Here is a 98,945-nt window from a genome sequence, read left to right on the forward strand (position 1 = left end):
TATAAATTCCGTTTGTATCCAACAGAAGACCAAGCACATCTTATGCGTAAAACCTTCGGTTGTGTACGTTTCGTGTATAACAGAATGTTAGCTGAACGGAAAGAAGCGTATAAAAAACATAAAGATGATAAGGATCAACTAAAGAAACAAAAGCTTCCCACTCCAGCAAAATACAAAGCAGAATTTGAGTGGTTAAAAGAAGTGGATTCATTAGCTTTGGCAAATGCTCAACTAAACTTGCAAACTGCCTATAAAAATTTCTTTCGTGGTCAAAATGACTTTCCAACATTCAAAAGCAAAAAAGACAGAAAGTCTTATACAACGAATGTAGTGAACGGAAATATTATGTTGCTTAACGGTCATATCAAATTGCCAAAACTGAAAATGGTACGTATTAAACAGCATAGAGAAATACCACAAGGCCATATAATCAAGTCATGTACGATTTCTATGACACCTACTGGTAAATACTATGTGTCCATTTTGACTGAATACGAAAAAGAGATCGTACAAAAAGAAGTAGAAACAGTTGTTGGATTAGACTTTGCGATGGATCAATTATACGTCAGTTCTGAGGATGAGAGAGCCAATTATCCTAAGTTCTATCGTGAAATGTTAGACCGATTAGCAAAGGCTCAACGAGTATTATCAAGACGTACAAAAGGTTCAGGGCGTTGGAATAAACAACGTATCCGTGTAGCTAAGCTGCATGAAAAAGTAGCAAACCAACGTAAGAACTTCCTTCATCATAAGTCTAAAGAGTTAGCTACTCATTTTGATGTTGTAGCTATTGAAGATCTAAATATGAAGGGAATATCGCAAGCACTTCATTTTGGAAAAAGCGTCGCTGATAATGCTTGGGGTATGTTCACTTCTTTCTTAGCTTATAAACTAAATGAGCAAGGCAAACAGCTTGTGAAAATAGACAAATGGTTTCCTTCCACAAAAACATGTAGCAGTTGTGGGAATGTGAAAAATATGTCATTGTCTGAGCGAGTCTATTCTTGTATATGCGGTGTAAATCTCGATAGAGATTATAACGCAGCTATCAATATCAAAAATGAAGCAATACGCCTATTGGCGTTAGCATAGATAGCAATAAAATAACCCTTGGAACAAGGGAGTTAGCTCGGCTGTCTTAGGACGAATTCGTTAGCTACCAAAAGTAACGACTAACCGAGAAGCCCCCACTTCAAACAGTCCGTTAGGACGTTAAGTGGCGGGTAGTTCACTCACCATAGGTACTAATGTCGGATCTTAGGTTAGAAAATAACTGGTAGATTTGCAAGGGAACGAATTTTACTATGGTTATAAATCAATTGATCCGCTTCGATTGCTAGGCGAAGATTAGGTAGCCGCTTTAACAAAGTGCCTAATGCAATTTGTCCTTCTAAACGCGCCAACGGAGCTCCTAAACAGTGATGTATACCAGCCCCAAAGGCTAAATGGTTATTCTCCTCCCGTGAAATATTTAATTCCTCTGGATAAGGAAATATGTTTGGATCAATATTTGCAGCAGTCAGGGAGAGTAGAACTAATTCGCCTTTACGAATCCTATTTCCATGTATTGTCACATCTTCACTAGCAAAACGGCTACTAAACATAACTGGGCCAGCATAGCGTAATAGTTCGTCGACAGCGGAAGGCAGCAGAGAAGGATTTTGCCCTAGTAAATTCATTTGTTCAGGATGTTGAAGTAACGCTAGTACACCATTACTAATTAGATTAACTGTCGTTTCATGTCCAGCGATAATGAGCAGCCAAATTGTCGAAAGAAGCTCGTTCTTACTCAACTTGTCTTCTTGTTCTTTTGCTTGAACTAGCGCGCTTATCAAATCATCACTAGGATTTAGGCGTTTTTCGTTAAACAATACTTCAATATAATTAATAAACTTTTCAAGTGTTGCTGTCACTGCAGTCCCTTGACCAGGATCCACTGAGGCGTTCATCAGTTCTTGTGTCCATGCGCGAAACTGATTTCGATCATTGGCGGGAATCCCAAGCATCTCTGAAATGACTATAATGGGTAGTGGGTAAGCAAAGTCTGCAATAATTTCCATCTTTCCTTGTTCCTGTACAACATCCAACAATTCGTCGGCAATTTGCTGAATACGAGGACGAAGGTCCTCAATCATACGTGGTGTGAAGGATTTAGAGACTAGCCGACGTAGGCGAGTATGATCAGGGGGATCTACCGTAAGCATATTCGGCATATTCATAAGCCATTCAAATAGCTTACTCACTGCTGTATTCTCCTCAATAGGATTCTGCTTATCACGAGGCGGTGTGAATTTTCGTAAATCTTTGATAAAACGGGAATCTTTCAAAATTGCAACCACATCATCATAGTGAAATGCAACCCATGCCCCTCCCATGCCATAAAAGTCATCAATGCGAAAGAAACGCTCTTGTTGCTCCATGAGGTTTTTATAGAACATAATGGGATTACGCATAGTTTCCGGCGAGTTCAAATCGTTAAAAGTTAGTTTTTTCATTAGTTTCCTCCTTATCAGTATAACTATTGAATGCTTTAACATTAACCCTAATCTTTACCGTACTATTCTATGACCGCTCATGTTACAAAAATGATATATCTAATTCATAGAACGATTCTGTTGCAATGTTTCTCAAGAAATCAATATAGATAAGGAAATATGACTAAATATTATGCAGGTATTAGGAATCAACATATCGTTAACAAGCAAAGATTTTGAAGTAACTCCATAATAAAAAAGTTCTGGAAGTCAAAACTCTACTGTTTTAAATATTTACATTCTCCCTTATTATAGCAACCGTTAGTACTAATCCAAGTTGACAGACATGTGACTTGACTCCTATGATAAAACTCAATTTGGTGAACAAGTATGATTTCGGATACATATCGGATGGATATTACATAAACTTGTGGATACATGGTTTTGGGATATAACTTGAACTACCCCCACTTTCACTTCGTTTAGAAGTGAGGGATTCCTAAGTAAAGAGTTCTATCGAACTCTAATTGGTTAGGCTAACCCCGCAGTCCTTGCGGTTAGAAGCCTTATTGCTTCATTCTTTATATTGATACTTGCGTTAATATCCCTATCATGGTGTGTACGACAAGAAGGACAGTCCCATTTACGTAGGTTCAGATTTTTAACGTCTTTGTTTTGATATCCACAACAAGAACATAATTGGCTAGAAGCAAATGTTTTCGATACGACAATGACTTGTTTGCCATACCATTTTGCTTTATATTCCAACATGGTTCGAAACTGTGACCAAGATACTTCACTAATTGCTTTTGCTAACTTATGATTCTTTAACATATTCGATACTTGCAAATCCTCTATACCGATAACATCGTGGCTTTTGATGATTTCAGTTGAGATTTTGTCTAAGTAATCTTTTCTAGCATTTGATATGTATTCATGAATTCTAGCTACTTTTACTCGTTGTTTATTCCAGCGAGAAGATCCTTTCATTCTTCTAGAAAGAACACGCTGTGCTTTCGCCAACTTATCTTCTAATGATCAGAAAAACTTCGGATTTTCATAGGGTGTTCCATCTGACAAAATGGCGAAATCTTTTAGTCCTACATCTATCCCAATGTAAGAATGTGTTTTCGGAAGTTCTTGCACTTCTGTTTCAACTAACAATAACACAAAGTATCTACCAGAAGGGTTGCGTCTAACCGTAGCATTTAAAATACGTCCTTGTACTTCACGACTTTTGGCAAATCGAACAAGACCTAGTTTTGGCAATTTTATTTTGTTTCCTACGACAGCAATGTTTTCATTTGTTTGTTTTGTGGTGTAAGATTGTACGTTGTTTTTCTTAGATTTGAAACGGGGGGCACTAGTTTGTTTTTTGAAAAAGCGTGTATAAGCATCCGCAAGGTTGCGAACAGACGACTGAATCGCAATACTATCCACTTCTTTGAGCCAAACAAATTCTTTTTTTATGGCAGGGAGTTTTGCAGAGCATGTACCATATGTCAAACCTTTCCCAGTTTCTTTGTATGCGTGATCCCATAGAGATAGGAAATGATTGAATACAAAACGAGAACAGCCAATTGTTTTATTAATTAGGGTTGCTTGTGTTTTATTTGGATAGATACGAAATTTATATGCTTTATTAATCATCATTCATTTCACCTCCATTTCGGCATGTGTCTATTATACAACAAACATACATTCGATAGATAGTGAAGTAACACTTTATGTATATCGAACAATTAAGATGGCTTCCTGCCATCTCTTGTCCGAAGCCAATTCATCTCCCACCTACTCACTTCGCATTCCTTGAGGAAGGAGTCTTCTTGGCTAAAATGATAAATTACGGAAACTGCAAGTAAATTCTCACCCTTAGTATGCGAATTTACTCGGTATTTTTATATAAAGTGCCATTAAAATAATGTCAGCATAAGAACCATCTTTGAACCTAATTTGGTTTATTTGCCTACCTTCTTCTCTAAATCCTAGTCTCTTGTATAAATTTATAGCCCGTTCATTGTTTGAAAATACATCCAGACATATCTTTTCTAATCCTTCTTGTTCTTTTGCCCATTCAATAAAATGGGATAGTAACTTTGTTCCAATACCCGCATTACCGAATTCTGGTTTGATCCCCATTCCAAATGAACCGGCATGGTGTAAACGCATATAGGAAGATCTAGAAAAAGATAAAAAACCGATGACTTGATCATTAAATTCTACTACTAATGTTAATCCTCCATTTTCTTGTCCTGTTTGTATCTTTTTTTGATAATCTTCTGCCTTTTCTTGCGGCTCTTCAGGTGATCGAAGAAAAAAGTTTGTCGTTTCAACAATCTTATGTTTTATCACAACTATTTCTCTTGCATCTTCTACTGTCGCTCTACGTATGTTCATCATATATTTTCTCCCCCTTTATTTCCCCTAAATAATAGCAAGTACTTAAACTAATTTAAAGAATTAATTTCCAAAAGACTTAAATTAACCTTAATAAGGGATAGTACCCCCATTGCCATCAACTTAAGAAATTGGTAGCTCCCCAAAACGAAGAAAATGAGTTGACTTCTCATAAATCACGGTAAAACAATAATTTTTTTGTTTTGGGGGCACTTCAAAATTTTAGCTTGGTGAGCATGTGGCGAGACCCCTAAAAGTAATAATCGTTACTTTGCTCTAATAAAAAGTCATATAAAAAAGAAACGAAGTCAATTTGACTTCGTTTCTTTTTCTGGAAACATCACAAAGTTTAATAAATTAATCGTAATGGTTTTGTGAAGAGAACTATATGGCATTCCCTTTTGTAATTTGGATGTATATAGCCTTCCCCAGTAATATAAACTTCTCTTAATCATGTCATGATTGTTATTCAACTGTATTTCTACATTTACCTTTGTTCCTGTATCTAATGTAGCGGAAATATCTAAAATCGATAATTTATCCTCTTCGTGTTCTCGGTGCAAGTGTGGATCTTCTAATTGTAACGAAACAATGGGCGATTCTAAAGAATCCTGTAATATAGCATTTAAAAAAGCAATGAGAATATCCTCATTTCCACTTGTACCAAATAATTGTTAAAACGAAAAATCAATGCGTAAATTCACTAATTGTTGGTTGGACATGGGTTTTCCTCTTCCCATCTCATATGATATTTTTCTTTCATTGTACATAAAAGAGTGATTCATATACAAATAAGCTCTTATATCTGTGGACATAAGAGCTTATTTGCTACCATACATAATTAACAGATTAGTTGGCTGTCATAGAAATTGAAAGGTTGCCTACTGTAAGGAAACTCACATTTAGTATACAAAATACGAACAAAAATGCCAATTCACAAATGTATTCAAGACAGTATATGACATTTGAAAAGTTGCTTCTAGATTTCTTTAAGAGCGTTTTTCATGAAACTTTACTTTTCACTTGTTTACGGGCTATCTTATGATAACGCCCATGCTTTACTACCTGTCTAGCATCAATTAACTCCTCTTCCATCATATCTGAAACCTCTACAACAATGGTATTCGTTAAAACTCTTACCACATATCCAGTTAATTGCAAGGAAGGATTCTTACGATAAGAAAATTGAACGCAATCACCAATTTTTACTTTTGCTGTATGTTTCATATAATAACCTCCTAAATTATAATTAATCATTCAGTAGATTTTTATGTTTTGTTTCTTCATACTGCTTAGCAAGTTTGTAAAACGAAGAACGTTTGATACCATATTTCTTCATGACTCCTACTGCTGTAATGCCACCAGACTTCCATTCTTTATAGGCTTCAATAAATTCGGCTGTAATTTCTACCGGAGGACGTCCTAACCGCTTACCTTTCCTTTTAGCTAGAGCAATACCCTCCACTTGTCGCTGTTTAATATCATGCCGTTCTTTTTCTGCAAAAGCAGATAAAATGGTAAGAGTTGCTTTCTGAATAGCACTTTGAATAACATCATTTGTACTCTTACCTGTGTAATTTACATTAATGAATGGTTCTTTTATAAATTGTAAATTAATCTCATGCTTTTCATAGTATCTGAATTCCTCTAGGACATCATTCATGCTCCTTCCTAGTCTAGTTAAAGAATCGAATACAATGGTATCACCTGTACGAGCAAGACGTTTTAACATTTGATAATTTTCGCGTTGAATATTTCTATCAGATTGTTTATCGATAAAAATATCTCGATCTTCTATCCCTAAATCTTTCATATTTCGAATTTGTCGTTCTTCATTTTGATCTTTACCGGAAACTCGTACATATCCAAATGTTTTATGTTTCATTTCATACACCTCATCAATAATTATAACAAAAATATCTGTAAATGTTCATGGAATATACAGACATCCGTAAAATTTAAAACCAACCTTTATAGACACACAAAATACTTCCCACATCTTCGAACACATATTAATAAAAACCCATTTATCTCATGTACACATACTGTGATTAATGGGTTTTATCAGTTTAACATTCTATATGTTTTGTAAAACTCATTTATTAAATAAAAAAATCCCTTCACGATTTGTGAAGGGGTCAGTATACATTGAAAGGGTACTTCCATTTTAATATGTAAAAGAAAAAACTCGTATTGATAAAATTAACCTTTTTGTTTTTTGCCGTTTTTAATTCTCTATAAAGAAACTGTAAGGATTACATTCATCCTATATAGAGTTTTTGTGTTTCTCATTAGACATGTATATTTGATAAAAAATACATGTCGCTCCTGCTATATTTAAAGGGCTTTTTTCTAATACAATAAGAAAAACAAAAAGAACTTGTAGAAATCACTACAAGTTCTTTTTGTTTTAAAGCGAGTACACGGGACACATAAATTATCTCATTATTCATAACGGGGAAACCATATTGATTACGGCTTGATTTCATTATATAACAAATATTAACATCCAGGGTTTTGATATTTGAAAATTATGTGAATTTACAATTAAAAATCCACCCTTCCTCTAAAAATTTATCGTTACAAGTTTTCTTAAGGTCTTTTCTTCATGAGAAGTAATTAACTTTTAAACTCTTTCTAATATTCAAAACCACTATTTGTAATCCAATCCATATTTTATTGATACCAATCTAGTTACAGCTATGCTACAATCCATATGAAATATTGCTTTTGGGAATGCAATTGCTATTATAATCGCAATTTATTTTCTGCAAACTGATTGGGTGTCAGCCCAAATTGCGGTTCTATTCCGCAGTCCTTAACAAATTGTTAAGGACTTTTTTTAGCATTTTCAAACAGAAGACTCCTTCCTCAAAAATGTGAAGGTGTGAAACACCAATTTTAGGTAGCGATGAGCGTCGGTTGGCATATAAAAGAATCCATGATAGTGCTTTTTCTAAATGAATATGTTACTCTTTAACGGCTGGTATTTATCATCGTAAGAAATCCAGTAACTTCATCAAAAAAATGCTCCTAGATTGATCTAGGAGCATTTTTTATGAAACATTATTTTTTATTTGCCTTTGATTCACTTTATTATAGTAACCGTGTTTTACTACTTGCCTAACATCATCTACTTCAAATCCCATTATCTCTGTAATATCTACAACAATTGTATTCTGTAGAACACTGACTACATATCCGGTTAATTCTAAATTAGGATTTTTACGATATAAAAATTGAACGTAATCCCCAATTGTTACTTCTGTTTTATGCTCCATTTGGTACCCCTGAATCATCCTTAATTATTCGTTAGGTTTCCCTTTTTTTACTTCTTTATACTGTTTAGCAAGTCTATAAAATGTAGAATATTTAATAACCTATTTCTCAATTGCTTCTACTACATTAATTGTATTGAAAAATTTTAGTTAGCAAATTAGAGATAAATACTTTATTATCATTTCTGCTATATTTAAAAATTTTCACTTTAAATACAATGAGGGGTATCACCAGCATTTTGGAAAATAACCACGCTAAGAATATGCAAGATATTATACAGTTTTTCTACTAATTCACGAATAAAAGAGGACCCTAAAACCTTGTCAGGATAGTAATGTATAGAAAAATGCATAGACCCATGGCACAAAAAAGGGGGTTCCCTTGTGAGAGTAGGGTTCCTCCTTTACTATTGCTACTGATAATGATACGTTATGTTAACTAGAGCTGTATGAGGTACACAGTTCAAAGAGCACGTTCACAGAAAAAACAAATTCATATATAAATCTTCCCAATATAGTAAATGAAAATGTACTATATTTATATTTTTATGTTGCTTTGAACTAATTTTAGTAATAAAATATTTACTAAAGGAGGGGTTTTAATGATTGAAAAGATTGCAAAAGAATACATTGCTTTGATACCAAATGTTTTTAACAGTTTTAGGGACTTAAACAAAAACCTTACAGAGTTATCACATATACAGAACCACGTAATTGAGTTTATATACATGCAACAAAGAGTATTAAATATTAAAGACATTAGTATTGGTTTAAATATAGCAAAGCAACAACTAACAAATGTTATCAAGGATCTAGAAATTAGAGGATATATTGAGAAAATTCCTGATACCAAAGATAAGCGAGCCTCTTTAATATCATTAACACCAGCAGGTAAGGAGGTTATAAATCAAAAATGGACTAAAATCTATCAAAACTTCAGTGGAAATTTAATGAAACTAAATAATGAAGAACAAACAGATTTAAATTTTGCTCTTCACAAAGTTAATGTATTGTTAAAAAAAATGGAGGAATAATAAATGGATCAAAGAAATCGAATTTCTATCTTGAGTTTAGGTGTAATTATTGGTGTACTACTTGGTTTAATCTTTAAAGATATGTATAAATGCCTGATTACAGGTATTGTTACAGCATCAGCAATTACAATTATGTTAAGTCAACAAGCTAAAAAAATAACTAAGGGATAGCATCATATCAGGATTATGCGAATTTACACCATTAATTTAAGCTCAATTTCTAGCCATTATAGTTTGAAATTGAGCTTATTTACATAATTCTCGAAGTCGGTAGTCAATAAATCTTTAAAAATATCTCTTATTCATCTCTACTAGAAATTTTTTTGTGATGGGAAACCCAGAACTTTCTCCTATAACCGAATCAATTCCACAATGAGGACATTCTGCTGTATCTTCTTCCTTTTCCCACCAATCTGTTATTTCTTTAGGATTAAATACTTTTAAGCAGTGGAAACAACCACATATAATATCCTTTTCTAAAAGTTTTCTATTACGAGAACAAAAACGATGTGCTTCCTCAAAATATTTTTCCATTGGTATCCCTCTTTTCGTGATTTTCTTCGATGCTTTACTTAGATTTTCCTTTGTATATCTTATACATAGGAGGTTAACATAACGTCTCATTATCGGGAGTCAATGTATTTTAGAAACTATCAAAAGCCCTCCAGTTTAATTGATCTGGAGGGCTCTTATGTTCACATAATCAAGTGTTATCGGAAGTAAATACATGTGTTTTACTTAACATTAGATAGATGAAATAAGGGAATTAAGCACTGATTTTAATTGTTCTTTCGTCGTAGGATTTAGGATTTCTGCTTTACTATTAATCTTGGTTCCTACGACACCAATTTGTAAAGTGCTTTCTTTTGGGATATTTGCTTCAATCATTTGTAATGTGAGCATTATTGATTCATGTGCTTTATCTCCACCTGTAATACGTGAAGAAGCACTAATAACAGCTACTGGCTTATTCATAAACTCTCCCGATGATACAACCCAATCAAGAGCATTTTTTAGAACTCCTGGAACTCCCCTCGCATACTCAGGGGTACAAATTATTACACCATCAGCTAGTTTAAGTTGTTCACGTAAGTCCTTAACTGAAGCAGGAGGATCATCTGTATCTGCTTCAGGACTAAAGTATGGGAGATGTTCTAATCCTTCATAAAATTGAAAATCAATATTTTCGGATTTCAGATTAGAAATAGCATATAAAACGTTTGTATTAGAGGAATTCTTCCGTAGACTTCCTGAAATAGCGAGTATTTTTATTCTGTTTTCATTCATAGTATCATCCATTCTATTTACAAATTTGATTTTTAGATTTCGACTTTTTTCAAATTTCTTAATATTCCACCTTTCATAATCATACTGTTTTTGAAATGTCCTGTTCAACTAATTTGCTCCATCAGTTGAATAAAGAACCCTGTATATTTTATACATGTCAAATTTACATAACGTTCTATTATCAGTAGCAAGAAAAAAGACGTCCCTCTACTCTCACAAAGGAAACTCCTTTTGTGTTCTATCTACCTATATAATTTTTTATACATCCCTATTATAGTGCGCCTTTAATCAATAGTAAGAGGATATATATCTATGCGCTCTTATTACTAATTGGCATTAGAATTGCTGCTCCCACAAGCAGAATATCTGAAAGACACTCATATAAGAGTGTCTCTTCTTTATGCAAAAAATTATTTTTAAACAAAAACTCTTTATAAAAGAACGTAAGTTCGTATATAATAAGAACAAACGTTCTTATTATTTAGGGAGGAATAACAGTGTATGACTATTCTATCTTACCGAATAGAATCATCTTATGTGTGGATTTACGAAGCTTTTACGCTTCAGTAAGTTGCATCAAAATGGGGTTAGATCCTATGTATACAAAATTGGCAGTAGTCGGTGATGTAAATAGAAACGGTTCAATCGTTCTAGCTGCCACTTCACCATTAAAAGCATTAGGTGTAAAAAAGATGGCCAGATTATACGAGATTCCTCGCAGAAAAGACATTCTTGTTGTAAATCCAATTATGGGTACTTACATAAATTGCTCCAATTACATAACAAAGCTAGCTTTGCAGTACGTTCCTATTGAGGATTTTCACCAATATTCCATCGACGAGTTCTTCATGGATATTACAGATAGTATTCATTTATTTGCTAATGATCCCTATGAGTTTGCGTTGAAATTTAAACGTGAAATATATGCGAAAACACGGATCGAATGCACAATAGGAATTGGCCCTAACCCTTTAATGAGCAAAGTTGCCCTAGACATTGAAGCTAAGAAAAACAAAGATGGAATTGCTTTTTGGCAGTACGAGGATATACCTACAAAACTATGGAGCATACGCCCCCTTAATAAATTTTGGGGCATATCATATAAAACAGAAGAAAAGTTAAATAGAAAGGGAATATACTCTATTGGAGATTTAGCCAATTATCCCCTTAAATACTTAAAACAGAGCTTTGGCAAGATTGGGGAAGAATTACACTTACATAGCCACGGAATCGACTTTAGTCGCATTTCAGAAAAATATGTTCCTGCCACAACTTCTGTTGGAAAAAGCCAAATTTTAATGCGTGACTACACGATAGAAGAATTTCCGATTATTCTATTGGAACATATAGAAGAAGTTTGTTATCGGCTTAGAAGACAAAATAAGCTTGCTCAAACCATTCATTTTTCTGTCGGTTATAGCAAGAGTTATAACGGTGGTATTAGAAAAACACATACTTTAAGTCGTCCAACTAACCTAACAATGGATATTTATAAGATTTGTACATACTTTTTACATCAACAATATACTGGCGAACCCATTCGCAACATAAACATATCCTTAACAAACCTCCTTCAAGAAGGAGAAGAACAAATTTCTCTTTTTGATAACATAACGCAGCGAGAACAAGAAGTAAAATTAACAAAAGTAATGGATGAAATACGCACAAGGTTTGGGAAGAACAGTATATTGCGGGGAATTTCCTACACGCATAGCGCTACAGCTAGATATAGAAATACACTAATAGGGGGACACAAATCATGAATAACGCTAATATGCCAAAAGGAAGAAAAATGGTCAAGTGGACTCCGTTCGCTGCATTAACATCTCAATTTGATGGGATACGTGAAATGATTAAGGAACAAAACAAAGTAACCCGTCCGATTTTAACAACTGAGGAAAAAGAACGAATTGAAAACATGCTATTATGTTCCTTAGTATCTGAAGAAGAAATAATGATTACATATTATGAGGATGGTTATTTACTCACTAGTTATATGACCGTTGTTGATATTGATCCTTCAAATAGCGCTATTATATGCGCGGATGCTTTTTATAATAAGATGAAACTGCAATTTTCTAACATAATAGATGTTAAATAAAGTGAATTGATGCAATCACGTTTGGATTATTAAAAAGGAGTGTAAAAATGCAAGGGCATCAGATAAGAAAGAACGCCGCAGGAGCAATTATTCATAATAATATTAATAGCTATCCCTTTCTAAATATACCTATGATTATTAATAAGAAAGACGGAATTATTTATGAGATGTTAAGCGCTGGTTTTCAGGCTAATGATGCAGTAGCAATGATAACAACGGATGGTTTTGCTACACCCAGGGGAAATGCACCAATCGTAACAGCAAAAAACAATTAAACTAGATAAAACAGCTACTGTGCTAAACATCAGTTTAGACATAACAATAATATGGCCGCCTAATCATAAAATGGTTCCGATTACAGCTACAATTCATGCTTCTGATGGTACATCAGGAATCAATTCAGTAGTGTTAACATCCATTACCAGCAATGAAACACTTCAATCTGATGATATTCGGAATGCAAATTATAATAAACCTATTAGTGGGTCCACTGACTCCTTTAGTCTTCGTGCAGATAGACTGGGAAGTGGAAATGGACGTATATACACTGTGACATACACTGCTATGGACAATACAGGGAATGTTACAACTAAAATAGCTACTGTAACGGTTCCTCATGATCGATCAAAATAAATTAAGTAGAAGGGTTCCTATCCTATACCTCTCATACAATCTTAGATACCGTTCTTATTGAGGTCCCGCCCCATCGCTATCAAGCTAAGATGTTGCGGTACCCCAATAAAGGTGCAGATTCAATCATATTTAGTGCATCTGCACCTTCAATTTTTTAGTTATCTTTTTTATGAATTTATTTTTGTACATATGCGTTTTATATAGAAATTTCTAATAATAAGGAAGTAAATAAATTGAATACAAAAAAAACTTACTAATACAACAATTGAGCTTTGAATAACGGACATTTCCCTACTTATGGTTTGTCCTAATTGATGCAAAGTTAGAAATGCAAAACTGCTGTGAATCATAGCTACTACAATGGGTAAGAAAAATAATATCATCATTTGTGTTGTTATAATTTTCTTTAACTCTTTTTGACTTAAACCTAATTTTGAAATCATTTGATACTGCTCTTGATCACGTTTTAAATCAGTAAATAGACGGAAATATAAAAAACTTATTGCAAATGCGAAGAATACAACTCCCACCAATATACTTGTAATAGAAAGCAATCCATTTTGTTGTTTTAGTTCAAGCCATTTCAAACTCAAAGATGAAAAAGTATAAGAATCGTCTAATTTCGTACCAACAGATTTCATAAGATTTTTCGAAACTGCAGTTGTTTCAGGCCAATTTTTTATAATAAAACCGTATATAGTGTAATCTTGCGAGATAGCAACATCTACAGTTTTAATATTTAGGACTTCATTGTAAACAGCATCAGAGATAATAACAGTTTTAGCAAGCATCTCTTTTAATTCTGGGATAGTTAATGTTTTTTGAACAGTAACTGGTACTTCTAGTTCACCATGCCTTAACACAAAAGGTTTTAGATCCTCTACACTTTTGTGTTTTTTCATTGGTAGTATAACGATACTTTCATTTTCATTTGTTAATTTTTCTATTTCATATCCTAGTGTTTTAGCGTATTCATTATACGTAGAAAGATTAATTAATCTAATGTCATTCTGTGTTATTTTAAATTTTGCTGTTGCAAGTTTATAAGGAAATCCAGATTCTTCTAATTGTGTTTTTATCTCTTCAATATGAGATTTTTCTAGTGGATTTCCCCAATCCGATCTATAGGTAAATGCAAATGGGGTCTCATTTTTTGCTAATTCAGGATTTCCGATAGCTGTACAAGCTCCAATTGCTGTAAAAGATACCGCAGATATAATTGTAACCATAAAGAACGTTCTCGCATTATCTTTCATTCGGAACGCTAATTCTGAAATAACAAGGAGATTGGTTCTTTTAAAGAATGTAGTTTCTCTATTTTTTAAATTGTATATCACATATAGACAAAATTGATGAAAGAAAATATAAGTTCCGAATATAATAAGCGTGACCCCTGATCCAACGATCAGTAATACTTCATTCCCACTCATATAATTAATTGCGATTGCATCGATACTGTAGTGGACAGAAGTGTAGCCTGCTCCAATTAAGATTATAGCCAACAAAGATAGCCAAGCAGACACTTCAGGTTGAGGTTTTGGTTTTTCTTCTGATTTTATGAGTTCTACAAGCTCATTCATTTTCACCATTTTTGATGTAAACAAAGAAATAAGTAGAAATAAGATAAAAAAGCATAGAGCTGTTACTCCAATAGCCTTTAATGGAAAATAAAATGGTAACCTATGCTCTACTGCCAATAAAGACCCACTAACTAGTAAAAATAATTTAGAAAAAACCATCCCAAGTCCAATACCCACTAGTATAGAAGGGATTCCAATCAACATGTTTTCGAAAAAAATTAATCGATAAAACTGTTTATGAGACATTCCATGTAACATTAATAATCCAAACTCTTTTGTTCTATTTTTTAAAAATGCGCTAACAGAATAGAAAATAAATAAGAAAGAGAAAACAAAAATTAAGTAATACGATAGTTGAAATCCTATTTTCCCAAATGTGCTCATTATAGTACTTACATGAGTCAGTTCGCTTTTTAGATTTGGATGAAAGAAAAGTAGACCATAAGTAAAGAAAATCATTACCGCAAATATGCTACTAAAAAAATACCCAAAGTATATTCGTTTATTCCGTATAATATTATTAAATGCTAGCTGTCGAAAAGTCATTTTTACTCCCTCCTAACATAGAAAAACTGTCCATAATATTTTTATAAAGTAATGGACAATTGTCATTGTGAAAATTTCATTATATAACTGTCCACCATTGTTGCCTTTTCTTCTATATTTAATTGTGTTAATATCTCCATTACATCTTAAGAGAGTTTAGTATCAAAATTCCCTGTTAGCTCATCGGTAAGAATCAATTTAGGAGAATGAATAAGTGCACAGACAATCGCTGTTCGCTGTGCTTGTCCTCCTGATATTTCATATGCTCGTTTATTTATTCTTTTCACATTCAGGTCATCTAATACGAGCGGAAGAACCATCTTCTCTTTTTACTGTTAATGTATACATGAGATTGGCATATAAATGCAGTTTCGTCTATTATAGGTACACCCTAATCATCCATCCATTAGCTACTGAAAACACTTTGTTCCAACTGTATGATTAGGATGTATGATAATAAGTTGAAAAGTGGTAAAGAAATCCGTAATCACAAGTGCGTTTTAAAAAAAATGTATAAATAATATTCAAAATTACATATACCTTGGCCGTACCCGTGTCTGCGAAATAAAGCTAAATTATTGGTAGAAAGTTAATACGGATTTTTACTATTAATTAATATACTCCCTGATGTTGGCAAATCAACAGTAGAAATCATATTCAATAACGTTGTTTTTCCACTACAAGAAAGGCCCATAATCCCAACAAATTCTCTTCTATGATTGTTAAATTCACATTTAAAAGTGCTGTATGCGAAACTTTACCTGTGTATTCTTTACTAAGATCTTTTACTTTTACTATATTCAAAGGATAAATCCCCTCCAAATTTACAAATTAAAAATGAGAGTTGATAGATGATGTCCCCTTCTCTTTAAATCGTTTCCGTACCCTTGCATGCACTATACAAACAAAGGCGAAGTCTTCAAAACAGACTCCGCCTTTCCCATGTATCATGGATTACAGCCAGTACTAGTAGTCTCATATTATTCCCTTGCGGAAATAGGTTGAGACCAAGTATCTTCGTCATTATCATTTACATGTACCTCAAAGACATATATAGGTTGAGAGAAACCTTTTGTATCAGTGTAGTAATCTATATTATATTTTGTAATGAATAATGTATCGCCTGCATTGAAAGATCCTATAGGTTCGAATTCTCCTTGTTTCAGTTTTTGAAATGCTTCCTTTGGAGAAAGAATTTCGACATCTCGAACAGGTGATTTTTTAGTAACGGAATCTTTGTAAACAGGTTTTTTTTCCCTTTCTTCTTTTAACTCTATTGATGTTTTTATCGTAACGTGAGACATATCTATTTTTGTATTGGGATCAATAGGCATATTTCCAAATTCTTTCATATGGTACGAAATAATTATTCCGAATGCGATGAGAATTACTGTAATAGGAAGGAATAAATATTTCATCATCTGTGTATGCGTTTCTTTTTTCTTCAACAATATAAGAACTATGTTTAACACAGAATACCCTAGCATCATTCCTAAAATATTATGGAGTAAATCAACCAGTTCCATACTTCCACGTTGCATTGTAAATTCAAGTATTTCAATTAATAAACTTGTTATAATTGCGCTGGTTAACATCCATTTTACTTTTTGAAAAACATTACTAAATAAAGGGAATAAAACTCCTAATGGAAAAAGCATACCAATATTCACAATGATATGGAAAAAAGAAGAAAATGAAAAGGTATTCCATGCTTTTTTATAAACACTAAGTACATCAAAGTCAATTGTTCTTGCATAAGCTATATCATCTGAACGACCAAATGAAGTAGCTGATAATGCAAGAGAATAATATCCTATTATTAATATCAATAATATAATTTGTTGTACGGTAAACTTTTTTTCACCTTTACATACCTTTTTATATACTACAAAATAGCTAAAAATAAGTATAAGAAGGAACAAAAATGTGAGTTGTATCGTAGGAATTGCAAAACTAACGAATAGTTCGGAAATAATGTTCATTTTAAACCTCTGTGTTTTTTATTTTTTTCTGACAGAAGACTCCTTCCTCAAAAATGTGAGGGTGTGCAACACTAATTTTAGATGGAAGATGAATGTCGGTTGGCCTAAGTCAATCTGTTCGCCACGATATACTGGTACAAATCATTCTTCAACGTTCTATCGCTCCACGCTTATCAAAGTTGTGACAAGCAAGCTAAAGTAGAAATTGGGGTAAATCAACGTACAAAATACTTATGTTCTCACCACAGGGACTATAGGTAGAGCCTGCTAAGATAACTGGTGGATACATCGTTGTTCTCAGGAATCGCCTATTTCCAACAGTCCATTAGGTCCCGTGTTGGGTAATTTAAATAATATTCTAGATAAAATAACGAAGTATCGTTACCTCTAGTAATTATTAATCCAGAATTATACCGGTATCCATGTGGTTCTCTCTAATTGATGTAAACTTAACGAAATCATCTTTTCGAAAGGTGATAACTTCATCAAATTTTTCAATTGAATTTTAATGCAGTACTGCTCTTGCGACAAAACCTTAATGGAAAGACATAAAAATCACCTAGATTCGCACCACATTTTTTCATGAGTGTTTCTGTTATTCATTATAGTAGTAAGATTTTTTTTCTCATATTGAATTTCCTTTCATTTTACTTACACGCTTGTAATGTTTCTGAAAATACAGTCTATAAGATTATCAGCAATGGTTCTTTTTTGGGGAGATAGCGAAGAGGGAATTTTCATTTGCACTTTACTATACCGAACTAGATTTCGTTATAGTTTTTATTAGTAATTCATTGTATCTTCTTTACCAAACACGTATAAAAATCAATATTATGAAAGTAAACTACTGGCTAAAAGTTTACATTAGAGTTTTGAATCATTTATAACTAATTTTGTAATAAATTTTTCAATATAGATATACTTGTTAATTATGGTTCTAATATTCAAAATTAACAAAAAATAAATTATAATAAAAATATGATGTTTATCCTTTTGTTTACTCCTTGTGCTAAAGATAAGATCCTGTTCCCGGATCTTATCTTTTTATTTTTGGATTTTAGATACAAAAAAGGAATCCTTAGTAACTTAAGGATTCTGCAACAAGAAAGAACAAACATATAATAATAAAAAGAATTACTTATATTATAGTTTACATAGTAAGTGTAGAGATTGCTTGTTTGTAGATTAGTTGTTTTTTGCCATGAACCAGATTAATTAGGGGTAGCACCACATCGCTATCAAGCTTAGAAAAGCAAATACCCCCTAACGAAAAAAAAACCGTTTTCTATTAAAAATACACGAAATTTTCATCCTGGGGGTGTTATAAAATTCTTAAGTTGATGGGTATGGGGTCCCGCCAAATGTCCATCAACTTAAGAACTTGTTTTACCCCCAAGTTTTTTTAGAGTGAGTTGTTTTTTTTAACCAGAAAGGTATATTTTTAACTATAAAAACTATGGGGAAATTTATCTGTTTTTCCTTTTTACCTACTTGCTAAATTCAGCAAGTAAAATATTTTTAAAAGGATCAGAACGACTATGACTAGTTTTATGGCCATTCAAATTGATGGCCAATATATGCTTGCCTCCAAGTGTGCCTCCAGCAAAAGTAGTAAAGCCTGGAACACCGCCTGTGTGTCCCCATATCGAGGTACCGTTTTGAAGTTTAGTTTCATAGATTCCAAGACCATATCCATCGATTACTTCTGTTCCTGTAGGAACTGTAGTAAGCATTTGTTTTAGTTGCTGTTCCTTCAGTAATTTGCCACTGAGTAAGTAAGAGAAAAATTTGTTTAAATCTTCAGCAGTAGAAATCATATCTCCATCCGAGCTACCTGGGTTAGAATAAGTAACGTCTTTTAGCTCACTTTCTCCATCATATCTTTCATATCCACGGGCATGCTTGGTGCCTGGAATAACCGTTGAATTACCAGGTAGAAATGTATTCGACAATTCAAGCGGTTCAATAATTCGATTTTCAACCTCTTCCGCATAGCTGTTTCCAGTTACTTTTTCAATAAGGATACCCAGTATTACGTATCCTGTGTTTGAATAAGACCAGCCCTTACCTGGAGCAAAGTCTGGTGGAAGAGAAATCCCCATCTTTACGAATTCTTCAGCTGTATACGCTTTTTTTGTATCTTTAATATCAAAGTCTTTTGACTTTATATAGTCAGCGATACCACTTGTATGATTCAATATCTGCCGGATAGTAATCTGGTTACTATCATATCCGTTTCCTTGAATAACACCAGGCAACCATTTTTCAATGGAGTCGTCTAAATTCAAGCGGTTCTCTCCAGCTAATTGAAGTAGCACTGTTGCAATGAACGTTTTCGTCACACTACCAATGCGAAAGCGAAAATCTGTCTTCATTGTTTTCTTGGTTCTCAGATCCGCTATCCCGGCGGCATAGCTCCAATTTTTACCACCCTTAGAAATTTGAGCGAGTATTCCAGGGTATCCAAGTTGGAGTGCATCCCGCATTGCTTTCTTAACGGAATTACGATCGCTTTGATTACTTGTTTGTAACGAACTAGATACATTTTGCGTGGGTTCTGCTTTTACAATTGAGGCTGGTGTTATGTATAACAGGGAACTTCCAGCTATTAAAAGTGATAGACTTGCACATGTAATTTTACTGCGTGTTTTCATAAAGCATCCCTCTCCTTTGTTTAAATTGTAAAGTTAGTTGCTTGCTGTTTCGTATTAATCACACAGCTATTATCTCCACCAATGACAAAAAGTCAGAATTGAATTCGTAATCATATTCATAATTATTATTTTTACAAAAGCTATTCTGTCTTAACAAACGATAAATCCCTCTTCTTCCACATGTATGTTAACCCCAGAAATTACTTCTTTTCCTTGAAACACTCTTGTTACTGGTTTGTTTTATATATAAGTCATATCTTTTCCGCCTTTCACACCGCCTTATATTTTTATCCTACACAATGAAAATCTCTTTTTTCTTACCTATTCCTTACAAATTACTTACGTTCAAAATAGCTTCTATAATAGGATAGAAGGAGCATCTGTACCCGAAAGTTCAAAGTATTTTCCAAAAAATATATTTATTAAAAAGAAACACAGAGGTTTTTCACTTCTATGTTTCTTTTTTTCGTTTTGGGGAACAATTAATTTTTAAGTTGATAGCGATGGGGTCGCGCCAACATAACGTGAATTTCGTACGTTAAGGAATTATTAGATGTCTTTTTTTGATATGAACCATCATATAGTAATGCGATATCGATTAATAAAATAGGTTATACAAATAACTTGTTATACTTTCATTTATCCTAGCTGGTATAATGTATAAGGCAATTATTAGTTAATTAATAGTACACATATAGTAGGGGGACATAAGTAATGATAGATATAATCACGTCATACTTTTTACTAGTTATATATTCTATTCGTTATCTATTTTCAACAGGCGAAAATAGGAAACAAGCAAAAGCAGATTTAAAAGAATTTTGTGCAGGTACTGATGGACAAATGTTATTGGGTGCTGCTATAGCACTTGTAATTATAGTAATAATTTTTGTTGGTATGATTATGTCACAATAGATGTTCAACTAAGAAGAAAGTATTGGAGAAAACGAGCTATTGAATAATCTATATAAGGAACTCACCATTTCTATAGGATGGTGAGGTTTTTTAATGTAAAAAAGCCTACTGTATTTCTATAAAAGTAGGTACAATGATGGATTTGAAAGAATGACTTTCACGTTTTAAATAAAATTTCAATTTGCAAACGCAAAGAATATCAGTCATTCTCAATCGCATTAATCGTTTGTCTTGAAACATGACATAATTTAGCTAAATCTCCTTGGGAAAGCTTTTGCTCTTTACGTAAAATACGAATTATGTTCTCCATTTTTATGAACATCACCTCTAATTTTGTCAAAAACTTTTTACATTTGTAAAAATAAAAAAACGATAATTCTTCTACACTTTAGATAGAAAGAATATCGTTTTTTTATTTTGGGGGATTTTTATTTGTTAGCTTGATAGCGATGTGGTGCTACCCCATGCCCATCAACTTAAGAATTCAGAATTACCCCATAACGAAAATTATTTGCATGACGTTATATTTAGAGTAATTATCTTGATTATTTTTAACATCCCCTTAATTCTTAAACTGATGTATTGGGAGACCATTCCATATACATCAGTTTTTAAAAATTAAATACTTTATTTACCAAGTTAATATAAATTGCCTCCGCATAAGAGACAGTAGAATTTCTAAATCTTTATTTTAATATTAATTAATTCAAGCGTATTCCTTCGAATGCATTTATTACCAAGTCATGCACATAGGAATCATCCAACTTTTCACCGGTTACTAGCAACCGATAAAAAATTGGTCCGTAAATGAGATCGATACTTAAGTCAACATCGAGATTTTCTTTTAATTCGCCTCTTTTAATTCCCTTCTCCAGGAGTTTCTTTGCTTGCAGGCGACGTGGCTGGAAATATCGAGTACGATATTCCTCTGCCAGCTTTGAGTCAAATTGTCCTTCCCCAACTAACTCAGTAATAATAGTCCCTTCCCGACTTATCAAAAATTTGGTTAAACTTGTAGCATGAATTAAAATATCATTCAATGCTGAGCCTGTGTCAGGTATAGGCAATCTAGCTGCGGCAGCAAAAAGAAAACCATCCATTACTACAGCAGCCTTATTAGGCCACCATTTATAAATCGTAGCTTTACTAACTTTAGCATGGTCTGCAATTTTATCGACTGTGACTGCTTTAAAGCCACTTTCCAGTAATAACTCATAAGATGCAGAAAGAATAGCTTTTTGGGTTTCGATATTACGCGGTCTACCTCTTTTACCTTGCACATTAATCATTCCTTTCAAGAACATAAACTATACGTTTAGTATACTTAATATGAACAAATAATAAAATAGCCCATTTACAAAACTGAACGTTTAGTATATATTTTAGTTAATTAATAAACTGAACGTTTAGTTTATTAATTATTAAGGAATCTTGTAATGGCCATGGCTTTATCTAAGTTCCAAAATACACCAAGGTAATTCTGAAATAAAAGTATGGGGGGAAATTGTTATGTCTAATGTTAAAAATAAAGCAAGTGATAAGGAAATTTCATCGGGTTTAATCATTCTTCTGGCAACCGCATGTGGTATCATCGTGGCTAATCTTTATTATGCGCAGCCTTTAATTGGGTTAATTAGTAATGTAATTGGTCTTTCTAATAGTAGTGCCGGATTAATTGTAACGCTAACCCAGATTGGATATGTTGCTGGCTTACTATTTCTTGTACCATTGGGGGATATTGTTGAGAATAAAAAATTGATAATTATATTGTTATTACTAAGTGCAGTTGCTCTAACTGCCACAGTTTTTGTAAAGAGCGCAATCATGTTATTAGTAGCTTCATTCTTTATCGGACTGGGTTCGGTCGCAGCGCAAGTGCTCGTACCTTTTGTATCATACCTTTCATCGGAAGATGCACGCGGTCGTGTAGTTGGTAATGTTATGAGTGGCCTGTTATTAGGTATTATGCTTGCGCGTCCGATATCTAGTCTAGTAGCTGATATCTGGGGATGGAATGCAATATTTGCTTTATCTGCTACTGTAATCATTGTCTTGGCGTTTGTATTATCGAAGGTACTCCCTACTAGGAAACCAACGGCAAAAACAAATTATACCGCCTTACTTAGTTCAATGTGGCAACTACTACGAACTACTCCAATTTTACGCCGTCGTGCAATTTATCACGCTTGTGTATTTGGGGCTTTCAGCTTATTCTGGACCACTGTTCCATTATTATTGTCTAGTCCTGCTTTTCATTTTTCCCAGACTGTCATAGCATTATATGCACTTGTCGGAATTACAGGTGCAATAGCCGCTCCAATAGGTGGGCGTCTAGCTGATCTTGGCTGGACACGACCCGCCACTGGGATAGCACTCACTGTTGTTATTATTTCTTTATTACTACCACTTATTATTCAAAGTAGTTCCCCCATAAGAATAGCTGTTTTAGTAATTGCTGCAATTCTGTTGGATATGGGAGTATCTGCAAACCTTGTGCTTAGCCAACGTTTAATTTTCTCGTTGAGTCCAGAAATTCGTAGTCGATTAAATGGGCTATTTATGGCTATTTTCTTTTTAGGAGGTGCTGTTGGATCCTTTATTGGAGGATGGGCATATGCCTTAGGAGGATGGAATCTAACATTATGGATAGGAATCGCTTTTCCGACCATAGCCTTGCTTTATTTTGCCACAGAAAAATAGTTCTATAATCAAATTTTAGCAGTCAGTATCCTGACTGCTAAAATTTAAGAGTTCTCTTTTGCTTAAATATAATAAAAAAGTATCCTTATCATTAAGATTCTGCAACATCCCAAATCTATTGTTTAAGTATTTTATTTTTTATTAAACATTACGATACGTGAAATTTTAAATGTGTCTTTTATTTTTTTACTTTGCAGCCTAAAATTCATATAGTATTCTATATAGATTTTATGTTAAAATGTTGATAGAAAATTTGTTTCCAATGTTTATACTCTATTGTACGTAGCGTGAAGGACAAACCTTACGCCCAGTTAACTCGGGCGAGGTTTGTCCTTTTTTTACTTTAAGGAGGAATTTACTATGAATAAAGTCTACAAAATTGGAGCAATTGTTACTACATTATGCGTTGCTTGTATCGCTATCTTTACTTTAACTAAAAATGAATCTGTTAACCCAGAGACTGTAACACCAAACAAAACAATTGTGTCAGCTGCAGAAACAAAAGGATCATCCAAAAATATTAAAGATATTTCAAAAGAAGAATTAAAGCAAAAAATACAATCCCATGAAGAGTTTATTGCGTATTACTATCAACCAACTTGTCATTATTGTAAAAAGGCAGCACCAGATATCAATAGTATGTCAAAAAAGCATGATAGAACCATCTATCGTATTGATATCTCTACGCCGGAAAATCAAAGTGCCTTTCAAGAGTTCGACATTCCTGGTACTCCAGTTGTTGTAGCTTATAACAGAGGGGAAGAAATTGAACGCCTAGAAGGGGCTATGTCAGCTGCTACATATGACGGATTCTTTGCGAGACGTAATTCGAGCGCTAGTTAATATAGTGCTTGCTTTTCTTTGTAAAAAGGGGGCATTTACATGCAACAAAACGCCCGTATTTATTCTTTAGACATAATAAGGGGTATAGCCATACTATGTATCCTATTTGCTAATCTACCTACTATGACGGGGCTAGATTCCTTTAATCAAGCAGGTTACTCCGGTACAGATAAAGTGATTCGTTTTTTTATAGATTTGTTTATACAAGCAAAATTCTATACTATTTTTGCGTTCTTATTTGGAGTAGGATTTTATATCTTTATAAAAAACGCGGAAGCAAAAGGCTATTCTATGTATAAGCTGTTTAGCCGTAGATTGTGCATTTTACTACTCTTTGGTTTACTCCACTTTATCTTTCTATGGTATGGAGATATTCTACACGCATATGCCTTAGCTGGTTTTATCCTATTGTTCTTTTATAAGCGATCTACAAAGCTTATTTTTATAGTTGGCTGCATCTCTCTACTTGTTAGCTATACATTACATGCTATTTTATTTATACAAGCAAGTTCTTCTATTTCTGGAGTACCAAGTTACTATCAATATATGTTTACAGGCAACACTACCAATCACACGGTAAATCTATTTACACATTATTCACATCAAGTAAAAGCTCGTCTGTTCTTTTTAATGACCGAGGAATTTCAACAATTACTAATAGGAATTCCGGAATATATAGGCTTATTTTTAATTGGTTTATGGGCTGGTAAGAAAGATATTTTTAAAAAGGTACCGGAATTAATAAAGGAAATTAGATTTATCCAGTGGAGTTCGTTATGCATTTTATGCCTTCTCTCTTGTCCTATTATCTACTATTTTATAAATATGGATGTCTATTATTCTCAGGATATAAAACTATGGATTTTATTTGAAGGGAAAATGCTAGCTATCTTCTATATTTGTACTCTACTTAGAGTTTGTGAGAATAAAAAATATATAGTATGGTTGCATCCTTTTATAAACGTAGGCAAGTATGCTTTAACGAATTACATTAGCCAAAGTATACTAACTCTTGTCATTCTTTCGTTGTACTTTAAAGATGTCTCACAGGTATATTACTGGCAACTATGTATCTTCGGGGTTTTAATTATCTTTGTGCAAATTATATTCAGTAAAATTTGGAGCAAATATTTCCGCTATGGTCCCATTGAATGGATATGGAGAAAAGGAATTTACAAAAAATAACCTATTTTGCACCAGTTTCATGCAATTGACTGAAAAAAATGATAAAATATCATATGAAAGAGTAAAGATATATTTGTGATTGTAAAATGATGTTATTAAAATTAAAGTAGTTCAAGTCAGAGGAAGGCACTTTAGGGTGCTTTTTCTTTATATAGTGTATAAGGAGTACCGTCACATCGCTATAAAGCTAAGAAAATACAACTACCCCCAGAACAAGATTTTGTGCTAATTTGTAATAAAAAAGCTCATTTTTTCGGTTTGAGGGTATCTTCTTTTCCTTAGCTTAATGGCAATGTTTCCGTGCCCCATTATAGACCATCCCGAAAGGAATGGCCTATTTTTTATGAACGAATATCAGGCTTTTTGAAGATTTCAATGAGGCTGGTGAAGCTATCACTGGCATGACCAGTCTTCATACCGCGTCTGAAGACTTCCAAAACAGTTGCTGGCAAAGCGATGTCGATGCCAGATTCTTGGGTAGTATGAACAACATGCTCAACGCTCGCCAAGCCCATAGCTAGTCTGTCCACGTCACCAGGGTGCTCACCCTCGTCGAGACGCGGGGTATAGAACTCTACGAAATTCGACAATGACGACATCATCGCCGAAGCGTATGGTAGGAATTGCTCCGCCGTAATGCCGTTTGCGTTAGCGATTGCAAGAGCATGTAGGTAACTCAGCATTGCCGTCCAGAATATATCCATCTGTATCTGATAGTATAGCATGGCTAATCCGGGGTCCTCGCCCCGGTAATCGGTACTTGTTAACACTTCCAAGGTCTCCCTGTGAGCCTCAAAGACCACTCGCTCACCACTATAGTATGTGTAAGATTCCGATTTACCTATGCCTGACGGTGGAACTTGCACCCCTCCAGTAATATGCCGTGCTCCACGGTCTTCCAACCATTTAGCCGCCTCACGAACTTTTTCCGGGGTATCCGAACTCAAGTTAACGAGCACCTTACCAAATAAATTCTCAGAAGCTGGTTCCAGAATAGAGTACATCACATTGTAATCTGTAAGGCTAAGGATTACCAGCTCGTTAGCAGCTAACGCCTCGTTGACTGTGGACACCCTGATGGCTCCTTTTGCTACAAGCTGGTCTGCTTTACTTGAAGTCCGATTCCACACGGTCACCGAGTACCCGTATTCCAGAAAAACGCCTGCCATCGCCTGACCCATCGGCCCTAATCCTATGACTGTTACTGATTTTCGGTTCCCAACCGTGTTTGTAGTTTCAGAACCATTTTTCTCATTTTGGCTATTACTTTTCAATGAAAAAACCCCTTTCAGATGAAATTAAGTAAATCATAAAGGATTACACTAGTGTCAATGTCAACACAAACAAAAATGGCCCCGGAGCGATTCATCATGCTCGGGACCATGTCTACATTAAACAGTTCTCTTTTTCCTAATCGTTAAAGCGATTTGCCTCTCCAGTAATCTCTTTAATCCATGAAGTGCTTCGATTTGATAATTCACATTACTTAGCTTTTTTTCATACGTTTCCAGCATCTCTTCGCAATATTCATATTCGTTAGGATTTGCCGCTTCGCTCTTGAACAATACTTTAATCTCATCTGCTGTTAATCCAAGCTTCAAGTATAACTGAATTGCTTTGACTCGTTCTATAGCCGATTCGTCGAAATCCCGGTAATCGTTCTCCAACCTATCGGCTTTTAGAAGTCCTTTATTTTCATAATGCCGGATGGATCGTATGCTGACATTGGTCAATCTTGCTAGTTCGCTTATTTTCACTCCTAACAAGCCCCCTTGCATGTTCATAATAAATTGATTATACAACGCTGATTTTCCATTATTATTTCGCCTGAATGAACTTGAAGCATCTGTAAAATAAGTTTTTCCCAAAAAGTAATTTAAAGCAACTCTAGCATAACAAGCAGTTTACAATGGTGTTTGCAAATTTTCTCCCAAAACTCCCCTTTATTTGTGATACAATTCACCGTTCTAGATTTTAAACTATCCTCCATGATTTATATACACCGTTTATGAACATATTTCTAGCTAAAACGGACGAAAACTTCACCCATATGAGAATATTTTTGGGGGTTTTTACGAGTATACTGGATTAAGAGGATAAAAGAAAACTGTCTGATTTTTAGACCTATCTAGGGGTACAGAAACATCGCCATCAAGCTAAAAATACAAATACCTCCAAAACGAAAAAAACAAGCCGTTTTCTGTCAAAAATACATGAAATTTTCATCATAGAGTGTTATATAATTCTTAAGTTGATGGGTATGTGGCAGGACCCCATGCCTATCAACTTAAGAATTCAGAATTGTCCCAGAACGAAAATTTTGTGCAGGTTGCTAGTATTTATTGTTTTGGTATAACTTGTTCTTGTTAGCTTGATAGTGAAGGGGTATTGCATATTTAAGGTGCATATTAACAGACTATCCGTTTCTGGAAAAAATGCTCTATAAATTTAGAAAAGAAAAATTCGAGCGAAGCTTCGCAGATTCAAAAGAACTGCATGGGCTACGCTATTACAGGTTACGGGGATTACACCATACGGGTGAGTAAGTGCTACTCACTGCAGCGTGTCAAAATATGAAATAGATTGCAACCCACCTAACGAGGCTAGGATAAGGGAAAGCGATCTGTTTTATTCAATTTTTTATTAAGAAATTCTAATCGTGAAAAAAAGAAATAAGACTAAATAAAAAAGCTTGTGAAGAAAAAAGTGTATCTTTCTCTACAAGCTGAGTGACCTTTATAGGTCTACTCTTTAAGTGAAGCTACTTTTGAGAATTTCATATTCATGAGTACACTTATGATACTTACAGCAATCATGACTGAACCAAGGATTTCAAAATGTCCTGGGGTAATTTCTTCCCCAAAAACTAATCCAAGGACGACAGAAGATAATATAGAGCCAAGGTAACGGCATGTTTGAAAAAGTCCGGATGACGTTCCAACTATATTAGCTGGAGATGCATCAAGCATGGCTACCTGTAAGGCGACATTTCCAATTCCATAGCTAATACCAATTAGCATAAGAATTAGGCACATAATAATTAGCGGAACGTGAATAAAGAAAATCGTTAACAAAACAGCTCCAATAAGCATAAGAAAGGAACCAAATACAATCGGCTGTCTTGTTCCAGATTTCTCCACCCATTTAGCTGAAATCGGAGAAAAAACAATGCTGATACCTGACATAAATAGCATAAGTAGTCCGCTTTCTTTTACACTAAAGTGCATTTCATCCTGAAAATAGGTTGGCAAGCCAAAGAACAAGCAATAATTAAATAAATTAAGCAGGATAAATTGCAAATACACCCATGTTAAAGTAGGATGTGATTTAAAAAGTCGTATATCAATAAACGGTGTACTTGCTTTTAGTTCTCTCCATACAAAAGCACCGAGAAATAACACTCCGAAAATGCCTGATACATAATGAGGGGTGGTTTTAAAAGACAATAAAAACCATAACAATAATATCATTCCTACAGCAAACAGCAGGATTCCCATAACATCCATTTGTTTAATCAGTGCTTTCAGATTCATTTTATTTTCTTTAGAATCCTTCGGTAAGACATACCATCCAAGTACGAAGCTCAGGAAAATAAATGGAAAATTCACTAAAAAGATGGATGGCCAGCCTCCCCAAACGATTAGAAAACCACCGACTGTCGGTCCAAGTGCAGCCATTGCAGATGAAAAGATTGAAAGAACAGCCAGAGCAGATGCTTGTTTTTCTTGAATATGCGTTCGAACTAGACCAATACCTGATGGATAAACTGCACTACTTCCAACTGATTGAATTAGTCGCATAAGCAATAATATTGAAAAAGTAGGAGCTAGTGGTGCACCAAATGCTGACACAGCTACTAAGACCAAACCAATTAGAAACATTCGTTTTCTTCCGATAAGGTCTCCTAGCTTTCCCGTAACTGGCTGCCCGATTGCACTAGCTAAGTAAAAGGAAGAAATAAGCCATGAAACAGTCGTAAAAGGAAGCTGAAAATCCTTTTGTATACTATGGAGAGCAAGTGATATCATAGAAGAATTCAGCGGATTTAGCATCGTGCCAGTTGCTATAGCAGTTAGAAATAGGCCCCGCTTTTTTTGCCAATTTTTCATTCATTCACCTGATCTAAAAATTGCTCTGTTGTACGAAGTTGACCTATCCTAGGAAAAATATAGCGCACCGACATATCATGCTCTTCCGGACTAAAGGTTGTCATTGCATCTGTAATAAAGATTTGATTGTATCCATGTTGAAAGGCCTCACGTGCCGTACTTTCCACACCAATATTTGTTGCGATACCACAAAGTACAATGGTATCTATCTCACGTCGTCTAAGCTGAATATCTAAATCTGTTCCAAAAAATGCTCCCCACTGACGCTTCGTTACCACATAATCATTGTCCATGACATTTAATCTTTGATCCAACACTGCCCAGTCTTTAGGCCTTTCCATCGTACTACCACTTGTTTGGTTATCTATTACAGGTTTTAGCGAATCTTTTCCATCGTGAAAATCAACCTTAACAAAAGCTATAAATCCACCTTTTTTGCGAAAACGTTCAACAAGCTTTACCGATTTTTCTACTACTTCATCTCCTCCAGGCATAGCTACAATTCCTTTTTGTAAATCAATTAATACTAGAGCTGTTTTATCGAAGTTAATATTTAATGATGATTTCATATTTAGCCCTCCTGTTTAATCACTATTGTAATTTTCTTCTTTTTTCAATTGCTCGATTTAAACGAGTTAATAAACTTGCGAAAATATTTTTTTCATCCTCCGACCAATCTGCCAATACTTCCATATAACTTTCCCATCTGTACTTACTCGATGATTCTAATTTATTTTTTCCATCATCAGTCATACTGATGATACTAACTCTTGCATCAAATTCCTCCGGCTTTCGATTTACTAGTCCGCCTGATTCCAGTGTTCGTACCTGTCGGCTTACAGTAGACATATTTAAATGGAAAATCTCCGCGATCACTCTTATTGAAAGCGGACCCTCAGCGGCCAAAAGCTTTAATATTAAATAACCAGAACGATCCAAGCTGTCTTTATGTCCATCCAAAGTTCGCTTAAAATCAGCTCTACGCATAAGCGTGACGATTTCATGCTCAATAATCTCAATGCTATCTTTCTCTTTTTTGCCCATTTCATCCTTCCCTTCTTACAAATTAACAAGTGAACAATTTGAATTTTTTACAATACGTATTATATTTCAAATTACTTGCATGATGCAAGTAATATTCCCCGATTATTCATATTGGGATAGCACCACATCACCCATCAAGCTAAAGTTTTTATGTATCCCCTAAATGAAAATTTTCTTTTTCTATAGTTCATTACTTTGAGAAGTCAGCGCACCTTTTCATTTTAGGGATGTTTTCTTTTCTTAAGTTGATGGATATGTGCCCCTACCCTATCCCCATCAACTTAAGAAGGAAAATAAAATGAACGAAAAAAACTTCAAATATCTTGTATCCTTAAAAATGAACATACCAAATAAACCTAGATAGGTATCATTTTTAAAACTTATGCTACTTTCTTTTGTTTTCCAAGTCCACTATACTCATAAACAACACCCATAATATCAAGGACTGTCTTTTTCTCATATCTATGAGATTTCCGTCCGTTTTTCTCTAAAAGGTTGAACAGACGTAGGAAAATCTTCGATAATTCTTGGGTCCCCTTTTGTAATCCTTGATAAAACAATAGATAATAATTCTTTATCCGACATTCGTTCCTCTTCAGCAATAAAAATTCTCTCTTTCAAGTCCTCAAATACTAAAACTTCTTATCCTATTTGCTTCGCTAACTGCTGAACAGTTAGAATTGAACGATTGTATGGACTTGAGGTAACAACGTCGATTACCTTGTAATGCATCTGTTATTCGTTGAACATCTAATTTTCCTTTTTCAGTTAATCCTCTTGTTTTTTCTTTTCCAGATTTCGGTTAAACCCCATATATCACCATATATATGGAAGTTTTCGTAATTCCCTCCATTTTTTAAATTTCTTTACGATTAGGAGATTTATGTATTCATGATTTGGGTTATTTTTCATTGGTAGACTTAGATCAAATGGATTAACGAGGTACATACTATTTTTCTCGTTTGAAATTAAACACGAATGTATATGTGAAAAAATCTAAACCTGGATATCCCAGTCAGTAGTCGGGATTAGATTTGGCTTACTACGTTAGGGGAAATTTCCAAGTCAGTAAATAGTGGAATAAATCTCAATAAAATATACACAATAAACATATTGAAAAGTTTTTTCGAGGGGAGTCTATGTTGTGTTTCCTATTTTTAAATTTTTGAAACAAGGACGTTATTCTATAGATAATCAAGACAATAGAACTTCAAATATACAGAAAGAAAATGTAGAGAATCATAACATCAACTTTGACTTATTCCAAAACATAAATAATTTTCAAAAAAATTTTCAACAAGCTCCAGATCTGATAATTCGTCAATTTCAACTAGTAAATAAATCAGAAGCTGCTCTAATATATTTATCAGGATTAACAGATACACAATCTATTCATAATAATATACTGTCCCCTTTGATGCATACAACGTTTGAAATTAGTAATGGTCTCCCTGTCACAATAGGAGAAGTTCAAATAATTAATACTTGGAATCAATTCGAAAATGCTATTTTTCAAGGGGACAGCATATTATTAGTTCACGGTCTAGACGCAGGATATCAACTAAATACAAAAGGGTGGCCACAAAGAGATATAACAGAACCTAAAAATGAAATCTCTCTAAAAGGGACTCATCAAGGATTTGTAGAAACGTCTAGTCAAAATATAGCTTTAATACGAAGGTATATTCCTAACAGAGAATTAGTATTAAAAGAGGTTTTTATTGGTAGTAGAGGAAAGACCAAAGTATCTATTTTATATTTAAGAGATGTAGCTTCTGAAGATGTACTTAAGGAATTGGAAACTAGAATTCAAAATATTGAGGTGGACTCGATTATTAATACTGGTGAAATAATTGAGTTTATTGAGGATAACCCTTATTCACCATTTCCACAGTTCATCTTGACCGAAAGGCCTGATTCAACTGTATCTCACATTCTTCAGGGGAGATACGTCATTGTTGTGGATCGAAGTCCAAATGTATTGATTGCCCCAGTAAATTTCATTTCTTTCTTTCAAGGGATAGATGACTACAACACACGTTGGTTAGTATCTTCCTCTGTTAGATTACTACGTTTTATAGGTTTTTTTATAGCTTTATTATTACCTGCAACATATGTAGCGTTTATTTCATTTAATTATGAAGTTATCCCTGTACAGCTCTATTTATCAATTGCAGAATCAAGAGAACGTGTTCCGTTTCTTCCAGTGATAGAAGCTTTACTTATGGAAATTACCTTAGAAATGATGAGAGAGGCTGCCCTTCGTTTACCCACTCCCATTAGTCAGACCGTAGGGATTGTTGGAGGTATTGTGATTGGACAAGCTGCTGTTCAAGCAGGGATTGTGAGTAATATTATGATTATTATTGTTGCTGTTACAACTATAGCTTCTTCTATTGTTCCTAATTATGAAATGGGTTTGGCAATAAGATTATTACGTTTTCCTATGATGTTATTAGCTGCTCTATTTGGAATGGTAGGAATTATTATCGGGTGGATGACTATAATTGCACATCTTGTAAGTTTAGAATCCTTAGGTACTCCTTATGGTAGTCCTTTGTCCCCTTTTCACATTTCAGGTATGAAGGACACGTTTGTTCGCTTTCCTTTGTGGTCAATGAAGAGAAGATCCAAAAATATTACAAAGAATCACAAAGAAACTAATCCTGATAAAGGGTGAAAATATGAAAAAATATGCACATAATGACATCACTGTCATGCAATATATTTTTATTATTAATGCCTCACAAGTGGGAACTGGAGTCCTATCCCTTCCAAGGGTACTTGCAGAAAAAGCTGGCACAGATAGCTGGATAGCACTATTTATTGGATGGTTTTGCGCTATGACCTCCAGCATTTTACTAATTCAAACAGCGAAACACTATCCAAATGATACCTTATATGAAATTCTTATTCGATTTTTTGGGAAAATCATTGGTAGCATGGTAATTATTCTTTATATGATATATTTTGCTTTTTACGCATGGACAGTTCTAATTAATGGCATGCTTTATATTAAGGCATGGCTTCTTCCAAAAACAGCCGACTATATTATTTTGTTTTTGTTCTCTATTCCAACCTTTCTGGTTGCACGCAATGGTGTTCGGATAATAGGTCGATACTGTGAATTATGTTTTTATATGACAATGTGGATTCCATTTTTTTCTTCATACCATTAAAAGATAGCAATTGGTTACACTTTCTTCCATTATTAAAGGAGGGCTGGAAGCCTATATTTTCGGCTGTTCCATCTACTATCTTTTCCTTTATAGGATTTGAAATGGCATTTTTTCTGTATCCTTTTTTACAAAAAAAGCAATATGCAACGCAAGGCATTATTATAGCAAATACCTTAACATTTGTATTTTATCTATTTACTATAGTTATTTGCTTTTTATACTTCAGTCCAGATGCAATTTTAGAGTTTAATCAACCCGTACTAAACTTACTTAAAGTTATTGAATTTCGTTTTTTAGAACGGTTTGACATGATTTTATTATCTATTTACTTACTTGTCGTCTCTACTGCATGGATTCCTTGTGTATACGGAGCTGCGTTTTGTTCTAGTCGACTAATTGGAAAACAAGATCATACTCTTCAAGTATCTATTTTATTATTGGCAGTAATTATAGTAACGTTTTGGATTCATCCCTCATGGAATGAATCTGAACTATTTCAAAATCTCACATCGAAAGGTGGACTTGTATTAGCTTTCTTATTCCCTGTATTTTTATGGATATATAACTTAATCTACAAAAAATACTTTCGGAGGGAAGCACATTGAAGCAAAAAATATTATGTTGTGTTTTAATTCAGCTACTGTTACTCACAGGGTGTTCAGATTTAGACCAAATGAATGTAGAAGATGTTACACTCACGCTTATACTGGGTTTAGATTTGGATGAAAATGATAATTTGAAAGTCTACTTATCCAGTCCTGTTTTCAATAAAGAGGCTAAGATTAAAGAGGAACAATATGGTGTAAAATCTGTTACTGTGCGAAACTCTCGTGAAAAATTTGATACCATGGTTATGGCCTTGACATCAGGGAGCAAGACACAACTTATTTTGATTGGTAAACGACTTTTAAAACAAAAGAAGTGGGCTGATTATTTAGATCCTTTTTATCGAGATCCCAAAAACACGGTTACTTCAAAAATTGTTGCTGTGGATGGACCTGTTTCAGACATAATTTATTATGCTCCTAAAAATAAACCTCGTCTTCCTATATTTTTGACAAAACTAATTGAGACTGGACATAGAAGAAATATTACTGTAAAAACGACTCTTCAAGATTTTCATAACCAAACAAAAGAAAAAGGAATGACAGCGAGTGTAAGTGCACTTAAAAAGGATAATAATTTAAAGTTGACAGGTTCTACATTACTTGATGAACAGAATAGATATAAGCTAACTATTACACCAAAAGAAAATTTATTATTAAGCATTTTACAAAATAAGATACAGGGAGAATTTCCATTTACTATTGCCGTACCGCTACAATCTAAAAGCAAAGAAAAACATTGGTTAAGTTTTAATGCTCAAGGTACCAAAGTAAAAACAAGCGTACAATACAAAAAAAAATTTTTGTTTAATATAAATGTACATACGAGAATTTCAATTTCAGAACGAATGTTCCCTTTTAATGTTAGGGATAAAGCGGAGAGATTAGAAAAAAGCATTGAAAAGGAGTTGGAAAGTGATTTAGAACACTTCATAAAGAAAATACAAAAAGCAGAAATTGACCCTATAGGATTTGGAGTATATGCACGAGCGTATACATACAAGGATTGGAAAAGGGTCCAAAAGCAATGGGGAAAAGAATTATCGAAGGCTGATGTTAAAGTTAATGTACATGTTAAAATTGGTGGAATGGGTACAATTAAGTAAGATGAACTCAAAATAATAATTTTTAAGCACTTCTTGGGTAGCACCACATTGCCATCAACTTAAGAAAAGTAAACACCCCCCAAAAACGAAAATTTGAAGAAACACAGAGATAAAACCCTGTGTTTTTATTTAATGCTCTATGACGCTAATCTGTTAATAATCAAATTACATGTAATTTGATTATTATTTTGGCATAATCCATACAATTTGTTGAATGCGCACAATGTATGGCACCGTATCTTCAATGAGCAAATGATCTGGTTTCACATCCTTTAATTTACCTCTTATATTGCCTCTTACAGTTTCAATAACCACATGTTTACCAATTACTGATTGTAATGTCTGATATACATAGGGATTAGGTACACTTACCGTATTTTGTTTACTAAAGTCATTTCCCTCCAAATAACTCATTCTATAAGACTCCTTTCTAACTTGCATTCTTTCTCCTAATATATGATATAAATCTTATAAATATGCTAGAAGGATAATTCATTATAGGGACGGAAATAACATTTTAATAGGGTACGGTTTCTATTTCTACATTGCTAAAAAAATGATTTAATAAAGTTACTTTTACTAGTTAATAGGAGATGAAAAAGGGATATTTTGAATATACATCTAGGTTGTTCCTTTCTGGATATGTATCATTTTAAATACGCCCTTTATTAGAATAGTGCTCATACTTTTTTTGAGATTCTTTCGTAATACGTGCGTTAAGTAAAATTGCTAATAATAAAAACACTCCATATTTTCCTCCTGTAGCTCCTATGATAATCACACTACTACAAACAAGTACAATTAATAGGATAAACGAAACTAAATAAATACGATCATAATTCTTTGACATCTTCTCATATTTTATGCGTTCTTTCCTTGCATCCATCTAAATTCCTCCTTTAAATTATCCATTTCATTCTCAAACAAATCTTGCCCTTAAAAAGGAAACAATATATCGTTTTAAATAATTAGTTTGTTTTTTTATCAACTAGTCTATATAACGTAAAAAGAAATCCTACCAATATTAAGCTTTCTACCATGATAATCCCGACCCTCTCCTTCCTTTTAACCCCAACAAATCAGATAAAAGTTATGTATATCCCATATTAGCTGCAGTAAATAAAAAGGGTCCCCCTTCTCGTAAAGGCTGATCCTTTTCTTCTTGCATACAACTATTTTTACCTATTCTTGATTAATTAGAATAATAGCTGGTCCATCTACACGAATTCCACCAACTTCGATTTTTTCGTAAGGCTCAACAGTAATGGAAATGATTCCATCCCGCTTCTTTAATTCATAACTTAATTCTTTTGTTAACATTTTTTTCATGTGTACGCTCCTTCTTATTGCTTAATTTACTATTGTAATGTAAATGGAATTTAAAATGGTTTCCTGGCCAGGAAACCATTTTTTGTAGTTGACCATATGGTGTTACCAGTTCGTTTATCAATTTTACGTAAAGAAGGAAAACAATTATTATTCACTGTCTCAGTTGATGTAAGAAACCCTTAAAGATAGCGGTGAGATTGATTGTTTTTTCTTCTAGAAATAATGACTTAGATAGTATATATATTACCTAAAACAATGAAAGCCCTACCTCTCTTTCATCCTTACGGCTCCTTGTCCGTGCCAGTGTGAATCAGGATTGCAAAAATCAAGTGACTATTTGATCGAGTTATTTAATGAAACTTCGAACGTTCGTAAAAGAAATTTAAAAATAAAAATGGATTAGATTGAAGTAATAACAAAAGAGGTTCCTACTCTAAAATTGAGTTGAAGAAATTGAATGTCTTTGAAATGATTTGCCTTTAATACTCATCATATTCCCGAAAGATTTAGAATGTTTTCAGAGGATATAATACATTATTTATAATGAACCTTAACAGAAACTTTTTATTTGATTTTCAGTGATTCCTTTAATTAATTCTAGTTCACTGACCAAAAATCTATATGCATCATCCAGCAATTTTTTTTCGCTTGTATTGAGTGTTTTTTCTTTCTTCATACGCATTAAATCCCGTACAACTTCAGCACCTTCTTGTATTTCACCCGTTTTTATTTTGTCCGTGTTCACTTTATGCCTTTGTTTCCACGGCAGTAATTTACAGGATTCTTCATGGTGAAAAATGTGTAAAATGTGCTTTAATGCAAGTATATCAGTGACTGGGCGTATATTCGAATTCACTATTTTCCCCGTAGGAATCATGACTTGCATATTACTGATCGACATTTTTATGACAAAATACTGTTGTTTTTTTCCTGAGAATTCTTTTTCTTCTATGGCTTCAATTATACCTGCTCCGTGCATTGGATAAACAATGTTATCGCCAATTTGAAACATATAATCCACCTCCATATATGGTAACCTTCTTAACCTTAACACATATGTAGTTTTTTAACAAACATTTTATAATATCATAAAATTATTTTTATCGTCAACTATTTTTTTAAACAAAAATTAAATTAAGTAAAAAACACCCCCAAAAGAATAGGGAGTGTGACAGATTCCCCATAAAGGGAAAGGGAATTCCCCCGCTTATTTTCTGAAATCTCTACTCATTAACGTGGATTAGTTTTCCCTTGAAAACGACCAAATCGATCCCGTATTTTTTTCAATCTTGTGTGGTATTCCAAAATCTCAATTCTTGCTTTTTCTGCTAGAGGGGCAATTGGTCGTAAGGCTTTTAGCCCCCAATACTCAATCACTACATCAAGTACTTGATCAAAATATTGTAGTGGTCCATAGTTTGCTTCTTTTGCAATTACAGCCATTCTATTTTCAAAATCAGGCATGACGGCACCTGGCATTTTAAAATTCTTAATCACATTGGCAATATGATAGCAATAATTAGGTTCTAATTCCAAATGTGTTCGAATGACGTCTCGATAAAAAGCATAATGAAGAGTCTCATCTTTGGCAAGACGACGTAATAATGTAGCAAGATCTGGATCATGCTTACTTGCAACCTTAGCTACATTATTGTAAAACACCATCGTTGCAAGTTCTTGTAGCGTCGTATACGTCATGGCTTCGATTGGTGTATGAAAATCAGGCTCAAACCCACCCTCAACGACTGACTTTCTTAATTCATGTATACGTTTAGGGTTCACACTTCGAGTGAGTAGTAAATATGTCTCCAATAAATTCGAATGTTGATCCTCTTCTGAAGTCCATGTGTGAATAAAGTCCGTAATAACAGAAAGGGATCCTTTAAAAGTCGCAGATAAATACGTGGTAAACCATGGTAAATTCACTTCTGTTAATAAAGCTGTTTCAATGGCAGTAATTACACCAGAAGGAAGAGTAACTTGACTTTCATCCCAAGGAACTCTTTTAAAGTCCATTCCCTTATCCCATGGTAAAAACTCATGATAACCCCAGTCTATCTTCTGAGCTCTTATTTTATGTTGTTCATACAGTTCTTTTAAACGTGGTTCTAATCGGAAATCTAAATCATTTGTTAGCATCTATAAGTGCCCCCTTTTCTTATCATATAAATTGTCATTCTATTTTTACTCTTAAAATTTTCTACAAATAAATATTACGTTCCTTTTTTCAAGTCAAACATAATAAATTTGTAAAAAACCTTTTTAAGAGCGCTATATTTTTATAGGATTTTTTTAGTAAAAGGAGGACCGTTACATCTATTTTCCTTTTTATAAAATAGATACTGAGGCATACAATATGTTAGTTAGCCTAAATAAAGAAACTAACCTCAGTAAATACAGAATAACATTCATGGATGAAGATACTCGTCATGTTATAAATCTTCGTGAGTGTAAAAAAGTGCATGCTTATAAAGAATCGTTTTATAATAAAGATAGATAGTGTTTTATACACACTAACAACTACTAGATAAGATTAAGCACTTGAAAACCAAATACAGTGGTGAGATAGCCTTAAACGACAAATCCCAACTAGAACAATGTACATTGGCTATGTATGGTGAGTTAGACCAAATTTTGTTATACAACAAAAAAGGGAAGAGGCGATAAACATGCAGTCAACGGAAGCGCATATGAAGGAAAAACAACGTAGAGAAAAAATAGAAATTATATTTAGTCACAGGGTAAAGGGAGAGAGTTATTTTCACGGCTCTTCCTATCAATGGAAAAACATTGTATATCAAAATTATAATAGGATACAACAAAAAGAGTTGGAAGTTGAACAACTCATCTCAAAAATAGAAAAAGCCGGGATTCGTTTTACGCAGCACCGTTCACTCATACACTATCCCGTCATCGATTTTGTAAAATATATAGCTAAGATTTATAAGGAACCCCTCGAAATACAATAATCATATTTAAAGGAAACCTTTATAAAAGGTTTATTTTCGAGGCTTTTTTAACTAAAACCTTAAAAAATCATTACAACATTCTTTTTATTTTCAATACTCTTTGGTTTTGTTATAATATCAACCATAGCGTATTATATTCGTTTGTATATTTTCATATTTTGGGGATTTTATTACACAAAAAGACAACTCTTAATTGGAGTTGTCTTTTATTTTTTTCGATATACACAGTACTATTCTGATACAAAAACATCAAGATTCTTACAACCAAAGAAAAAGTAGGATTTCTGATAAGAGAGATCCTACTTTATTTCCTCATATTCCGTCATTATTTTATGAAACGTGTTTTTCTTTGGCTCTAACATTTGCATAAACATAGTAACTGTCTTTTCTTCACCTTTACATTTATTACAAAAAATGTTATTATTAAAATGAATTATTTTTGTTCGGTGTAAAGGAATTGTAACTTTTCACCTTTATGATCACTGAGAGCAAGGATAGTATTACATTGTGTGTGTTTACACACTAGGAGGCAATACAAATGGAAAAAGGTAATGTAAAATGGTTTAATGGCGAAAAAGGCTTCGGATTCATCGAACGTGAAGGTGGAGACGATGTATTCGTTCATTTCTCAGCGATTCAAGGCGAAGGTTACAAAACTTTAGAAGAAGGTCAAGCAGTGACTTTTGATTTGGAGCAAGGTCAACGTGGACTTCAAGCTTCAAACGTACGTAAAGCTTCTTAATTTTACAAACCAGCGAAGGCAGGCTCTTTTATAAGAGTCTGCTTTTTTCCGTGAAACAAAGAACCCCCGACTCGTAAAGGACATGAAAACAGTAAATCAAATGGTAAACCAAGTCTAGCATATACTTACGGAGTATCCTAATTTAATTTTTGAGCTACCAACTTTATAAGCCTTTTTTCTAGCATAAAAGTACCCCCTAAATGAAAATTCTCTTTCTTTACAGTTAGTTATTTTGAGAAGTCAGCTCATTTTTTGTTTTTGGGTTGTTTACATTCCTTAAGTTGATGGTCATGGGATAATTAAAACTATTAGCTTGATAGGGATGGGGTAGCACCACATCGCCATTAAGCTAAAATTTTATAATACCCACACAGAACGGAACTTTGTACTAACTTGTAACAATACAACTCATTTTTTTGTTTTAAGGTATTTCCTCGATGGATATGTACGGTGATCTCTACTTAATTATCAAGAAAACATTAGCATTTAATTGTATACACGCTAATTACAATGACTTACCGATGCCAGCATCATAATAACTCTCTGCTTCTCCTCTTTTTATCAGTATTGGTAGGTAAAGAGGGGGCCAGACACAAAAACAGGTTGTGAAGAAATTCTTCTTCACAACCTGAGATTAAGTTATATATCCAAATATGACCTGTTCTTTAAACTATTTAGTCTTTTATAATCTGTTATAGTCGATATAACTAGAGTCATAATAAATCCACTGACCTGTTCCAATTCTTAGCCAACCATTCTTTTCTTCATATACTGTAACTTTTTCGCCTTTACTTGTCTTTCTAACAATAGAATAGTTTGTACCTGATCCACTTCGAACATTTACCCCAATACCATTAATTTGAGCTGTTCCAATTACCTTTTCAACACTACCATTTTCAATTACTTGTAGCATATTTAAAATGAATGTTGCTGTCTCACCACGAGTTGTCGTTCCTTTAGGGTCGTATTGATTGTCCCCCTTACCTCTTACAATACCTAGGCCATACAGTCTTTGTACATCTTCTTTATAAATAATTTGGTCTTTGTCTGAGAATGGCAGGTTTACAACTGGTCCCCATATACCTTTATACTGTAAAGCCTTGTTTACAATAATTGCTGATTCTTCTCTTGTAATAGGTGTGTTTGGGTCAAAATAACCATCTCCTCTACCTTGAATGATACCTGCACTTGCAGTACGTTTAATACCATCTCGTAAAGTTGAATTTGCATCGTTTAGGTCTTTAAATGAAGCATCTCCAGCTGGCAATTTTAGAGAGTTAGAGATTAATTGAGCAAATTCGGCTCTTGTTATCGCTCTATTGGGTGCGAAAACTCCGTTTCCTTCCCCTATCATAATACCCCTTCTATTTAACTCTCGAATAGCTTCTTCATACCAACCTCCTGTAATGTCATCTTTTGGTTGATAAAGATTATTATAATACCCCTCAACGCTATTTACGAATACATCCCATTGCCCATTATTAATCATGTTAGCAGGGCATATTTTACCGCTCCATTTTTGATGTTTTACAATGTTATTTAACGGTACACCAGTTTCTTTCATTAAATAAGCTACAAGTTTCTTAGCATTATCTACTGCTTTACTATAGTTACCGTCACTGTTAACTGCGATTTCAATTGCAATAGATTCTCTATTACCTGGACCATCACCGTCTCCTGCGTGCCATCCGTTCTCGTTTAATGGTAGATGTTGATAAATCTCTTTATCGTCTACTGTAAAATGCCACGATGCAGCTCGGTCTGTGTTACCTACTGCTTGGTTATATAGGTATTGAGCGTGGTTTCTAGCACCTGCTCCTACACTTGTATTATCAGTCTCATGAATTGTAATATACTTTGGACTCATGTAGTTTTGAGGACGAATATTATCGTTACCTGCTGGAACAATCCATTCAGTGAATTGAACACCGTTTATTGTACTAGAGGTGCTAGGTGATATGGGAGACAGACTACGTTTTGTTCTGTTTGAATTGTTAGGAACAGTTAATGTACCTGTTTCTTCATGAATACCTTCTGAACGTTGAAGACTATCTACTTTCTTATTGTCGACAGTACCTCCACCACGTCCGTCTACCTCTTCAAAACTAGCTTCAATACTTTTTAAAGCCTGTTCATCTGTTGTTTGAAGTTGGTCTGTGTTACCTTGCACTTGAAGGCTTGTAGATTGCTTATTGTTTACTGATTGTTGTTCCTCTGCAAACGATACCAATGGTGAAGATAATACCGTTAATCCTGCCGTGAATGCTACTACTTTTTTATTAAATTTAATATTCATTTTGAATTTGGTATATCTCACTAATTTAATAGATATACCTTCCTCCTTGTACTTCTTTTAGTCTAAATAATAGTGTGAATAATAGTTTAAATAATCATAGCCTGACCCTCAAAGATAATGGATTAATTTTCCGCCTCGTATAATAAACCGAAATCTTTATGTCCTACTAGATATATCAGTATTTCAGAATTATAACACAGCACGATTGCAAAAATATAATTAAATAACATGAATAATTTATAATGTATAAAACGATTCTGGTGCAAAAATCCCAAGGCTCTTTCAAGTAATATCCTAATCTTGAACACTGATATGTATGACTCTAAAAAAGGTGCGTGATTGGTATAGAAAGGAAAATTTGTTTAAATGGAGGCATTATCAGCCTGAATTAATCCAATTAATAGTAAGTTTGGTACCTATGGTACAATTTGAGCTTCCGTAACCTGATGGAATGCGACTTAAACAAAAAAAGTACATGAATAACATAGTAGAACAAGAGCATTGCCTAATTAAGAAGCAATGCTCTTGTTCTATGGTACAGACCTATCACTATAAAGGTAATAAAATCTTCTCTAAAATAAAAAAATACGTTATTCTTTCTTTAGAATCCTAGAAAAACTTGTCGTTTTATAATCAAAGCTTAATAGCGATGTAGTGGTACCCCTACTATGTTAAATATTGAATGATATTCCAATGAAAAATTTTCAATAATTGTTCTATAGTATTATGTTAAGGAGAAAGGTCCCCTCAAATAAAAAAGGACCGTTCCCCAATAGAGAATAATCCAAAATAAGTAAAATTGTTATTGCTGTAGAAATGCATCAATTTCTTCTTTTTATACCCTCCAAACGCCAAATAAAAAAGATAGCTACTGTAACAAGTGCAATTTTCCAGTTAAAGTGATTTTCTTTCTCTTCATCTTTTAACTCATCTATCTTTTTCATAAGTGTTTATCAGCCTTCCGTTGTTGTAGTCACTGTTTCATTCGTAAAAATAATACATTAGTATTATTTTCCGTACCTTATTCGTATTCATCATGCAAGCGACATTCACAATGTCGCTTACTGCTATGATTTTACGCTTCTTGTAATCTTTCAAATGTAGAAATATTAGTTCCATCATTGGTACAGATACAGAATGTTGTTACCTTCAGTGCCTGCTTCTCTTGATGAGGCATAAATAAGTAATCCTGTAATGATCCTTTAAAGACCTGAACCCCGTTCGAGTATGCGATAACAGTTTTATCAAGATTTAACGATGTCAGTGTAGACAGTAAGTTTTTCACTTTATTTGTTCACTCCTGTTTTCCATTCAGATTTTGTAATGGTCCCGTCAAAGTTGTATGTAATCTCTAATTGGTTATAACCACTCTTATAGATATGCTTCGTACTCGTTCCATTCGGCTCGGTAACATCTGTCCAAGGTAGGTTACTATCATCTATCTCACGAAAGTTTACACCTTCCTTAGCTACTTGTAACATATCCTTACTAGCCCATCTTGAAAGTTTCGGCTTAATTAGTTCTTTGTATGTCTCCTGCGCTTCTGAACTTCCTAAAGAATTGAGATTCGCATATGCTTTCTTTTCTCGCGCTGCATATTGTTCCTCTTTGAGTGTTTCTTCTTCAGATTTCTCTGGCTCCGTATCTTGAATCGGCGTCTCTTCCTCTTTCTCAACAGGATTTTCTTCAGCGTGATCAACTTCTACAGGTTCCTCCTCAGGTAGATTCTCTACCGCATACAGCTTAGCCTGCAGCTTGTCGTAATCCCTTACTAGGTCATCATACTTTTCGGCTAATTTTACTGACTCCTCTTGATAAAGCTCTACTTGTGACGATAATCTATCGTTTTTTTGGTTATAACAAGATGTCAGACCGAAGAATAGGAAAACTACTGCCCCATACTTTGCAACAGTCTTTCCTTTAATAGATTGTACTTTCTCAGCAATTGTAGATTTCTCTGATTTCATAATTTGTAATCTCTCCCTCTAGTTACTCGATTATCTATTTATAATGATTTAATTACATGTAAAATATTACATGACTAGACATCAGATGTCCAGTTGACTACCCTAGGCAATTAGTCATTTTTTTATTTAAGCTTTTAATGTAAAGATACAATTCACGTATTTCGCCACTGTTTAATGACTACAGCGTGTTTCTAACTTAATGAGGTCTGACCGTATTCCAATCAACCTAACACTTTATAGTGCCCTCAGAACGAAATTTTTTTAGTAGAAATGATAGCGGTACATTATTAATTACATGAAAAAGTCCCAATCATATCGATAATTTTATTAGCTATACATATTTACTTGGTTATTTCAGATGTAATCTAAAAAAGAAAACCCCGTAAAAAGTGATGCTTTTTACGGGGTTTGAAAAAGAGTATAATTACTTTACAGTTAATCAGATGTCCTAGTGAACTGAAAAGCATATGAAGTATAATATGGGATAGTATCGCTGGATTATGATTAACGATTCGCTTATCGAAAATAACAACCTTATTATTTCTTTACGGGGTCCCACCAGCTGATTTGATTTGGGTATCTTGGTTTTTAAATAAAAGATATTTCATTACATCATAGACAACAATATCTTGTTGCTCGTTGTTGATATCCAGTCACTTATTCATGTGTTACCAATTCTTTATTGATTAGCGATTGCTTATAATTTCTTGGTATCACCCCGCGATAACTTTGTGCATTGAGAGAGAGATTTCTTTTCTCCATTTTCCCTAATTCAGATTGTAATTTATCAAGGTCAACTTGTTTTTTTTCTAATTTCTAATAAACTTTATGCTGCATAACCTGCGCAATTTTTTGGAGCTGGTAATATGTATCATTCCAGATATTCGCCCACAGATAGAATTCTTCTCTTGTTTCATCCGTTATATATGAACTATCTACTAAACAAGGAAGTAGTTCATCCTCACCAACTAAATGATACACGGCACAAGCTGGTTTCTCTCCTTTATCTGATACAAAAATAACAAGACGGTCTGTTGTTTGTACATAATGAGAAAACGATACACCGTCTAATACTACTGGTTCTTCATCAGAAATATGCTGAATGGATACATCAGGAAATGCCTCCAGTATGGATTGATATTGATACAGTTCATTGTAATATTTATGTACTAGGTAAACTATTTCCTGCATATGTTGGCATGATGCCTGTAATGTACTCATAAATTCCTCCGTTTTCTGTATTAATGTTATCATTATTCCTTATATGGATATATAATTATACTTTGATATATAAGGTATATCATTGTAAATGTACTCTGCCAATCAGCTTAACTAACCATTTGGTACTTATATAGCACCATTTATTATGTACTTCTGTTACAGTTAGGAAAAGTAGATTCTTTTCATTTATTACACCTTATGAAGCAAACTCATTTATTATATATATTATAAGATAGAAAAACAACAGAATTTTCATAAAGAACTCAAAAATTTTATTATTTAGGGAGAACGACATATTCGTAGTAGCAAAATAAATACAGTGAGAGTAGCTTCCTTTTCTAAAAAGTGAAAGAAAGACTAATATGAATTAATCAATAGGACCTAAATATGTTTACAATCCCACTGTTTTAGAAATGCATCTTTGTAAATTGAGAGGTAAAGGGGAATACAAAATGACAGAAAATCGGGTTAGATTAAATGGAGGTTTTCATAACGATATTTTTCATAACAAAGAGCACAACAGCGTAGTCAGGATTTCCCCAAAAAGTAAAACGAAAGAGATGGTAATGCAAGAAATAGAGTGGATGGGTTTTCTACATGATAAAGGTGTACCTGTTCCAAAGATTATACTCCCATTAGCATATGAAGGAGAACGAGTTAAGACAAATTTTGAATATATTCCAGGCGATTCAATTGATGTTAAAAATAAATCACACTGGAATGAAGTAACTTTTAAACAATTTGGTAAAAGTTTAGGGAGAATGCATGCAATATCAAAAATTCACAAATTTGAAAGCATACACCGTCCTGCTTGGCGTAATGATAACCCAGATGTCTTTAATATTAGAGAAAATCTAATTCCGTGGATTGGCGAAAAATATGATAAGTTACTTAACAGTCTCAAAGCCTATAACATAACGCCTGACAATTTCGGCCTTATCCATAATGACTATCATCAGGGAAACTTAATTATGAACAAGAAAGGATTTATAACCATTATTGATTTTGATGATTGTTCTTACAATTGGTTCGCACAGGATCTTGCAGTAGCTTTCTATCATGCTTATTGGCAGCACGACTCCTACAATGGCAATACACATAATTTTTGTGATAGTTTTATGCGTAATTTCTTTAAGGGATATAAAATGGAAAATAGTCTACATAAGGTTACAATCAAACAAATCCCAATCTTCTTGAAATTAAGAGAGATTTATTTATATCAACTATTTAAACAATCATGGGATACGTATCATTTAGAAGCATGGCAAGAGTACACCATACAAAATCTAGAAACAAAAATTAATAATGAAACTCCCTATGCTGGTATTCATGATTTTTCTATTTATTTATAATGCCCTAATCATATTTCATTTTATCAAAACAGAACATGAAAACGAGTGTTGAACTCCCGCCACAAGTTTTTTCAGTAAAAGTATTAGCAAAAACCTTGTTAGGATTTCTCACTTCTCTTACATACTTACATTTTTTATGGTTTTTTTTAGAAAATATTTGAAATATAATACAGTTGATTATATTATTATGTGTGTAAGATTTCTAGTTTTGAAAACTTTGAAGTTAATAGGGGGAAACAATAATGAAGTTAGGAAAATTAGCATTAATTGGTGTGTTAACTTTCAGCGGTTTTACTGCAATAGAAATGAGTAAGCCTACCTCACATGCAGCTGCAGCTTACTCAGATTCACTTAATGATGATTGGGGATTTAAAACCATTATGGATTTACAAAATTCAGATAAAAGTACATATCAACCTGATTGGAAGATTGGGAATTTAATTACTGGTGATACATTTTACTTAACACAGCACTTTGGTAGGGAACATTTTGGTGCACAAATGAAAATTTTTAAAGTCACACAAATGGTACCCTAGAACGATTCCAAACAATAGAACCAGAGTTTATTCCTGGAACAGAAATTTGGCAAACCCCTATCACAGATAGCTATACAAGCGGTACTTATGTCGTTGCAATTAAATATCGTGGTGAATTCACGTATTCAAATCAATTTACAATCAATTAAGGATGTAAACACATAAAAAAAGCACTTGAAAGAGGGCTTTTATAATTTCTCAATAACTGAAACTACTTAATGCAGTAAAATAATAATTGGATTGGCATCTAATTCTATATTAAGAAGATTCAAATCGCAAGAAGGCACCTTTGGTGCCTTTTCTTTATACAAATTTATAATGTATTATAGATGTTTTATAGTGCTTGAGCGTGATATTATTCAAGTTTTTTCGTAGAGAATGCGTAAATACAAACAAAACCAGTAATACATCTTTTCTGTGCCGTACTGGTTTTGTTTAAGATCATCTTAAATTGTAGCTAGTTCACCGAGATTGCAAATTCCGATTTCGGTGCCCCAGCAAATACGATTGTTCCGTTCTTCGGCAGTTTCACCTTGTTATTGCCACTCACGATGCTAAAGTTGATGCAAACTCCCTTCTCATCATACACCGCAAATGAACCATTTGATGGCAACGTCACGGTCATCCTTTTGTCTGTTGCCGCTTGTGGAATTGTAAACCATTTCGCATGCCCATTTGTATCCAACGTAACTTTGGATGATTGGCCTACATCAATTGGTTTTACATTTGATTCACTTACGTATAACAACCCAGCCATCTCCATATATTCATTTCCACCTTCTGTATAGAAGTGTGTTTCCGTTGTATCACGGCCATTCATTACGGGAATTTGGAGCTGATGCGTTGCGGTATTCGGACCTGTAATTTTTCTGCCACCCCAATAACCTGCTGGGCCTTCCTTGCGAGTAATTTGAGTACTAAGAAGTTTCGGTTGAACGAGATATTGAATAGAACTAAATTTCTCGTTTACAAGATAGAACTTGACACCTTCCCTCTTTGCCCATGCAGCAGCGGTTTTCTTCGATAGCACGTTGTCTTCTAGTTTCTCAGCTAAATAGTGGGTCATCACACTTTGCCCTAAACCTGGATGCGATTTATATGCGCTCTCCTTCAAATAAGTTCTTCCATTCTTCTCAGTTACAAAGTTGAGCTTGGAAGTACCCTCCTCATTAATAAAACTTCCATCAGCAGTATATACATATTTTTCTTCTCGATTAGATGGTAAGAACAGTTCTCCGTTGTTCGTAATTTCAATTTTAAAATGGGTTTCGCTATTGCCATAAAATCCTGCTTTCTTTACTACACCTTGAGGCATTTTGACTTTGACCGGCTTGCCAAAGGATTTGTTTGGCTTGATGTCCTTAATAGTACCTTTTTCTTTAAGTCTAGTGAGCATCAATTCAGTTGCCAATAGTTGATTTATAGAGCTCCGACCACCAGATGACAGTACAGCCGCTGCTATTTTCTGTTCTGGTAGCACGACTAATATAGCATGTTGCAGTGCCGTATCGCCGCCCTTAGCCAAAGCTTTAATCCCATATTCACTAAATGGGTATAGTTTCACACTATCCCAGCCAAGGCCATAGTTAAAAATATTCTCTCCATCCCCTGGCCATATTCCTTTTTTATATTCCTCTTGCTCCATTGCCTTGACTACCTTATCAGAGAGGATCCCTTTTCCCTGTCCCATAAATAATTGTGAGAATCGCACCATATCTTCTGCCGTAGAAGATATGCCTCCCGTACCAATTACATTCACCGATTCAATTGGAAGTTGACCTTGGTAAGCTGGGAAATATAGTCCAGCCCGATTCTCATCCCTCCATTTGTCCCGCGGCGTTTTCATATGATTCATCTTTAAAGGCCCTGTAAAACTTTGATGTAGAAATTCAGTAAAACTCATGCCACTAACTCTTTCCACCAAAATTTCGGCCAGCGTAAAACCATCGTTACAGTATACCGAGAAAGCGCCAGGGTCCGCCTTCAAGTTTTGATTTGACAGTTGCTGTAACAAGGTATCATGGGCATAGGTATCATTATCTTCAAATAAAAATGCATTACCTAACGTAGAACCTTGCAATCCAGAAGAGTGATTCAATAACATACGCGGTGTAATACGTTTATATCGACCGTCTTTCATCTTAAAATCAGGAACATAGCGGACAACAGGAGCATCCAAATCGACTTTCCCTTCATCGACCAATTTCATTACAGCCGCTGTTGCATACATTTTACTGACTGAACCAATCCCATATTGAGTATCTTTGGTTAGCGGCTTTTCCCCCTCCATATCATTCTTGCCAGCCTGACCCGACAAAATAAGTTTTCCATTATCAATTAGCGCATACTGCACGCTATTCGCTTCATAAGACTTTGTAAGTAGCTCAGCCTTCTCTGCTGCAATCTTCTTCAGTTCCTGACTAGCTACTTCTTCACCAGTTACAACTGTAGTCTCACTTTCAGAAAATGCTTTCGCTCCTGTTGGTAGAATCATAGTCACCGCTAATGCAGTGGCTAACACACCAGTTAGCTTATTTTTCATCACGGAATTACCTCCTTAGATAAGTGACCGTTTTCATCATTTGTTTGATCCACTATGAAAATATGATAAAACTTATCCGTTCTCCCCTTTGACCTACTTGCTAAATTCAGCAAGTAAAATATTTTTAAAAGGATCAGGACTATCAGCTTTAATACTGTTTAAATTGACGGCCAATGTATGCTTGCCTCCAAGTGTGCCCCAGCAAAAGTTAAAAAACCAGGAATGGTTCCTCCATGCCCCCATATCGATACACCGTTTGAAAGCTTTATTTTGGAAATTCCAAGCCCGTAATCGCCAAGTTCATCTGTTCCTGTAGGGACGGTTGTAAGCATTTGCTTTAGTTGCTCTTCTTTCAGTAATTTGCCCCCAAGTAAATAAGAAAAGAATTTGTTTAAATCATCAGCTGTAGAAATCATATCTCCGGCCGAGCTCCCCATACTTGGGTTATAATAAGTAACATCTTTCGGCTCACTTGCTCCGTCTAATTGAATATATCCACGGGCATGCTTGGTTCCTGGAATGACGCTTGAATTTCCAGGTAAGAATGTATTCGCTAATTCAAGTGGTTCAATAATTCGATTTTCAATCTCTTCCGCATAGCTGTTCCCAGTTACTTTTTCAATAAGAATTCCTAGTAATACATATCCTGTATTTGAATACGACCAGCTCTTTCCTGGAGCAAAATCTGGAGGCATGGATATTCCCATCTTTACTAATTCTTCAGCAGTATAGGATTTTTTTGTATCCATCATATTAAAATCATTTGACCTTGTGTAATTAGCGATACCACTTGTGTGATTCAATAATTGCCTGATAGTAGTCTGTTTATCATCATATCCATTTCCTTGAATGACATCAGGCAACCATTTTTCAATAGAATCGTCTAAATTCAAGCGATTTTCTCCTGCTAATTGAAGTACAACTGTTGCAGTGAACGTCTTTGTCACGCTGCCAATCCGGAAACGAAAATCTGTTTTCATTGGTTGCTTGGTACTCAGATCAGCTACACCAGCAGCATAACTCCATGTTTTTCCGCTCTTAGAAACTTTAGCAAGTATCCCTGGATATCCAAGTTGCAATGTACCCCGCATTGCCTCTTTGACGGAATTACGGTCTCTTTGAGTGCTTGTTTCTAACGAGTTAGATACATTTTGAGTGGACTCCGCTTTTACAATTAGTAGAACAACTTCGGGAAAAGGATGTTCACTTTGCAATTTTAAATTTAGGAATAGATACGAAAACGCCAACAGGAAAATTCTTTTTAACTGTCATGGCTGCCTTTAGTGAACTTGATCGAGAAATGATTAAAGAAAAGCAACGAACAGGAATAAAGTTAGCGAAACAAAAAGGAGTGTATAGGGGAAGATTGAAGAAATATACGGATAAGCACCCAGGTATGAATCATGCGATTGAATTGCGCAAGCATACCAATAAAACTGTTAAAGAAATATGCCAAATTACTAGTGTGAGTCAGACCGCTCTGTATCGTAGATTAAAAGAAATTGAATAAAGTTCTTTTTTGATTTGTAATTAAATCCCAGATTGGCTCCTCATACCGAGAATCGTTTCCGTACCCCAATATGAAAAGACCACCTCAAAATTTCATAGGTGATCTTTTTTGTGATTTTGCACTTGTGCACTACTTTAAAAATATATCACAAATTCGTTTAGTCTCCTAAACATTTGAATCTATAGATTGAATACCTTCCCACATTCTAGACTAATGTCAATTAGATCTTTCTAATAAAAATTTGTTCTGTAAAAAAGTTTCAAGCTTACTAAAATCTGTAGAAGAGTATAATAAACTCATTCCATTAATGAATTCATGTTCAACTCGTTTCTCTCCCTCATTGGGGAGACAATGATGTGAATCCTTATATAACTGAAACATATTCCACGGTACTGCATCGGAAACATCAAATTTACTTTGTAATTTTGAACAAAGACCTTTAGTTGCTCCATCCTGAACAGGAAAAGCGAAGTTTTTATAAAGTACAGCTGTTTTAGCAGAATAGTTATCCACTTTGGTTGAGAAGTAACTTACGCCATCAAAAAATCCATCATATCTTATAAACTGCAATAATAGTTGTGGGATAATATATTCTGGTTTGAATGTGTTAGTCGTGTTTTTTACACGTACAGAACATGCTGCCATTAAAGGCCAAATAATTAGATAAGAAATTACTTCATTTGGTTCATTTAACCTATCCGCCAAAAAGCGTTTTTTCATAATTGTACCGTGGTCGTAGAATTTCTTAATTATCTTCTCTATAAAAACAACAGGTGGTGTAGATAAATCTATATAACTTATATCATCTGATTTAAATACTGAAGTCTGAACCGTATTTAAATCAGGTTTATTAAGTTCTTCCCAGCAGGTTAAAGGTGAGCTTCCTAAATAGATACATGGTAACCCAGGAATACTGTATCTATTTGTGCTGACTATTCCCCGAAGTTCTAACGGAATATGAAACATTTCTTCACTTGTAAAAACATGATCCGTACCCACTCGCATTTTATACAGGAACTCATTGTCAAAGTTTTGAAGTGTTTTTATATTATTGAAATGATTTGGTCTAGACACGTTATTTATTAAAACTCTACGAAATTCTATAAAAGCCTTTGACGGAAAACCTTTATAATATTCTTTTAAAGAATTAATAATTCCATTACACAAATCCTTTACAAGCTCCAAATCATTTTCGGTAATCGCTGTTTCTAATGTTGCACTACAAATGCTCTCTAACCCTGAACTATAAGTATTAAAACAATGTTCAAGATACTCTATAAAGTCATCATTCTCCCTAGTTAGGGGTAACTTTCCCACTTTCTTAAATAATTCAATTATAGGCAGCACTTCTAAAACCCAGCTTCTCAAACGAGGAATTATTTTAGCATCTTTCGAGAAATCAGATAGTGAGAATTCACTGGCTTGCTTTTCATTATAAGGATAAAATTTAAATTTCTTAGGTTCATCTATTTTTTGTAACTCTTCATATAAATTAAATGCAATATCAATTTCCTGTTTACTAGCGTTGCTGTCTTCTTTTATATGAGTTAGTTTAAAAGCTTTCTCTATTAAATCTGTTCTTAGTTTTAATATAGTAATCACATCACTTTTCAAACGAAAATAATTGATTAAGGTTTTACACTTTCTCAATATTACGGTATCAATTTTCTTATATAATTAAATTATTCTCTTTATTTATTTTATGTATCTGTTCCCTTTGAACCCTACTATTATAGGGTTCCTTTTTTTATAATCATATATTTATTAATTAATTTATCAATTTCCTGACTTAAATGGAGGACTTTCGTATGACTAAAACCATGTTTATTTACCAATTCTACTAATTGTAACTTTTTATTTTCTATTAGATCATTTAACTTCGCCACTAACATAAACTTATTTCTTTCACACTCCCCCTGAGCAAAATAAAAAGAGCTGCTCCCAGCTCTTGTATAATAAAACCTTTATTATTGCAGTGTAAAATTTTCCATATTCTATTATAAATGAATATACATAAACCCAACAGCAATAATTCATTACTGCTACTCTTTTTAAATTCATTATTTATAAAAAAGTATTCTTCCGGTCCATCAGCCTCACCATATCAAACTTCCAGCCTTATAATATGTGCTGCTACTTCCTTTAAAACCACATTCATAAATAATATGATAGGTGCCACGTTATGTTCTGGATCTCTGTAGTTCTTGAGATTGGCTATAAATGACCATTCATTATCTTTTAAATTTGTATAATAATCATTCTTTTCTTCCCAGTTTCCTATGTGCCACCTCATATATATATAGAAAATAATCTTCTGCAAATGCTTCATTTATCTGTTTCTTTGTAAATGGAATATCTTTACTATGATTAACTTTTATGTATTCTTTAACGAATGGAAACTTTAAAGCAGCTTCTTCCCAATTTCCTGTATTTATTAATTCCACCAATCCTTTATATTCATCTTTTATAATTACTTTATCTCGAAAGGCTGTATACATTTCAAAAGAAAATTTTTTCCCCTCTTAAATTCATTATGAATTTGATTAACATATATACTTAACTACACAATAGAAGGTTTTAGAAATCGTATTACGTTTCCCTTTTCACTAAATTCACTCTCATTGTTACAATTCTTTGAGGCAAGATCCACTATATAACTCTCTGAAATTTTAAACGTTCTTTCCTCATTAAACATTGTCAAAGGAACTGATACTCCAACATTATTATCTAAATGACTTAGTACCATTACAGGGATAGTTTCTCCTTTTAATAAATCAACATATGAGGTCTTAACTTTATAATAATGCCCTTCTAAAAAATGCATTTTTCCGTTTATTAAATCCACTGCAACTCCATTATTACAATACGCTAAGTTTTGATTTAAAAAATGAATATCGTCTGATACTTTAATAAATTTCATCGTTTTATTATCAAATATATAGTAACCATCTCTTACTACAAAAAGATTATGTGGATTGATAAACTCTAGCAGATAATGTGTAATTTCAAAACTAGTATCTCCCTCAATCATTTCTCTGTATTCTACATAAATTTTTTCTAACTTTTTAAATGTACTTAGTTTGATCCCCTGATTTGGTCTTGATGCAAGTGTTAAGTCATCTAATACCCATTTAGCTACATATGTTGACGTTGGAATCATTTACAATTTACCCCCTTGAAAATTCTATATATGAACATATAAACTATTTAAATTTAATAAGTTGGGCTCTACTTAAAGTATAGGCAGAATCTATTTAATAACTAAGATAATTCTCTAACTTTTTCATATTTACTTCTTATAAATTATAATTATCAAACTCCTACTATGAAATTTTTAAGAATCAAAAAATTAATACAATTTGATGTAGCTATTTGGCTGTATAAAAATAAATCAACTATCAATTAACTGGATTTACACTTTAAAAAATGTACAAATCGTTCCTATTATTTCGAGACAATTCAAATATTTGAAAAGAAAACCCTACACAGAAAATCATATATGGATATTATGATTATATTTTATGTAATTACATGTGAGATTCTAAACGATATTTACGTTCTTTCAGAGACAGTATGCCCTTGATTATTTGGTGTATAAAAATATATTAAACATATAGTACGTGAAATTTTTAAAGAACACTTTAGGAGGTTTTAAGTACATGGAAAATGTTGTTCTAATTATACGGAATTCAGATTTATTAAAATCTATGGATAAGATATTAGCTAGTTCTAAATCTGCAGAAAAAGTACATGAATTACTAAATACGTAAAAAACTAGAATTTATTGTTTTGTCTAATTCAATAAGCACGAATATCATCACATTCAGTATCTATATAGTTTAACTCTACAAATTGCACATCTTTTTGGCGATTTAACAATTCTATTTTATTCATATTGTTCCAATCAAATACTTCTGCATGAGAAACTAAGCATTTTGCTTTCACAGTAGTTGTAATTCTCAGAAGTTGTTCTCTATTCTGCCATGTTGATATAAGACATGGCATCTCTAGCTCAATTAAAACTTTTTCTCCTACGGTAAAAAAATTCATTACACTGGGTGCATCTGATTCAAAAATTTCACATTCTGTTGTTTTTGAAATGACTTCTGTCCAACCATTTAAATAGTCAATACCTTTTAGCATAATGGGCAGCTGCTCTATCATTTCAACTTTTTGTGTTATAACCTCCAATAATAAGGTTTCAGCTAAAATATCAATCTTTTCTTGTTCCAATATTAAATTCCCTCCTTAATCGACGAAACAAAGAAATATTTTCTATATTATATTATGAATTGATCTATAAAAGAAAAATAAATGAATGCTCTATACAATTCTATTTAACATAACGCATTATAATCGATAGCAAGAAAAAAACGGATCCCTCCTCTAAAAAGGAATCCACCCTTTCATCATGTACTTCTATACTTAATTTATTTTCTTTGCTCTTGCAACCTTCCACAAAGCCACAATTAGTATAAGGAGTGGTATTCCCTGAATGAAGAGAAATCCTCCCGAAAAATAAAGCACACGACTCACTAGAGGAGGCGCTGTTGCCGACTCACCCGCAAAATAAGCCCCATAATTAGCCGCCACACCTGCATAATCAGCTATCCCACCTATAAGAAAAGCCGCTGGACTTGTGATTAGATTTATCCCTAAACAGACCATTATCGATGATAGGTTTTTAGTCTTAATTTTTGGTGAAACAGACAAGAAAAATAAGAATAACGCAGTGCCGTTTATAAGAAGTAGTGGTATTACATAATAAATCCCCATAATTCCCCTCCATGGCTTTAATTGTACCATCAGCAAGGATTGATTTGAACAAATAGGGTATTTATGTAAGTCAGATATAGTGTCTCATTATCAGTAACAAGAAAAAAAGCCCTGATCAGGGCTTTTTTTAAGATTACTATCATGAAATTTTTAATTGAAGAAAGACATGATTAGATTGATGCATCTTTTTTTGATGTCTGTTTTGTGAAATCATACAAAGCGATTGCACCTAAAAGAACAAGTATACCTCGAGGAGCATCTATCAAAATAGTTTCCCACATTTCTGGCATTGTCCATTTAATATCTGCTGTTGATGCAAGATATGATTGAAAATAACCGATTGAAAAATCAATTATACATAAAAATACAAATATTGTTAGACCAATTCGAATTAATTTCTTATTTGTAAACATATAACACCTCTCAAAACCCATTGGATATTTTTGATTTAAGGTTTTTTATATATAAAAATCTATATATATATAATTTTAACATACAAAAAACCCAAATAAATACAATATGCATATTTGCATATTGTAAACAGTATTCCATGATGGTTAAGAAATTCCTACAAGTAAAAAAAGAGCCCACTAGGACTCCTTTTTATTTTAAATTTTAATAGTTAATTATAGCTTGTCCAGCCGGATACCAGGTTCCGTTATTTGCTAGGGCGAAACCATAGACAGTCTGACCAGAGCCTATTTTTTGTTTAACATTATTTAATGATTCATATCCATATGCCTGATAACCATTCCCGCTTTGTGGATATGCTACTGCTAATGTATTATAATTATTTGGATTCGAATAGCTATTTGTCCAAGCTATTTTTTGATAATACTTTGAAGTGAATGGATTTTCTAAGCCTTTTACAGCAAACTCAACAGTGCTCCCATAGACATTAACAGTAGTATACGCCGTACTTAAAGTATTTAAGTCTGCAACCTTTTCCTTACTTAAAGTTGGTGTGTTTTCTGCCGCCATCACACCGCCAGCTCCAGATAACATGACCCCAGTCGCTAATGCTCCAATTGCTAGTTTCTTTAACATAAAAAATCCCCCTTTAATAGTTTTATAGCTTGCACCTTCATCATACTTTTGATTTTCATTTATGTAAATATATTACAATTTTAGAAACATAAAACTATTTATTGCGAATGTTGAGTTAAGATATGTTGTCTGATAATAACGATAGATGGTTATTATCATATGAAAAAGTCCTACATTAAGTAGGACTAAATAGCCTTAGCAATCTCATAAATAACGGAATCATTTGCACCACTTTATAACCGATACCTGCCCTTGAAATTAGACTGAATCCTCGCTCCTGACTACCAACCATAATGAACAAACTACCATATAACGCTACAACGGATGCTATTGGGTATGACACCACTTTAATTAAGAATATAACCGGTTCAAACGCATTTACAATACGATTGTATAATTGGCCCTCTATATAATTCTTTATCTTTCCGTCGTTTGATTGGACATCTTTAAATACCTCATTCACATCCGGATTTTAACCATCAGCAAATACATGCGGAATATCTATAATATTGCTGAATATAATTACACTGCCAATCATAATTCTCATTCGCGCCGCCACGGGTGCGTATTTTTTGCATCCTTTTTGAATAAGCTCCACTTTTTCTTCGTGCCATAGTTACCATATGGATCATCTCCTTATTTTTAAATGTCCATTTTGTTCAATAAAAAAAGAACACTATAAAGTGCCCTAAGCTTCTGAGTATAAAATATACGACAATGCCTTGCCCGTTCTAATGGCGCAACCTAAAAGAGCTTTATAGCGGAATATATATAGCTCTCGGAAAAGGAATAAGTTGGTTGGCATTGACTCGATATTGTATGTTTGGGAATTCCTTATGTGCAATAAAAAAGCTCTATACCTATTTATAGAGCTCTTTAAGTGAGTAACGGTGTATTTATATTGACCTGATATTATATGATAAAAGCCTCCTTATGTACAAACGAAAGAGAGCACTCCCCCAATAAGTGCTCTCCCTTGAAAAAATATAGGGGAACATGTTGGAAACCGTTCAGTGTCATTATATGATATTCTCATTCCCAACTATGCCTAAGTCATGTATTAAAGGGGGGTAATGTGTAATTTCTATACAACAAAGAAAAAAGCACCCGAATGGATGCTTAAATTAAACTTATTCATTATCAATATCTCTACTTTCATCATTAACTGATTTAGGGTCTAACATGATTCCTATATCCGGCGGCAAAATTAACTCTATACCAGCTACTGGTTGATTGTCCTCATTAAAATAATACTTCTTTATCTTATTCAATTCTTCATTTTTCTTATTTTCACTCATATTATCCCGCCTTTTATGTATGATATTAAAAACTTTTCTTAATATGTACATTGAGAAAGATAATATACTATTTTTCAACTCTCACACAACTTATAAAATTTTCACATAATAAAAGAACACCCATAATTGATAGGTGCTCTGATATATAAAGTGGTTTCCATCCACACATTCCAATATATGCTCGTCCATCTCGAAAGATGCAAACAAAAAAGCACCTAAATAGGTACCTTTTCGAAACGTATAACGCGAGTAGCCCCCACCACTCTGTATGGTTCCGTTATCCATTAGACCTTTAATAATTTGTGTTTCTTATTAGCCATCTTCTCTTTTGCTGCTTGAATGCTATTTACTAATTTCTTATGGTCCTGATCAAATTGAATCATTCCATCAAACATAGCTGGTGCTACTGCTTCTTCAACATAAGGAAGAAACAAATTGCTCCCATCTTCTCCGCTTTCTCCAGGTAATCCAATTGATGCTGTGCAATGTTCTTCAAATCAAAACGTGTATCTTTCTCTGTAGACTTCGCTTCAAATGCGATAGCTCGCTTATACACACCGTCATAGTCTACTGTACTTTTAGCTTCATAAAATTCATTTAGTACACGGCCACCTTTATTTAATACCTTCACAGGAGCCGGGCGCTTGCTTATAAGCACCACTCCCCCTCTTTGATACATTTTTTTCATTCGCTAGATTGATAAGCATTCCAAATGCAATCCCACGGTTTCCTAGTCCCGTTGTTACTCCTCACTTTCTATTAAAAGGAGTATTTTGTTCAGTTGTCTCCATTACATACAATAAACGTGCTTCATGATATAATATTTTCATTTACATAAATTTACTATTTCATAAAAGGAGGTAACTATTATGAAAAAATGGATTATTGCTATCATATATTGTTCTCTTTTAACAACATTTTCTTATTTATCTATTAAAACTGTACTTTTATCCGCTACTACCTCTACTTCATTCCCAAATCTTCATTTCTTTGTTGGAATGTTCGGATTAACCTTTGGCATTTGGCTATTCGTATTTGGAATACGAAAATATATTTTGTTTGCCACGGAGGATGAAAAAGAACGCCGAAAACTTAAAACCATGTTTTCTATTATTTCAGTTTTATCTTGCTACGTTGCAACTCTGTTATTTTTTATTTAATTCAGCCTACAGTTTGTACATATACTATTTCTGCCCCTGAATAAAACTCAATATTCCGTCAATACTGTAAACAACCCATTTCGAACCATATTCCATTACCTGAGCAGTTAGCTTTTGCTAGCTGCTCTTTATTTGTACAAGGTACTCAATTGACTGGCGCACATATAATATTCTGAGTTCCTTTCTTTATAAAATAGTCGTTATAAAATGAGACTCGTCACGAGAGCACTTTACTAAGTGCTCTTTTTATATTCCAACTTAATACAAAATAAAATTTTTATTCTAATCTTCTCTAACATCTTCCTTAATGAAAAACGACTCACAGTTTGTATAAGCCAAGCATATATTTACTTAGACAAGACATAGTTTTTTACTGTACATGTACAATTTTTGTGCATGTTTTTTTGTTCAATACAATAACTATTTTATTAAAAATCCTTAATGAGCTACTCCTTAAAGTTTTGTAATATTAATGTCACTAAAATCAATTTTTCCACTATAAACTCTTTACTATAATTTTCTATATACACAAACAAGGAGAGTGTTATATGAAAAAATCATTAGTTATATCTGTATTACTCGCACTATTTTCTAGTTTTGCTATTGGATGCGAAAGATCACCTACTATAAATAGAATGGGAACCGAACAATATTATGTACAGATAACAAACAACGGTGAGATAAAAGGGAACCAACGATTCTATACTTTATCTACTTATAATAAGGATGGGATAGAAAAAACAGTTACATTTGGAAGTGTAAAACCTGGAAATAAACCTCTTAAAGAAAATGCCTTCATCCGCCTTTATGTCAACCAAAAATATGACAACAATACTGAGATAAATCATAGAGAGTTGAACTACCCCCACTTTCACTTTGTTTAGAAGTGAGGGATTCCTAAGTAAAGAGTTCTATCGAACTCTAATTGATTAGGCTAACCCCGCAGTCCTTGCGGTTAGAAGCCTTATCGCTTCATTCTTTATATTGATACTTGCGTTAATATCCCTATCATGGTGTGTACGACAAGAAGGACAGTCCCATTCACGTAGGTTTAGATTTTTAACGTCTTTATTTTGATATCCACAACAAGAACATAATTGGCTGGAAGGAAATGTTTTCGATACGACAATGACTTGTTTTCCATACCATTTTGCTTTATATTCCAACATTGTTCGAAATTGTGACCATGATACCTCACTAATTGCTTTTGCTAACTTATGATTCTTTAACATATTCGATACTTGCAAATCCTCTATACCGATAACATCGTGATTTTTGATGATTTCAGTTGAGATTTTGTGCAAGTAATCTTTCCTAGCATTTGATATGTATTCATGAATTCTAGCTACCTTTACTCGTTGTTTATTCCAGCGAGAAGATCCTTTCATTCTTCTAGAAAGAACACGCTGCGCTTTCGCCACCTTATCTTCTAATAATCGAAAAAACTTCGGATTTTTATAGGGTTTACCATCTGACAAAATAGCGAAATCTTTTAGTCCTACATCTATTCCAATGTAAGAATGTGTTTTCGGAAGTTCTTGTACTTCTGTTTCAACTAATAGTGACACAAAATATCTGCCAGAAGGGTTTCGTCTAACAGTCGCATTTACAATACGTCCCTTTACTTCGCGGCTTTTGGCAAATCGAACAAGGCCTAGTTTCGGCAACTTTATTTTGTTCCCTACAACGGCAATGTTTTCATTTGTTTGTTTTGTGGTGTAAGATTGTACGTTATTCTTCTTGGATTTGAAACGCGGGGCACTATTTTGTTTTTTGAAAAATCGTGTATATGCATCCGCAAGGTTGTGAACAGACGACTGAATCGCAATACTATCCACTTCTTTGAGCCAAACAAACTCTTTCTTCATGGCAGGAAGTTTGGCAGAGCATGTACCATATGTTAAACCTTTTCCAGTCTCTTTGTATACGTGATCCCATAGGGATAGGAAATGATTGAATACAAAGCGAGAACAACCTATCGTTTTGTTAATTAGAATTGCTTGTGCTTGATTTGGATAGATACGAAACTTAAAGGCTTTATTAATTATCATTTAATTCACCTCCATTTCAGTATATGACTATTATATACCAAACGTACATTCGATAGGTAGTGGAGTAAAACTTTCTGTAAGTCGAACAATTAAGATGGCTTCCTGCCATCCCTTGTTCGAAGCCAATTCATCTCCCACCTACTCACTCGGCTGTGACCCTTCACGCTCCTTGAGGAAGGAGTCTTCTTGGCTAAAATGATAAAAACATAATAAAAAAGAGTGCGATTAAGATATGCACTCCTTCAAAAGAATTTACCACTCTCGATGGTCACCGTGATCATGATTACGATCGCGTTCATGATCACGTCTACGACGACACTCATCACAATTGCAGTCACGTCTACAATGACAGTTGTTAAAATCGTTTCTTCTGCGTCTACGACCGCATCCACAAAATACTAAATCATCCCAAAATCTATTACAATCTCGAGAATGTCCAAAATTATTATTCCATCCCATAGATATGATTCCCTCCTCTAAAAATTGAATTCATCATATTCTATGATTAAAAGTTAGAAATGGTTTGTTTACTAGTCTATGTTTCAGACTAATAATATTTCAATTTGCAAGTCTATCTGATCCCTAATCTTTCCTTAACAACAAACAAGACGCCACCCAGATTACGGCAAGCGCCTACGATAATTGCTATAAACTTAATCAAACTTATTTATCCTGACTTTATTTATTCCTTTGTTTCCATACCCCATTCTCTTTACGATAAGTATTCTTGCCATCCATGAAGTCAGCTGTATTACCCGGAATGCTATATTTCTTATTTTTTTTCTTAGCCTTCTTCTTCAGTCTCTTCTCTTTTTGAATAACTTGCAAATCTGCCTTCCATTGTTTCAACAAATCCTTTTCACGTCGCATTGAATTTGTACCCCTTGGATTAAAATGTGAACTAAATAATTAGATTCTACCTATTTATATAGAATCCTTTAATCCAAATGTCCATTTTATTCTACCCCTCGTTTAATATGTACCAATTTATGTTTTTCCTTCTATATAGGCCAACGATATATTATAATCCTTTATATCCCCAAGGAGGTTTACCATGCTTTATTTCCATAAAATATTTCCCGTCTTAGGATTCTTTTGGTTTTTATACGGTTTTATTGGTCTCATATTTTTATTACTATTCCTTAGCGTATCGTAACAATGCGTATACATGTATGCTTAATGTGTAATTTCTATATAACAAAGAAAAAAGCACCCGTTATGGATGCTTTTGATTACTTATGCGCTTAATTTTCCAGTAATCTCTTCTGCTGTTAAGTCATATTGTTATTCCTCACTGTCTATAAAAATAATTAGTTCGTTAAGTTTCAATATGTAATATTGTATACTCTTTACTTTCAATTTCCATATATGCAATAATTTATTTATAAAAATACAAAATATTAGTAAGGATGATTTATATGAACAAATTCCGGAAGAAGATAATTAAATCCTTACAAACTTCTTGGGGATGCTTAGCATTTGGTGTATTAATATTTGCTATCTTCTTAATTATAGATCTAACAGATACACCTTTAAATACATTAAGTTGGAGAGATTGGCTAGGTTCTTTAGTAGGTGCAGCCATTGTATCTGTAGGAATGTTTACTTTAAGTAACTTGGATTTAAAATAATTTTTCCGTCAATACTATATGTAGGCTGTATGTCAAAACTCATTTGAAGTAATTTTCTTTGTATCTCCTTGTATGGAGCAGTTAACTTTTACTAACTGCTCTTTTAGTCGTGAGCATTATTGACAAGCTATCATATAATGTAGTCATGCCTTTCTTAAAATTAAGTTCGTCACTTGAATTATAAAAATGGGATTAAACCCTATAATCTTTTCAAGAATCAGCCATATTTTATTCCTGAAAAAGTGCTTTATTTTACTGAAAGGTAGTTGCGGAAACAACTGCCTTTTTGTTTATGACAAAAGGATTATTTTTTTCAAATGTTTACTACTAATGATCAATAAATATCTTATGATTATTATATATGAATAATTTGTTTAGGAGTAGATAAAATGCCAGTTACACTAGAACTTATTCTTTTTATTCTTATAGCAATTAGTGCTGTTGGCTATTTGATAAAAGAATCTCAAAAAACCAAGAAAAGAACACTTGGAATTTCACTAGAACTTTTAGTTCTTTTCTGGTCAATATGGAGAATATCGACTATTATAATCCAAATTTCGGAATATAATCTCTCGTGAATAAAACCCAATATTCCGTCAATACTTTATATGACATTAGATTTTCTCCCTGTTCCCCATTGGAGAACCGAGCAGTTAGCTTTTGCTGGCTGCTCTTTGTCTGTAAAAATACACTCAATTAACAAGAAACGCATATAATATTCTGTGTTCCTTTCTTTATAAAATAAAGTAGTCTTCACAAAATGGATCTCGTCACGAGAGCACTTAATAAAGTGCTCTTTTTTGGTTTTAAAATAAACAAAATGAAATTTTTATTTATTTTTCTTTCATATATAATATTTTAATATTTGTTTATAATATAGTTGTAACTTTTGTACAACATATAGCTGTATCCAGTGAAACTTCTAAAATTGTACAACCGAGCAATTAGCTACTTTAGCTAGCTGCCTTGTTATGTAAAATAAGGCATTTATAAAAAGCTTTCTCAACACCCAACTAATGGAATCCAATTACCTTTTATGGTAATCTATTGGTAATCATGTAAAAATCTATCGTTCCATTAACAGGACCCGTCCCCCTAATCGGGTCCTGTTAAATGTTCTCTATTAAAATGGTGTTTTGGTTCGACTATCGTCTTTACTTCCCCACGTCCTACAATTCAATATGCAATATTACATATTTGGTATATCAAATTTATAAACATGTAATAATTGCTTTATACAATGTTTATAATTATTATCGAAAGGAGAATACTACATGTCTTTCTTTTCGTGGTCTCCTCTTATTTTCTTAACAGTTGTTGCAATCATCATTTCTATTAAAAAGACTAAGAAACAATAGCTTTAAATAGTTACAATAAGTTATTTTTAGGAGGTGTAGTTATGTCATTTGCAGCATGGAGTGCAATTTTTATGACTTTAATCGGAGCAATGTCAGGAGTAATATTTGGTACAATTTCTTCTAAAAGAAGTAAAAATATCAACTAAAAACCTACTAATAAAAATAAATTTTTATTTTAGTGACAGCTGATACAATCTTAATATTCTAGCTGTCATTTTCTATTCAAATAACTATTTTTTCACTTTTTTGATACATTTATGAAACATTTATATGTTATCTTCAGTATGTTCTTTTCATAAATTGTGTGAATTATACCTACACAAGAAGCTCTAGATCTCTAAATCTAGGGCTCCTTCGTTTAAATAAATATTTTTTCAATTCGACGTATAGACAACTATATATTTAAATGTTAAAATATTATTGTGATTCCTGCATGGTTTCACATACGACTTTTTTTCTTCGGTTATGGGGTTCTTACGTAATAGTAAGAGCCATTTTTTTATTCCAATAATTTTTTTGTTAAAAATTTACACACACGTACTTTTCGATATATAATTAAATTATCAATATATTAGGAGTGTCAAGTATGTCAGGAACAATAATGATTTTGTTATATATTTGTTTCGGAATGAGTGTCGTTTTTAGCTTAATAAGGGAATTTCGAAAACCACAGAAAAACCAGTTCTTAATTTTAGTTGATTCTTTAATTTTGCTAGGAGCTCTATTCCTAGTGAGTAGTATCTTTATCTAAATCATTTACCACGTAACTCGGCACTATTAAAAACTCTTTACCGCATACATTAAATTTAGGATTTCCATATGCATAAATCCATTTCTGTGTTATCAAATACTTCAATCACATATAAAAGTTACGCCAAAGCTTCCGTATTAATTAAGATTTCCTATTTCTTGCATTCAATGTGTTTCGCTTATCACATGAACAACCTTTGTATTACAGTAAATTTCGTAGTTGTTTTTCATACGTTTCACTTTTTCATTCCCCCTTATTTACTGAGAGAAAACTTATGCTATAATATATGTAGCTAATTTTAGGGCATATTTTCTCTACAACGCTCGTTACCATTGAGCGTTTTTTCATTTTTAATAGATATCTACCTAACAATCACAAATATAATTCCTTTTGACTACCGTGGATTATCAACTTTTTTCATAATTTTATCTTTGTTTTTTATATTCATATTTTCGTAACATCTTTATATAATGTTTTAATGAACAATGTGTTAAACTTATAACATTCCAAGAAGTCCTTTACTTTTAGAAACGACAATTCTTCAATACCCTTAGTCTTACCCTGCATCCCCTGCAGGGCTTTTATCATTTTAGCTAGAGTTATAATACTTCTTATGTGCTTCCTCAACCTTATCTGCGCTGTTTTGTATCCCCCTAACTCTTAAGTCCTTTATGATCCACAAGCTTTTCTTTCGTTCGTATTCATCATGTCGTTGTTTATCCATCGCTTTACCATCTTATTTATCTAAAAATCCCCTAATTATATATAATGTTCCTATAAACTTGGATAAGAGATGACACCATGGACAAAGAGGAAATTGCTAAAGATTTAACAGTTGCTTTCTTACACTATCAATCAAGTCGTGTACGTGATATTGATGCTGCTGTTAATGTCTATGAAAAGTTTTATGAAGCTGTTAATAGATCCGAATCAGTTGAAGAATTCGATTACATTGAACCAGTTAATTACGTTCGTGATACTAAAGAATAATAAGCATAAGAGTCAAAACCGCCACTTCGGCTCTTAACTATTTAAAAGAATCCGTCTTGCTTCCGCCAAATCTTTAATTACTAATGCTGTTTCTGCATCGTTACAAACCTGAGTTTATTTATTATAGGAAAATGTATAATAGAGTGTTATTTTATTACAGTTAATCCAAAATTAAGAAAAGAAGCTATTATAGGTATTATGTGGCACTTAGAAGAAAAAGGCTATACGAAGTCAGATGTTCCAGAAATTAAATCCTCTTATAATAATAAGATAGATCAATATGGAGCACATGTTAAATTTAAAGATGAACAAAACATATGGTACGAATACGTACGTTGGGATAATCCTCATACAGGTAAGGTTGAATTTAAGTAAGGTGATAATGGCGAGAGAGGAAAACATATGGAATTAAAATTATATATTTAATTAAGTTATAGGACGGCACCTTAGGGTATCTTTCCTTTTTATTTATCTTGTTTCCCCTAATACTATCTTCTTGATTGAACATTTATTGCGTCATAATTATATAAATAAAAATTATTACTATAATTACAAGTGCTATAGCAGCACCTGATAACATGTACCCATCAATACCTGCGCACAATTCTTTTAGTTCTGCTTTTATTTGTTTCCTATTTTTTCCTGTTGAAAATATATAACGAATAGAATATATAACTAGTAAAAAAATGACGTGATTATATCCATCTTAGTTTATATTCCATACTTGGTGTATAGTTTGCCGCGGAATCCATTAAATTATATCTATCTAAAATTTCGAAACATCTTTTAGGGTTAGTTAGAGCATATAGAAATTCTAAGTCAGCTTTTTCAAGTGACATCCATACAATGCCTTTAAAATTTATCGGCAACAGTTCTAATATCATATCTCTATCCAAACCTGATTCTTCTAAGAAATTTTCAAGATAAGAGAGAGATAAGTAACTCCAGTTTGTACTATGATATTCCCCCACTAAAAATGTATATCGATTTAAGTCGTTACAATTTAATTCATCACTTTTTATTGCTACTATTCCCCATTTCATATTTTTCCCACACAATTATTATTCACAAAATTCACTAATAAGTATGTTCATAATTTTCTATCAGATACCTTTAAAATTCATAATGGGCTTTTTCTAATCCTTCTTTTCACATAATGGATATATAGGAAGCACGAACAAATCATATTTATTATCATTGTAGAAAAACTATAAAACACATTGATTCCTATAACATCACAGAATAATAAAGCAACCATGCTTAAAACATAAAAAAATAATAATCTATCAAAAATAGACAAGTGCCATTTCTCCCTTTTCTTAAGATCAGTACTATATCATCGTGGCTTTTTGTAATTTCCTCTTGATTTTACCCAAAATAGAATTCCTAGATTGAACATTATGGCTATAACTATTGTAAGAATCTCAAACCAAACTGGATTCACTTTTCTACAGCCCCCCTTAAATTATAAAGATAACTCTTTACATAACAAGTAAATACAACTCTTAAGCCTCGTAAATGATTTCTAAATATAGTTAGTATTAATTCTCCTGCTCTTCATTCTACTAAGAAGCACAATTATCCAAAATTGATGCTTTAATCATCATTATGAAAACAAATTTTCATATGTAATTCTAAGTATTACAGTCTTAGAAACTCGAAAACAACGATTTTTTTTTAAAAATCATTAGAATATTGTTGAGAAATATTTTAATACTTAAAAAGAGCCATATCATCATATAAGGCTCTTTTTTTATTTCCTTCGACATGGAATTTCACGACCTTGTGAATAATTCCAATGTCGGAACTGTCTCATGTCGTATTCATAACGATTATTAAGAAAACAAAATTGAAACTACTATTACAAGTTTAGATGCAAATCTTATTGGAAATAGAAGTTGAAGAACTATGATATATTCCATTTATAGATGGGCAGATTTTAACTATCCTGGTTATGAACTCCATTTTAACGGTATGATTAGTATGGTCTTTGATGAAGAATATCTCATAGTTTTTTATACTAAAGTTGGCTTTACCGAAAAAATGGGTTACTTCAATCTAAAAGTAGAAAAAAATGAATTCCATAAATTCTGTACAAATGCTGAAAGTAAAATATCTGAGATGTTTTTCGCTTTTTTAATTAAACAAAATAATAACTTTAACTATAAACTAGCTACTTATCAAAATATCTTTTTAAATACCATTTCATCCTACTAGTAAACAATACACCTTTACAGATGTTACTTGATGCAAATGGGACCTTTCGGATATTAAACTTATTTTATACAAATTTTTCTAGTTTTTCTGCTAATTATTTAGCTCCATTCAGACTTAAAGTAATTTCCCCATCTCCTAAAATTACATTTTCACTATCAACATAAATTTCTAATGTTAATTTAATCCCTATACCTAGCATATCTCTAAGCTCTTTTGGCATTACAACTCTTCCTAACTCGTCAATCTTTCAAACAATTCCAGTTGCTTTCATACTATTATTCCTGCCCTAATTATTAAAAAAAAAATACTAAAAAGTTATACCATTTCCACATTACAATGTATAACACAAATAATTATTAGAAAATAAACCGAACCGATATTGGGTTCTGTTTATTTTTGCTTGCTGCTCTTAAATATAAACATGGTAATTACAATTGGAATTTGAAATAAAATTAGGACATATTTATTTCCATAAAAGCATGTAGTAGTTGTGGAAATGTAAAAAAATATCATTGTTTGAGCGAGTATATTCTTGTATATGCGGTATAAATCTCAATAGAGATTTAACTATCAAAAATGAAGCAATATGTCTATTAGCGTTAGCGTATATAGCAATAAAATAATCCTCGGAACAAAAGAGTTAGCTCGGCTGTCTTAGGACGAATTCGTTAGCTATCAAAAGTAACGACTAACCGAAAAGCCTCCACTTTTAACAGTCCATTAGGACGTTAAGTGGCGGGTAGTTCACTACTAAACTACTTTCCAAATAAGCGGCCTCTTTAATAGACTATCCACTTGCGAAAAAACTTTATTTATTTCATTATAATATATAAAATAGTAAAAATATTTCAAATTTTACATCTTATAATATTGACAGTGAAAACAAATTACAATAAAATCCGATTGACTAGTTATTTATTATGAGAGGAGTTTCCAATGAAAGTGAGGTTAAAACTGATGAAAATAAGATCTACTATCTTAAATGTTTCAATTAAATTATATAGTTAGAATGGTTTTGTAGGGTCAAAGGTTACTGAAAAAGAAATACGAGTTATTTTTGATACGACATTCATGTATTTTACTTTAATAGAAGCACTTTATAAATCAACTATGCTTAAGCCATTAGAAGAATTCAAATGGTGAGCCTGGGTCTCTTCAATCTGTGAAGAGGATAATAAATTTCCATGTACAATTCTTTACAAAGCGAATACAGACTTGAAATCCAACATTTTTTTGGGGTACCTTATCAATTCTCAAAGATTTTTTAAGAACTGAATGATTTTGTGATTGTTTTTTCTAGACTGTATTTATCCGATTTGTGAAGTGAAACAGAGGCTAGTTTACCATCTATATTGAAACACCTTCACTAACTGTTGAATCGTATTTAGCCTTATTAAACAGAATACGTTTAATATGTTTAACGTTTATTAATTAATATATAAACTTAATATAGAAGGAGATAACGAAACAATCGCCTAGATAATTTAGACCTATCCCTAATAAATAAGGAGTGATTTATGTGAAAATAAAAGATATCCATCCTAACATCAAACTTCGTCTGGCCATGCAATTTCTAGGTAGCCTTATTTCCATGGCTGTTATACCTTTTTTGGCGATCTATTTTGCTCAGAAAATTGGAACCACTAAAACGGGTATTATTCTTATAATAATTGTGATTAGTGGAGGGGTTGGAGGCTTTATTGGAGGACATGTCTCAGACAAAATAGGTCGGAGACAAATAATGATATATTCTGAGCTTGGCATATTATTTTCTTATCTGTTTATAACACTATGTAATTCCCCTTGGTTTAACTTACCTTATATTACTGCAATATTCTTTATCATTAATATGTTTTTTGGGGGAATGTTTCAGCCTGCAGCACAAGCTATGATTATTGATATTACTAATTCTGAATCGAGAAAATTTGTATATACAATTAGTTACTGGTTAGGAAATTTATCAACTGCAATCGGAGGAATTATTGGAGCATTTCTTTTCAAAAACTACTTGTTTGAATTATTTATTGGGATTTCATTCATCTCTTTATTATCTGTATTCATAACTATATTTCTTATCACAGAGACCTATACACCAGAACCCTCATCCATGTCCTTTAACTCTAAGAAAAATTTTTCAACAATAGAGATGTTTCAATCCTATATAACCGTTTTAAAAGATAAACTGTTTATGCTTTATATTCTAGGAGCGATATTAATCTTTTCCTTGGAACAATCCTTAACAAACTATATTGGGATTCGTCTTGAAAAAGATATTCCTCTTCATTCGACTTCATTCTTTGGAGTAGATTTCATGCTTGATGGCACAAAGGTATTAGGGTTTCTCCGAACAGAGAATACAATTCTTGTAGTTCTATTATCAAGTACTATATTATTCTTATTCAAAAAATGGAGTGATCGCTGGACTTTGGTCACAGGAATGCTAATCTTCTCAATATGTTTCAGCATTTTCACTTTTACTAATAGTGTGTCTCTTCTTTTTATTGCCATGTTTATTGGAACAATCGGTGAACTAATGTATGTTCCTATTAAACAGGCAATGCTAGGAGAACTTGCACCACCTAACGCACGTAGCACCTATATGGCCTTTAATAGCTTAACCTTCTATGGAGCAATGATTATATCTTCTTTACTAATTATTATTGGAGAGTGGACTCGCCCTATATATATGGGGGGATTACTTCTTACCTTAGGATTAATTGGTACATTTTTGTACTATATAATATCAAAAACACTGAACTCTAAAGTTAAGGAAAAAAATGAACAAAAAGTATCTGCTTCTTATTAAAAATTTATTTTTTCACTAACATATAAAAAAACAAAATTTTTTCCATAATCGAATACGGTTATGGAAAATTTTTCAATAACTTCATTAAATCCCTTTCTTCTACATCTCATACCCTATTCTTTTCTTGTAACAAACTTTCTCTAAAAATAGCCCCTTAGTTAATAGGTAAGGAAAATTCAACCTCATCTACTATTTTTTATATTCACTCTAAATAAGTACACAAACCGGAATCATTTCAAATGGTTTATTTAAACCAACTTATTAATTGTATTATATCATCAAGTAAATTTAACTATCATTTTTGAACAACTCACACTTTCACTTCAATTAAAAATGAGGGATTCCAAAGTAAAGAATTTTATCAAACTCAAATTAATTAGGTTAGCTCCGCAGTCCTTGCAGTTAGAAGCCTTTTTGCTCCATTCTTTAGATTGATAATTGCATTAATATCCCAAACATGGAGTGTAAGGTAAGAAGGGCAGCCCAATTTACGTAGTTTTAAATTTTTAATGTCTTTGTTTGGATATCCACCAAAAGAACATAGTTGGCTGGAAGCAAATATTTTCAATACATCAGTTATCTTTTTACCGTACCATTTTGTTTTATATTCCAACTAAGTTCGAAGCTGTGACCATGATACCTAATTAATTGTTTTTGTTAGCTTATCCATTGCCAGTTTAGTTTCATGGCAAAAGATTAATTCCTTACAATTTCGCAAGTAACCTTACAAAACTGTAAGGAATCACTTGTATAATTCAATGGTTTAAATGGCGTACCTAATTTAAACTAATAGTATGTAAAACTTAATGCTATACAGGAGTGAGCTAAAATGGAAAATAATAAAAATAAATTATATGCACAAATTGTTACTGGTTCCTGTTTGGTTGGTATCATTTTATTTGCTATTATTGCCGTAATTATAAATTTTATTAAATAGATTTTTTACCGCATCAGACGAAAAATCAGAAATATTTAATCGCCTCTATCAACACCTAACAATATCCACTCTAAACATTGAACTACGTACTATTCAAACTCCTTATGGGCCGTTCGAAGTACAAGAATGGTCTCTTTTTCATTAAGATATCCTCCTAGTTCTCATGATTTAGAGAATAACCATTATATTTTTTAAGTATCGTGACGTATATCACTAGAAAGACGCCCTAGCTGAGGGGGATTAAAAATTTTAATGTCTTTATTTCTTCCTGTACCATCTTTTTTTATCAACCTGTTTCATGGCAGATTTTTTACTTATGTATTCCCAATGCCTTTAGTATTTTGATAATTTGAATAGAAACTTTATCTAACTAATTTCCCCTCACTTTCATATAATATATTTATAGATTCGTTTAAATTTCATATGTTGTTTATTTTATTTCGAACAACATTTTTTGCTTCTGCAAGGCATATGCCGTACTTATGATAGTTTTACTTCCGATTTTTAAAAAAAGTTAACTTTCCCCACAAAGTTTCTTCCAAAAGAACGGATAAAATTATATATTATTTCTATCAGAGTTAATAAATCTTAAGATAACTAAAATATACAATCAAATATTAAACTGGTAGTAATTCATTTGAAATTGAAATATATCTATAAACTAAAAAAGGGTGTTTACTTATGTTAGATGTTTATGCTGTGAAGTTAGATAAAAATATCAACAAGGAAAAATTGTACACGTTACTAGCCTCTGTTTCAGATGAAAAACGTGAGCGAATAAGCCGATTTTATAAATCTGAAGATGCTCTAAGGACTTTACTCGGGGATATTTTAGCTAGATATATCATTTGCAAAAAATTAACTATAAAGAACCATGAAATAAAATTTCGTATAAATAAATATGGAAAACCGTTTATTATTAATTTCGATCATACTCATTTTAATATTTCCCATTCAGGTGATTGGATAGTAGGATGTTGTGGTACCTCTTCAATGGGAATTGATATTGAGCGTATTGAAGCAATAGATATAAATATTGCTAAACAATTCTTTTCGTCAAAGGAATATAATACTTTACAACTAAAATCCCCTTTAAAACAAGAATGTTTTTTTTATGAATTGTGGACTTTGAAGGAAAGCTATATAAAGGCTATTGGTCAGGGACTTTCTATCCCTTTAGACTCTTTTACAATTAATTTTGATGAAAATAGAATTGATAACCTTAATTCTAGTAATTCTAATACATATTACTTTAAACAATATGATATAGATAAAACATATAAAATGGCATTATGTGCAACAGAGCATAAACTCCCTGATAGTGTAAAAATTATTAGTACTCATCAATTATATGAGGAGTTCATGTTATTCTAAGAAATTATACCTTATTTCCGCTTAGAGATATTTTAACGTATTCCCTGAAAGAATTCTCCTTCCTCAAGCGTGTGAAGAGCGCCGTACAACGATAGGTGGGAGATGAATTTACTTTTTATACAAAAAATAATAGTAAAAACAATATAATTTTTATATCAATAATAAAACTCCCCCACTTTAAGAAATAGCTAAGTGAGGGTTTTAGTTACATAAATTAGATGAAATTATAATTATACAGAAATTTGTTTTGAATTTCTTGATTGATAAGTTTAACAATTGATTCTGTACACTCATTTATAAAAAAATGTCCTCCTTCAAAAGGAACAATATTACAATTTTTTTTAGTATATAGCTTCCATCTTAGTATTTCTTCTTCTGAGATATCATCTTTTCGACCATGAAGCACAGTTATATTGCAATCAAACTTAAAATTATCACTTGAAAAAATATAATTTTCAATTATTTTGAAGTCTGATTTTAGAATAGGAATAAAAATATCCAGCAACTCTGGATTATCAAGTATTTCTTGAGGTGTTCCTCCCATTTGTTTAATCTCATTTTTAAATTCTTCATTCGGGAACAAATGAATTTTCTTGTTTTCATTAGCGTAGCCTTGAGGGGTTTTCCCACCAGATAAAAACATATGCAATGGATTAACTCCATTTAATTGCTTAACTTTATAGGCTAATTCGTAGGCTAATAAACTTCCCATACTGTGGCCAAAAAAGATGAAAGGCTTATGTAAGTATGGTTTAATTTGAGAATAAATATCTTCAATTGCTTTATCTAAAGAAGAATATAGTGACTCATTAAATCTCTTTCCTCTTCCTGATAATTTAATAGCATGTAATTCTATTGAGGGATCTAAATACTTTTTCCAATTAGCGTATATGCTTTCTGATCCTCCTGCATATGGAAGACAAAATAATACTATATTATTCATATATGATACAACTCCCCTTTACATTAAATAATCGATTTTTTATAGCTCTTTTTTATATTACTTTAGATATAGTTAGTTTTAAATTGTACAGCACCAAAACCTTAAATACCAATTAAAATCTATTAATTAAACATAATAAAATAAAGGGCACTGTGTAAATCTAGAAAAAACTATAAAATATAGTTTTCCTAGAATTATCTACAGCGCCTCTCATTTGAAATTTTTATAACTAAATTCTCTTTGGTAGCATACTACCCATATAACTACGACAAGCAATAAGAAAATATATTGTCTGCATAACCAAATAAATCCCAATAACGATAAACGAATAAAACCAACTAGATGACATAAGAATATTGTCCAATGCTTTCATCGCAACTAACGCATGAATAATTCCAACGACACAAGGTAAAAAGAAGATAATTCCAACTTGTGTGAAAACAATTTTTCGAATTTCACCATCTGTTATCCCAATCCTTATTAGTGCCTTAATTTGCGCTTGGTCTTCTTTTAACTCGGTAAATAACTTAAAGTAAATCATACTACCAGCTGCAATGAAAAATAACAAGCTGATAAATAGGCCAATAAACATCGTAAGTGAAATCATTTCCTTTAATTCTTCTTGCTGCGCTGATGCTGCTAAAATAGAAAATGCACCTGATGCAGTTACAATAATAGCACTTAAAATTGATACTATAAATAGCATCCTAGCATTATCCTTCATCTTATAACCAAGCTGAGCAATTACCATCATATTCGTACGATTGTAATAGACATTATAACGTTTTTGGATAAATCGTAACAATAATATACTGAACTGAGAGTATAATAAATATGTACCAATCACCACAGCAACCATAATACCAATTGCCAACATACTAAATTCTTGCATATCCAGCAAACCGAAGTTTCCACCATTTAACATAAGTGCAATTGTATAACCAACCAATAAAGATACGATTGCTAGTACAACAAGCCAAGGTGAATAAAACAATTCCCCTTTTGTTTTCTTTGAAGCTTTAAGCAATTCAATTATTTCTGTACGCCCAATCCCTAGTACACTCCAAAACGATATAAGTGTAAACAATACTAAAAAACTCCCCATTGTTAACCCGACTGCTTGAAGCGGAACAAAAAATGTAATAGTATCACTCATATTAAGCAACATTGAAAGCACAATAAAAAACATCTTACTAAATAATATCCCTAAACCAATTCCTACTGAAATTGCTAGCACCGCAATTGTTAAATTTTCATAAATAACAAGTCTACGCAACTGCATACGAGTCATTCCGAATAATGAAAACAAGCCAAATTCCTGTTTTCTTGTCTTCAAAAATGCGGAATTGGAATAGAGTACAAATAGAAATGAGAAAATAAATATTACATATTCACAGAATATCATGCCTAGTCTCACTTTATCGGCAGCTATAATATTCCCATTTACTACATCCGGATGAGCTAGAAAAGCTGCATAGATATAAAAAATCATTACAGAAAATACACTACTTAGGAAAAAGGCACTATATGAACGCCATTTACCTCGAATGTTACTAAACGCGAGCGAACGAAACGTCATCAAAATTCCCTCCTAAAACGCTCAATGCATCTAAGATTTGTTGGAAAAATGCTTGTCGATTTGTACCACGTCGAATTTCTGAGAACTGTCTTCCATCTTTAATAAATACAATACGTTGACAATAACTTGCTGAAAACGGATCATGAGTCACCATAAGAATGGTTGCATTCATTTGTTCATTCATATCTTTTAACGAGTCCATTACATCCTTTGCTGCCTTAGAATCCAAGTTTCCCGTTAATTCATCCGCAAGTATTAAAGAAGGCTTATGAATAAATGCACGTGCAATCGCTGCACGCTGTTTCTGTCCACCAGACACCTCATATGTACGTTTATTTAATATTTTATCAATCTGCAACCATTTAGCGAGTGGCTGAAGTTTTTCTTCAATAATACCAGGAGCAACTCCTTCGAGTACTAATGGCAAAACAATATTTTCTTTAATTGATAGTGTATCTAATAAATTAAAATCCTGAAAAACAAAACCAAGTTCACGTCTTCTAAATAATGAAAGTTTCTTTTGGCTTAGTTTGCTTGGATCAATACCACCAATTTTGATTTGACCTGATGTTGGGCGATCAATTGTTGATAAAAGATTGAGCAAAGTCGTCTTTCCACTTCCTGAAGGCCCCATGACCCCCACAAATTCGCCGGGCTCAATGGTTAAATTAATATCATCTAGCGCCTTATAAACAACTGATCCTTTAGAGCTATATATTTTACCAAGGCCCTGTGCTTCAAGCATACTCATTATACAATCCCTCCTCTTTAATTTAATACCAGTATAATTCAAAAAAGGTATTAAACCCATCGATTTCCCTTTCAAAATTGGCAGAAAACCTTACAATATTGTCACCCAATCCCCCATAAAAACCACAAAATATTGTTATATCAGCCTATAAAGCTTACAATATCGTCACCTTATATCAAACATATGAATTCCACGAGGTTCAAAGCTGACTATAAATGTAGTCCCTTCCCCAAAAACTGATGTTACAGATAAAGCATGACCAAGACGGTTGCACACCTCTTTTGCTAAATACAATCCCATTCCTGTCGATTCTCCTGCTGTCCTTCCATTCTCCCCAGTAAAAAATGGTTCAAACACCCTTGGAAGATCGTGTGCTGCGATTCCAATTCCCTCATCTATCACACTCATTTTTCCTCCCCCATGCTCACTTTCTTCCAAGCGAAAAACCAGCTGCTTTGTACCTGGTTTATCCTTACTGTATTTAATGGCATTACTAACTAGTTGGTTTAACAAGAATGTCATCCATTTCTCATCTGTTTCTATCCATGCCTCTCCATCAATCTTCGGAAATATAGAATAACGTATCCAAAAACTCTTATGTGCATTTATAACAGAACTAATCAACTTATGAAGTGAAATTTTTTTTAAGTGACTATCAATCTCAAACTTATCGAGGCGTGCAGTATACAACATCATTTCTAAATCTCTTATCATTCTGTTTGTTTCTTCTTGTATACTAACTACTAATGTCTCTTGCTCTTCCTTCGTGTATGGTATTTGCTGCAAAGCTTCTTGTATATGTAAGTCAATAACTGATACAGGAGTTTTCATATGATGCACCCATTGTAATACAAAGTGATTATGTAACTCCTGCTGTCGACGGTATATTCTGAGCTCATTCAAATAATTACTGTATTGTTCTTGTAAGAGTTTAGCTACTAAGTGTTGTTCTCTTGTTACCATGGCCTGCACAATCTCTATAGCATCTAAATCTGATCGAGTAATTGCATCCTTAACTTGATTGTAATAAGCTTTTTGTCGAAGGTAATCAATAATCAGCCATAATCCCATTAAAAATAGTGAAAGCAGTATAAAATAAAATATTATCCCCCCATCTATTAACCCTGAAGAACTTACTTTATCTATAAGCATAATCCCCGTTCCAAGCCCAATAATAAGCAGGCATAAATACATATATAACAATCTATCCTGTAAAAATAAAATTATTGTTGATCGTTTCATGAGTCTTCTCCCATATGCTCATCGCTTAAGGAAAGCTTATAACCTTGTTTCCTAATCGTTTCAATCACATTAGGTAACCCAATTTCCTCCAACTTCTTCCTAACCCTTGTTACATTGACCGTTAGCGTATTATCATCAACAAATTGAACATCATCCCACAAAGTCTCCAAAAGCTTCTCACGAGAAACCGGCTTCCCAATTTGACGCATAAAACATTCTGTCAACAATCGTTCGTTTTTCGTTAACTCAACCTTCTCATTTTTCCACATAAGCTCATTACGTGGAATATTTAGCCGTAATCCATACACATTGATTTCATTCTCATTTGTGCCTATATCAGTTGACATAATAGCATATTCCCCATAAACTCTTCGCAACGTACTTTTTACTTTTGCCATTAATAAATCTAAATGAATAGGTTTTGTAATGTAGTCATCACCGCCATTTTCAATAGCCATTACCTGATCCATCTCACCTGCACGTGCAGATATAAAGATAATCGGAATACTTGAACGTACTCTTATTTGTCTACACCAGTAGTAACCATCAAAATATGGTAGATTAATATCAAGTAGTACCAAATGTGGCTCATATTCTTCCAATTCGGTTAGCAAATTGCGAAAATCTGAAGCACAACTCGCTTCAAATCCATATTTCTCCATATTCTTCTTTAAAATAGAAGAAATCTTTGAGTCATCTTCTATAATAAAAATACGATACATAATATACCCCCTATTAAATATTGTGAATTTTAGATTCACAAACCCTAAATTGAACTTTTCTATGCAAACCTATTTTAATACTAAAATAGCCGGATTACTACTCCTCCCTAGTGAATATGTCTAATTCTCATTATTTATTTCCACTCAAAAAACCGCCTTGTAAGGCGGTTTTTTGAGTAATATTATTTCTATCTCACAGATTGTCTAAGGTTAAAAAATAATTTTTAACTGAATTATCTTCCTGCCTCGATTCTACGAAATTAACACCTATCAAAATTACCCATCATCTTGATTGTTTTACAAATCATAGATTAATTACTATCTCTTTACTTAGCCAAGCATACTAATAACATAAAGTTTAGATTAATTTAAACTAATTCTAAAGATTTTCTGCCTTGTAAAGATGGGTAAAAATGATTCATAAATGCTTCAAAAATTTCGATTTTATTTATAACGCTCTTATTACACATGATAAATGCCCCAGTGTTCACTTCAGGTAATAACCACATAAACGAACTAAATCCAGATATATTTCCACTCTTTGCAAATATATTTTCCCCCATATAATTTGGATGGAAATTTGTTTCAAATCCGTAACTGCTATAACTTACCTGAGGGTTTTTTTCGGATTTTAAAGAGAGTATTTGTTTTATAGAAGCTGAGTCTAATATTCGATTTTCACCATACACTCCATGTTGCAACATAGCAATCATAAATTTAGCTATGTCTTCTCCTGTTGATAACATACTACCAGTAGAATTATCAACAGGACTATACTCATACCATGGAACCTTACTGTTTTCTATATCATAGCCTGTTGCAAGTTTATTCTGTAATTCCACAGTTTGAATAAAACTACTATTGGACATTCCAAGTGGTTTTAATAAGTTTTCCTTTGCATATTGATGGAAAGGAAAACCTGTAAGTTTTTCCACTATATATCCTTGAAGTACGAATGCAAAATTTTCATAATTATATCGCTCACCAGGCGCATAAACCACCGTAGGCATATTTTCTTTAATGAACTCTTTTAATGTTATAGGATTTGATTTATCAAAGTTAGTCAATTTTCCCATTCCTTGATCAGAATAATCAAATCCGGTAGTATAGCTCATCAAATGTTCAATCGTAAGAGGAGAATTTATTTTCCTTGGGATTTCAATATCTCCTAAATATGCCTGGATATCTTCATATAAATTAATTTCACCTTGTTCTACAAGTTGCATCATAATTGTAGAAGTGAATAATTTTGTAATTGAACCTACTCTCATTAATGTTTTGTTTGCATTCATTTGTATTTTGTTCTCAACATCTGAATATCCGTATCCTTTAGATAAAAGTACTTTACCATCTTGAACTACAACAAAAATAGCACCTGGAACATCTTTCAAATACAAACTATTAAAATACTCATCTGCAAATTTCTCTACTTCTTTCGAACTAATTGATTCAGCAAACTCATTCTCTTCCAAATGGTGCAGCTGGTCTATTTGCTCTTTCATTACACAATGTTCAATAATCCCCTTCAATGCCTCTTTTAATAATTCTGCTAACTCTTGGATTGTTTCTTTGTAATACTGCGCATGACTATAGGTAATTGTAATTGATAAACTTCCATCAATAACCATACCATTAATATCTAATGTATATCGATTTTTTTGATAGATATTTACATCATCTCCTTTTGAATACGGAGAAATTTGCATTAAACTATTTTCTAAGTCTTGGTCAAACTGACCGAGATAATTAAAACTAATCTCTGGCTTAAGAGTAAATGTCTGTTTTTCTTGATGATTGGTTAAATATTTTAAAACACCATAACCTATTCCTTTATTTGGAACTTGTCGCAGTCCCATTTTGATATTTTTAATCCGCTGAGAAATGCTGCTCTCTACTTCAATTGGTAAAATCACTGGATATTGACTTGTAAACCACCCTACAGTACGAGTGATATCGAGATCAGAAAGAATGGTTTCTCTTCCATGTCCCTCTAAATTCACAGCGATTTTATCCATTCCTGTCCATTGATGAATTGCTGTACCTAAAGCCGTTAACAATAGGTCATTTATTTCCGTATTGTAAGCATTATTTGCTTGCTTTAATAGCTGTTCTGTTTCAAGTTTCGTCCATTCCACATTAATAGCTTCACTATCTTTTATCAAACCATAATTTTGTTCTTTATCTTTTGGTAACAATCTCGTTTGGATTTGTTCAATCTCATTCCAATATTCGCGCTCATTTTCCATTTCTGGACTATTTGCATAGAGAGATAATTGTTCTGTCCATAATTGGAAGGAATCTGTTTTTTGTGGTAATTGAATAGTTTCTCCGTTTACTACCTGTCCATAAACCGACCCAATATCCTCCAATAATATCCTCCAAGATACACCATCTACCACTAGATGATGTATTACAATCAATAAATGATCGCCTTCTTTACACTGAAACAGGCCTAGTTTTATTAGCGGTCCTTTACTCAAATCAATACTACTTTGAATCATATTCGCAGCCTCTTCAATCGCTGCAGCAGGATTTACTTCTCCTGTAAAATCCATCACTTCCAAACTAAATAATTTTTCTTTCTCAATTCTACGATTCCATGCCTGATACCCTTGTTCTGTTTGACGGAAGACCATACGAAGCGCATCATGGTGCTCGGTTATTTTTTGCATTGTCTTACGCAGAGCTAGCACATCAAATCCATTTTTCTGATATAACATAACCGACTGATTGAAATGATGAGATGCTTCCATCTTCTTTTCAAAGAACCAGCGCTGAATTGGTGTTAACGTAACTTCTCCTATTATTTCTTTTTGGTCTATCAATCGAGTAACAGGTTTTACATGTAAACTTAATTCTGCAACACTTTGATACTTAAACCAATGCTTCATTTCTATTTTATATCCTGCTTGTAATAACTTTGAAGAAGCTTGAATCGCTTTAATTGAGTCGCCTCCCAAATCAAAGAAATTATCTAATACTCCAATTTGAGGAACACCCAGCACCGTTTGCCAAATTGATACTAACATTTCTTCTATTGGAGTTTGTGGCGCAACGTACTCTATACCTATTTGTAGACTTTGTTCTGGCTCAGGTAACACTTTACGATCAATTTTACCGTTTGGCGTTAACGGCATATGTGTTAACTGTACAAAGTAAGATGGAAGCATATAGTCTGGCAATTCTTGCGACATAGCCTCTCGTATTTGTCCTACTGTTAAGTCATTATTTGCCACAAAGTATGCACACAATTGTTTTGATCTATCTTCATTTTCCCGTACAACCACGATAGCCTCTTGAACTGATTCTATTTTTAAGAGATTTGCTTCAATCTCTCCTAGTTCAATTCGATAGCCTCGAATTTTCACCTGCTGATCAATTCTTCCTAAATATTCAATATTCCCATCAGATAGCCATCTTACCAAATCACCTGTTTTGTATATGCGCTCACCTGGTATAAATGGATTATTCACAAATTTTTCTGAAGTTAAATCAGGACGGTTTAGATAGGACTTTGCAAGACCACTTCCCCCAATCCAAAGTTCTCCAGCTACTCCTATAGGTTGTAATTGACCATTTTTGTTCACAATATACGTTGTTGTATTGCTTAATGGTTTTCCAATTGGTACATTTTCAGAACTATCTTCCACTTCATTCACTTCATAGTACGTTGCAAATACTGTACTTTCCGTTGGGCCATAGACATGTATAATTTTATTCTCTCCTATATGCTGGACTGCCTTTCGTACATGTGCTACTGATACACGTTCCCCACCAAACAGAATTTTTCTAATATTAGTTAAGCAATTTATGTTAACGTCAACCAGAACATTGAATAGAGCTGTCGTTATAAAGAGAACCGTAATATTTTCTTTTACAATGTAATTCGTTAATCTTTCCATGTTTAACAATATTTCTTTAGAAATAAGAATCAGTTCGGCTCCATTTAATAACGAACCATATATATCAAAAGTTGATCCATCAAACGCATAACTCGACAATTGAAGTACTTTATCCTGTGTATCCAATGAAATATAATTTGTATCTCGAACAACTCGAATTATATTTTGATGCGTCGTTAAAATACCTTTAGGATTACCTGTGGTTCCTGAAGTATAAATAACATAAGCTAGATTATTCGGCCCAATTTTCGATTCCAAATTCGAACCGTCTTTATGATACACCGCTGCATCATCTAAAAATAGAACTTTAGATGTAAAAGTGTTCTTATGTTGCAAATGGCGTTGCAACAAGAGAATCTTCGTTCCCGAATCCTCCAACATATAACGAATTCGTTCCTGTGGATACTCTGGATCAATCGGTACATAAGCACCACCTGCTTTTAAGATTCCAAGTATCCCCACGATCATTTCTAGTGAGCGTTCTACCATAATTCCAACTAACTGATTTGCCTGTACGCCTTCCTTTCTAAGCGTTCTTGCCAATTGGTTAGCTCGTTCATTCAACTCACGATATGTCAATTGCTGATCTTCGAATACAACCGCAAGGTGATCTGGTGTACGCTCCACCTGTTCTTCGAACAATTGATGAATAGTCTTTTCACGTGGATATTCACTTACTGTATTATTGAATACTTCAAGAATTTGTGCTTTCTCTTCTGCCGTTACTACTTCTAAATCTTGTATACAAATCTGTGGGTTATTTACAACTTGTTGAATAACTTGAATCAAATGACCACGAATTCTTTCTATACTTGTACTATCATACACATTGGCATTGTAATTAAGTCGAATTTTAAATTCTTCTCCTGGAACAACAATTAAATTTAAATCGTAATTTGTTTGTTCCTCCATATTTGCATTCTTAACTTCTAAGAGGTTTTCAGACTGGTTACCAACACGTTCCATTTCTGTCTCTGTAGGATAGTTCTCAAATACCATAAGATTTGTGATTAAGTCCTGTTTTTGTTCTGTTTGTGCCTGTATTTCATACAATGGATGTGTATCGTATGCATGTGAAGCTATTGCCTGCTTCTGATTTCTTTTCATAACCTCTATAAAGGATTCTTCTGCTTCACAACGAATACGTACAGGAATCGTATTAATAAATAAACCAATCATATTTTCTATACCTGATATATCAGTTGGTCTTCCTGATACAACACTTCCAAACACTACATCCTGACTACCATTATATTTCTGTAGTAGCACTCCCCACGCTGTCTGAATTAAACTATTGATTGTAACTTGATTATCACTAGCCGCCTGTTTCATTTTCTTCGTTAATTCTCTATCAAATTCACAAAGTAGCTCGTCCAAAACATAACCTTCATCTTCATTTTTCAAGTTTTCTTTTGGTAATACTGTTTGCCCTTCATATCCATCTAAGTAATCGTTCCAATATTTCGAAGATTCCTCGTGATCTTGCGCCTCTAACCATTCGATATAATTACTATATGGCGTTACTACAGATAACTTAGGCTCTCTTTGTTCCTGAATTGCATAGTAAGTTTCAAAGATTTCTTGGATTATAATTGGCATGCACCAACCATCCATTAAAATATGGTGGAAACTCCAGATAACATGGTATGTTTGCTCATTAGTACGTAAAATTGTCATACGCATTAATGCATCTTCAGCAAGATTAAATCCTCTTTCTTTATCTTCAGCGGTATACCTCTTTATCCACTCTTCACGTGATGATTCGTCCATTTCCTGAAGATCTTCAAAATGAAAATCAACTTTTCGATTTCGGTATACAATTTGTAACGGCTCATCGTTCCAATCACTCATAAAATTCGTTCGGAATATGGCATGTCTTTGTACCAATTGCTCCAAACTTTGAACAAATGCTTTTACATTCATACTTCCTTGTACATCGAACGTCGCTTGTTCAAAATAAGCTTCTGATTGCGAGTTCAACAAGCTATGGAATAACATACCTTTTTGCATTGGTGTTAATGGATACACATTTTCAATTTCACCTATGTGCTTAGTTTCCTCTATAATTCGATCTAATGCCTCGATTGTCATTCCCTTGAAAATAATATCACTTGGTGTCAGCTCCGCTCGCTCTTTCATTACGCAATGTTCAAGGACTTCCTGCAAGCTCGTATGTAACCAATCGGCTACTTTTTCTACCGTTTCCTTTTGATATTGTTTTCTATTATAACCAATTCCTAACGATAATTTCCCATTAGATATCATACCATTGATTTCAAGCACATATGCTCTCATTTGATACTGACTTATATCTGAACCGCTCGAATAAGGAGATGCTTGCATCGCACTATTCTCTAAATCTTGGTCAAACTGTCCCAGATAGTTAAAGCTAATCTCAGGCTTCAGTATAAGGGGCTGCTTTTCTTGATTTTCAGATAGATATTTTAAAAGGCCATATCCAATCCCTTTATTTGGAATCCTGCGCAATCCTTCTTTAATATTTTTAATCTGATAAGAGATATCGCTTCCTGCTTCTATCGGTAGAACTACTGGATATTGACTCGTAAACCATCCTACTGTACGAGTAATATCAAGATCCGAAAGAATAGACTCGCGTCCATGTCCTTCTAGATTTACAGTAATTATTTCCATTCCTGTCCACTTATGAATTGCTCTTCCTAAAGCAGTTAACAATAAATCGTTGATTTCAGTGTTATATGCTCGGTTTGCTTGTTTTAATAACTGCTCGGTTTCAGAAGCTGTCCATTGGACTGTAACGACTTCACTATCCTTTATCAATCCACAATCTTGTTCCTTATCTTTTGGCAACAATCCCGTTGGGATTTGTTCAATCTCATTCCAATATTCACGTTCTTTCTCCATCTCTGGGCTGTTCGCGTAACGAGTCAAATGTTCAACCCATAATTGGAAGGAGTCTGTTTTTTGTGGGAATTGGATTTCCTCTCCATTTATCGCTTGTTCATATCCTGCTTCGATATCTTCCAGTAAGATTCTCCAAGACACACCATCTACGACTAAATGATGAATCACAATCAATAAATGATCGCCTTCTTCACACTGGAATAAACCCAGTTTCATTAACGGCCCTTCTCTTAAATCAATACTACTTTGGATCGCATTTGCAGCCTCTTCAATTACTGAGGAAGGATTTACCTCTTCTGTAAAATCTCTTACTTCTAAGCTAAATAATTTTTCTTCCTCAATTCCACGATTCCATGCCTCATACCCTTGTTCTGTTTGACGGAAGACCATTCTCAGTGCATCATGATGTTCGGCTATTTTTTGCATTGTCTTATGAAGAGCTAATACATCAAATCTTTGATTGCGGTATAACAAGAATGCTTGGTTAAAGTGCTGAGGATCTGACGCCTCACGGTCAAAATACCAATGCTGAATTGGTGTTAATGTAACTTCACCTGTTATTTCTCCTTGTTCAGCAACTCGCGTTATTTTCTCTACATACGGACTTAAAGACGCCACAGTTGAATATTTGAATAAGTTTTTCATATCTACTCGGTAACCAGCTTGATACAGTCTCGAGGAGACTTGAATGGATTTAATTGAGTCACCTCCCAAATCAAAGAAATTATCCAAAACTCCAATTTGCGAAACACCAAGTACCGTTTGCCAAATTGAAACTAACATTTCTTCTATTGGAGTTTGCGGCGCGACGTACTCTGTACCTGTTTGTATGTTTCCTTCTGGCTCAGGTAATGCTTTACGATCAATCTTACCATTTGGTGTTAATGGCATTTGCTTCAATTGTACGAAGTACGATGGAATCATATATTCTGGTAACTCTTCTGACATCGCCTCTCGGAGTTGTGCCACCGTTAGACTTTCCTCTCCAATAAAGTAGGCACATAATTGTTTTATTCCATCTTCATTCTCTCGGGCAACAACAATGGACTCGCGAACCATCTCCAATTTTTGAAGTGCCGACTCCACCTCACCTAACTCAATTCTGTATCCTCGAATTTTCACTTGATCATCAATTCTACCAATATACTCAATATTTCCATCGGGTAACCATTTAGCCAGATCCCCCGTTCTATACATACGTTCTCCCGGGATAAAAGGATTTTCTACAAATTTCTCCGCTGTTAACACAGGTTGATTTAAATACCCTTTAGCAACACCATCTCCAGAAATACACAGTTCTCCTGGAACATTTATTGGTTGAAGATTATTATTTTTCCCTAAAATAAAGATTTTGACATTTGAGATTGGCTTACCAATGGAAAGCGTTTTTTCAACATTCGTAATTGATAGCATTGTGGAAATTACACTATTCTCAGTTGGCCCATACTCATTACATATTTCTACTGTTGGATTTAAAGTTTTTAACTTTTTAATGAGTACAGGAGTAATTTTTTCTCCACCAACAACTACATTTTTTATTGAATCAAAATCTGATTTATCCATATTCTCTAATACTTTAAACAAAAAGTTAGGGGTGCTTTGTAAATGTGTTATCTGCCATAATGTGATAGCATTCTTGATTTCAGTTGGATCAACGCACTGTTTATCATTAAGAATATATACTGTTGAACCAGAAATAATTGGCCCAAAAAAGTGTGTAATAAATGAATCAAACACAAATGTACTAAACATAAGTATGCGATCATCTTTTGTAAACCCATATGATTTTGCTTTCCATTGTACTGTGTTATGTATGCTAGCATGTTCCACCATTACTCCTTTAGGTTCACCTGTGGTTCCAGAAGTGTAGATAAGATATGCCAATTGACTTTCTGTATTAATCCCAACTAAATTGGAGGCATCTTCATGGTAAGTAAGTGCATCATCTAATAATAAAACCTTATTTTTGTAAGAAAAAGGAATTTCCAAATGTTGTTGACTCAATAATACTTCTACTCCAGAATCTTTTAGCATATAGTTAATACGATCTTCAGGATATTCTGGATCAATAGGCACATAGGCACCTCCTGCCTTTAGCACACCCAGTATACCTACAATCATCTCTACTGAACGTTCTACCATAATTCCAACTAACTGATTTTCCTTTACCCCTTCATTCCTTAGAGTTCTAGCTAATTGATTTGCTCTTTCATTGAGCTCCCAGTACGTCAGCTGCTGGTTTTCAAATACAATTGCTAATTGATTCGGTGTTTTATATACCTGTTCTTCAAATAACTGATGAAGCAACTTCTTCTCAGGATAATAAAATGTAGTATCGTTGAAAGATTTTAATAATTTATTTTTCTCAACTTCCGATAATAATTCAACTTTACTTAATTCAAGATCATACTGATATAAAATTACAGAGAAAATACGGTTTAAATGCTCTATAATTTGATTCATAAAATCTTTATCATAAAGATTTTCATTATATATTAACTTTAAATTTATTACATCTTTCTCTAAATCGAAATGAAATATGATATCTGTAACTACACCTTTATTAAAAGTATCCTGATGAATTTCCTTTAAAGAAACCATTGTATTTATAATAGGCAAGTTATTTGAATCAAATTGTAAGTTTAAATTTTGAACCATTTTTTTAAAAGGAATTTTTTGATTTTCAATTGATTCTTTGACTAATAATTTTATACTATTAAATATTGATTTAAATGTACTATTTTGATCTAATTTATTTTTCAATATCAAAAATTCGTTCAATATCGAGCCTTGTTTATCCCCCACTTGCATTGTCGGAAATCCTATGATGATATTTTCTTCATCTGTATATTTATTTATTAAACATTCAACCCCAGTTAACAGTATTAAATATATTGCTAGATTAGATCCATTCGCCATATTCTTAATTTTTTGAGATACATTAGATGATAAAGGACAATAAACATAATCATACTTATTACTAGTATTTTTAATTGCTTTAACATACGGTAGATAACTCATATTATCTTCAGCATCAAACATATTATTCCAAAAAAGCTCTTGCTTTTTAAATACTGACATTATAGGCACCCCAATTTTTATAAAATATATACTTTATATTTACACATTATTCAAAGCGTTGTAGTTAATTTTTATTAAAGAGCATGCAATAAAAAACATGCTCTTTAACTAAGAAATACTAAAAGGTTAGTTCTATTGAATCTAATTCCGTTTCATTTTCTATTTCTTCAACTAACTTTATATTGCCTAATTGAATACGAGGATCTTTAGCAACTGTAGATAAAATTGTTGAGAAATCTTTTGCTAAAATTTCAATCATAGATTTTTTAAATAATTTCGTACAGTACTCAAAACTAACAATCAATTTATCATCAGTAAAATGTATATACATTGTTAAATCAAATTTAGCTATTGTTTGATTTTGAATATCATAAGGCTTAAATGTTAACAGATCACTTTTTATATTCGTATTTTCTTTATTTTGTAAGACAAATAATGTATCAAACAATGGATTACGATTTACATCTTTTTTAATATTTAATTTCTGTATCAATTCTTCAAATGGATACTCTTGATTCTCATACGCATTTAACATCGTTTCTTTAACTTCATGTAAGTAAAAATCAAATGACTTCTCTCCACTTGGATAATTTCGTATTGCTAACGTATTAACAAACATTCCTATCACAGATTCTAAATCAGCATGAGTTCTGCCTGCAATTGGTGTTCCTACAATAATGTCTTCTTGTCCACTATATTTCGATAATAAAATGGTATAGGATGCTAGCATTATCATGTAAAGTGTAGCTCCCGTTTGAGCTTCAATGTTACTTAATCCTTGAATACTTTGCTTATCGATAACAAACTCAAACACATCTCCTTCGTAGGATCGTACAGAAGGTCTTTCATAATCCGTTGGCAACTCCAATTCTGGAATTTCCCCTTTAAATATATCTAGCCAATAACTTTCCTGTTTTTTCATCTGCTCTTGATGTATCATATTTTGCTGCCAAGCTGCGTAGTCTTTATATTGTATTTGAAGAGAAGGTAATTGTTTTCCATCATATAGCTGCACAAACTCTCTCATTAAAATGTTCATAGATACTCCATCAGAAATGATATGATGCATATCAAATAAAAGTATATGATGATTATTTTCCAGTTGAATTAACCTTACTCTAAGCAACGGCGCTTGTTGCAGATCAAATTCACGCACAAAATCATAAATATATTCATCTTCTTCCTTTGCTTGTACAAGTTCAATTTGAAATTCTACCTTCGAATGTATTTCTTGCATGAGTTCTCCATGAATCATCTTAAAACTTGTACGTAGTGATTCATGACGCTGGATTAACTGTTGGAAAACTTTTTCTAATCTTACATGATCAAGTTCCCCTTCTATCTTCAAAACACCTGGCATGTTATAACTTAGCTCGCCACCTTCATATTGACTCAAAATGTACATTCTTTTTTGTGCAGATGAAACTGGATAGTGTCCTCTCTCTGTGATTTTCGGAATGGATACATATGCATGTTGTTTTCGGCCTACAATTAATTTTTCCATTTGTTCAATCGTCGAATATTGGAACACTTCTCTAAGTTTTATATCAACCTTCAACTCTTTACGAATTTTAGATACCAGAGTTGTTGCCCTTAAAGAATGTCCCCCTATATCAAAGAAATTATCTTTTATCCCGATCTTAAAATCACCAAGAATACTCTTCCATATATTAACTAACTGCTCTTCAATCTCCGTTCGAGGTTTGACGTATTTATTGTTAGTTAATTTGCTTTCCTCAACGGCAGGTAATGCCTTACGATTAATCTTTCCATTTGGAGTTAATGGCATTTGCATAAGCTGAATAAAGTAAGTTGGAATCATATACTTAGGTAACCCATGAGATAGGGCTTCTCTTATACTTTCTGTATCAATTTCTTTATCCGCTACAAAATACGCACATAAACTCTTTTGTCCATTTTCATCTTCCATTGCGATTACAATTGTTTCTTGAATTGCGTCTATCTTCAATAATTTCGACTCTATCTCACCAAGTTCAATGCGATACCCCCGAATTTTCACCTGATGATCAACTCGTCCTAGATATTCAATATTTCCATCTGGTAACAAACGAGCTAAGTCTCCTGTTCTATACATTTTCTCCCCTATATTAAATGGATTATCTACAAATTTCTCTTCCGTTAATTGAGGGCGGTTAAGATAACCTCTTGCCAATCCGACTCCTGCAATACACAATTCTCCTGGTATTCCAATTGGTTGCAAATGGCCTTTTGTGTCAACCACATACAGTTGAACATTGTCAATTGGCTTACCAATTGGTACTTGCTCTAAAGTTTCGTCTAATGGACAATCGAAGTATGAAACATCAATTGTTGCTTCAGTTGGTCCATATAAATTGATGAGCCTCGTCTCATTATGCATACCCAATAACTTGTTAAAACGTTTTACATGTTGTACTTGGAGTGCTTCACCACTAGCAAATACTTGACGTAAACTACGTGTACGATTCAATGTCTCAACATTCTGTACATAATCTAGAAAAACAGATAGCATAGAAGGCACAAAATGCATGGTTGTAACATGATTTTCCTCAATTGCTTTAATAATCAATTCTGGATCCTTCTCACCACCTGGAGCAAGAAATACTACTTTAGCCCCTTGTGCTCCCCACCAAAGTAATTCCCAAACAGATACATCAAAACTGTATGGTGTTTTTTGTAAAACGATATCTGTTTCTCCGATAGGATATCTTTTTTGCATCCAGTGAATTCGATTGACAAGTGCTTGGTGCTCTATCATAACGCCTTTTGGATTTCCTGTTGTACCAGAAGTATAAATGACATAAGCTAATTCATTAGAGCCTACTTCCAATTTCAAATTCGTTCCTTCTTTATGATAGGATTCCTCATCGTCCAACAATACTATCTTTCCTACGAAAGATGTACGTTCTTGAAATTGGTCTTGTATTAATAATATAGTAGCCCCCGAATCCTCCAGTATATATTGGATACGCTCTTTTGGATATTCTGGGTCAACTGGCACATATGCACCACCGGCTTTTAATATTCCAAGTATCCCCACAATCATTTCTAATGAACGTTCTACCATAATTCCAACTAACTGATCTCTCTTTACTCCTTCATTTCTTAATGTTCGTGCTAACTGATTTGCTCGTAAATTTAGCTCACGATACGTTAGTTGCTGACCTTCGAATACCGCTGCAATATGATCTGGTGTACGCTCCACCTGTTCTTCGAATAATTGATGAATTGTCTTCTCACATGGATATTCAGCCGCTGTATCATTGAACACATCGAGAATTTGTATTTTCTCTTCCACTGTTATTAATTCCAGTTCATTTATACCAATCTGTGGGTCATTTACAACTTGTTGCATAATTTGAATCAAATGATTCCTCATTCGCTCGATACTCTCATCATTATACATATGGGCATTATATTGAAAATGCACCTTAATATCTTCTCCAGGAATTACCATAACATTAAAATCATAATTTGTTTGTTCAGTCATTGTTACATTCGTTATTGTTAACTCTGTTTCATTATGATTCTCTCTATGTTCCATTTGTTGTTCTACTGGGTAATTTTCGAATACCATAATATGTGTAATTAAGTCCTGCTTTTGTTCCGTTTGCGCCTGTATTTCATACAATGGATACGTATCATATGCATGTGAGATTACCGCTTGCTTTTGATGCTTTTTCATTACTTCTACAAAAGATTCTTTTGCATCACAATGAATACGTACAGGAATTGTGTTAATGAATAAACCAATCATATTTTCTATACCTGGTATATCAGCCGGTCTTCCTGATACAACACTTCCAAATACAACATCTTGACTACTGTTGTATTTTTGTAATAGCATCCCCCAAACTGTCTGCATCAAAATATTGATAGTAACCTGATTTTCACTAGCCACCTGTTTTAGTCTTTCCGTCAATTCTTTATCAAGATCGAAAGTTAAGTGTTTCAAAATATATTTTACATCTCTCACAGAAGAGGTGGTTTTTGGTAACTCTGTTTGCCCTTCATATCCTGTTAAATAATCATTCCAGTATTTAGAGGCCTCTTCTTGATTTTGCGCTTCTAACCATTCAATATATTCACTATATGGCGTTACCACAGTCAATTCAGGTTCTCTTCGTCCCTGCATTGCATAATAAATTTCAAATATTTCACGCGTCACTAATGGCATGCACCAACCATCCATTAGAATATGATGGAAACTCCAAATAACATGGTATGTTTGCTCCTCAACACGTAATATTGCCATACGCATTAATCCATCTTCAGCAAGGTTAAATCCTTTTTCTTTATCTTCGGTCGTGTACTTCTCAATCCGCTCTTTACGTGATAATTCATCCATTTCCTGAAGATCTTCATAATGAAGATTAATTTTTCTATCTCGGTAAACGATTTGTAATGGCTCATCATTCCAAGCATTCACAAAATTCGTTCGGAATATGGCATGTCTTTGCGCCAATTGCTCTAAACTTTGTAAGAACCCCTTTATATTCAGACTTCCCTGTACATTGAACCTTACTTGTTCAAAATAAGCTTCCGATTGTGAATTTAATAAACTATGAAATAACATACCTTTCTGCATTGGTGTTAACGGATAAACATTTTCGATTTCACCTATATGCTTAGTTTTCTGCACTACGCGATCCAATTCTTCAATCGTCATCCCTTTGAATGTAATATCACTTGGTGTAATCTCCGTTCGCTCTTTCCTTACACAGTGTTCAATGACTTCCTTTAAACTCACTTGTAGGTATTTTGCCAACTGTTCTATTGTTTCTTTATTATATTGTTTACCGCTATACTCGATTTCTAATGCTAATCTTCCACCGGATACCATACCATTAATATCAAGCACATATAACCTTGCATGATGCTCATTTTCAGTTTTACCACTTGAATAAGGGGACGGCTGCATCGTGGTATTGTCTAAATCTTGGTCAAACTGCCCCAGATAGTTAAAGCTAATCTCTGGCTTCAATGTAAAGGTCTGCTTTTCTTGATTTTCAGATAGATATTTTAATAGACCATATCCAATACCCTTATTCGGGATATGGCGTAATTCTTCTTTAATATTCTTAATTTGGTGAGAAATATCGCTCCCTACCTCAATCGATAAGACTACTGGATACTGACTAGTAAACCAACCTACTGTTCGACTTATATCAAGATCCGAAAGAATGGATTCTCGTCCATGTCCTTCTAAGTTCACTACAATATTTTCCATTCCTGTCCACTTATGAATCGCCCTTCCTAAAGCAGTTAATAATAAATCATTGATTTCAGTGTTATATGCCCGGTTTGTTTGTTTTAATAACTGCTCCGTTTCAGCAGATGTCCATTGAACTGTAATGACTTCACTATCCTTTATCGAACCACAATCTTGTTCCCCATCTTTCGGCAACAATCCCCTTGGGATTTGTTCAATTTCATTCCAATATTCACGCTCTTTTTCCATCTCTGGACTGTTCGTATAAAGAGATAATTGTTCCGCCCATAATTGGAAAGAATCAGTCTTTTGTGGTAACTGAATAGCCTCTCCACTCACTGCTTGTTCATATCCTGCCTCAATATCTTCCAGTAAAATTCTCCAAGAAACTCCATCCACTACTAAATGATGAATCACAATCAATAAGTGATCGCCTTCTTCACATTTGAACAAACCTAGTTTCATTAATGGCCCTTCACTTAAATCAATGCTACTTTGTAACACATTTGCAGTCGCTTCAATTGCTGAAGCCGGATTTCTATTTTCTGTGAGGTCCATTACTTCCAAGCTGAATAATTCTCCCTCAATTCCTCGGTTCCATGCCTCATACCCTTGTTCAGTTTGACGGAACACCATCCGCAACGCATCATGATGTTCAGCAATTTTCTGCATCGTTTTACGAAGAGCTAATACATCAAATCCTTGTTTTCGGTATAACATGAACGCTTGGTTAAAGTGGTGCGGAGCTGCCACCTTGCAATCAAAAAGCCAATGCTGAATTGGCGTTAACTTAGCCTCCCCTATTACTTCTCCTTGTTCAGCAACTCGCGTTATCTTTTCCACATACGGGCTTAAAGACGCAACGGTCGAATATTTGAATAAGTTTTTCATATCTACTCGATAACCAGCTTGATACAATCTCGAAGAGACTTGGATAGACTTAATTGAATCGCCCCCCAAATCAAAGAAATTATCCAATACTCCAATTTGTGGAACCCCAAGTACCGTTTGCCAAATTGAAACTAGTATTTCTTCTACCGGAGTTTGTGGCGCAACATATTCTGTACCTATTTGTAGATTCTGTTCTGGCTCAGGTAATGCTTTACGATCAATTTTGCCATTTGAAGTTAATGGCATATGTGCTAGCTGTACAAAGTAAGATGGAATCATATACGCAGGTAATTCTTGAGACAATACATCCCTTAGATTATTTACTGTTAACTGTTTTTCCGCTACAAAGTACGTACAAAGGTGTTTCTGTCCAACTTCATCTTCTCGAACAATTACAATGGCCTCATTAACAGACGGCACCTTTAAGAGCTGTAATTCAACTTCCCCAATTTCAATTCGGTAACCACGGATTTTTACCTGATGATCAATTCTTCCTATATATTCAATATTTCCATCAGGTAGCCATTTTGCCAAGTCACCCGTTCTATACATCCGTTCCCCTGGGATAAAAGGATTCTCTACAAATTTTTCCGCTGTTAATTCTGGTCGGTTCAGGTAACCTCTAGCCAATCCATCTCCAGCCACATATAACTCTCCTATGATACCAATGGGTTGAATTCTTTGATACTCATCTAGTATATAAGCTTGTAACGTAGGAATCGGCTTCCCAATATTGCTTTTCCCTTCCTCAATCTCAACTTCTGTAATTTCTTTATATGTTACATGCACTGTTGTTTCAGTGATACCATACATATTAATTAGTTGGGTTGACGGATATTTTTCCTTCCAGCCCTTTAACAAAGATGGACTGAGTGCCTCTCCACCAAAAATGACTTTCCTTAATCTTAATTCTTTTAAGTCATGCTGCATCTCTTCTTGTAATACCTGATAAAAATAGGTCGGCGTTTGGTTTAATATCGTTACACCTTGAGATATAATCAATTGTCGAAATTGCTCAGGATCTTTAGCTATTAATGACGGTACAACGACTAATTTTCCACCGTAAAGCAAGGCCCCATACATTTCCCATACAGAGAAATCAAAACAAAACGAATGAAATAACATCCATGTATCATTCGCATTGAAGTCAAACAGATTTTGATTATTAAACAATAATCGAACAACGTTTTTATGCTCAATTAAAGTACCCTTGGGTTTACCAGTTGTACCAGAAGTATAAATTACATAAGCCAGGTCATTTGGTTTTACTACTGCGTCTAAATTAGAACCCTCTTGAAGATAAGCCGCTGAATCATCTAACATGATAATTTTATGTTTAAAAGAAACTCGATCTTGTAAATGGCTCTGTAACAATAAAACTTTTGTACCCGAATCCTCCAGCATATATTGTATACGCTCCTCTGGATATTCTGGATCAACCGGTACATAAGCACCACCTGCTTTTAATATTCCTAGCATTCCTACAATCATTTCTATAGAACGTTCTAACATAATGCCAATTAATTGATTTTCTTTAATACCTTCAGCTCTTAACGTTCGTGCTAGCTGATTTGCTCGTTCATTCAGCTCCCGGTATGTCAACTGCTGATCTTCGAATACAACCGCAAGGTGGTCCGGTGTGCGTTCCACTTGTTCTTCAAATAATTGATGAATGGTCTTTTCGCGTGGGTAATCCGCAGTAACATCATTAAAAGTAACTAAAATTTGTTCTTTTTCTGTATCAGATACTAGTTCTAACTTATTTAATTGAATCTCAGGTTTTTCTAATACATTAGAAAAAATGTTTATAAAATGTTTCAGCATATTATCAATAAAATCTTTATCATATAAATTTTTGTTATAGAATAAATCCAAATTCACTAAATCATTTTCTAAATTAAAATTAAATAAACTATCCGATACTAATACATCATTAAAAGTAATAGATTTATGAATTTCTCGTAAAGCAACTACAGTATTAACAACAGGTCTATTATTCATATCAAGTTCAACATTCAAAGAAGCAATCATTTTTTTAAATGATATATTCTGATGTTTAATAGATTCATTCACAGATAGATTTACTTCTTTTAATATCGACTTAAATGTACTTTCATTATGTATAGCCGCTTTCAATGGTAATAATTCGTCTATAAACGGAAACATTTCCTTGTGAGCTTCAATTGTCGGAATTCCTAAAACTATATTTTTTTCCTTTGTATACTTATACAGGAGACAATTAACCCCAGATAATAGAATTAGAAATATTGCCATCTCGGAGCCATTAGCCATAGAAATAACTCTTTTTGAAATTTTGGAAGGCAATGTTATAGAAATAGAATCCAAATGTGCTGTAGTATCTACACTCATATAATTTTTTTCTTTTTTACTATATGGTAAGGCAATAATTCTATCTTCAGAATCAAACCGCTCACGCCAAAAAATCTCTTCTTTTTCAAATACATTCATTTAAAAAACCTCGCTTTTAAGTATGAATTCATAAGTGGACGTTTATCAACTTCAACCAAAATTAAAAATAAGCATAAAAATATAGAATTTAACAAATATGCAATCATAGTTTTTTCATCTTATATCAATAGAAGAATTCATTTTCCTACGGCTTAATCCCCTTGGCTTAAACATCATGTTGTTGCAGTTAACTGAAAAAACTAATTCTTCTACTCTACATCAGATCCAACAGGCATACGATCCACTCTAGTAGATCGCATGACACTGATATAGATCCTCTATCTTAATGGGCATTACCATCATATAATTCTGAATTTAATAGATATATTTAACATAATAAATCGCAAGAATAACTTATCTAAAATGAAAATTCCATTAGTCCTAGCCCTAACGATTCCTCATCAATTTGATTTAAATTAATATCTATCAATTTTATATGAGGATGATTAGAGACTTTAGATAATAAAAGTAATAAATCTTGTGATAATCTATGAATTGTTTTATTTTTAAATATTTTTTTGCAAAATTCAAAATTACATTTAAGTTGTTCACCATCAAGGCTGACATATAACGCTAAATCAAACTTAGCTATTATGTGATCCCGAATATAAGGTTTAAATACTAAATTTTCTATTTGAAGCTCTGTCTCTTCCGTATTTTGTAAAACCAACATTGTATCAAATAGCGGATTACGGCTCATATCTCTTTTTATATTTACTTTTTGAACCAGCTCTTCAAAAGGATACTCCTGATTCTCA

73 protein-coding genes and 18 pseudogenes are annotated in these 98,945 nt (G+C 33.3%); 31 read left to right on the top strand and 60 right to left on the bottom strand.

Features of this window, described 5'->3' with window-relative positions:
• On the top strand, positions 1-1,092 hold a 1,092-nt coding region (locus tag ACTFP3_RS26755), incomplete at its 5' end, for an RNA-guided endonuclease TnpB family protein (protein ID WP_440011703.1).
• Positions 1,093-1,262: 170 nt separating this feature from the next.
• Here ACTFP3_RS26755 and ACTFP3_RS26760 read toward each other — a convergent pair.
• The 7 genes and pseudogenes from ACTFP3_RS26760 to ACTFP3_RS26790 all read right to left on the bottom strand — a co-directional run bounded on the left by ACTFP3_RS26760 (position 1,263) and on the right by ACTFP3_RS26790 (position 8,152).
• On the bottom strand, positions 1,263-2,495 hold the full coding sequence (locus tag ACTFP3_RS26760) for a cytochrome P450 family protein (RefSeq protein ID WP_440011705.1): 1,233 nt from the start codon (positions 2,493-2,495) through the stop codon (positions 1,263-1,265).
• 510 nt (positions 2,496-3,005) lie between these two features.
• Positions 3,006-4,127: pseudogene (tnpB, locus tag ACTFP3_RS26765) on the bottom strand (IS200/IS605 family element RNA-guided endonuclease TnpB).
• 219 nt (positions 4,128-4,346) lie between these two features.
• Complete coding sequence (locus ACTFP3_RS26770) at positions 4,347-4,874, bottom strand: N-acetyltransferase family protein (RefSeq protein WP_427263747.1); 528 nt, start codon at positions 4,872-4,874, stop codon at positions 4,347-4,349.
• 320 nt (positions 4,875-5,194) lie between these two features.
• A pseudogene (locus ACTFP3_RS26775) lies at positions 5,195-5,593 on the bottom strand (Rpn family recombination-promoting nuclease/putative transposase); the annotation flags it as partial.
• A 280-nt stretch (positions 5,594-5,873) separates the two neighbouring features.
• Positions 5,874-6,098: a DUF2187 family protein gene (locus tag ACTFP3_RS26780; protein ID WP_000683046.1), complete on the bottom strand. Its 225-nt coding sequence runs from the start codon at positions 6,096-6,098 to the stop codon at positions 5,874-5,876.
• A 22-nt stretch (positions 6,099-6,120) separates the two neighbouring features.
• Entirely contained in the window at positions 6,121-6,756 is a 636-nt protein-coding gene (locus ACTFP3_RS26785) for a recombinase family protein (protein WP_098294966.1), read from the bottom strand.
• 1,171 nt (positions 6,757-7,927) lie between these two features.
• Entirely contained in the window at positions 7,928-8,152 is a 225-nt protein-coding gene (locus ACTFP3_RS26790; RefSeq protein WP_000400416.1) for a DUF2187 family protein, read from the bottom strand.
• 599 nt (positions 8,153-8,751) lie between these two features.
• Here ACTFP3_RS26790 and ACTFP3_RS26795 point away from each other — a divergent pair.
• Entirely contained in the window at positions 8,752-9,183 is a 432-nt protein-coding gene (locus tag ACTFP3_RS26795; RefSeq protein ID WP_149214596.1) for a MarR family winged helix-turn-helix transcriptional regulator, read from the top strand.
• Between the two features lie 3 nt (positions 9,184-9,186).
• On the top strand, positions 9,187-9,354 hold the full coding sequence (locus ACTFP3_RS26800) for a hypothetical protein (RefSeq protein WP_179951845.1): 168 nt from the start codon (positions 9,187-9,189) through the stop codon (positions 9,352-9,354).
• Positions 9,355-9,468: 114 nt separating this feature from the next.
• Here the strand turns inward: ACTFP3_RS26800 and ACTFP3_RS26805 are convergent, their stop codons facing one another.
• Positions 9,469-9,717, bottom strand: a complete 249-nt coding sequence (locus tag ACTFP3_RS26805) for a cytoplasmic protein (protein WP_221818466.1) — start codon at positions 9,715-9,717, stop codon at positions 9,469-9,471.
• Positions 9,718-9,927: 210 nt separating this feature from the next.
• Positions 9,928-10,482, bottom strand: coding sequence for an NADPH-dependent FMN reductase (locus tag ACTFP3_RS26810; RefSeq protein ID WP_440011709.1), 555 nt, complete (start codon positions 10,480-10,482; stop codon positions 9,928-9,930).
• 485 nt (positions 10,483-10,967) lie between these two features.
• Here ACTFP3_RS26810 and ACTFP3_RS26815 point away from each other — a divergent pair, with 485 nt between their 5' ends.
• From ACTFP3_RS26815 to ACTFP3_RS26830, 4 genes and pseudogenes are all read left to right on the top strand, one after another.
• Positions 10,968-12,233, top strand: coding sequence for a Y-family DNA polymerase (locus ACTFP3_RS26815; protein ID WP_440011711.1), 1,266 nt, complete (start codon positions 10,968-10,970; stop codon positions 12,231-12,233).
• Entirely contained in the window at positions 12,230-12,571 is a 342-nt protein-coding gene (locus tag ACTFP3_RS26820) for a YolD-like family protein (protein ID WP_427263749.1), read from the top strand. The genes ACTFP3_RS26815 and ACTFP3_RS26820 overlap by 4 nt, the downstream gene beginning before the upstream one ends.
• Before the next feature lie 47 nt (positions 12,572-12,618).
• Positions 12,619-12,843 (top strand): annotated as a pseudogene (locus tag ACTFP3_RS26825) (hypothetical protein); the annotation flags it as partial.
• Positions 12,844-12,916: 73 nt separating this feature from the next.
• Positions 12,917-13,204: a hypothetical protein gene (locus ACTFP3_RS26830; RefSeq protein WP_440011713.1), complete on the top strand. Its 288-nt coding sequence runs from the start codon at positions 12,917-12,919 to the stop codon at positions 13,202-13,204.
• Positions 13,205-13,371: 167 nt separating this feature from the next.
• Here the strand turns inward: ACTFP3_RS26830 and ACTFP3_RS26835 are convergent, their stop codons facing one another.
• The 5 genes and pseudogenes from ACTFP3_RS26835 to ACTFP3_RS26855 form a co-directional block, all read right to left on the bottom strand.
• Positions 13,372-15,330, bottom strand: coding sequence for an FtsX-like permease family protein (locus ACTFP3_RS26835; RefSeq protein ID WP_440011715.1), 1,959 nt, complete (start codon positions 15,328-15,330; stop codon positions 13,372-13,374).
• A 146-nt stretch (positions 15,331-15,476) separates the two neighbouring features.
• Complete coding sequence (locus tag ACTFP3_RS26840) at positions 15,477-15,650, bottom strand: ATP-binding cassette domain-containing protein (RefSeq protein ID WP_440011717.1); 174 nt, start codon at positions 15,648-15,650, stop codon at positions 15,477-15,479.
• Positions 15,651-15,922: 272 nt separating this feature from the next.
• Positions 15,923-16,134, bottom strand: a pseudogene (locus tag ACTFP3_RS26845) (ATP-binding cassette domain-containing protein); the annotation flags it as partial.
• A 176-nt stretch (positions 16,135-16,310) separates the two neighbouring features.
• A complete protein-coding gene (locus ACTFP3_RS26850) occupies positions 16,311-17,312 on the bottom strand; it encodes a VanZ family protein (RefSeq protein WP_440011718.1) in 1,002 nt (333 codons plus the stop codon).
• A gap of 1,487 nt (positions 17,313-18,799) precedes the next feature.
• Positions 18,800-19,966, bottom strand: coding sequence for a serine hydrolase domain-containing protein (locus ACTFP3_RS26855; protein ID WP_440011719.1), 1,167 nt, complete (start codon positions 19,964-19,966; stop codon positions 18,800-18,802).
• A gap of 714 nt (positions 19,967-20,680) precedes the next feature.
• Between ACTFP3_RS26855 and ACTFP3_RS26860 the strand changes: the two genes are divergently transcribed.
• A complete protein-coding gene (locus tag ACTFP3_RS26860) occupies positions 20,681-20,881 on the top strand; it encodes a hypothetical protein (RefSeq protein ID WP_440011720.1) in 201 nt (66 codons plus the stop codon).
• A 202-nt stretch (positions 20,882-21,083) separates the two neighbouring features.
• Here ACTFP3_RS26860 and ACTFP3_RS26865 read toward each other — a convergent pair.
• Both ACTFP3_RS26865 and ACTFP3_RS26870 read right to left on the bottom strand, forming a co-directional pair.
• Positions 21,084-21,191: pseudogene (locus ACTFP3_RS26865) on the bottom strand (helix-turn-helix transcriptional regulator); the annotation flags it as partial.
• Positions 21,192-21,582: 391 nt separating this feature from the next.
• The gene (locus ACTFP3_RS26870) at positions 21,583-22,170 is read right to left on the bottom strand and encodes a TetR/AcrR family transcriptional regulator (protein WP_440011777.1); all 588 of its coding nucleotides are present in this window, start codon (positions 22,168-22,170) and stop codon (positions 21,583-21,585) included.
• 220 nt (positions 22,171-22,390) lie between these two features.
• Here ACTFP3_RS26870 and ACTFP3_RS26875 point away from each other — a divergent pair, with 220 nt between their 5' ends.
• The 3 genes from ACTFP3_RS26875 to ACTFP3_RS26885 all read left to right on the top strand — a co-directional run bounded on the left by ACTFP3_RS26875 (position 22,391) and on the right by ACTFP3_RS26885 (position 25,609).
• Positions 22,391-23,581, top strand: coding sequence for an MFS transporter (locus ACTFP3_RS26875; RefSeq protein ID WP_440011721.1), 1,191 nt, complete (start codon positions 22,391-22,393; stop codon positions 23,579-23,581).
• Between the two features lie 360 nt (positions 23,582-23,941).
• Complete coding sequence (locus tag ACTFP3_RS26880) at positions 23,942-24,424, top strand: thioredoxin family protein (RefSeq protein ID WP_440011723.1); 483 nt, start codon at positions 23,942-23,944, stop codon at positions 24,422-24,424.
• 39 nt (positions 24,425-24,463) lie between these two features.
• Complete coding sequence (locus ACTFP3_RS26885; protein ID WP_440011725.1) at positions 24,464-25,609, top strand: DUF418 domain-containing protein; 1,146 nt, start codon at positions 24,464-24,466, stop codon at positions 25,607-25,609.
• Between the two features lie 341 nt (positions 25,610-25,950).
• On the opposite strand, the gene ACTFP3_RS26890 is transcribed toward ACTFP3_RS26885, so the two are convergent.
• Both ACTFP3_RS26890 and ACTFP3_RS26895 read right to left on the bottom strand, forming a co-directional pair.
• Positions 25,951-26,883, bottom strand: a complete 933-nt coding sequence (locus tag ACTFP3_RS26890) for an NAD(P)-dependent oxidoreductase (RefSeq protein ID WP_149214612.1) — start codon at positions 26,881-26,883, stop codon at positions 25,951-25,953.
• A gap of 117 nt (positions 26,884-27,000) precedes the next feature.
• Positions 27,001-27,366 carry a MerR family transcriptional regulator gene (locus ACTFP3_RS26895; RefSeq protein WP_440011726.1) on the bottom strand — a complete coding sequence of 122 codons (366 nt, stop codon included), beginning with the start codon at positions 27,364-27,366 and terminating at the stop codon, positions 27,001-27,003.
• A 675-nt stretch (positions 27,367-28,041) separates the two neighbouring features.
• On the opposite strand from ACTFP3_RS26895, the pseudogene ACTFP3_RS26900 reads away from it, so the two are divergent.
• A pseudogene (locus ACTFP3_RS26900) lies at positions 28,042-28,191 on the top strand (transposase); the annotation flags it as partial.
• A gap of 162 nt (positions 28,192-28,353) precedes the next feature.
• Here ACTFP3_RS26900 and ACTFP3_RS26905 read toward each other — a convergent pair.
• The 5 genes and pseudogenes from ACTFP3_RS26905 to ACTFP3_RS26925 form a co-directional block, all read right to left on the bottom strand.
• Positions 28,354-29,718 carry an MFS transporter gene (locus tag ACTFP3_RS26905; protein ID WP_440011728.1) on the bottom strand — a complete coding sequence of 455 codons (1,365 nt, stop codon included), beginning with the start codon at positions 29,716-29,718 and terminating at the stop codon, positions 28,354-28,356.
• Positions 29,715-30,287 (bottom strand): isochorismatase family protein, encoded by a 573-nt coding sequence (locus tag ACTFP3_RS26910; protein ID WP_326036869.1) that lies wholly within the window; start codon positions 30,285-30,287, stop codon positions 29,715-29,717. The genes ACTFP3_RS26905 and ACTFP3_RS26910 overlap by 4 nt, the downstream gene beginning before the upstream one ends.
• 22 nt (positions 30,288-30,309) lie before the next feature.
• Positions 30,310-30,762 carry a MarR family winged helix-turn-helix transcriptional regulator gene (locus ACTFP3_RS26915; RefSeq protein WP_088327635.1) on the bottom strand — a complete coding sequence of 151 codons (453 nt, stop codon included), beginning with the start codon at positions 30,760-30,762 and terminating at the stop codon, positions 30,310-30,312.
• A gap of 380 nt (positions 30,763-31,142) precedes the next feature.
• Positions 31,143-31,340 (bottom strand): annotated as a pseudogene (locus ACTFP3_RS26920) (IS4 family transposase); the annotation flags it as partial.
• Positions 31,318-31,615 (bottom strand): annotated as a pseudogene (locus ACTFP3_RS26925) (histidine phosphatase family protein); the annotation flags it as partial. The pseudogenes ACTFP3_RS26925 and ACTFP3_RS26920, both read right to left, overlap by 23 nt.
• 10 nt (positions 31,616-31,625) lie before the next feature.
• Between ACTFP3_RS26925 and ACTFP3_RS26930 the strand changes: the two are divergent.
• The 4 genes and pseudogenes from ACTFP3_RS26930 to ACTFP3_RS26945 form a co-directional block, all read left to right on the top strand.
• Positions 31,626-31,772, top strand: a pseudogene (locus tag ACTFP3_RS26930) (IS4 family transposase); the annotation flags it as partial.
• A gap of 134 nt (positions 31,773-31,906) precedes the next feature.
• Positions 31,907-33,442 carry a spore germination protein gene (locus tag ACTFP3_RS26935; protein WP_440011731.1) on the top strand — a complete coding sequence of 512 codons (1,536 nt, stop codon included), beginning with the start codon at positions 31,907-31,909 and terminating at the stop codon, positions 33,440-33,442.
• A 4-nt stretch (positions 33,443-33,446) separates the two neighbouring features.
• Positions 33,447-34,546 (top strand): annotated as a pseudogene (locus ACTFP3_RS26940) (GerAB/ArcD/ProY family transporter).
• Positions 34,543-35,652, top strand: a complete 1,110-nt coding sequence (locus ACTFP3_RS26945; protein ID WP_440011732.1) for a Ger(x)C family spore germination protein — start codon at positions 34,543-34,545, stop codon at positions 35,650-35,652. Before ACTFP3_RS26940 ends, ACTFP3_RS26945 begins: the two are co-directional and overlap by 4 nt.
• A 183-nt stretch (positions 35,653-35,835) precedes the next feature.
• Here the strand turns inward: ACTFP3_RS26945 and ACTFP3_RS26950 are convergent, their stop codons facing one another.
• From ACTFP3_RS26950 to ACTFP3_RS26970, 5 genes are all read right to left on the bottom strand, one after another.
• The gene (locus tag ACTFP3_RS26950; RefSeq protein WP_440011734.1) at positions 35,836-36,066 is read right to left on the bottom strand and encodes a YuzF family protein; all 231 of its coding nucleotides are present in this window, start codon (positions 36,064-36,066) and stop codon (positions 35,836-35,838) included.
• 238 nt (positions 36,067-36,304) lie between these two features.
• Positions 36,305-36,538 (bottom strand): hypothetical protein, encoded by a 234-nt coding sequence (locus ACTFP3_RS26955; RefSeq protein WP_000340032.1) that lies wholly within the window; start codon positions 36,536-36,538, stop codon positions 36,305-36,307.
• A 296-nt stretch (positions 36,539-36,834) separates the two neighbouring features.
• Positions 36,835-36,981 carry a BC1881 family protein gene (locus ACTFP3_RS26960; protein WP_440011737.1) on the bottom strand — a complete coding sequence of 49 codons (147 nt, stop codon included), beginning with the start codon at positions 36,979-36,981 and terminating at the stop codon, positions 36,835-36,837.
• 550 nt (positions 36,982-37,531) lie between these two features.
• Complete coding sequence (locus ACTFP3_RS26965; RefSeq protein ID WP_440011740.1) at positions 37,532-37,993, bottom strand: CarD family transcriptional regulator; 462 nt, start codon at positions 37,991-37,993, stop codon at positions 37,532-37,534.
• Between the two features lie 218 nt (positions 37,994-38,211).
• The gene (locus ACTFP3_RS26970) at positions 38,212-39,120 is read right to left on the bottom strand and encodes an acyl-ACP desaturase (protein ID WP_440011742.1); all 909 of its coding nucleotides are present in this window, start codon (positions 39,118-39,120) and stop codon (positions 38,212-38,214) included.
• A 530-nt stretch (positions 39,121-39,650) separates the two neighbouring features.
• Between ACTFP3_RS26970 and ACTFP3_RS26975 the strand changes: the two genes are divergently transcribed.
• Both ACTFP3_RS26975 and ACTFP3_RS26980 read left to right on the top strand, forming a co-directional pair.
• Positions 39,651-39,950 (top strand): hypothetical protein, encoded by a 300-nt coding sequence (locus tag ACTFP3_RS26975; RefSeq protein ID WP_001191999.1) that lies wholly within the window; start codon positions 39,651-39,653, stop codon positions 39,948-39,950.
• Between the two features lie 538 nt (positions 39,951-40,488).
• On the top strand, positions 40,489-40,692 hold the full coding sequence (locus ACTFP3_RS26980; RefSeq protein WP_000410774.1) for a cold-shock protein: 204 nt from the start codon (positions 40,489-40,491) through the stop codon (positions 40,690-40,692).
• A gap of 682 nt (positions 40,693-41,374) precedes the next feature.
• On the opposite strand, the gene ACTFP3_RS26985 is transcribed toward ACTFP3_RS26980, so the two are convergent.
• The 5 genes from ACTFP3_RS26985 to ACTFP3_RS27005 form a co-directional block, all read right to left on the bottom strand.
• A complete protein-coding gene (locus ACTFP3_RS26985) occupies positions 41,375-42,988 on the bottom strand; it encodes an S-layer homology domain-containing protein (RefSeq protein ID WP_440011744.1) in 1,614 nt (537 codons plus the stop codon).
• 821 nt (positions 42,989-43,809) lie between these two features.
• Positions 43,810-43,932 carry a hypothetical protein gene (locus ACTFP3_RS26990; RefSeq protein WP_440011746.1) on the bottom strand — a complete coding sequence of 41 codons (123 nt, stop codon included), beginning with the start codon at positions 43,930-43,932 and terminating at the stop codon, positions 43,810-43,812.
• Positions 43,933-44,063: 131 nt separating this feature from the next.
• Positions 44,064-44,273 (bottom strand): hypothetical protein, encoded by a 210-nt coding sequence (locus ACTFP3_RS26995; protein ID WP_440011748.1) that lies wholly within the window; start codon positions 44,271-44,273, stop codon positions 44,064-44,066.
• 1 nt (position 44,274) lies between these two features.
• Positions 44,275-44,955, bottom strand: coding sequence for a hypothetical protein (locus tag ACTFP3_RS27000; RefSeq protein WP_440011749.1), 681 nt, complete (start codon positions 44,953-44,955; stop codon positions 44,275-44,277).
• Between the two features lie 816 nt (positions 44,956-45,771).
• Positions 45,772-46,176, bottom strand: coding sequence for a hypothetical protein (locus ACTFP3_RS27005; protein ID WP_440011751.1), 405 nt, complete (start codon positions 46,174-46,176; stop codon positions 45,772-45,774).
• A 452-nt stretch (positions 46,177-46,628) separates the two neighbouring features.
• Here ACTFP3_RS27005 and ACTFP3_RS27010 point away from each other — a divergent pair, with 452 nt between their 5' ends.
• Entirely contained in the window at positions 46,629-47,528 is a 900-nt protein-coding gene (locus tag ACTFP3_RS27010) for a phosphotransferase enzyme family protein (RefSeq protein ID WP_440011753.1), read from the top strand.
• A gap of 242 nt (positions 47,529-47,770) precedes the next feature.
• Positions 47,771-48,213: pseudogene (locus tag ACTFP3_RS27015) on the top strand (DUF5065 family protein).
• A 308-nt stretch (positions 48,214-48,521) separates the two neighbouring features.
• On the opposite strand, the gene ACTFP3_RS27020 reads toward ACTFP3_RS27015, so the two are convergent.
• Both ACTFP3_RS27020 and ACTFP3_RS27025 read right to left on the bottom strand, forming a co-directional pair.
• The gene (locus ACTFP3_RS27020; RefSeq protein ID WP_440011754.1) at positions 48,522-50,606 is read right to left on the bottom strand and encodes a serine hydrolase domain-containing protein; all 2,085 of its coding nucleotides are present in this window, start codon (positions 50,604-50,606) and stop codon (positions 48,522-48,524) included.
• A 93-nt stretch (positions 50,607-50,699) separates the two neighbouring features.
• Positions 50,700-51,820: pseudogene (locus ACTFP3_RS27025) on the bottom strand (serine hydrolase domain-containing protein).
• Between ACTFP3_RS27025 and ACTFP3_RS27030 the strand changes: the two are divergent.
• Positions 51,772-52,116, top strand: a pseudogene (locus tag ACTFP3_RS27030) (recombinase family protein); the annotation flags it as partial. The pseudogenes ACTFP3_RS27025 and ACTFP3_RS27030 sit on opposite strands and share 49 nt — an antisense overlap.
• A 216-nt stretch (positions 52,117-52,332) precedes the next feature.
• On the opposite strand, the gene ACTFP3_RS27035 reads toward ACTFP3_RS27030, so the two are convergent.
• The 11 genes and pseudogenes from ACTFP3_RS27035 to ACTFP3_RS27085 all read right to left on the bottom strand — a co-directional run bounded on the left by ACTFP3_RS27035 (position 52,333) and on the right by ACTFP3_RS27085 (position 59,944).
• Positions 52,333-53,766 carry a hypothetical protein gene (locus tag ACTFP3_RS27035; RefSeq protein WP_440011756.1) on the bottom strand — a complete coding sequence of 478 codons (1,434 nt, stop codon included), beginning with the start codon at positions 53,764-53,766 and terminating at the stop codon, positions 52,333-52,335.
• Positions 53,767-53,846: 80 nt separating this feature from the next.
• Complete coding sequence (locus tag ACTFP3_RS27040; RefSeq protein ID WP_025118349.1) at positions 53,847-54,008, bottom strand: aspartyl-phosphate phosphatase Spo0E family protein; 162 nt, start codon at positions 54,006-54,008, stop codon at positions 53,847-53,849.
• Between the two features lie 212 nt (positions 54,009-54,220).
• A pseudogene (locus ACTFP3_RS27045) lies at positions 54,221-54,614 on the bottom strand (hypothetical protein).
• A gap of 62 nt (positions 54,615-54,676) precedes the next feature.
• Entirely contained in the window at positions 54,677-55,276 is a 600-nt protein-coding gene (locus ACTFP3_RS27050) for a hypothetical protein (RefSeq protein ID WP_440011758.1), read from the bottom strand.
• Between the two features lie 638 nt (positions 55,277-55,914).
• On the bottom strand, positions 55,915-56,349 hold the full coding sequence (locus tag ACTFP3_RS27055) for a hypothetical protein (protein WP_098645515.1): 435 nt from the start codon (positions 56,347-56,349) through the stop codon (positions 55,915-55,917).
• 192 nt (positions 56,350-56,541) lie between these two features.
• Positions 56,542-56,892, bottom strand: coding sequence for a hypothetical protein (locus ACTFP3_RS27060; protein WP_029948484.1), 351 nt, complete (start codon positions 56,890-56,892; stop codon positions 56,542-56,544).
• 170 nt (positions 56,893-57,062) lie between these two features.
• Positions 57,063-57,326, bottom strand: coding sequence for a DUF3937 family protein (locus ACTFP3_RS27065; protein WP_025118347.1), 264 nt, complete (start codon positions 57,324-57,326; stop codon positions 57,063-57,065).
• A gap of 181 nt (positions 57,327-57,507) precedes the next feature.
• Positions 57,508-57,939 (bottom strand): hypothetical protein, encoded by a 432-nt coding sequence (locus tag ACTFP3_RS27070; RefSeq protein ID WP_440011761.1) that lies wholly within the window; start codon positions 57,937-57,939, stop codon positions 57,508-57,510.
• A gap of 175 nt (positions 57,940-58,114) precedes the next feature.
• A pseudogene (locus tag ACTFP3_RS27075) lies at positions 58,115-58,560 on the bottom strand (hypothetical protein); the annotation flags it as partial.
• A 509-nt stretch (positions 58,561-59,069) separates the two neighbouring features.
• On the bottom strand, positions 59,070-59,237 hold the full coding sequence (locus tag ACTFP3_RS27080; RefSeq protein ID WP_001293569.1) for a hypothetical protein: 168 nt from the start codon (positions 59,235-59,237) through the stop codon (positions 59,070-59,072).
• A gap of 284 nt (positions 59,238-59,521) precedes the next feature.
• A pseudogene (locus tag ACTFP3_RS27085) lies at positions 59,522-59,944 on the bottom strand (Holliday junction resolvase RecU).
• Positions 59,945-60,106: 162 nt separating this feature from the next.
• On the opposite strand from ACTFP3_RS27085, the gene ACTFP3_RS27090 reads away from it, so the two are divergent.
• Both ACTFP3_RS27090 and ACTFP3_RS27095 read left to right on the top strand, forming a co-directional pair.
• Positions 60,107-60,397 (top strand): hypothetical protein, encoded by a 291-nt coding sequence (locus ACTFP3_RS27090; RefSeq protein ID WP_000758756.1) that lies wholly within the window; start codon positions 60,107-60,109, stop codon positions 60,395-60,397.
• Positions 60,398-60,945: 548 nt separating this feature from the next.
• On the top strand, positions 60,946-61,281 hold the full coding sequence (locus tag ACTFP3_RS27095) for a DUF1093 domain-containing protein (RefSeq protein ID WP_071715081.1): 336 nt from the start codon (positions 60,946-60,948) through the stop codon (positions 61,279-61,281).
• Positions 61,282-61,326: 45 nt separating this feature from the next.
• Here the strand turns inward: ACTFP3_RS27095 and tnpB (ACTFP3_RS27100) are convergent, their stop codons facing one another.
• The 3 genes from tnpB (ACTFP3_RS27100) to ACTFP3_RS27110 form a co-directional block, all read right to left on the bottom strand.
• Positions 61,327-62,448, bottom strand: coding sequence for an IS200/IS605 family element RNA-guided endonuclease TnpB (gene tnpB, locus ACTFP3_RS27100; protein ID WP_440011764.1), 1,122 nt, complete (start codon positions 62,446-62,448; stop codon positions 61,327-61,329).
• A gap of 252 nt (positions 62,449-62,700) precedes the next feature.
• Entirely contained in the window at positions 62,701-62,907 is a 207-nt protein-coding gene (locus ACTFP3_RS27105) for a hypothetical protein (protein ID WP_326036853.1), read from the bottom strand.
• A 219-nt stretch (positions 62,908-63,126) separates the two neighbouring features.
• Positions 63,127-63,318, bottom strand: a complete 192-nt coding sequence (locus tag ACTFP3_RS27110; protein WP_001250605.1) for a hypothetical protein — start codon at positions 63,316-63,318, stop codon at positions 63,127-63,129.
• 548 nt (positions 63,319-63,866) lie between these two features.
• Between ACTFP3_RS27110 and ACTFP3_RS27115 the strand changes: the two genes are divergently transcribed.
• The 4 genes from ACTFP3_RS27115 to ACTFP3_RS27130 all read left to right on the top strand — a co-directional run bounded on the left by ACTFP3_RS27115 (position 63,867) and on the right by ACTFP3_RS27130 (position 67,553).
• Positions 63,867-64,079 (top strand): hypothetical protein, encoded by a 213-nt coding sequence (locus ACTFP3_RS27115; protein WP_440011766.1) that lies wholly within the window; start codon positions 63,867-63,869, stop codon positions 64,077-64,079.
• 389 nt (positions 64,080-64,468) lie between these two features.
• Entirely contained in the window at positions 64,469-64,657 is a 189-nt protein-coding gene (locus ACTFP3_RS27120) for a hypothetical protein (protein ID WP_001145518.1), read from the top strand.
• A gap of 2,332 nt (positions 64,658-66,989) precedes the next feature.
• Positions 66,990-67,178, top strand: a complete 189-nt coding sequence (locus ACTFP3_RS27125; RefSeq protein ID WP_326036851.1) for a hypothetical protein — start codon at positions 66,990-66,992, stop codon at positions 67,176-67,178.
• A gap of 120 nt (positions 67,179-67,298) precedes the next feature.
• Positions 67,299-67,553: a DUF3139 domain-containing protein gene (locus tag ACTFP3_RS27130; RefSeq protein ID WP_440011779.1), complete on the top strand. Its 255-nt coding sequence runs from the start codon at positions 67,299-67,301 to the stop codon at positions 67,551-67,553.
• Between the two features lie 320 nt (positions 67,554-67,873).
• On the opposite strand, the gene ACTFP3_RS27135 is transcribed toward ACTFP3_RS27130, so the two are convergent.
• Positions 67,874-68,221 carry a hypothetical protein gene (locus ACTFP3_RS27135; RefSeq protein ID WP_326036850.1) on the bottom strand — a complete coding sequence of 116 codons (348 nt, stop codon included), beginning with the start codon at positions 68,219-68,221 and terminating at the stop codon, positions 67,874-67,876.
• A gap of 865 nt (positions 68,222-69,086) precedes the next feature.
• Here ACTFP3_RS27135 and ACTFP3_RS27140 point away from each other — a divergent pair.
• Positions 69,087-69,395, top strand: a complete 309-nt coding sequence (locus ACTFP3_RS27140) for a hypothetical protein (protein WP_257149277.1) — start codon at positions 69,087-69,089, stop codon at positions 69,393-69,395.
• Positions 69,396-69,489: 94 nt separating this feature from the next.
• Here the strand turns inward: ACTFP3_RS27140 and ACTFP3_RS27145 are convergent, their stop codons facing one another.
• Complete coding sequence (locus ACTFP3_RS27145; RefSeq protein ID WP_257149278.1) at positions 69,490-69,639, bottom strand: AbrB/MazE/SpoVT family DNA-binding domain-containing protein; 150 nt, start codon at positions 69,637-69,639, stop codon at positions 69,490-69,492.
• 218 nt (positions 69,640-69,857) lie between these two features.
• Here ACTFP3_RS27145 and ACTFP3_RS27150 point away from each other — a divergent pair.
• Positions 69,858-70,018: pseudogene (locus tag ACTFP3_RS27150) on the top strand (RNA-guided endonuclease InsQ/TnpB family protein); the annotation flags it as partial.
• 896 nt (positions 70,019-70,914) lie between these two features.
• Entirely contained in the window at positions 70,915-72,201 is a 1,287-nt protein-coding gene (locus ACTFP3_RS27155) for an MFS transporter (RefSeq protein ID WP_440011769.1), read from the top strand.
• Between the two features lie 376 nt (positions 72,202-72,577).
• On the opposite strand, the pseudogene ACTFP3_RS27160 reads toward ACTFP3_RS27155, so the two are convergent.
• Positions 72,578-72,841: pseudogene (locus ACTFP3_RS27160) on the bottom strand (zinc ribbon domain-containing protein); the annotation flags it as partial.
• A gap of 978 nt (positions 72,842-73,819) precedes the next feature.
• Between ACTFP3_RS27160 and ACTFP3_RS27165 the strand changes: the two are divergent.
• Entirely contained in the window at positions 73,820-74,512 is a 693-nt protein-coding gene (locus ACTFP3_RS27165) for a 4'-phosphopantetheinyl transferase family protein (RefSeq protein ID WP_139894798.1), read from the top strand.
• Between the two features lie 214 nt (positions 74,513-74,726).
• On the opposite strand, the gene ACTFP3_RS27170 is transcribed toward ACTFP3_RS27165, so the two are convergent.
• The 8 genes from ACTFP3_RS27170 to ACTFP3_RS27205 all read right to left on the bottom strand — a co-directional run.
• Complete coding sequence (locus tag ACTFP3_RS27170; protein ID WP_098568025.1) at positions 74,727-75,455, bottom strand: thioesterase II family protein; 729 nt, start codon at positions 75,453-75,455, stop codon at positions 74,727-74,729.
• Positions 75,456-75,684: 229 nt separating this feature from the next.
• Entirely contained in the window at positions 75,685-77,034 is a 1,350-nt protein-coding gene (locus tag ACTFP3_RS27175; protein ID WP_098562748.1) for an FtsX-like permease family protein, read from the bottom strand.
• Positions 77,009-77,785, bottom strand: a complete 777-nt coding sequence (locus ACTFP3_RS27180) for an ABC transporter ATP-binding protein (protein WP_098562747.1) — start codon at positions 77,783-77,785, stop codon at positions 77,009-77,011. The genes ACTFP3_RS27175 and ACTFP3_RS27180 overlap by 26 nt, the downstream gene beginning before the upstream one ends.
• A gap of 165 nt (positions 77,786-77,950) precedes the next feature.
• Positions 77,951-79,027: a sensor histidine kinase gene (locus ACTFP3_RS27185; protein ID WP_098562746.1), complete on the bottom strand. Its 1,077-nt coding sequence runs from the start codon at positions 79,025-79,027 to the stop codon at positions 77,951-77,953.
• Complete coding sequence (locus ACTFP3_RS27190; protein WP_098562745.1) at positions 79,024-79,749, bottom strand: response regulator transcription factor; 726 nt, start codon at positions 79,747-79,749, stop codon at positions 79,024-79,026. The genes ACTFP3_RS27185 and ACTFP3_RS27190 overlap by 4 nt, the downstream gene beginning before the upstream one ends.
• A 368-nt stretch (positions 79,750-80,117) precedes the next feature.
• Positions 80,118-89,615, bottom strand: coding sequence for an amino acid adenylation domain-containing protein (locus ACTFP3_RS27195; RefSeq protein WP_440011773.1), 9,498 nt, complete (start codon positions 89,613-89,615; stop codon positions 80,118-80,120).
• A 118-nt stretch (positions 89,616-89,733) separates the two neighbouring features.
• On the bottom strand, positions 89,734-98,187 hold the full coding sequence (locus tag ACTFP3_RS27200) for an amino acid adenylation domain-containing protein (protein WP_440011774.1): 8,454 nt from the start codon (positions 98,185-98,187) through the stop codon (positions 89,734-89,736).
• 358 nt (positions 98,188-98,545) lie between these two features.
• On the bottom strand, positions 98,546-98,945 hold a 400-nt coding region (locus tag ACTFP3_RS27205; RefSeq protein ID WP_440011776.1), incomplete at its 5' end, for a condensation domain-containing protein.

The sequence above is a fragment of the Bacillus cereus group sp. MYBK5-2 genome, from assembly GCF_051915685.1.
Taxonomy (GTDB): domain Bacteria; phylum Bacillota; class Bacilli; order Bacillales; family Bacillaceae_G; genus Bacillus_A; species Bacillus_A cereus.

Excerpts from the sequence above, each read along its gene's own strand:
- ACTFP3_RS26760 (WP_440011705.1), bottom strand. The coding sequence starts at position 2,495 with ATGAAAAAACTAACTTTTAACGATTTGAACTCGCCGGAAACTATGCGT.
- ACTFP3_RS26770 (WP_427263747.1), bottom strand. The coding sequence starts at position 4,874 with ATGATGAACATACGTAGAGCGACAGTAGAAGATGCAAGAGAAATAGTT.
- ACTFP3_RS26780 (WP_000683046.1), bottom strand. The coding sequence starts at position 6,098 with ATGAAACATACAGCAAAAGTAAAAATTGGTGATTGCGTTCAATTTTCT.
- ACTFP3_RS26785 (WP_098294966.1), bottom strand. The coding sequence starts at position 6,756 with ATGAAACATAAAACATTTGGATATGTACGAGTTTCCGGTAAAGATCAA.
- ACTFP3_RS26790 (WP_000400416.1), bottom strand. The coding sequence starts at position 8,152 with ATGGAGCATAAAACAGAAGTAACAATTGGGGATTACGTTCAATTTTTA.
- ACTFP3_RS26795 (WP_149214596.1), top strand. The coding sequence starts at position 8,752 with ATGATTGAAAAGATTGCAAAAGAATACATTGCTTTGATACCAAATGTT.
- ACTFP3_RS26800 (WP_179951845.1), top strand. The coding sequence starts at position 9,187 with ATGGATCAAAGAAATCGAATTTCTATCTTGAGTTTAGGTGTAATTATT.
- ACTFP3_RS26805 (WP_221818466.1), bottom strand. The coding sequence starts at position 9,717 with ATGGAAAAATATTTTGAGGAAGCACATCGTTTTTGTTCTCGTAATAGA.
- ACTFP3_RS26810 (WP_440011709.1), bottom strand. The coding sequence starts at position 10,482 with ATGGATGATACTATGAATGAAAACAGAATAAAAATACTCGCTATTTCA.
- ACTFP3_RS26820 (WP_427263749.1), top strand. The coding sequence starts at position 12,230 with ATGAATAACGCTAATATGCCAAAAGGAAGAAAAATGGTCAAGTGGACT.
- ACTFP3_RS26830 (WP_440011713.1), top strand. The coding sequence starts at position 12,917 with ATGGTTCCGATTACAGCTACAATTCATGCTTCTGATGGTACATCAGGA.
- ACTFP3_RS26835 (WP_440011715.1), bottom strand. The coding sequence starts at position 15,330 with ATGACTTTTCGACAGCTAGCATTTAATAATATTATACGGAATAAACGA.
- ACTFP3_RS26840 (WP_440011717.1), bottom strand. The coding sequence starts at position 15,650 with ATGGTTCTTCCGCTCGTATTAGATGACCTGAATGTGAAAAGAATAAAT.
- ACTFP3_RS26850 (WP_440011718.1), bottom strand. The coding sequence starts at position 17,312 with ATGAACATTATTTCCGAACTATTCGTTAGTTTTGCAATTCCTACGATA.
- ACTFP3_RS26855 (WP_440011719.1), bottom strand. The coding sequence starts at position 19,966 with ATGAAAACACGCAGTAAAATTACATGTGCAAGTCTATCACTTTTAATA.
- ACTFP3_RS26860 (WP_440011720.1), top strand. The coding sequence starts at position 20,681 with ATGATAGATATAATCACGTCATACTTTTTACTAGTTATATATTCTATT.
- ACTFP3_RS26870 (WP_440011777.1), bottom strand. The coding sequence starts at position 22,170 with ATGATTAATGTGCAAGGTAAAAGAGGTAGACCGCGTAATATCGAAACC.
- ACTFP3_RS26875 (WP_440011721.1), top strand. The coding sequence starts at position 22,391 with ATGTCTAATGTTAAAAATAAAGCAAGTGATAAGGAAATTTCATCGGGT.
- ACTFP3_RS26880 (WP_440011723.1), top strand. The coding sequence starts at position 23,942 with ATGAATAAAGTCTACAAAATTGGAGCAATTGTTACTACATTATGCGTT.
- ACTFP3_RS26885 (WP_440011725.1), top strand. The coding sequence starts at position 24,464 with ATGCAACAAAACGCCCGTATTTATTCTTTAGACATAATAAGGGGTATA.
- ACTFP3_RS26905 (WP_440011728.1), bottom strand. The coding sequence starts at position 29,718 with ATGAAAAATTGGCAAAAAAAGCGGGGCCTATTTCTAACTGCTATAGCA.
- ACTFP3_RS26910 (WP_326036869.1), bottom strand. The coding sequence starts at position 30,287 with ATGAAATCATCATTAAATATTAACTTCGATAAAACAGCTCTAGTATTA.
- ACTFP3_RS26915 (WP_088327635.1), bottom strand. The coding sequence starts at position 30,762 with ATGGGCAAAAAAGAGAAAGATAGCATTGAGATTATTGAGCATGAAATC.
- ACTFP3_RS26950 (WP_440011734.1), bottom strand. The coding sequence starts at position 36,066 with ATGAGTTATTTGGAGGGAAATGACTTTAGTAAACAAAATACGGTAAGT.
- ACTFP3_RS26955 (WP_000340032.1), bottom strand. The coding sequence starts at position 36,538 with ATGGATGCAAGGAAAGAACGCATAAAATATGAGAAGATGTCAAAGAAT.
- ACTFP3_RS26960 (WP_440011737.1), bottom strand. The coding sequence starts at position 36,981 with ATGAAAAAAATGTTAACAAAAGAATTAAGTTATGAATTAAAGAAGCGG.
- ACTFP3_RS26965 (WP_440011740.1), bottom strand. The coding sequence starts at position 37,993 with ATGTTTCAAATTGGCGATAACATTGTTTATCCAATGCACGGAGCAGGT.
- ACTFP3_RS26970 (WP_440011742.1), bottom strand. The coding sequence starts at position 39,120 with ATGCTAACAAATGATTTAGATTTCCGATTAGAACCACGTTTAAAAGAA.
- ACTFP3_RS26975 (WP_001191999.1), top strand. The coding sequence starts at position 39,651 with ATGCAGTCAACGGAAGCGCATATGAAGGAAAAACAACGTAGAGAAAAA.
- ACTFP3_RS26980 (WP_000410774.1), top strand. The coding sequence starts at position 40,489 with ATGGAAAAAGGTAATGTAAAATGGTTTAATGGCGAAAAAGGCTTCGGA.
- ACTFP3_RS26985 (WP_440011744.1), bottom strand. The coding sequence starts at position 42,988 with ATGAATATTAAATTTAATAAAAAAGTAGTAGCATTCACGGCAGGATTA.
- ACTFP3_RS26990 (WP_440011746.1), bottom strand. The coding sequence starts at position 43,932 with ATGAAAAAGATAGATGAGTTAAAAGATGAAGAGAAAGAAAATCACTTT.
- ACTFP3_RS27000 (WP_440011749.1), bottom strand. The coding sequence starts at position 44,955 with ATGAAATCAGAGAAATCTACAATTGCTGAGAAAGTACAATCTATTAAA.
- ACTFP3_RS27005 (WP_440011751.1), bottom strand. The coding sequence starts at position 46,176 with ATGAGTACATTACAGGCATCATGCCAACATATGCAGGAAATAGTTTAC.
- ACTFP3_RS27010 (WP_440011753.1), top strand. The coding sequence starts at position 46,629 with ATGACAGAAAATCGGGTTAGATTAAATGGAGGTTTTCATAACGATATT.
- ACTFP3_RS27020 (WP_440011754.1), bottom strand. The coding sequence starts at position 50,606 with ATGAAAAATAAGCTAACTGGTGTGTTAGCCACTGCATTAGCGGTGACT.
- ACTFP3_RS27040 (WP_025118349.1), bottom strand. The coding sequence starts at position 54,008 with ATGTTAGTGGCGAAGTTAAATGATCTAATAGAAAATAAAAAGTTACAA.
- ACTFP3_RS27050 (WP_440011758.1), bottom strand. The coding sequence starts at position 55,276 with ATGATTCCAACGTCAACATATGTAGCTAAATGGGTATTAGATGACTTA.
- ACTFP3_RS27060 (WP_029948484.1), bottom strand. The coding sequence starts at position 56,892 with ATGGGGATTTATTATGTAATACCACTACTTCTTATAAACGGCACTGCG.
- ACTFP3_RS27065 (WP_025118347.1), bottom strand. The coding sequence starts at position 57,326 with ATGGGTTTTGAGAGGTGTTATATGTTTACAAATAAGAAATTAATTCGA.
- ACTFP3_RS27070 (WP_440011761.1), bottom strand. The coding sequence starts at position 57,939 with ATGTTAAAGAAACTAGCAATTGGAGCATTAGCGACTGGGGTCATGTTA.
- ACTFP3_RS27080 (WP_001293569.1), bottom strand. The coding sequence starts at position 59,237 with ATGAGTGAAAATAAGAAAAATGAAGAATTGAATAAGATAAAGAAGTAT.
- ACTFP3_RS27090 (WP_000758756.1), top strand. The coding sequence starts at position 60,107 with ATGAAAAAATGGATTATTGCTATCATATATTGTTCTCTTTTAACAACA.
- ACTFP3_RS27095 (WP_071715081.1), top strand. The coding sequence starts at position 60,946 with ATGAAAAAATCATTAGTTATATCTGTATTACTCGCACTATTTTCTAGT.
- tnpB (WP_440011764.1), bottom strand. The coding sequence starts at position 62,448 with ATGATAATTAATAAAGCCTTTAAGTTTCGTATCTATCCAAATCAAGCA.
- ACTFP3_RS27105 (WP_326036853.1), bottom strand. The coding sequence starts at position 62,907 with ATGGGATGGAATAATAATTTTGGACATTCTCGAGATTGTAATAGATTT.
- ACTFP3_RS27110 (WP_001250605.1), bottom strand. The coding sequence starts at position 63,318 with ATGCGACGTGAAAAGGATTTGTTGAAACAATGGAAGGCAGATTTGCAA.
- ACTFP3_RS27115 (WP_440011766.1), top strand. The coding sequence starts at position 63,867 with ATGAACAAATTCCGGAAGAAGATAATTAAATCCTTACAAACTTCTTGG.
- ACTFP3_RS27120 (WP_001145518.1), top strand. The coding sequence starts at position 64,469 with ATGCCAGTTACACTAGAACTTATTCTTTTTATTCTTATAGCAATTAGT.
- ACTFP3_RS27125 (WP_326036851.1), top strand. The coding sequence starts at position 66,990 with ATGGACAAAGAGGAAATTGCTAAAGATTTAACAGTTGCTTTCTTACAC.
- ACTFP3_RS27135 (WP_326036850.1), bottom strand. The coding sequence starts at position 68,221 with ATGAAATGGGGAATAGTAGCAATAAAAAGTGATGAATTAAATTGTAAC.
- ACTFP3_RS27140 (WP_257149277.1), top strand. The coding sequence starts at position 69,087 with ATGATATATTCCATTTATAGATGGGCAGATTTTAACTATCCTGGTTAT.
- ACTFP3_RS27165 (WP_139894798.1), top strand. The coding sequence starts at position 73,820 with ATGTTAGATGTTTATGCTGTGAAGTTAGATAAAAATATCAACAAGGAA.
- ACTFP3_RS27170 (WP_098568025.1), bottom strand. The coding sequence starts at position 75,455 with ATGAATAATATAGTATTATTTTGTCTTCCATATGCAGGAGGATCAGAA.
- ACTFP3_RS27175 (WP_098562748.1), bottom strand. The coding sequence starts at position 77,034 with ATGACGTTTCGTTCGCTCGCGTTTAGTAACATTCGAGGTAAATGGCGT.
- ACTFP3_RS27180 (WP_098562747.1), bottom strand. The coding sequence starts at position 77,785 with ATGAGTATGCTTGAAGCACAGGGCCTTGGTAAAATATATAGCTCTAAA.
- ACTFP3_RS27185 (WP_098562746.1), bottom strand. The coding sequence starts at position 79,027 with ATGAAACGATCAACAATAATTTTATTTTTACAGGATAGATTGTTATAT.
- ACTFP3_RS27190 (WP_098562745.1), bottom strand. The coding sequence starts at position 79,749 with ATGTATCGTATTTTTATTATAGAAGATGACTCAAAGATTTCTTCTATT.
- ACTFP3_RS27195 (WP_440011773.1), bottom strand. The coding sequence starts at position 89,615 with ATGTCAGTATTTAAAAAGCAAGAGCTTTTTTGGAATAATATGTTTGAT.
- ACTFP3_RS27200 (WP_440011774.1), bottom strand. The coding sequence starts at position 98,187 with ATGAATGTATTTGAAAAAGAAGAGATTTTTTGGCGTGAGCGGTTTGAT.